This window comes from Maritimibacter sp. DP1N21-5 (genome assembly GCF_019218295.1).
Taxonomy (GTDB): domain Bacteria; phylum Pseudomonadota; class Alphaproteobacteria; order Rhodobacterales; family Rhodobacteraceae; genus Maritimibacter.
Map to the genome: position 1 here is coordinate 224,999 of NZ_JAHUZF010000003.1, position 109,654 is coordinate 334,652.

General features: G+C 65.0%; 116 protein-coding genes and 1 pseudogene (2 of these 117 cut by a window edge). 51 read left to right on the plus strand and 66 right to left on the minus strand.

The genetic code is table 11. The annotated features are described in order from the left end of the window. The 3 genes from KJP29_RS02785 to KJP29_RS02795 all read right to left on the minus strand — a co-directional run. On the minus strand, positions 1–405 hold the 5' portion of the coding sequence (locus KJP29_RS02785; protein WP_218462023.1) for a TetR/AcrR family transcriptional regulator. Its footprint begins 135 nt before the window's first position; the window shows 405 of its 540 coding nt (coding positions 1–405); it begins with the start codon at positions 403–405; the stop codon falls past the left edge of the window. A 167-nt stretch (positions 406–572) separates the two neighbouring features. After that, on the minus strand, positions 573–2,723 hold the full coding sequence (pnp, locus tag KJP29_RS02790; RefSeq protein ID WP_218462024.1) for a polyribonucleotide nucleotidyltransferase: 2,151 nt from the start codon (positions 2,721–2,723) through the stop codon (positions 573–575). A 225-nt stretch (positions 2,724–2,948) separates the two neighbouring features. Next, positions 2,949–3,713 (minus strand): phytochelatin synthase family protein, encoded by a 765-nt coding sequence (locus KJP29_RS02795; RefSeq protein ID WP_218462025.1) that lies wholly within the window; start codon positions 3,711–3,713, stop codon positions 2,949–2,951. A 212-nt stretch (positions 3,714–3,925) separates the two neighbouring features. Here KJP29_RS02795 and KJP29_RS02800 point away from each other — a divergent pair, with 212 nt between their 5' ends. The 7 genes from KJP29_RS02800 (at position 3,926) to KJP29_RS02830 (ending at position 7,788) form a co-directional block, all read left to right on the plus strand. Continuing rightward, entirely contained in the window at positions 3,926–4,144 is a 219-nt protein-coding gene (locus KJP29_RS02800; protein ID WP_218462026.1) for a hypothetical protein, read from the plus strand. Next, positions 4,144–4,617 carry a hypothetical protein gene (locus KJP29_RS02805; RefSeq protein WP_218462027.1) on the plus strand — a complete coding sequence of 158 codons (474 nt, stop codon included), beginning with the start codon at positions 4,144–4,146 and terminating at the stop codon, positions 4,615–4,617. The genes KJP29_RS02800 and KJP29_RS02805 overlap by 1 nt, the downstream gene beginning before the upstream one ends. Positions 4,618–4,677: 60 nt before the next feature. Continuing rightward, positions 4,678–5,247: a YceI family protein gene (locus KJP29_RS02810; protein ID WP_218462028.1), complete on the plus strand. Its 570-nt coding sequence runs from the start codon at positions 4,678–4,680 to the stop codon at positions 5,245–5,247. Between the two features lies 1 nt (position 5,248). Further along, on the plus strand, positions 5,249–5,773 hold the full coding sequence (locus KJP29_RS02815) for a cytochrome b (protein WP_218462029.1): 525 nt from the start codon (positions 5,249–5,251) through the stop codon (positions 5,771–5,773). A 54-nt stretch (positions 5,774–5,827) separates the two neighbouring features. Beyond that, the gene (locus KJP29_RS02820; RefSeq protein ID WP_218462030.1) at positions 5,828–6,334 is read left to right on the plus strand and encodes a DinB family protein; all 507 of its coding nucleotides are present in this window, start codon (positions 5,828–5,830) and stop codon (positions 6,332–6,334) included. A gap of 68 nt (positions 6,335–6,402) precedes the next feature. After that, positions 6,403–6,783: a hypothetical protein gene (locus KJP29_RS02825; protein WP_218462031.1), complete on the plus strand. Its 381-nt coding sequence runs from the start codon at positions 6,403–6,405 to the stop codon at positions 6,781–6,783. Positions 6,784–6,816: 33 nt separating this feature from the next. Beyond that, positions 6,817–7,788 carry a copper uptake system-associated protein gene (locus tag KJP29_RS02830; protein WP_218462032.1) on the plus strand — a complete coding sequence of 324 codons (972 nt, stop codon included), beginning with the start codon at positions 6,817–6,819 and terminating at the stop codon, positions 7,786–7,788. Between the two features lie 75 nt (positions 7,789–7,863). Here KJP29_RS02830 and rpsO read toward each other — a convergent pair whose 3' ends face one another. Continuing rightward, positions 7,864–8,133 (minus strand): 30S ribosomal protein S15, encoded by a 270-nt coding sequence (gene rpsO / locus KJP29_RS02835; RefSeq protein WP_218462033.1) that lies wholly within the window; start codon positions 8,131–8,133, stop codon positions 7,864–7,866. A gap of 143 nt (positions 8,134–8,276) precedes the next feature. Beyond that, positions 8,277–8,741 (minus strand): DUF5665 domain-containing protein, encoded by a 465-nt coding sequence (locus KJP29_RS02840; RefSeq protein WP_218462034.1) that lies wholly within the window; start codon positions 8,739–8,741, stop codon positions 8,277–8,279. 136 nt (positions 8,742–8,877) lie between these two features. Here KJP29_RS02840 and KJP29_RS02845 point away from each other — a divergent pair, with 136 nt between their 5' ends. Continuing rightward, positions 8,878–10,170: a calcium-binding protein gene (locus KJP29_RS02845; RefSeq protein ID WP_218462035.1), complete on the plus strand. Its 1,293-nt coding sequence runs from the start codon at positions 8,878–8,880 to the stop codon at positions 10,168–10,170. Between the two features lie 18 nt (positions 10,171–10,188). Here the strand turns inward: KJP29_RS02845 and KJP29_RS02850 are convergent, their stop codons facing one another. Then, entirely contained in the window at positions 10,189–10,695 is a 507-nt protein-coding gene (locus KJP29_RS02850) for a DUF1643 domain-containing protein (RefSeq protein WP_218462036.1), read from the minus strand. A 76-nt stretch (positions 10,696–10,771) separates the two neighbouring features. On the opposite strand from KJP29_RS02850, the gene deoA reads away from it, so the two are divergent. Beyond that, positions 10,772–12,076 (plus strand): thymidine phosphorylase, encoded by a 1,305-nt coding sequence (gene deoA, locus KJP29_RS02855; RefSeq protein ID WP_218462037.1) that lies wholly within the window; start codon positions 10,772–10,774, stop codon positions 12,074–12,076. Between the two features lie 67 nt (positions 12,077–12,143). Here deoA and truB read toward each other — a convergent pair whose 3' ends face one another. Further along, positions 12,144–13,049, minus strand: a complete 906-nt coding sequence (truB, locus tag KJP29_RS02860; protein WP_218462038.1) for a tRNA pseudouridine(55) synthase TruB — start codon at positions 13,047–13,049, stop codon at positions 12,144–12,146. After that, positions 13,049–13,459, minus strand: coding sequence for a 30S ribosome-binding factor RbfA (gene rbfA / locus KJP29_RS02865; RefSeq protein WP_218462039.1), 411 nt, complete (start codon positions 13,457–13,459; stop codon positions 13,049–13,051). The genes truB and rbfA overlap by 1 nt, the downstream gene beginning before the upstream one ends. Before the next feature lie 72 nt (positions 13,460–13,531). On the opposite strand from rbfA, the gene dapB (KJP29_RS02870) reads away from it, so the two are divergent. Continuing rightward, positions 13,532–14,341, plus strand: a complete 810-nt coding sequence (gene dapB, locus KJP29_RS02870; RefSeq protein WP_218462040.1) for a 4-hydroxy-tetrahydrodipicolinate reductase — start codon at positions 13,532–13,534, stop codon at positions 14,339–14,341. A gap of 13 nt (positions 14,342–14,354) precedes the next feature. Here dapB (KJP29_RS02870) and KJP29_RS02875 read toward each other — a convergent pair whose 3' ends face one another. The 5 genes from KJP29_RS02875 to mobA form a co-directional block, all read right to left on the minus strand. Next, complete coding sequence (locus KJP29_RS02875; RefSeq protein ID WP_218462041.1) at positions 14,355–15,152, minus strand: hypothetical protein; 798 nt, start codon at positions 15,150–15,152, stop codon at positions 14,355–14,357. Beyond that, positions 15,149–15,877, minus strand: a complete 729-nt coding sequence (locus KJP29_RS02880; RefSeq protein WP_218462042.1) for a metallophosphoesterase — start codon at positions 15,875–15,877, stop codon at positions 15,149–15,151. Before KJP29_RS02880 ends, KJP29_RS02875 begins: the two co-directional genes overlap by 4 nt. A 151-nt stretch (positions 15,878–16,028) precedes the next feature. Continuing rightward, entirely contained in the window at positions 16,029–17,621 is a 1,593-nt protein-coding gene (serA, locus tag KJP29_RS02885; protein WP_218462043.1) for a phosphoglycerate dehydrogenase, read from the minus strand. 85 nt (positions 17,622–17,706) lie between these two features. Continuing rightward, positions 17,707–18,855 carry a phosphoserine transaminase gene (locus KJP29_RS02890; protein ID WP_218462044.1) on the minus strand — a complete coding sequence of 383 codons (1,149 nt, stop codon included), beginning with the start codon at positions 18,853–18,855 and terminating at the stop codon, positions 17,707–17,709. Between the two features lie 176 nt (positions 18,856–19,031). Continuing rightward, positions 19,032–19,631: a molybdenum cofactor guanylyltransferase MobA gene (gene mobA / locus KJP29_RS02895; RefSeq protein WP_255553406.1), complete on the minus strand. Its 600-nt coding sequence runs from the start codon at positions 19,629–19,631 to the stop codon at positions 19,032–19,034. Between the two features lie 109 nt (positions 19,632–19,740). Here mobA and KJP29_RS02900 point away from each other — a divergent pair, with 109 nt between their 5' ends. Continuing rightward, positions 19,741–20,454 (plus strand): AzlC family ABC transporter permease, encoded by a 714-nt coding sequence (locus KJP29_RS02900; protein WP_218462045.1) that lies wholly within the window; start codon positions 19,741–19,743, stop codon positions 20,452–20,454. Continuing rightward, on the plus strand, positions 20,451–20,780 hold the full coding sequence (locus tag KJP29_RS02905) for an AzlD domain-containing protein (RefSeq protein WP_218462046.1): 330 nt from the start codon (positions 20,451–20,453) through the stop codon (positions 20,778–20,780). The genes KJP29_RS02900 and KJP29_RS02905 overlap by 4 nt, the downstream gene beginning before the upstream one ends. Positions 20,781–20,821: 41 nt before the next feature. Here KJP29_RS02905 and KJP29_RS02910 read toward each other — a convergent pair whose 3' ends face one another. Further along, complete coding sequence (locus KJP29_RS02910) at positions 20,822–22,492, minus strand: acyl-CoA dehydrogenase family protein (RefSeq protein WP_218462047.1); 1,671 nt, start codon at positions 22,490–22,492, stop codon at positions 20,822–20,824. A 178-nt stretch (positions 22,493–22,670) separates the two neighbouring features. On the opposite strand from KJP29_RS02910, the gene KJP29_RS02915 reads away from it, so the two are divergent. Then, the gene (locus tag KJP29_RS02915) at positions 22,671–23,444 is read left to right on the plus strand and encodes a sulfite exporter TauE/SafE family protein (RefSeq protein WP_218462048.1); all 774 of its coding nucleotides are present in this window, start codon (positions 22,671–22,673) and stop codon (positions 23,442–23,444) included. Between the two features lie 3 nt (positions 23,445–23,447). On the opposite strand, the gene KJP29_RS02920 is transcribed toward KJP29_RS02915, so the two are convergent. Together KJP29_RS02920 and KJP29_RS02925 are read right to left on the minus strand one after the other, a co-directional pair. After that, a complete protein-coding gene (locus KJP29_RS02920) occupies positions 23,448–23,984 on the minus strand; it encodes a DUF3859 domain-containing protein (protein ID WP_218462049.1) in 537 nt (178 codons plus the stop codon). Positions 23,985–24,098: 114 nt separating this feature from the next. Next, complete coding sequence (locus tag KJP29_RS02925) at positions 24,099–25,697, minus strand: phosphoenolpyruvate carboxykinase (protein WP_218462050.1); 1,599 nt, start codon at positions 25,695–25,697, stop codon at positions 24,099–24,101. 392 nt (positions 25,698–26,089) lie between these two features. Between KJP29_RS02925 and KJP29_RS02930 the strand changes: the two genes are divergently transcribed. The 7 genes from KJP29_RS02930 to KJP29_RS02960 all read left to right on the plus strand — a co-directional run bounded on the left by KJP29_RS02930 (position 26,090) and on the right by KJP29_RS02960 (position 31,602). After that, on the plus strand, positions 26,090–26,791 hold the full coding sequence (locus KJP29_RS02930) for a response regulator transcription factor (RefSeq protein ID WP_218462051.1): 702 nt from the start codon (positions 26,090–26,092) through the stop codon (positions 26,789–26,791). A 30-nt stretch (positions 26,792–26,821) separates the two neighbouring features. Continuing rightward, the gene (locus KJP29_RS02935; protein WP_370630762.1) at positions 26,822–28,567 is read left to right on the plus strand and encodes a sensor N-terminal transmembrane domain-containing protein; all 1,746 of its coding nucleotides are present in this window, start codon (positions 26,822–26,824) and stop codon (positions 28,565–28,567) included. Continuing rightward, entirely contained in the window at positions 28,567–29,001 is a 435-nt protein-coding gene (locus KJP29_RS02940; RefSeq protein WP_218462052.1) for an HPr kinase/phosphorylase, read from the plus strand. The genes KJP29_RS02935 and KJP29_RS02940 overlap by 1 nt, the downstream gene beginning before the upstream one ends. After that, positions 28,998–29,906: an RNase adapter RapZ gene (gene rapZ, locus KJP29_RS02945; protein ID WP_218462053.1), complete on the plus strand. Its 909-nt coding sequence runs from the start codon at positions 28,998–29,000 to the stop codon at positions 29,904–29,906. Before KJP29_RS02940 ends, rapZ begins: the two co-directional genes overlap by 4 nt. 30 nt (positions 29,907–29,936) lie before the next feature. Next, positions 29,937–30,329: a PTS fructose transporter subunit IIA gene (locus tag KJP29_RS02950; RefSeq protein WP_218462054.1), complete on the plus strand. Its 393-nt coding sequence runs from the start codon at positions 29,937–29,939 to the stop codon at positions 30,327–30,329. A 13-nt stretch (positions 30,330–30,342) separates the two neighbouring features. Next, the gene (locus KJP29_RS02955; RefSeq protein WP_218462055.1) at positions 30,343–30,621 is read left to right on the plus strand and encodes an HPr family phosphocarrier protein; all 279 of its coding nucleotides are present in this window, start codon (positions 30,343–30,345) and stop codon (positions 30,619–30,621) included. 117 nt (positions 30,622–30,738) lie between these two features. After that, on the plus strand, positions 30,739–31,602 hold the full coding sequence (locus KJP29_RS02960; RefSeq protein WP_218462056.1) for a lysophospholipid acyltransferase family protein: 864 nt from the start codon (positions 30,739–30,741) through the stop codon (positions 31,600–31,602). Between the two features lie 13 nt (positions 31,603–31,615). Here KJP29_RS02960 and KJP29_RS02965 read toward each other — a convergent pair whose 3' ends face one another. After that, complete coding sequence (locus KJP29_RS02965) at positions 31,616–32,491, minus strand: 3-hydroxybutyryl-CoA dehydrogenase (RefSeq protein ID WP_218462057.1); 876 nt, start codon at positions 32,489–32,491, stop codon at positions 31,616–31,618. Between the two features lie 183 nt (positions 32,492–32,674). Between KJP29_RS02965 and KJP29_RS02970 the strand changes: the two genes are divergently transcribed. Continuing rightward, positions 32,675–33,502 (plus strand): DUF6473 family protein, encoded by an 828-nt coding sequence (locus tag KJP29_RS02970; protein WP_218462059.1) that lies wholly within the window; start codon positions 32,675–32,677, stop codon positions 33,500–33,502. 70 nt (positions 33,503–33,572) lie between these two features. On the opposite strand, the gene KJP29_RS02975 is transcribed toward KJP29_RS02970, so the two are convergent. Together KJP29_RS02975 and KJP29_RS02980 are read right to left on the minus strand one after the other, a co-directional pair. Then, positions 33,573–34,499: an electron transfer flavoprotein subunit alpha/FixB family protein gene (locus tag KJP29_RS02975; protein WP_218462060.1), complete on the minus strand. Its 927-nt coding sequence runs from the start codon at positions 34,497–34,499 to the stop codon at positions 33,573–33,575. Beyond that, complete coding sequence (locus KJP29_RS02980) at positions 34,499–35,257, minus strand: electron transfer flavoprotein subunit beta/FixA family protein (protein WP_218462061.1); 759 nt, start codon at positions 35,255–35,257, stop codon at positions 34,499–34,501. The genes KJP29_RS02975 and KJP29_RS02980 overlap by 1 nt, the downstream gene beginning before the upstream one ends. Positions 35,258–35,515: 258 nt before the next feature. On the opposite strand from KJP29_RS02980, the gene KJP29_RS02985 reads away from it, so the two are divergent. Beyond that, on the plus strand, positions 35,516–35,986 hold the full coding sequence (locus tag KJP29_RS02985; protein ID WP_218462062.1) for a GyrI-like domain-containing protein: 471 nt from the start codon (positions 35,516–35,518) through the stop codon (positions 35,984–35,986). Positions 35,987–35,989: 3 nt separating this feature from the next. On the opposite strand, the gene smpB is transcribed toward KJP29_RS02985, so the two are convergent. Together smpB and dapA are read right to left on the minus strand one after the other, a co-directional pair. Next, positions 35,990–36,466 carry an SsrA-binding protein SmpB gene (gene smpB, locus KJP29_RS02990; protein ID WP_218462063.1) on the minus strand — a complete coding sequence of 159 codons (477 nt, stop codon included), beginning with the start codon at positions 36,464–36,466 and terminating at the stop codon, positions 35,990–35,992. 60 nt (positions 36,467–36,526) lie between these two features. Further along, positions 36,527–37,399 carry a 4-hydroxy-tetrahydrodipicolinate synthase gene (gene dapA / locus KJP29_RS02995; RefSeq protein ID WP_218462064.1) on the minus strand — a complete coding sequence of 291 codons (873 nt, stop codon included), beginning with the start codon at positions 37,397–37,399 and terminating at the stop codon, positions 36,527–36,529. A 140-nt stretch (positions 37,400–37,539) separates the two neighbouring features. On the opposite strand from dapA, the gene KJP29_RS03000 reads away from it, so the two are divergent. Then, entirely contained in the window at positions 37,540–39,501 is a 1,962-nt protein-coding gene (locus KJP29_RS03000) for a lytic transglycosylase domain-containing protein (protein ID WP_218462065.1), read from the plus strand. On the opposite strand, the gene KJP29_RS03005 is transcribed toward KJP29_RS03000, so the two are convergent. Next, the gene (locus KJP29_RS03005; protein ID WP_218462066.1) at positions 39,476–40,372 is read right to left on the minus strand and encodes a DMT family transporter; all 897 of its coding nucleotides are present in this window, start codon (positions 40,370–40,372) and stop codon (positions 39,476–39,478) included. The genes KJP29_RS03000 and KJP29_RS03005 overlap by 26 nt on opposite strands. Then, the gene (gene mnmD / locus KJP29_RS03010; RefSeq protein WP_218462068.1) at positions 40,369–41,037 is read right to left on the minus strand and encodes a tRNA (5-methylaminomethyl-2-thiouridine)(34)-methyltransferase MnmD; all 669 of its coding nucleotides are present in this window, start codon (positions 41,035–41,037) and stop codon (positions 40,369–40,371) included. The genes KJP29_RS03005 and mnmD overlap by 4 nt, the downstream gene beginning before the upstream one ends. A gap of 53 nt (positions 41,038–41,090) precedes the next feature. On the opposite strand from mnmD, the gene KJP29_RS03015 reads away from it, so the two are divergent. Next, positions 41,091–42,116 (plus strand): FAD-binding oxidoreductase, encoded by a 1,026-nt coding sequence (locus KJP29_RS03015; RefSeq protein ID WP_218462069.1) that lies wholly within the window; start codon positions 41,091–41,093, stop codon positions 42,114–42,116. Positions 42,117–42,239: 123 nt separating this feature from the next. Here the strand turns inward: KJP29_RS03015 and KJP29_RS03020 are convergent, their stop codons facing one another. Beyond that, positions 42,240–42,800, minus strand: coding sequence for a DNA-3-methyladenine glycosylase I (locus tag KJP29_RS03020; protein WP_218462070.1), 561 nt, complete (start codon positions 42,798–42,800; stop codon positions 42,240–42,242). 113 nt (positions 42,801–42,913) lie between these two features. Between KJP29_RS03020 and KJP29_RS03025 the strand changes: the two genes are divergently transcribed. The 4 genes from KJP29_RS03025 to KJP29_RS03040 all read left to right on the plus strand — a co-directional run bounded on the left by KJP29_RS03025 (position 42,914) and on the right by KJP29_RS03040 (position 46,912). Beyond that, positions 42,914–43,792: an EAL domain-containing protein gene (locus tag KJP29_RS03025; RefSeq protein ID WP_218462071.1), complete on the plus strand. Its 879-nt coding sequence runs from the start codon at positions 42,914–42,916 to the stop codon at positions 43,790–43,792. A gap of 146 nt (positions 43,793–43,938) precedes the next feature. Further along, positions 43,939–45,114 (plus strand): acetyl-CoA C-acetyltransferase, encoded by a 1,176-nt coding sequence (locus KJP29_RS03030; protein WP_218462072.1) that lies wholly within the window; start codon positions 43,939–43,941, stop codon positions 45,112–45,114. Positions 45,115–45,249: 135 nt separating this feature from the next. Next, entirely contained in the window at positions 45,250–45,972 is a 723-nt protein-coding gene (gene phbB / locus KJP29_RS03035) for an acetoacetyl-CoA reductase (RefSeq protein WP_218462073.1), read from the plus strand. Between the two features lie 73 nt (positions 45,973–46,045). After that, positions 46,046–46,912: a DMT family transporter gene (locus KJP29_RS03040; protein ID WP_370630771.1), complete on the plus strand. Its 867-nt coding sequence runs from the start codon at positions 46,046–46,048 to the stop codon at positions 46,910–46,912. Positions 46,913–46,919: 7 nt separating this feature from the next. On the opposite strand, the gene KJP29_RS03045 is transcribed toward KJP29_RS03040, so the two are convergent. The 3 genes from KJP29_RS03045 to KJP29_RS03055 form a co-directional block, all read right to left on the minus strand. Continuing rightward, on the minus strand, positions 46,920–47,087 hold the full coding sequence (locus tag KJP29_RS03045; RefSeq protein ID WP_218462075.1) for a YdcH family protein: 168 nt from the start codon (positions 47,085–47,087) through the stop codon (positions 46,920–46,922). 174 nt (positions 47,088–47,261) lie between these two features. Further along, positions 47,262–48,023: a tRNA1(Val) (adenine(37)-N6)-methyltransferase gene (locus KJP29_RS03050; RefSeq protein WP_218462076.1), complete on the minus strand. Its 762-nt coding sequence runs from the start codon at positions 48,021–48,023 to the stop codon at positions 47,262–47,264. 2 nt (positions 48,024–48,025) lie between these two features. Next, positions 48,026–48,244: a DUF2007 domain-containing protein gene (locus tag KJP29_RS03055; protein WP_218462077.1), complete on the minus strand. Its 219-nt coding sequence runs from the start codon at positions 48,242–48,244 to the stop codon at positions 48,026–48,028. A gap of 81 nt (positions 48,245–48,325) precedes the next feature. Between KJP29_RS03055 and KJP29_RS03060 the strand changes: the two genes are divergently transcribed. Next, positions 48,326–49,321, plus strand: a complete 996-nt coding sequence (locus tag KJP29_RS03060; RefSeq protein WP_218462357.1) for a polyprenyl synthetase family protein — start codon at positions 48,326–48,328, stop codon at positions 49,319–49,321. On the opposite strand, the gene KJP29_RS03065 is transcribed toward KJP29_RS03060, so the two are convergent. The 3 genes from KJP29_RS03065 to KJP29_RS03075 all read right to left on the minus strand — a co-directional run bounded on the left by KJP29_RS03065 (position 49,314) and on the right by KJP29_RS03075 (position 53,634). After that, a complete protein-coding gene (locus KJP29_RS03065; RefSeq protein ID WP_218462358.1) occupies positions 49,314–50,141 on the minus strand; it encodes a 4-(cytidine 5'-diphospho)-2-C-methyl-D-erythritol kinase in 828 nt (275 codons plus the stop codon). The genes KJP29_RS03060 and KJP29_RS03065 overlap by 8 nt on opposite strands. Further along, positions 50,131–51,876, minus strand: coding sequence for a tetratricopeptide repeat protein (locus KJP29_RS03070; protein WP_218462078.1), 1,746 nt, complete (start codon positions 51,874–51,876; stop codon positions 50,131–50,133). The genes KJP29_RS03065 and KJP29_RS03070 overlap by 11 nt, the downstream gene beginning before the upstream one ends. 108 nt (positions 51,877–51,984) lie before the next feature. Beyond that, entirely contained in the window at positions 51,985–53,634 is a 1,650-nt protein-coding gene (locus KJP29_RS03075; RefSeq protein WP_218462079.1) for an electron transfer flavoprotein-ubiquinone oxidoreductase, read from the minus strand. Positions 53,635–53,890: 256 nt separating this feature from the next. Between KJP29_RS03075 and greA the strand changes: the two genes are divergently transcribed. Both greA and KJP29_RS03085 read left to right on the plus strand, forming a co-directional pair. After that, positions 53,891–54,361 (plus strand): transcription elongation factor GreA, encoded by a 471-nt coding sequence (gene greA, locus KJP29_RS03080; protein ID WP_218462080.1) that lies wholly within the window; start codon positions 53,891–53,893, stop codon positions 54,359–54,361. Between the two features lie 50 nt (positions 54,362–54,411). Then, entirely contained in the window at positions 54,412–55,431 is a 1,020-nt protein-coding gene (locus KJP29_RS03085; RefSeq protein WP_218462081.1) for a hypothetical protein, read from the plus strand. Positions 55,432–55,434: 3 nt separating this feature from the next. Here KJP29_RS03085 and KJP29_RS03090 read toward each other — a convergent pair whose 3' ends face one another. The 6 genes from KJP29_RS03090 to KJP29_RS03115 form a co-directional block, all read right to left on the minus strand. Further along, on the minus strand, positions 55,435–56,835 hold the full coding sequence (locus KJP29_RS03090; protein ID WP_218462082.1) for a dihydrolipoyl dehydrogenase: 1,401 nt from the start codon (positions 56,833–56,835) through the stop codon (positions 55,435–55,437). Between the two features lie 72 nt (positions 56,836–56,907). Next, the gene (gene rlmN / locus KJP29_RS03095; protein WP_218462084.1) at positions 56,908–58,104 is read right to left on the minus strand and encodes a 23S rRNA (adenine(2503)-C(2))-methyltransferase RlmN; all 1,197 of its coding nucleotides are present in this window, start codon (positions 58,102–58,104) and stop codon (positions 56,908–56,910) included. A gap of 106 nt (positions 58,105–58,210) precedes the next feature. Next, positions 58,211–58,735 (minus strand): invasion associated locus B family protein, encoded by a 525-nt coding sequence (locus KJP29_RS03100; RefSeq protein WP_218462085.1) that lies wholly within the window; start codon positions 58,733–58,735, stop codon positions 58,211–58,213. A 215-nt stretch (positions 58,736–58,950) separates the two neighbouring features. Continuing rightward, on the minus strand, positions 58,951–59,829 hold the full coding sequence (serB, locus tag KJP29_RS03105; protein WP_218462087.1) for a phosphoserine phosphatase SerB: 879 nt from the start codon (positions 59,827–59,829) through the stop codon (positions 58,951–58,953). A gap of 85 nt (positions 59,830–59,914) precedes the next feature. Continuing rightward, the gene (locus KJP29_RS03110) at positions 59,915–60,595 is read right to left on the minus strand and encodes a flagellar hook capping FlgD N-terminal domain-containing protein (protein ID WP_218462089.1); all 681 of its coding nucleotides are present in this window, start codon (positions 60,593–60,595) and stop codon (positions 59,915–59,917) included. Positions 60,596–60,605: 10 nt separating this feature from the next. Beyond that, the gene (locus KJP29_RS03115; protein ID WP_218462091.1) at positions 60,606–61,115 is read right to left on the minus strand and encodes a flagellar hook-length control protein FliK; all 510 of its coding nucleotides are present in this window, start codon (positions 61,113–61,115) and stop codon (positions 60,606–60,608) included. Between the two features lie 1,088 nt (positions 61,116–62,203). Between KJP29_RS03115 and KJP29_RS03120 the strand changes: the two genes are divergently transcribed. Next, on the plus strand, positions 62,204–62,509 hold the full coding sequence (locus tag KJP29_RS03120) for a rod-binding protein (RefSeq protein WP_218462093.1): 306 nt from the start codon (positions 62,204–62,206) through the stop codon (positions 62,507–62,509). Continuing rightward, the gene (locus KJP29_RS03125) at positions 62,496–62,849 is read left to right on the plus strand and encodes a hypothetical protein (RefSeq protein ID WP_218462095.1); all 354 of its coding nucleotides are present in this window, start codon (positions 62,496–62,498) and stop codon (positions 62,847–62,849) included. Before KJP29_RS03120 ends, KJP29_RS03125 begins: the two co-directional genes overlap by 14 nt. Before the next feature lie 240 nt (positions 62,850–63,089). On the opposite strand, the pseudogene KJP29_RS19280 reads toward KJP29_RS03125, so the two are convergent. Continuing rightward, positions 63,090–63,194 (minus strand): annotated as a pseudogene (locus KJP29_RS19280) (chemotaxis protein MotB); the annotation flags it as partial. A gap of 120 nt (positions 63,195–63,314) precedes the next feature. Next, positions 63,315–64,082: a 4-hydroxy-tetrahydrodipicolinate reductase gene (dapB, locus tag KJP29_RS03130; RefSeq protein ID WP_218462096.1), complete on the minus strand. Its 768-nt coding sequence runs from the start codon at positions 64,080–64,082 to the stop codon at positions 63,315–63,317. 112 nt (positions 64,083–64,194) lie between these two features. Here dapB (KJP29_RS03130) and KJP29_RS03135 point away from each other — a divergent pair, with 112 nt between their 5' ends. Next, positions 64,195–64,653, plus strand: a complete 459-nt coding sequence (locus tag KJP29_RS03135; protein WP_218462097.1) for a DUF2059 domain-containing protein — start codon at positions 64,195–64,197, stop codon at positions 64,651–64,653. Here the strand turns inward: KJP29_RS03135 and KJP29_RS03140 are convergent. Next, on the minus strand, positions 64,634–65,755 hold the full coding sequence (locus tag KJP29_RS03140) for a class I SAM-dependent RNA methyltransferase (protein WP_218462099.1): 1,122 nt from the start codon (positions 65,753–65,755) through the stop codon (positions 64,634–64,636). The two genes, KJP29_RS03135 and KJP29_RS03140, sit on opposite strands and share 20 nt — an antisense overlap. A gap of 328 nt (positions 65,756–66,083) precedes the next feature. Between KJP29_RS03140 and KJP29_RS03145 the strand changes: the two genes are divergently transcribed. Continuing rightward, positions 66,084–66,932 carry a GH25 family lysozyme gene (locus tag KJP29_RS03145; RefSeq protein ID WP_255553409.1) on the plus strand — a complete coding sequence of 283 codons (849 nt, stop codon included), beginning with the start codon at positions 66,084–66,086 and terminating at the stop codon, positions 66,930–66,932. 2 nt (positions 66,933–66,934) lie between these two features. On the opposite strand, the gene KJP29_RS03150 is transcribed toward KJP29_RS03145, so the two are convergent. The 10 genes from KJP29_RS03150 to KJP29_RS03195 all read right to left on the minus strand — a co-directional run bounded on the left by KJP29_RS03150 (position 66,935) and on the right by KJP29_RS03195 (position 77,692). Continuing rightward, positions 66,935–67,237 (minus strand): hypothetical protein, encoded by a 303-nt coding sequence (locus KJP29_RS03150; RefSeq protein WP_218462101.1) that lies wholly within the window; start codon positions 67,235–67,237, stop codon positions 66,935–66,937. After that, a complete protein-coding gene (locus KJP29_RS03155) occupies positions 67,227–68,267 on the minus strand; it encodes a hypothetical protein (RefSeq protein ID WP_218462103.1) in 1,041 nt (346 codons plus the stop codon). The genes KJP29_RS03150 and KJP29_RS03155 overlap by 11 nt, the downstream gene beginning before the upstream one ends. Further along, on the minus strand, positions 68,264–68,671 hold the full coding sequence (locus tag KJP29_RS03160) for a hypothetical protein (RefSeq protein ID WP_218462105.1): 408 nt from the start codon (positions 68,669–68,671) through the stop codon (positions 68,264–68,266). Before KJP29_RS03160 ends, KJP29_RS03155 begins: the two co-directional genes overlap by 4 nt. Continuing rightward, on the minus strand, positions 68,668–70,152 hold the full coding sequence (locus tag KJP29_RS03165; RefSeq protein WP_218462106.1) for an FAD-binding protein: 1,485 nt from the start codon (positions 70,150–70,152) through the stop codon (positions 68,668–68,670). Before KJP29_RS03165 ends, KJP29_RS03160 begins: the two co-directional genes overlap by 4 nt. 430 nt (positions 70,153–70,582) lie before the next feature. Further along, positions 70,583–72,001, minus strand: coding sequence for a homospermidine synthase (locus tag KJP29_RS03170; protein ID WP_218462108.1), 1,419 nt, complete (start codon positions 71,999–72,001; stop codon positions 70,583–70,585). Between the two features lie 73 nt (positions 72,002–72,074). After that, positions 72,075–73,274 (minus strand): OpgC family protein, encoded by a 1,200-nt coding sequence (locus KJP29_RS03175; protein ID WP_218462109.1) that lies wholly within the window; start codon positions 73,272–73,274, stop codon positions 72,075–72,077. After that, positions 73,261–75,051 carry a glucans biosynthesis glucosyltransferase MdoH gene (mdoH, locus tag KJP29_RS03180; protein ID WP_218462110.1) on the minus strand — a complete coding sequence of 597 codons (1,791 nt, stop codon included), beginning with the start codon at positions 75,049–75,051 and terminating at the stop codon, positions 73,261–73,263. The genes KJP29_RS03175 and mdoH overlap by 14 nt, the downstream gene beginning before the upstream one ends. Positions 75,052–75,063: 12 nt before the next feature. Further along, positions 75,064–75,237, minus strand: a complete 174-nt coding sequence (locus KJP29_RS03185) for a hypothetical protein (protein WP_218462111.1) — start codon at positions 75,235–75,237, stop codon at positions 75,064–75,066. Continuing rightward, on the minus strand, positions 75,234–76,880 hold the full coding sequence (locus tag KJP29_RS03190; protein ID WP_218462112.1) for a glucan biosynthesis protein: 1,647 nt from the start codon (positions 76,878–76,880) through the stop codon (positions 75,234–75,236). Before KJP29_RS03190 ends, KJP29_RS03185 begins: the two co-directional genes overlap by 4 nt. Before the next feature lie 203 nt (positions 76,881–77,083). After that, positions 77,084–77,692, minus strand: a complete 609-nt coding sequence (locus KJP29_RS03195; RefSeq protein ID WP_218462113.1) for a LuxR C-terminal-related transcriptional regulator — start codon at positions 77,690–77,692, stop codon at positions 77,084–77,086. A 100-nt stretch (positions 77,693–77,792) separates the two neighbouring features. On the opposite strand from KJP29_RS03195, the gene KJP29_RS03200 reads away from it, so the two are divergent. From KJP29_RS03200 to KJP29_RS03235, 8 genes are all read left to right on the plus strand, one after another. After that, complete coding sequence (locus tag KJP29_RS03200) at positions 77,793–78,986, plus strand: substrate-binding domain-containing protein (RefSeq protein ID WP_218462360.1); 1,194 nt, start codon at positions 77,793–77,795, stop codon at positions 78,984–78,986. Positions 78,987–79,053: 67 nt separating this feature from the next. Beyond that, a complete protein-coding gene (locus tag KJP29_RS03205; RefSeq protein ID WP_218462114.1) occupies positions 79,054–79,818 on the plus strand; it encodes an ABC transporter ATP-binding protein in 765 nt (254 codons plus the stop codon). Beyond that, positions 79,815–80,528 (plus strand): ABC transporter ATP-binding protein, encoded by a 714-nt coding sequence (locus KJP29_RS03210; RefSeq protein WP_218462115.1) that lies wholly within the window; start codon positions 79,815–79,817, stop codon positions 80,526–80,528. The genes KJP29_RS03205 and KJP29_RS03210 overlap by 4 nt, the downstream gene beginning before the upstream one ends. 61 nt (positions 80,529–80,589) lie before the next feature. Further along, positions 80,590–81,570 (plus strand): branched-chain amino acid ABC transporter permease, encoded by a 981-nt coding sequence (locus KJP29_RS03215; protein ID WP_218462116.1) that lies wholly within the window; start codon positions 80,590–80,592, stop codon positions 81,568–81,570. A gap of 9 nt (positions 81,571–81,579) precedes the next feature. After that, positions 81,580–82,635, plus strand: coding sequence for a branched-chain amino acid ABC transporter permease (locus tag KJP29_RS03220; RefSeq protein ID WP_218462118.1), 1,056 nt, complete (start codon positions 81,580–81,582; stop codon positions 82,633–82,635). Beyond that, positions 82,632–83,477 (plus strand): alpha/beta fold hydrolase, encoded by an 846-nt coding sequence (locus KJP29_RS03225; RefSeq protein WP_218462120.1) that lies wholly within the window; start codon positions 82,632–82,634, stop codon positions 83,475–83,477. Before KJP29_RS03220 ends, KJP29_RS03225 begins: the two co-directional genes overlap by 4 nt. 62 nt (positions 83,478–83,539) lie before the next feature. Continuing rightward, the gene (locus tag KJP29_RS03230; RefSeq protein WP_218462121.1) at positions 83,540–84,718 is read left to right on the plus strand and encodes an alpha-D-ribose 1-methylphosphonate 5-triphosphate diphosphatase; all 1,179 of its coding nucleotides are present in this window, start codon (positions 83,540–83,542) and stop codon (positions 84,716–84,718) included. A 48-nt stretch (positions 84,719–84,766) separates the two neighbouring features. Continuing rightward, positions 84,767–85,387 (plus strand): AAA family ATPase, encoded by a 621-nt coding sequence (locus tag KJP29_RS03235; protein WP_218462122.1) that lies wholly within the window; start codon positions 84,767–84,769, stop codon positions 85,385–85,387. On the opposite strand, the gene KJP29_RS03240 is transcribed toward KJP29_RS03235, so the two are convergent. Beyond that, complete coding sequence (locus KJP29_RS03240) at positions 85,372–85,833, minus strand: Lrp/AsnC family transcriptional regulator (protein WP_218462123.1); 462 nt, start codon at positions 85,831–85,833, stop codon at positions 85,372–85,374. The two genes, KJP29_RS03235 and KJP29_RS03240, sit on opposite strands and share 16 nt — an antisense overlap. 111 nt (positions 85,834–85,944) lie before the next feature. Here KJP29_RS03240 and putA point away from each other — a divergent pair, with 111 nt between their 5' ends. The 3 genes from putA to KJP29_RS03255 all read left to right on the plus strand — a co-directional run bounded on the left by putA (position 85,945) and on the right by KJP29_RS03255 (position 91,281). Next, entirely contained in the window at positions 85,945–89,337 is a 3,393-nt protein-coding gene (putA, locus tag KJP29_RS03245) for a bifunctional proline dehydrogenase/L-glutamate gamma-semialdehyde dehydrogenase PutA (RefSeq protein ID WP_218462124.1), read from the plus strand. 124 nt (positions 89,338–89,461) lie between these two features. Continuing rightward, entirely contained in the window at positions 89,462–90,397 is a 936-nt protein-coding gene (locus KJP29_RS03250; protein ID WP_218462125.1) for a diacylglycerol kinase family protein, read from the plus strand. After that, entirely contained in the window at positions 90,394–91,281 is an 888-nt protein-coding gene (locus KJP29_RS03255; protein ID WP_218462126.1) for a metallophosphoesterase, read from the plus strand. Before KJP29_RS03250 ends, KJP29_RS03255 begins: the two co-directional genes overlap by 4 nt. Here KJP29_RS03255 and KJP29_RS03260 read toward each other — a convergent pair. Continuing rightward, positions 91,228–92,040, minus strand: coding sequence for a division plane positioning ATPase MipZ (locus KJP29_RS03260; protein WP_218462127.1), 813 nt, complete (start codon positions 92,038–92,040; stop codon positions 91,228–91,230). The genes KJP29_RS03255 and KJP29_RS03260 overlap by 54 nt on opposite strands. Before the next feature lie 333 nt (positions 92,041–92,373). Here KJP29_RS03260 and KJP29_RS03265 point away from each other — a divergent pair, with 333 nt between their 5' ends. After that, positions 92,374–94,626 carry a calcium-binding protein gene (locus KJP29_RS03265; RefSeq protein ID WP_218462128.1) on the plus strand — a complete coding sequence of 751 codons (2,253 nt, stop codon included), beginning with the start codon at positions 92,374–92,376 and terminating at the stop codon, positions 94,624–94,626. A gap of 67 nt (positions 94,627–94,693) precedes the next feature. Here the strand turns inward: KJP29_RS03265 and rpmE are convergent, their stop codons facing one another. From rpmE to ffh, 10 genes are all read right to left on the minus strand, one after another. Continuing rightward, positions 94,694–94,915, minus strand: coding sequence for a 50S ribosomal protein L31 (gene rpmE / locus KJP29_RS03270; protein ID WP_218462129.1), 222 nt, complete (start codon positions 94,913–94,915; stop codon positions 94,694–94,696). 17 nt (positions 94,916–94,932) lie between these two features. Further along, positions 94,933–95,307, minus strand: coding sequence for a 50S ribosomal protein L19 (rplS, locus tag KJP29_RS03275; protein ID WP_218462130.1), 375 nt, complete (start codon positions 95,305–95,307; stop codon positions 94,933–94,935). Positions 95,308–95,585: 278 nt separating this feature from the next. Beyond that, a complete protein-coding gene (gene trmD / locus KJP29_RS03280; protein ID WP_218462131.1) occupies positions 95,586–96,404 on the minus strand; it encodes a tRNA (guanosine(37)-N1)-methyltransferase TrmD in 819 nt (272 codons plus the stop codon). Positions 96,405–96,453: 49 nt separating this feature from the next. Then, the gene (locus tag KJP29_RS03285; protein ID WP_218462132.1) at positions 96,454–97,359 is read right to left on the minus strand and encodes a hypothetical protein; all 906 of its coding nucleotides are present in this window, start codon (positions 97,357–97,359) and stop codon (positions 96,454–96,456) included. A 98-nt stretch (positions 97,360–97,457) separates the two neighbouring features. Continuing rightward, positions 97,458–98,255: a hypothetical protein gene (locus tag KJP29_RS03290; protein ID WP_218462133.1), complete on the minus strand. Its 798-nt coding sequence runs from the start codon at positions 98,253–98,255 to the stop codon at positions 97,458–97,460. A gap of 7 nt (positions 98,256–98,262) precedes the next feature. Further along, positions 98,263–98,775, minus strand: coding sequence for a ribosome maturation factor RimM (rimM, locus tag KJP29_RS03295; RefSeq protein ID WP_218462134.1), 513 nt, complete (start codon positions 98,773–98,775; stop codon positions 98,263–98,265). Positions 98,776–98,859: 84 nt separating this feature from the next. After that, positions 98,860–99,270, minus strand: a complete 411-nt coding sequence (gene rpsP / locus KJP29_RS03300; RefSeq protein ID WP_218462135.1) for a 30S ribosomal protein S16 — start codon at positions 99,268–99,270, stop codon at positions 98,860–98,862. Between the two features lie 34 nt (positions 99,271–99,304). Then, positions 99,305–99,628: a chorismate mutase gene (locus tag KJP29_RS03305; RefSeq protein ID WP_218462136.1), complete on the minus strand. Its 324-nt coding sequence runs from the start codon at positions 99,626–99,628 to the stop codon at positions 99,305–99,307. A 14-nt stretch (positions 99,629–99,642) separates the two neighbouring features. Continuing rightward, positions 99,643–100,263 (minus strand): GNAT family N-acetyltransferase, encoded by a 621-nt coding sequence (locus tag KJP29_RS03310; RefSeq protein WP_218462137.1) that lies wholly within the window; start codon positions 100,261–100,263, stop codon positions 99,643–99,645. Next, on the minus strand, positions 100,260–101,783 hold the full coding sequence (gene ffh / locus KJP29_RS03315; RefSeq protein WP_218462138.1) for a signal recognition particle protein: 1,524 nt from the start codon (positions 101,781–101,783) through the stop codon (positions 100,260–100,262). The genes KJP29_RS03310 and ffh overlap by 4 nt, the downstream gene beginning before the upstream one ends. Before the next feature lie 345 nt (positions 101,784–102,128). Between ffh and KJP29_RS03320 the strand changes: the two genes are divergently transcribed. After that, positions 102,129–102,920: a putative nucleotide-diphospho-sugar transferase gene (locus KJP29_RS03320; RefSeq protein WP_218462139.1), complete on the plus strand. Its 792-nt coding sequence runs from the start codon at positions 102,129–102,131 to the stop codon at positions 102,918–102,920. Between the two features lie 9 nt (positions 102,921–102,929). Here KJP29_RS03320 and KJP29_RS03325 read toward each other — a convergent pair whose 3' ends face one another. Further along, positions 102,930–103,445, minus strand: a complete 516-nt coding sequence (locus KJP29_RS03325; RefSeq protein ID WP_218462140.1) for a hypothetical protein — start codon at positions 103,443–103,445, stop codon at positions 102,930–102,932. Between the two features lie 173 nt (positions 103,446–103,618). Between KJP29_RS03325 and KJP29_RS03330 the strand changes: the two genes are divergently transcribed. Next, positions 103,619–104,482, plus strand: a complete 864-nt coding sequence (locus tag KJP29_RS03330; protein ID WP_218462141.1) for a LysR family transcriptional regulator — start codon at positions 103,619–103,621, stop codon at positions 104,480–104,482. A gap of 56 nt (positions 104,483–104,538) precedes the next feature. Beyond that, positions 104,539–105,390, plus strand: a complete 852-nt coding sequence (locus KJP29_RS03335; RefSeq protein ID WP_218462361.1) for a DMT family transporter — start codon at positions 104,539–104,541, stop codon at positions 105,388–105,390. A 7-nt stretch (positions 105,391–105,397) separates the two neighbouring features. Here the strand turns inward: KJP29_RS03335 and KJP29_RS03340 are convergent, their stop codons facing one another. From KJP29_RS03340 to KJP29_RS03355, 4 genes are all read right to left on the minus strand, one after another. After that, a complete protein-coding gene (locus tag KJP29_RS03340) occupies positions 105,398–106,384 on the minus strand; it encodes an aldo/keto reductase (RefSeq protein ID WP_218462142.1) in 987 nt (328 codons plus the stop codon). Between the two features lie 131 nt (positions 106,385–106,515). Next, entirely contained in the window at positions 106,516–106,854 is a 339-nt protein-coding gene (locus tag KJP29_RS03345; protein ID WP_218462143.1) for an H-NS family nucleoid-associated regulatory protein, read from the minus strand. A 150-nt stretch (positions 106,855–107,004) separates the two neighbouring features. Then, positions 107,005–108,978, minus strand: coding sequence for a protein meaA (locus KJP29_RS03350; RefSeq protein WP_218462362.1), 1,974 nt, complete (start codon positions 108,976–108,978; stop codon positions 107,005–107,007). 137 nt (positions 108,979–109,115) lie between these two features. Then, positions 109,116–109,469: a hypothetical protein gene (locus tag KJP29_RS03355; protein WP_255553412.1), complete on the minus strand. Its 354-nt coding sequence runs from the start codon at positions 109,467–109,469 to the stop codon at positions 109,116–109,118. Positions 109,470–109,633: 164 nt separating this feature from the next. On the opposite strand from KJP29_RS03355, the gene KJP29_RS03360 reads away from it, so the two are divergent. Continuing rightward, on the plus strand, positions 109,634–109,654 hold the start of the coding sequence (locus KJP29_RS03360; protein ID WP_218462144.1) for a 1-acyl-sn-glycerol-3-phosphate acyltransferase. 1,404 nt of this gene lie beyond the right edge of the window; only the first 21 of its 1,425 coding nucleotides appear in the window; the start codon lies at positions 109,634–109,636; its stop codon lies off the right edge, out of view.

The window sequence follows — 109,654 nt, forward strand, 5'->3', positions numbered from 1 at the left end:
CATGTCGGCCAGTACGGCGGCGATGTAGTTGCGGCGCAGCCGGTCGACCTCGTCCAGCGCATCGCGCACGGCAGGGTCGGACAGCGCCCAGCCGCGAATGACTGGCTCGGGCACGTAGCCCCGAGTTTCCCCGTCCGCGAACTCGGCGAGTCGCATGAGGCGCTGGGGCGCGGTCCCGCCCTCGTCCAGCACGCTCGACAGAGCGCCGAGCGAGGCCGCACGCCAGTTGAGAAGCATCTTCGACTTGAACTCAGGCACGTCCTTGAAATGCCAGTAGAAACTGCCCTTCGTGGTGCCCAGCGCCCGCGCCAGAGCCTCGGCCTTGAGCGCTTCGGGACCCGTGGTGGAGAGCGCCAGAAACCCGGCGTCGATCCAGTCTTTCTTGGATAATCTCGTATCGGCCATGTCGCACCTTCAAATGGACGTGTCCTGAAAAGCAGACGGTCCCTTCATATCACGATTTCGCACCTGCGGCAAGAATTATGCTGCGATGCGGCATTTGCCGCGAGGCGAACAGACGAAAAAAGCCCCGGCGTTTCCACCGGGGCTCTGTCGTTTCAAGAAGGACGCGCTTACTCGACGTCTTCCTTTTTCTTCTTTTCTTCCGGCGGAAGCTCTTCGCCGGTGGTCTGGTCGACCATCTTCATGGCGAGGCGGACCTTGCCGCGATCGTCGAAGCCCAGAAGCTTGACGTAGACTTCCTGACCTTCCTTGAGCACATCCGAGGGATGGTTCAGGCGGCGGTTCTCGATCTGGGACACATGGACCAGACCGTCGCGCTTGCCGAAGAAGTTCACGAAGGCACCGAAGTCCACGATCTTGACGACCGTGCCCTTGTAGACCTGACCTTCTTCCGGCTCGGCCACGATCGACCAGATCATGTCGTAGGCCTTCTGAATGGCTTCACCGTTGGCCGAGGCGATCTTGATCACGCCGTCGTCGTTGATGTCGACCTTGGCGCCCGAGACTTCCACGATCTCGCGGATGACCTTGCCGCCCGAGCCGATCACTTCACGGATCTTGTCGGTCGGGATCTGCATGGTTTCAATGCGCGGGGCGTGGGCGGAGAACTCCTGACGGCCTTCCGACAGCGCCTTGGACATCTCGCCAAGGATGTGCATCCGACCGGCTTTCGCCTGAGCGAGCGCCTGTTCCATGATCGCGGGCGTGATGCCGGCCACCTTGATGTCCATCTGGAGCGAGGTGATGCCGTTTTCTGTGCCAGCCACCTTGAAATCCATGTCGCCCAAGTGATCTTCGTCACCGAGGATGTCGGTCAGGACCGCGTAGGAGCCGTCGTCTTCGAGGACGAGACCCATGGCCACACCGGCGACCGGAGCCTTTAGCGGAACGCCTGCGTCCATCATGGACAGCGAACCGCCGCACACCGACGCCATCGAGGACGAGCCATTCGATTCGGTGATCTCCGACACCACGCGAATGGTGTAGGGGAAGTCGGTCGCCGCCGGGAGCACCGCCTGAAGCGCGCGCCAGGCGAGCTTGCCGTGGCCGATTTCACGACGACCGGGCGAACCCACGCGGCCCACTTCACCGACCGAGTAGGGCGGGAAGTTGTAGTGCAGCAGGAAGTTCGATTTGTAGGTGCCGGTGAGCGCGTCGATCATCTGTTCGTCGTCGCCGGTGCCAAGGGTGGTCACGACCAGACCCTGCGTTTCGCCACGGGTGAACAGCGCCGAGCCGTGGGTGCGGGGCAGGATGCCCACTTCCGACACGATCGGGCGGACCGCGTCGAGGGCACGACCGTCGATGCGGGTCTTGTCCTTCACGACGGAGGACCGGAGCACGTTGGATTCGAGCTTCTTGAGCGCCGAACCGAGGTTCGCGTCTTCGAGCTGCTCTTCGGTCAGACCGGCCTTGATCTCGGTCTTGGCGGCGGCAACGGCGGCCACGCGCGCCTGCTTGTCGGTGATCGCGTAGGCGGCGCGGATCTTGTCCTCACCGGCGGCTTTCACGGCGTCGTAGAGCGCCGAGTAATCCGGGGGGGTGAAGTCGAAGGGTTCCTTCGCGGCGGCTTCGGCCAGATCGATGATCAGGTCGATGACCGGCTGGATCTGCTCGTGGGCAAAGTTCACGGCGCCCAGCATTTCGGCTTCCGACAGCTCGTAGGCTTCGGATTCCACCATCATCACGGCGTCTTTGGTGCCGGCGACGACGAGGTCCAGACGCTGGTCCGGGTTGTTGCGCAGGTTGTGCATGTCGTCGCAGGTCGGGTTCAGGATGTATTCGCCATCCTCATAGCCCACGCGGGCACCGGCGATCGGACCCATGAAGGGCACGCCGGAGATGGTCAGCGCGGCCGAGGCGGCGATCATCGCGACGATATCGGGATCGTTGACGAGGTCATGCGACAAAACGGTGCACATCACGAGCACTTCGTTCTTGAAGCCGGGGACGAAAAGCGGGCGGATCGGACGGTCGATGAGACGCGCGGTCAGCGTTTCTTTTTCGGTCGGACGCGCTTCGCGTTTGAAGAAGCCGCCCGGCACTTTGCCGGCGGCATAGTATTTCTCTTGGTAATGCACCGTGAGCGGGAAGAAGTCCTGCCCCGGTTTCTGTTCGCGGGCATAGGTCACGTTGGCCATGACCGAGGTCTCGCCAAGCGTCGCGATGACGGACCCATCGGCCTGACGCGCAACCTTACCCGTTTCCAGCGTGAGCTCTTCTTCGCCCCACTGGATGGATTTTTTCACTTCGTTGAACATATAGCGTATCCTTCTGGGAGCACTCCCGGCCCTCCGGGTCTCCCGTTCAAATGGTGGCCCCATTGCCACCGCCCCCTGATCCTTTGCATGCGCCGGGGGCCAGGGCGTCACGTCTCAGATGCAGGGCGCATACAGGAAAACCCGGGGTTTGGGAAGGGTTGTGTCATTGCGGGCCCCAGCCCGGCAGAGTACCCGCCCCGGGTCAGGTCCGGGGCGGGTTCATGCTCATTTGACCATCCGCACCATACCGCCTGTCTCGCCCTCGAGCGGGCCGTGTTCGTCCGAGGTCGGCTTCAACATCGAGGCGAGGAGCACCGGCACAGGGGTCCAGTAGGGCACGTACCATTCCTGATCGACCTCGAGCAGGAGTACCTTGTCGGCCTCTGCGTCATAGGCGCCGATCAGCGTCACATGCGGGCCGTCCCAGTCGCCCGTCACGACGCCCTGGTTGAAGTAGATCATGAGCACATCTTCAGCCGAGGCCTCGTTCGCGGCGAGCTGTTCGCGCAGGGTGGCGAGCGTCGCTTCACTGTCGTCGGTCGGCTTCCAGGCTTCGACCTTGGCGCTATTGAGCCCGGTGGTCGTGGCGGCCTCTTTCGCGAAGCTGACGAGTTGGTCGAACTTGACGCCATCGCCGCCTTCGGCCGAGAGCGCGGCCCAGTCCGCGTTGCCGACCTCCTCGAGCAGAACGGATTGCGTGAGAACGGTGTCCTCGGCCAGAGCAGGCAGGCCATTGAGGCCGTTCACCGCCGCCGTGACGGCCGCGATGGAGCAGGCCGAGGTGGTGAACTGAGGCTTCACGAAGGGCGCGAAGGCCCAGTAATCCGGCGCGTCGGCGGATTTGAGATAAGCGAAGTCCTCGGTCATCGCGGTGGCGTTCTCGCCCAGTTTCGGCAGCGGCGTCTCGCCTTCGGCCAGAAGCGGCGCGGCGATCAGCGAAAGACCCAGTGCCGTGACGGCACCGAAGGCGCGGAGGGATAGGGTTGTCATGGAATACGTCCTGATGGGTTGAATGGCATGACGGTAGCAAGATGGCCAAGCGGGTCAATCGGGAGTTTCGCGCCATGTCGAACCATCCTTGCATTACCCGATAATTTTTGTCAGGTAATCGCTACCCAGCCGGACGTTGTCCTTCGTGCGCTCCGGCAAGGCAGGTTTTCGGGCACCGCATTGGCGGGGCCGCAGGTTGGAAAGGCTGCTTCATGACGATCCTCACGGACTTGTTGGCGATGGATGCTCTCGCGTCCCGCTATGGATGCGGGATCAACCCGCGCCTGAAGGCGGCCATCGAAACCGACCTGCGGTTCCCCGCCAAAGCCGCGTCCCCCGCCCCCGATGGTGCCGGGCCGGCGAGGGACGCGGGCGGAAACGTGCTGCCGTTCCCGCTCGATCCGCCAACGTCGGGACGGAAAACGGCCTGATGATCCACGCCTATACAGATCCCCGCGCGCTGCCGTTCGACGACTTCGAACGCGGGTTGCTGCCCGTCTTGCGCCATTTCCTTGTGGCCATGACCGATCCGGGCTCACAGGCCTGGCGGCTCGCCTATGCTACCGCGCGCGAGCGTTGGGGTCGAAGCGCGGGCCTTGCCATCGCAGACAGTCTTGGCGATTTCGTCGCCTGTTTCGTGCAGCGACACGGGGCGACGGTCGATTTCCACGACCCGCTGGACCCGGAGCGGCGGGTCCTCCTGGCCAAGGGCGAGGCCGCGCTGCTGGCGATCCTTCATCACATGCGACGCGATCACGCGTCCGCCGCACGGCGCTGCCTCGCACTGGTGACGGGGGGACGCACCGCGGCGCGGGTCGTGCAGGCGGGACTTGCCTTCGCCGCGCGCTATCCGGCCGCATCGGTGCCTGCACGGGCGGAACCTTCGCTCAGAGTGGTGCACTAAAGTCATTGCGACAGAGGGCCTTCGTCGCTTTACTCGCGGACAACCTACCGGGAGGATGCGATGCGCCACGTTCCAGCCCTGCTGGCCTTCTTTACCCTCTTCGCTGCGCCGGCCGCCGTGGCCGATCCGCTGCGCTACACGCTCGACCCTGCCAATTCGCAGGTGAGTTATTCCGTGCCTTTCGGGCCGGATCAGGTGTCGGGGCTCATGCCGGTAGTGCGGGCCGATATCCTGCTCGACTTCGTGCAGAACAGCCGATCGACGGTGACGGTGGTGCTCGATGCCGCGTCGGCGACGGCGAATTTTCCCTTCGCGGAACAGGCGCTCAAGGGTCCCAAGGTGCTCGACACCGGGGCCTATCCGACGATCACCTTCCAAAGCGACCAGATCCGGATGGAAGAGACGGCCGCCGAGCTTGACGGGCTTGTGACGATCCGGGGCGTAACGCGTCCGGTGCGGCTGGGTGTCCAGGTCTTTCGGCAGCAGGGGACGGCGTCCGGCGACCTGTCGAAGATTTCGGTCCACATCACCGGAACCGTCAGGCGCAGCGACTTCGGGGCGACCGGCTGGGCGGACATGGTGGGCGATACCGTGACGCTGAAGATCATCGCGCGGCTCGATCGGGCCTGACATGAAACTCGGCAATGACGCGCAACGTTTCGGCCCGGTGACCCGCGTGCTCCACTGGATCATCGCGTTGGGCGTCATCGGGATGCTGGGCTTCGGGACCTATATCGCCCGGATGGAGGTCGGCCTCTCAAACTACTGGCTTTTCAGTCTCCACAAGTCGATCGGCGTGACGATCTGGGCGCTGGTGGTTGTGCGGCTCGTCTGGCACCGGATCAGCCCGCCGCCCGGTCCGATGGGCGACGGCTGGCAGACGGCGCTCGCCCGCGTGGTCCATCTGGCGCTCTACCTCCTCCTTCTGGTGGTGCCGATCACCGGCTTCGTGGCCAGTGCGGCGAGCGGGATCGAGGTGCAGGTCTGGGGCGTGACCCTTCCCGCACCGCTGCCCGCGTCGGAGGTTCTGGAAGACCGGTACTTCGCGCTCCATGCGGCGTTGACCAAGCTGATGGCGACCCTGCTGGTGCTTCACGTAGCCGGCGCGCTTCACCGGCGGGACGGGACGCTCGGGCGCATGGTGGCCGGGTCGTGAGGTGACGCCATCGCGTGTGGCGGCTAGTGTCCCACGCATAAACAAGGAGGCCCCATGTCCCACACCGACCTCGCCCGCCGCATGGCCCGTTACAACGCCTGGCAGAACGACAGCCTGATCGCCGCCGCAGACAGGCTTTCGCAAGACGCGCGCCGGCTGGATCGCGGTGCTTTCTTCGGGTCGATCGAGGCGACCTTCCTGCACATCCTCTGGGCCGACCGGATGTGGATGTCGCGGCTCGCGCCGGGTCAGGTCGACGCCCCGGCGACGCGGCCCCCGGCCAATGCGACGGACGACTGGGACAGGTTTCGCCAGGAGCGGGCCGAGATGGACGGGATGATCGAGGCCTGGGCCCATGCGATGGACGAGGCCGCCTTCGCGGTGCCGCTCACATGGTATTCCGGCATCCAGAAACGCCAGGTGACCGAGGCGCGATCCTTCATCGTGACGCATGTCTTCAATCACCAGACCCATCACCGGGGCCAGATCCACGCCATGCTGACCGCCGCAGGGGTCATCCCGGAGGATACCGACCTCATGCTCATGGACGATCCCGTCTGACGCACTGATGGATTGCGCGGTCGGGGGCGAGGTCCTAGAACCCTCGCGTGAACCCCGAAACGCGCGCCATGACCCTGTCCCTCATCCCCCGTGCCCTGGCGCTGGTGCTGATCCTGTCGATCGGCTTGTTGCCACGCGGCATCATGCCGGGCTGGACCGGCGACGGCATGACCATGGTGCTTTGCACCGGGACCGGCCCGCTCGAAGTGCGGATGGGCGCAGATGGCGTGCCGGTTCCGGTCGGGGATGGTCCGGCCGAGACCGCGCCAGAGGCGGACCTTTGCGCCTGGGTGGCCCTGGCAGCGGTGGCGGTTGCGCCTTCCGACCAGCCGGGAGCTGAGGTCCCGCTGACGCTGCGGCCGGTCGAGGCGCACTACGCAAAGAGCGAGGCAGGTCTGGGCGAGCGCTTTTCGCCCTATGACAGCCGGGGGCCGCCCCGTCTTCTCTGATCCGAACGTTCCAATTCCATCAGAGGCTACATCATGAAAACGCTTACCACCGCGCTTCTCGGCGCATTCCTTGCGGCATCCGCCGCCACCCCGATCCTTGCCCATGAGTTCAAGGCGGGCAATATCCAGATCCAGCATCCCTATGCCTTCGAGGCGCCGCCCACCGCGATGTCGGCTGGGGGTTACCTGACCCTCGTCAACGAGGGAGAGACGCCGGACAGGCTCGTCGCGGTCGAGGCCGATTTCGACCGGGTCATGCTGCACCTCTCCGAAGAAAAGGACGGCGTGGCCACCATGACCCATGTGGAGGGGATCGACATTCCCGCCGGTGAAACGGTCGCGCTCGCCCCCGGCGGATTCCACGTCATGTTTATGGGGCTCGGCGGTGACCCCTGGGAAGACGGCGAGAAGATCCCCGCCACACTGGTCTTTGAACAAGCCGGACGTGTCGAGGTCGTCTTCAACGTCGAGACCCGCGAGGATGCGCCCGAGAACCACGACGAAATGGATCACGACGGAATGGATCACGACACGATGGACCATGGCGCCGATCACTCCGCGCTCGACCATGACACGATGGACCATGACACGATGGACCATGCCGGCCACGGCCTGGCCGCGATGGACCTGTCCGGCCTGCCCGATGCCGAACAGATCGAAGCGATCATGAAGGCGGAGTTCGACCGTCCGGAGGCTCCGCTCTCAGTCGCGCCCGTGACGATCGAGGGGGATCAGGCGGTGGCCGGATGGCGGCAGGACGGGACCGGCGGCCGCGCCTTTCTGCGCAAGGGCGAGGCAGGCTGGATGATCGTCGCCTGTGCCGGAGACGAGCTGCTCCATTCGTCGACCTATGAACGCTTCGGCCTGTCGCGGGAGCTCGCCGTGTCTCTCATCGAAGCCACGGCGCGGGCGGAGGCAGGACTTCCTCAAGCGATCACCGCCGAGCTGAACCAGTTTGAGGGAATCGTCGAGATCGGGGCCGGGGGACACCACGCGACGCATTGACGGTCTGACGACCCGCCAGAAACGAAAACGCCCGCTCGAAGGAGCGGGCGTTCCGTATTCAGGGTTTCGACCGGCTTAGCGGCGGATACCGAGACGCTGGATCAGGTTCGTGTAACGAGCCTCGTCCTTGGCCTTGAGGTAGTCGAGAAGCTTACGGCGCTGGGCGACCATCATGAGAAGGCCACGACGGGAGTGGTTGTCCTTCTTGTGGGTCTTGAAGTGCTCGGTCAGCGTCGTGATACGCGAGGTCAGGATGGCGACCTGAACTTCGGGCGAACCGGTGTCTCCTTCTTTCGTCGCGAATTCCTTGATCAGGCGTTCTTTTTCTTCAACCGTGATCGACATCGGGGTCTCCTTTTGCAGGTTAGAGTGATGGCACAAGCCGGGATGTCGTCCAGCAGGGCCCATGGAGTTTCCGTCCCGCATGGGCGGGCCGGATGCGCGCGTATAGGGGGATTCCCCGCGGAAGGGAAGGAATTATTCGCCTCTCACTCGGTCGTGTCGGGCGCGTTGATGCCGAAATCCGAAGCCCCCGGGTCGCCATTCTGATCCGTCGCACCCGGCGAGGGGTTGTCCGCGGCGGCTTCTTCGTCGTCGGGGTTGTCGGCGCTGGCCGGGGAATCGCCCGCCTCTTCGTTCACGCCATAGCTTTCGGCGTTGTCGGCGTCGATTTCCTTGGCCAATTCGAGCGCCCAGTCGCCGATGATCGGGATGAAGTCGATCTGCGACAGGAAAAAGGCCGCGAGCGAGACCAGAATGGAGGCGCCCACGACCGATCCGAAGCCGAAGGCCAGGCCGCGATAGAGCTGGAACAGGCCCAGTTTCATGGGGCTGTCGTGAAGCCGGATGTAGCGATGGTTGTTGAGCTTGGCCACTTCGGCACGCAGGGCATTGACCTCGCGGCTCAGGTCGCTCGGGCTCATATCGCGCGTGTCTTTGGTCTTGTCGGTCATCGGCACCCTTTCGCGCCAAGGCTATACGGCGCCGGGTAGTGGGCGCAACGCGTTAACCTTGAATGTTAACAACCATTTAAAGAATTCTGAAATCCCGGCATGGTAGGAAGGTTCATCGTATTCGGGGGTCGGGACGATGGGGATTGCATTTCTTCTTCTGGGGCTGGTGCCCCTTCTGTTTCTGGGCGGGTCCTTCATGGGCGACATGGGGGAAGACGATCCCCTGCCGGAGGGCGAGCTTGATCAGGTGCGGACGGTGGATCTGTCCGAAGTCCTGTATCCGAAAACCGGGGACGGCGAACCGGGACCGGTGGAACTGGTGGACCCCGACAGCGTGCTCTTGCCTGTCACCGACGATGGCGCGCCGGGACCCGTGACCGATGTGGATCCTGCCACCGTTGTGACGCCCACCGACGCGCCCGGCGAGGGGCTGCCGGGACCCGGCGACCTGACGGCGCTGCAACGACTGATGCTGGCGGAAAGCGATTTTTCGCTCGGGACCGCCGACCTCCCGCACATGATCGGGATAGCGCAGGATATCGCCCTGACCGATGGCACCGACCTGTGGGATGCGCCACGCGACGCGACCGCGGGGAATGGCGCTGGCATCCTTGCCGATCACGACGGCACACCGATCCTGTCCGGTGGCAGCGTGACCGTGGTCGAGGGCGGCGCAGGCACCGACGCGATCCTCGGCGGAGACGGCGCGCTCTACGGGTTCGGCGGGGCAGGGGACGATATCCTTGTCGGCGGCGACGGGACCGCGGCCCTGTTCGGCGGGACCGGGAACGACCTTCTGGCCGCTGGCGAGGGCGCTGCCTTTCTGGACGGGGGCAGTGGCGACGATGTGGTCGCGGGCGGGTCGGGCGACGACGTGCTGTCGGGCGGCACCCATGACGCCGCCAGTGCGGACCAGCAGGATGACGACCGGATCGCCGGCGGCGACGGCAATGACCACCTGCGCGGCGGCTATGGTGCGGACCAGCTCTTCGGCGGGGCGGGCGACGACGTGATCGACCATCTTGGCCGGGTCGAGGAAGACGTGGCCTGGGGCACGTCGCGGTTCGACTGGCATCTGGACGGTGCGGCAGACGTGCTCGACGGGGGTGTGGGCGACGACACGCTCATCATGGGGCGCGAGGACGTGGCCACGGGGGGCGAGGGCGTGGACAGCTTCATCCTCTACTTCGACCCCATGGAGGGTGCCGGTTTCGCCGACATCACCGACTTCGTGCCGGGCACCGATTTCCTGCGCGTCGAGTTGAACCCGGGCGCTGGCTACGTCGCGCCAGAGGTCGCCGTCACGCCCTCGGACGACGGCGCGGATGCGGTAGTGACGGTGGATGGGGGTGTGGTGGCATTTCTCCGCGGGGCGCCCCATGTGACGCTGGCTGACGTTCTGGTCGAGGTCATGCCGGACCGGTTCTGACTGTGCGTCTCCAGCCGGCTAGGTCCAAAGCTCGGGCTGCTGGGAATAGCCGATATAGAGCGGATGCTTCGGGTGGCCGTCTTTGGTCAGCCCGAGGTGGTAGAGCGGCTTGCCCGTGGTGCGAAGCAGCGCCTCGACCTTTGGGCCCCGGTCCAGATGCGCACCATGGGCGCCCCAGGCACAGACGATCTGATCCGCCCATTCAGTGCTGGCGACGATGGCGGCATCGTTGTCGGGCCCTACAGGATCGCCGGCGGCGCGCATCTTTTTCGGGTCGGTGTCGCGCCAGGCAAAGATGTTGAGCACCCGGAAGGACCCGAAGCCAAGCGCCCGCGCCCGCCGTTCGCAGCGTTCGACGGTCGGATCGTTCTGCACCTCGGTCGCGGTCGACGGGTTCAGCATGACGAAGAGCGCGCGCCGACCAGTGGCATCCCAGGTGCGTGTGAGCATGTAGCGGTAGCGTTCACAGTCGGAATAGGTCGCCACGGACGGCGCGTCAGCCTTGGTATGCTCACGGGTGATCATGACGTGGTTTTCGCCCGCTTGCCGCCCGCCCGCAACCCGCCCTTGCGGAAATTTACCGATCGGTCAGAGTGGCGACATGCTGATCTCTGAAATCATCCGCAAGAAACGCGACGGCGAGACTCTGACCGAGGCCGAGATTGCCGCCATGGTGACCGGCATCACGGATGAGAGCGCCAGCGAAGGGCAGGTCGCGGCCTTCGCCATGGCGACCTATTTCCAGGGCATGAGCCGGGAGGAAGCGGCGGCGCTCACCCTCGCCATGCGCGATTCGGGCGAGGTGTTCCGCTGGGACCTAGATGGCCCTGTGGTGGACAAGCACTCCACGGGCGGCGTGGGCGACAACGTGAGCCTGATGCTCGCTCCCATCGTGGCGGCTTGCGGGGCCTATGTGCCGATGATCTCGGGCCGGGGGCTGGGGCATACCGGGGGCACGCTCGACAAGATGGAGAGCATTCCGGGCTATGACGCGGTGCCCGACAACGAACGCTTCCGCAAAGTGGTGGGATCGGTCGGCTGCGCGATCATCGGCCAGACGACGGCGCTCGCGCCTGCTGACAAGCGGTTTTATGGCATCCGGGATGTCACCGCGACGGTCGAAAGCGTGCCGCTCATCACGGCGTCGATCCTGTCCAAGAAGCTGGCGGCGGGCCTCGACGCGCTGGTCATGGACGTGAAGACCGGGAACGGGGCTTTCATGCCGACCTATGAACGCTCGGTGGAACTCGCCGAAAGCATCGTGGGGGTGAGCCGGGCCGCCGGGATGCCCTGCAACGCTTTGGTCACGGCGATGGACCAGCCGCTCGCGCGTGATGCGGGCAACGCGGTCGAGGTTCGCAATGCGGTCGAGTTCCTGACCGGGGTGCACCGGGACGTCCGGCTCGAATGGGTGGTTCTGGCGCTGGCCGGGGAAATGCTGTCGCTCGCCGGGGTGACGGACGATCGCGACACCGGGTTCTCCATAGCGCGCGCCGCGCTCGAAGACGGGCGCGCGGCCGAGGTCTTTGGCCGGATGGTCGCGGCATTGGGCGGGCCTTCGGATTTCGTCTCGCGCTACGACGATCACCTGCCAAAGGCGCCGCTGGTGCGCGACATTGCGGCGCCGGTGGAGGGGCACGTGGCCCGGATCGACACGCGGGGCATCGGGCTTGCCGTGGTTGAGCTAGGCGGTGGACGGCGCAAGGCATCGGACGACGTGGACCCGGCGGTGGGGATCACGGGGCTTCTCGATCTTGGACAGGCGGTCGCGGTGGGCACGCCGCTATGCACCATCCACGCGCGCGACGAGGCCGGGTTCCGGGCGGCGGAAGCGGCGGTTCGGCGTGCCTACAGGATTGGTGACGCGCCCGAGCAGGGCGATCCGGTCCTGAAGATCATCGACTAGGGGGCATTGCCCCCCGCTGCCTGCGGCAGCTCCCCTAGAGTATTTCGGGAAAGATGAAAGGGCGGCGTCAGAGGTTGAAGACGCGGGAGGGGTGAAGTTCGCCCGCCTTGTAGACCCCGACGGCCACCGGGCGGCCCTCGTAGCTGGCCCAGCATTCTTCGCCATAGTCCACGTCGGAGGCGATGACCATGCCGGGGTTGCCATGGGCCAGACGGGTCGCGCCTTCGGGCGTGGTCCGAAGCTCGGGGAGCGAGGTCAGCCCTTCTTCGATCGGTTGCAGGAGCGCGTCGATCTCGTCGGTCCGGGCGAGTTCCTCGATCCGTTCCATGCTGACACCCTCCTCGGCCACGAAGGGCCCCGACCAGATGCGGCGCAATTCACGCACATGGCCGTGACAGCCGAGCGCCGCGCCCAGATCGCGGGCGATGGCGCGCACGTATCCGCCCTTGCCACAGGTCATCTCGAGCGTGACGTGATCGGCATCGGGCCGGTCGATCAGGACGAGGCTTTCGACGAAGAGCGGGCGCGGGTCGATTTCGACCTCCTCGCCCTCGCGGGCGAGCTTGTAGGCGCGTTCGCCGTCGATCTTCACCGCGGAGAACTTAGGAGGCACCTGTTCGATATCGCCGGTGAATTGTGGCAGCGCGGCGCGAATATCGTCGTCCGAAGGGCGCGCGTCGCTGGTCGCGATCACCTCGCCCTCGGCATCGTCGGTGTTCGTCGCCTGGCCGAGCCGGATCGTGAACCGATAGGCCTTGAGCGCGTCGGTGATGTAGGGGACGGTCTTGGTCGCCTCGCCCAGCGCCACGGCGAGCACGCCTGTCGCTTCGGGGTCGAGCGTGCCGGCGTGTCCGGCTTTTTTCGCGTCGAAGGCCCAGCGGACCTTCATCACCACGGCATTCGAGGAAATACCGGCGGGCTTGTCCACGACGATCCAGCCGTGAACGTCGCGACCCTTCTTGCGGCGGCCCATCAGTCTTCCTCTTTGCCCGCTTCGAGATCGCGTTTCACGGTCTCGTTGTCGAAGAGTTTGCGGGTCGCTTCCATCCGGTCGAAGGTGTCGTCGAGCTTGAATCGCAGCTCGGGCGTATGCTTGAGCTTGGTCACGCGGCCCACCATCCGGCGCAGCTCGCCCACATTGCGCGCCATCGCCTTGACCGCCTCCTCCGCGCCCTTGCCGCCGAGAGGCATCACGAAACAGGTGGCCACGGACATGTCCGGCGACATGCGCACTTCGGTCACCGTGATGTTGAGCCGGTTGAGGTCGGGGTCATGCACTTCGCCGCGCATGAGGGTTTCGGACATGGCGCGGCGAATGACCTCGCCGACGCGGAGCTGGCGCTGGGACGGACCCGCGCCCGAGGAGGAGCCTTTGTTCGACATGGGCGCGATGTAGTGCCGATTGCGGAATTGCGCAACAGGGGCTAGGGGGGAAGACGGTGAATGGAGGACGATATGAGCGAGATACCGGGGATCGTGGTGAACGGAGCGTCGGGCCGGATGGGCCAGATGCTGGTCAAGCTCGTCTCGGAAAACTCTGCCTGCCGGCTCGTCGGAGCGCTGGAACGGCCTGGTCACGACTGGGTCGGGCGTGACGTGGGCACGGCAATGGGCGGGGCGGCGCTGGGCGTCGATGTGACCGACGACCCGCTCGAGGCGATGGCGCGGGCGCAAGCGGTGATCGACTTCACCGCGCCGGCGGCGACGGTCGCCCTGGCCGAAATCGCCGCGCAGGCGCGGGCGGTTCATGTCATCGGGACGACGGGCTTGGACGAATCCGATATTGCCAAGCTCGATGCCGCCGCGCGCCATGCAGTGATCGTGCGGGCCGGAAACATGTCTTTCGGGGTGAACCTCCTGACCAAGTTGACCGAGACGGTCGCGCGGGCTCTGGACGTCGATTTCGATATCGAGATCGTGGAAGCGCATCACAAGCACAAGGTCGACGCACCGTCGGGCACGGCGCTCATGCTGGGTGAGGCGGCCGCACGGGGGCGTGGCGTGCGCCATGACGAGGTGGCCGACCGGGGCCGCGACGGGATCACCGGCGCACGCGAGGAGGGCCACATCGGCTATTCCGCGATCCGGGGCGGCGACATCGTGGGTGAGCACGACGTGATCTTCGCGGGGGCTGGCGAGCGGATCATCCTGCGCCATGTGGCGACGGACCGGGCCATTTTCGCACGCGGCGCGGTCAAGGCCGCGCTCTGGGGCACCGGGCGGAAACCGGGCGCTTACGACATGATGGACGTGCTCGGGCTCTAGGCCCAATCGGGGGTCAGTTGAAAACCGGCTGGACCCGGTCGAAGAAGCTGGTCGGATTGAGCCAGTCGGGATAGGTCGCGACGCCGGCGTAATCGCCCTCGAAAACACTCTCGGGCGGGCAGGCGCGGCGCGCCTCGTCCGACATGCAGATGAAACCTTCCACCCCGTCATGGGTCCAGGCCATGAGCAGGCGCGGCGCGTCGCAGGAAATCGCGGCGACCCGGCTTTGCGGCAGCGTCACAGGGCCCTCGCCCCGCGCGAAGGCTTCGGTCGGGCATGTCATCTGCTCGTCGCGCCATTCGTTCCAGAGCGTCACCTCCTCGATCCCGAGCGCTGTCAGGAAACGGTGGATGGCCGGTTCGAGGATGATCGGCATCACGTCTTCTTCCGGCCGGTAAAGCCCGCGTGCGGCAAGACGGTCTAGGCTGCCCGCGATGTAGTCGTCACAATCAGCGCGGTCGCTTTCCAGCGTCCAGAGCCAGACGGTCCGGCGGAATTTCTCGCTGTCGCGGACGGCGAGCTTGTCCTGCACTTCGGCCCAGGTGACCGGGGTGCCGGTGTCCTTGATCAGAAGCTCGAATTCCTCGGGCGCTTCATTGGGGCGCACCGGCGGATTATCGACTGCTTCCTCGGGCGAAAGGTCCTCGCGGTCGAAATGCACCGGGCCATAGGCCGCCGTTTCGGGCGAATAGCCCGGCACGCGGAAGAACGGGTTCAGCGCGATGAAAACATGGTCGTAGTCCTCCGCCCACCAGTCGAGCAGGCTGCGCTCGAAGGGCGGGGTCGCGAGGCGGCGGGGAATCTTGGTCATAGCGGTGCGAGCGGCTTTCGGCCCTGTTCGGTCAGAAGGAAGGCGTCGCGGCCCTCGAGGACCACGGCGCTGATCGGCTGCCCATATCCCGCTCCGCTGTCGATGTTCAAGCGGTTCCCGTAATGGGTCGCCGCGTCGGTCACGGTGTGGCCATGGACGATGAGCGGGCCGTGATCAGCCGTGGAGGTCAGGAACTCGCCCCGAATCCAGACGAGATCGTCCTCGGACTGGGCGTCGAGCGGCACACCGGGGCGGATGCCGGCATGGCAGAAGAACGCCTCGCCACGGCGGTAGCTGGCGGGCGCACTGCGCACGAATTCGAGATGGGCCTCGGGGATCTTTGCTCGTGCTTCCGCGTGGATATCCATCACATCACGGTCGGCGTCGACGCCGTAGGAGGCAAGCGTCCGGCGTCCGCCCAAGGGTGCATCGAGCCAGAAGAGGTCATCGCGCAAGGGATCGCGGCGCGGCGGGCTATGCATGAAGGATGCGAACATCCGGTCATGATTACCCTTGAGCACGACCCAGTTCTCGCCCCGCGCCTGCCCCGCCATGAGGTGATCGATCACCCCGCGCGTGTCCGGGCCACGGTCACACAGGTCGCCCACATGGACGATGGGCGCGTCGGTGTCGCCGGTCCGGGCGCGGTCCGCTTCGATCAGGCGGTGCGCCGTGGTCAGTTGATCGAGGTAGCCGTGTATGTCGCCGATGGCATAGCTGCGCATGGGATGCCCCCTGGGTTGGTCGCAGGCGTGATGCCCTATCGGACGGGCAGGTGCAAACGCCGGGTCACGAAAAAGGAAGCCCCGGAACGGGTCCGGGGCGCGGGGTGTTGCATGGCCGGACGTCGCGCCCGGCCACATTTGTCTTGCTGCATCAGATCTCGAAGGCGAGGCCCGAGACGTTCTGGAACTTGCCCGAGTCCTTCAGCGCGGCGAGCGTTTCGGCATCGACCGCTGCATCCACATAGAGGAGCGCGATGGCGTCGCCGCCGGCTTCCGACCGGCCCAGCGTGAAGTTCGCGATGTTCACACCATGCTCGCCCAGCGTCACGCCCAGTTTGCCGATGACGCCGGGAACGTCCTTGTTCGTCGTGTAAAGCATGTGCTCGCCGATCTCGGCGTCGATGTTGATGCCCTTGATCTGGATGAAGCGCGGTTTGCCGTCCGAGAACACGGTGCCCGCGATGGAGCGTTCGCGCTTGTCGGTCTTGACCACGAGCTTGATGTAGCCGTCGAAGACGCCGGTCTTGTCCTGCGTGGTGATCGCGGTCTTGATGCCACGGTCCTTGGCGAGGATCGGGGCCGAAACCATGTTCACGTCCGGGTTCACGGGCTTCATGAGGCCTGCGGCCACGGCACATTCCAGGGCCTTCACGTTCATCGTCGCGGCGACGCCGTCGAGGATGATCTGCACGTCCTTGATCGCCTCGGTGGTCATCTGGCCCACGAAGGCGCCAAGATGCCCGGCGAGCTTGATCCAGGGGCCCATGACCTTGGCTTCCTCGGCAGTGACCGACGGCATGTTGAGCGCGTTGGTGACGGCGCCGGTGAGAAGGTAGTCCGAGAGCTGTTCGGCCACCTGAAGGGCGACATTCTCCTGCGCTTCGGTGGTCGAGGCGCCAAGGTGCGGGGTGCAGACCACGTTGGGCAGACCAAAGAGCGGGCTTTGGGTGGCGGGCTCGACCTCGAACACGTCGAAGGCAGCGCCTGCCACATGGCCCGACTTGATCGCTTCTGCCAGCGCGGCTTCGTCCACCAGACCGCCACGGGCGCAGTTGATGATTCGCACGCCCTTCTTGCACTTGGCGATGTTCTCGGCATTCAGGATGCCGCGCGTCTTGTCGGTCAGCGGGACGTGAAGCGTGATGAAATCGGCGCGGGTCAGAAGCTCGTCAAGTTCGACCTTCTCGACGCCCAGCTTGTCGGCGCGCTCCTGAGACAGGAAGGGGTCGAAGGCGATGACCTTCATCCGAAGACCCTTGGCACGGTCGGCGGCGATGGAGCCGATGTTGCCGCAGCCGATGACGCCCAGCGTCTTGGCGGTCAGTTCGACGCCCATGAACTTGGACTTCTCCCATTTGCCGGCCTGGGTCGAGGCATCGGCTTCGGGGATCTGACGCGCGACGGCGAACATCATGGCGATGGCGTGTTCGGCGGTGGTGATCGAGTTGCCGAACGGCGTGTTCTCGACGATCACGCCCTTGGCGGAGGCGGCAGGGATATCGACGTTGTCGACACCGATCCCGGCGCGGCCGATGACCTTGAGGTTGGTCGCTTTTTCCAGCACCTCGGCGGTCACCTTGGTGTTGGAACGGATGGCGAGACCGTCATAGTCGGCGATGATTTCGAGGAGCTTGTCCTTGTCCTTGCCGAGGTTCGGCTGGAAATCGACGTCGATGCCGCGATCACGGAAAATCTGGACGGCGGTTTCGGAGAGCTTGTCGGAAACGAGAACTTTGGGGGCCATGGTGTGGTCCTTCCTATCGGGTGCCGGAGGGTCCGGCAGGCATGGGGAAAGCTGCCCCGGGTGTGTCCCGGGGCAATGGGGTCGCTCAGGCTTGCGCCGCGATCTCTTCGTTGAAGGCCCAGTCGAGCCAGGGCATCAGGGCCGCGACATTGGCCGTTTCGACCGTGCCGCCACACCAGATACGAAGGCCAGCAGGCGCATCGCGATAGGCGCCGATGTCGAGCGCGACACCTTCTGCTTCGAGCCGCTTGGCCACGGCTTTCGCGAAAGCGGCGCCGTCCTTGATGCGCTCGTCGACGAACTTCAGGCAGACCGAGGTGTTCGACGCCGTCGCCGGATCGGTGGCGAGGTTTTCGAGCCAGGGGGTCTTGGCGCAGAAATCGGCGATGACCTTGGCATTCGCATCGGCGCGGGCGATGAGGCCCTTGAGCCCGCCCACGGACCGCGCCCAATCGAGCGCGACGAGGTAATCCTCGACCGCCAGCATGGAGGGCGTGTTGATGGTTTCACCGACGAAGATGCCCTCGATCAGCTTGCCGCCCTTGGTCATGCGGAAAATCTTCGGCAGGGGCCAGGCGGGGGTGTAGCTTTCCAGACGCTCGACGGCACGGGGCGAGAGCACGATCATGCCATGCGCGGCCTCGCCGCCCAGCACCTTCTGCCAGGAGAAGGTCGTCACATCGAGCTTGTCCCAGGGCAGGTCCATCGCGAAGGCGGCCGAGGTCGCGTCGCAGATCGTGAGGCCTTCCCGGTCGGCGGCGATCCAGTCGCCATTGGGAACGCGCACGCCCGAAGTGGTGCCGTTCCAGGTGAAGACGACGTCGGTCGCGAAATCGATCTGGGTCAGGTCGGGCAACGCGCCGTATTCGGCGGTAAGGATGTTGGCGTCGAGCTTGAGCTGTTTGGCCACGTCCGTGACCCAGCCCGCGCCGAAGCTTTCCCACGCGAGCATGGTCACGCCGCGCGCGCCCAGCATCGACCACATGGCCATTTCGACGGCGCCGGTGTCGGAGGCCGGGACGATGCCGATGCGGTAGTCGGCGGGAACGCCAAGGATCTCGCGGGTGCCTTCGATGGCATCCTTGAGTTTCTTCTTGCCGACGGCGGCACGGTGCGACCGGCCGAGGGCGGCATCCGCGAGCATGTCGAGATTGAAATCGGGGAGTTTGGCACAGGGGCCAGAAGAAAAGCGCGAATTGGCCGGGCGCTGAGCCGGCATGGGGGCGTTGGTCATGGTATCCTTCCAGATAGTCGCTCCGCGTTGGGGCGGAGTGTCCCGCTGCCGCGTCTACGGCCCGGCGCGCGTCCCGGCAAGAGGGAAAATGCAGCAAAAACGACCCTTCAGGCGCGGCAAGCGGCGCGGCGTGACGCGGATCGGAAACTTCGGGCTAGCGAATGGGGTGCGTCGCCTTAGCGGGCCAGCATGACCTCGGCGCGGGCAAGGTCCTCGGGCGTGTTCACGTTGAAGAAGTCGCGCTCGGAAAAGGGCACGCTCACGGCACCATGGGCCATTGTGAAATCAGTGACCTTGAAGGACCCGGCGGTCAGCGTTGCGTGCAGATCGCCGGACAGGCCGGCCGACCAGAGCCCGGTGATCGGTTGGAGGCCGTCGGGCGTTTCGGCCAACACGATCGGTGCCGCGCTGGCGGCTTGTGCGTCCAGCAGGCGCGCGACGAGAGTTCCCGGCAGGAACGGCGTGTCGGTGGGCACGGTCACGACCCAGGGCGACCCCAGTTCACCCGCCCAGTCCATGGCCGCGAGCACGCCGGCGAGGGGGCCGGGGAACCCGTCGACGGTATCGGGAAGCACCGGCCGTTCAGCGTTGAACCGCGTCGGATCGCCGTTGGCGCTGATACCGAGGAGGGACACCTGCGGCCCGATCCGGTCGATGACATGGTCGATCAACGGGCGACCGCCAAGCGCCACGAAGGCCTTGTCCAGCCCGCCCATCCGTCGTGCTCTGCCGCCAGCGAGGATGACCCCCGGCGGGACTGTCAGGTCCGTCACCATGCGCCTGATCCTATGTGCCGCGCACGGCGGGCGAAAGGCACGTTGCGCAAGGTCCGGGTTGCGCTTCGGCTCGGTCGGGCATAGCCCTGTCGGGCGCACAGGAGGACCCATGGCACAGACCCCGAACCGCAATATGTTCACGCGTGGCGCCAGGGATGGCCTGCCATTCATCCTCGTCATCGTGCCCTTCGGCATGCTTTTCGGCGTGGTGGCGACCGAGGCTGGGTTGGACCTTGCCCAGACAATGGCGATGACCGTTCTGGTGATCGCCGGCGCGTCACAATTCGCCGCCGTGAGCCAGATGGTCGATCAGGCGCCGATCTACATGGTGCTGGCCACGTCGCTGGCCGTGAACCTGCGGATGGCCATGTATTCCGCGTCGCTCGCCCCCCATCTGGGTGGCTTGCCGCTGTGGAAACGCGCAGTCGCGGCTTACTTCCTCGTCGATCAGAGCGGCGTCATGGGCATCGAGCGCTTCGAGGCCGAGCCGGAGCGAAGCATGGGCGAGAAGTTCGCCTACATGATGGGGCTCATCCTGCCGATCGCGCCACTTTGGTATCTGGGCACCTGGTTCGGCGCGGTCGTCGGCGGGCGCATTCCGGAGAGCTTCGCGCTCGATTTCGCGATGCCGATCACCTTCCTCGCCATGGTGGCGCCGGCGCTCAAGACGCTGGCGCATGTGGCCGCGGCGGTAACTTCGGTGGTGCTGGCGCTGGCGCTTGCCTGGATGCCCTATGGCTGGGGCCTCATCGTCGCGGCGGTCTGCGCGATGATCGCGGGATCGGTGGTCGAGGTCGCCATGGGGCGGAGGGCACGCGCATGAGCATTCCCGACAGCACGATCTGGATCGTCATCGTCCTTCTCGGCATCGGGACCTTCCTGATCCGGTTCAGCTTTCTGGGCCTCATCGGCGACCGGGAGCTTCCCGCCTGGGTGCTGCGGATGCTGCGCTATACGCCGGTCGCGGTCATTCCGGGGTTGGTGGCGCCGCTGGTCCTGTGGCCTGCCGCGACCGGGGGCGTGCCGGACCCGTCACGGCTCGCTGCCGCGGTGGTGACGCTGGGGGTAGGGGTCTGGACGAAGAACGTGCTCATGGCCATCATGACCGGGGCGGGCACGCTCTATCTTATGCTCTGGCTCGTGGGATAGGAGCGGCGCCGCGCCGCTCCACTGCGTGATCCCCTCGACCCTCAGCCCAGAAGGCGGCGCGCGATCACCTGCGCTTGAATCTCAGCTGCACCTTCGAAGATGTTGAGGATGCGCGCGTCGCAGAGGATGCGGCTGATCTGGTATTCCAGCGCAAAGCCGTTGCCGCCATGGATCTGCAACGCGTTGTCCGCACAGGCCCAGGCGACGCGGGCACCCAAAAGCTTGGCCATCCCGGCTTCGAGGTCGCAGCGCCGGTCGTGGTCCTTCTCCCAGGCCGAAAAATAGGTGAGCTGGCGCGCCACCATGATCTCGACAGCCATCATGGCGAGCTTGCCGGCGACGCGGGGAAACTCGATCAACGACTTGCCGAACTGCTTGCGGTCCATGGCATATTGCATCCCGACCTCCAGCGCCGATTGTGCCACGCCGATGGCGCGGGCGGCGGTCTGGATGCGGGCGCTCTCAAAGGTCTGCATGAGCTGCTTGAAGCCCTGACCTTCGACCCCGCCCAGAAGATTGGCGGCGGGCACCTTGAAGCCGTCGAACCCGAGCTCGTATTCCTTCATGCCGCGGTAGCCCAGAACCTCGATCTCGCCGCCGGTCATGCCGGGGGTCGGGAAGGGGTCGTCGTCCGTTCCCGGCGTCTTTTCCGCCAGAAACATCGACAGGCCCTTGTAGTCCGAGGTGTTCGGATCGGTCCGGGTGAGGAGCGTCATCACGCTCGCCCGCGCGGCATGGGTGATCCAGGTCTTGTTGCCGGTGACGAAGTAGTCGTCGCCCTCACGCACCGCGCGGGTGCGCAGGGAGCCGAGGTCCGAGCCGGTGTTGGGCTCGGTAAAAACGGCGGTGGGCAGAACCTCGCCCGCCGCGATCTTGGGCAGCCATTCGGCCTTCTGCTCGTCCGTGCCGCCCGCGAGGATCAGTTCGGCGGCGATCTCGGAACGGGTGCCAAGCGAGCCGACCCCGATATAGCCGCGCGACAGCTCTTCCGAGACCACGACCATCGAGGCCTTGGACAGGCCGAGCCCGCCGAGGTTCTCGGGGATCGTCAGCCCGAAAACGCCCATGTCGGCCAGCTCCTCGATCACCGACATCGGGATCAGCTCGTCCTTCAGGTGCCACTCATGAGCGAAGGGGGTCACGTTCTCGTCGGCATAGCGGCGGAACTGGTCGCGGATCATCTCCAGCTCTTCGTCGAGCCCGGTGGCGCCGAAGGTGGCGTGGCCCGCGTTGTCCTTCATCAGCGAGACGAGCCTCATCCGGGCGGCGGTCGTATTGCCCGCTTCCGTGACAGGGGCGGCAGCCTCGATCAGGCCGGCAAGATCGGCGGCGGTCAGGAACATGTCGGCGGGGCGCACGATTTCGTTTTGCGACATCGGAATACCGCCCGCGATCTGCATCACGTATTCGCCGAAGGCGATCTGGAGGATCAGGCGCTCCATTTCTCCCAGACGACCCTCGTCCACCAGTTTTTCGGCCCATTTCTGCATCTGGCGGAGGCTTTCCACATAGGTGGCGAGCCAGGACAGGCCGTGGGCGGCGGTCTGGTGTTCCTCGAGAAGCGCAGCGCTCACCTTGCCGCCGTCGGACACCGCCGCGCGCACGCGGTCGGTTGCAGTGGCGAGGAGATGTTCGGCCGGGGCGACGATGGCACCGGTCTTGGCGAGCAGGTCGTCGAGCAGGGGCTGGGTCATGATGGCGTCCTTCGGCATGTCATCCTCCGTCGCTGGCGCGTGTTGGGCGGCGTGAATCGGTCCAGTTGGTGATAGGTATTTTGCAGTTGCAGCGCAATATTAATTCGCAGTCGCAGCGAAACGCGCACGAAAATGTCGCGACAGATGAGCGCAGATTGGTGCTGCGCAGGTCGTCAGACAGGGTTAGGCAAGTCTCATGGATGCGACGCTCTTCTCCGACCTGCCCGTCTGGATGTTCCTGGCAGGCACGATGGTGCTCTTCATGGCCGGCTTCGTCAAAGGCGCGGTGGGTTTCGCCCTGCCGATGATCACGATTTCCGGGCTGGGGAGCTTTCTGCCCGCCGAACTGGCACTCGCGGTTCTGATCGCGCCGACCTTTGTCGCGAATGTCTGGCAGGCCTCGCGACAAGGATGGAGGGCGGCATTGGCCTCGGCCTGGCGCTTCCGGGTCTACCTGGGAATGGTCGTGCTTTTCATCTCGATCTCGGCCCAGCTTGTCGCGGTGATCCCCGACCGGGTTCTGTTCCTTGCCATCGGGGGGCCGCTGGTGGTCTTCGGGACCGTGCAACTCGTCGGCTGGACGCTGCGCCTGCGGTCTGACACGCGGACACGGGACGAAACGATCATTGGTGCCGTGGCGGGGTTCATCGGGGGCATGTCCGGGATCTGGGGGCCGCCCACCGTTCTTTACCTGACCGCCATCGACGCGCCCAAGGCCGAGGCGATGCGCGTGCAGGGGGTGATTTATGGTCTGGGCGCGGTCGTGCTCTTGCTGGCGCATCTGCGCTCGGGCGTGCTGAACGCGGAGACCTTGCCGTTGTCACTGGCTGCGGTCGTGCCGGCGCTGGTCGGGATGGGGCTTGGTTATCTGGTGCATGACCGGATGCCACAGGCGACCTTCCGTCGTGCGATGCTCTTCGTCCTTGTGATCGCGGGGCTGAACCTGATCCGGCGGGGGCTGATCGCCTGAGCCTCACATCATGAGCGAGGGACCCCGGCAGAGCGCGGGCGAGACGAGTGTGTCGTCCGGCGGCACCACGACGAAGGTCTTTCGGAGGACCTCGACCCCGTCGAGTTCGACGGCGAAGGACCATTCGCCCAGCACCACCTCGTAGGGATCGTCGAAGGTGAAGAGCGAGATCGAGGCGGAGAAATCGTTCACGATACTGTCGTAGCGTTCTTCAGTGGCGCCGGTGGGACCCATCGGCGGGTGCGAAGTCACGACGTCCACCACGCGCTCTCCCTGACCGGGTTCGAGCATGAATCGGATGCCGAAGCTGATGTCCAGGGTGCCGGGCACGATATTGCCGAAGAAATCCGGATGCACCTCGCCCTCGATCAATTCGATGAAGCCGCGTTCAGTGCCGGGGGCCTCGCGCTGTCCTGAACTTTCGCGCGGGCAGAAGATACCGAAATCCTCGAGGATCATGGGCGAAGTGACGTGATCGGCGGCCAATACCGGCGCGGGAGCAAGCACGAGAGACAGGGCGAGAGCGCGAATGGGAAACATGAAACGGCCTTCCGGGTTGGACCGACCTTCGACATTCGCCGCCCCCCTGTCACCCCCCAAATGCGAACGCCCCGCCGGATGGGCGGGGCGTTGCGGTCACCTTGCGGTGAAGTCCTAGCCGATGGCGGCGGCGCGCACGTCGTCGTCGATATAGGCTTCGTATTTCTCGAAGTTCTTCGCGAACATCTGCACGAGCTTCTCGGCCTGCGCGTCATAGGCCGATTTGTCGTCCCAGGTCCGGCGCGGGTCGAGCAGCACCTCGGCGACGCCGTCCACCTGCACCGGAACCTCGAAGCCGAAGTTCGCGTCCTTGCGGAATTCCACGTCGGACAGCGAGCCGTCGAGGGCGGCCGCGAGGAGCGCGCGGGTCGCCTTGATCGGCATCCGCGAGCCGGTGCCGTAGGCGCCGCCGGTCCAGCCGGTGTTCACAAGCCAGCAGGTCGCGCCATGCTTGGCGATCTTGCCTTGCAGGAGCTTGCCGTATTCTTCGGGCCGACGCGGCATGAAGGGCGCGCCGAAGCAGGTCGAGAAAGTCGGGATCGGTTCGGTCACGCCGACTTCGGTGCCCGGGGTTTTCGATGTGAAGCCCGAGAGGAAATGATACATCGCCTGCGCCGGGGTCAGCCGCGCGATGGGCGGCAGCACGCCATAGGCATCGCAGGTCAGCATGATGATGTTCTTGGGATGACCGCCAAGCGAGGTCGCCGACGCGTTGGAGATATAGTCCAGCGGATAGGCACAGCGCATGTTGTCGGTGATCGAGTTGTCTTCGAAGTCCAGTTCCTTGGTGTCTTCGTCATAGACCATGTTCTCGATCACGGTGCCGAACATCGAGCAGGTGTTGTAGATCTCGGGCTCGGCTTCGGCCGAGAGGTTGATCGTTTTCGCGTAGCAGCCGCCTTCGAAGTTGAAGGTGCCGCGGTCCGACCAGCCGTGTTCGTCGTCACCGATGAGCACGCGGGTGGGATCGGCCGAGAGCGTCGTCTTGCCGGTGCCGGAGAGGCCGAAGAAGATCGCGGTGTCGACCGGGTTGCCCGGAGCGTGGTTGGCCGAGCAATGCATCGGCATGATGCCACGCTCGGGCAGGATGTAGTTGAGAAGCGTGAAAACCGACTTCTTGTTCTCGCCCGCGTATTCGGTACCGCCGATGAGGATGATCTTCTTCTCGAAGTTGAGCGCGATCACGGTTTCCGACCGGCAGCCATGCTTCGCGGCATCGGCTTTAAACGACGGGCAGTTGATGATGGTGAACTCAGGCACGAAGTCATCCAGCTCCGACCGCTCGGGGCGGCGCAACATGTGACGGATGAAGAGATTATGCCAGGCCAGTTCGGTCACGAGGCGCACGTCGAGACGGTTGGCCGGATCGGCCCCGCCGAAGAGGTCCTGCACGAAATAGTCACGGCCCTTCATGTGCTCGATCATGTCGGCATAGAGCAGGTCGAACTTCGCCGGATCCATCGGCGGGTTGTTTTCCCACCAGATCGAATCCTTCACGTTCTCGGTTTCGACGACGAATTTGTCCTTGGGCGACCGTCCGGTATGTTTGCCGGTCGAGACGAGCATCGTGCCGCCTTTGCCAAGATGACCTTCACCACGCTTCAGGGATTCTTCGATCAGCGCCGGTTCGATCAGGTTGTAATAGACGTTGCCAAGTCCCGCGATGCCTTGCTCTTCCAAACGGTAAGAAGGGTTCACCCGTCCAATGGTCATCGGTTTGCTCCTCGCGCCGGTCAGGCCGGCCAGATGTTTCCAAAGAGACGCCCCGTTTCGTGGCCATGGTCCAGGTGGGCCAGAGAAACGCCGGGACTCGCCCTTGCCCGCAACAGGCAGAACGTGGCCCCGTATTACATGTCGTTTTTGTGACTGAACAGGGCGCTTTGAAACGTTAGCGATACCATTTACCCTGTTTGCGCAACCAAGTGTCGCCCCCGGCCCGAGGCCCCTCCGGGGCTGCCAAAATCAGGCCAATATTAACAAGTAGTGGTGCCCAATGGACTCACTGACTGTGCCGATTCGCAGTTGCTTATTGATTCCGGAATGGAAACGGGATTCTATGAACGCAAAAAATTGGCACAAAACGAGCAGCATAAGGATCCCTCTATATGTCGAGGATTGCATTGGTTGACGACGACAGGAACATCCTGACGTCGGTTTCGATGACTCTGGAGGCCGAGGGCTTCGAGGTCGAAACCTACAACGACGGCCAACAGGCATTGGACGCCTTCAACAAGAAGCTCCCCGATATGGCCGTCTTCGACATCAAGATGCCCCGCATGGACGGCATGGACCTGCTTCAGCGGGTGCGCCAGAAAACCAACATGCCGGTGATCTTCCTCACCTCCAAGGACGACGAGATCGACGAGGTTCTGGGCCTGCGCATGGGCGCTGACGACTATGTGAAGAAACCGTTTTCCCAGCGTCTTCTGGTCGAACGCATCCGGGCGCTCCTGCGCCGTCAGGAAGCGATCGAAGGCGTGGTCATGCCGGACACCGAGGAAAACAAGGTCATGCAGCGCGGCCAGCTGACCATGGATCCGCTGCGTCACGCGGTGACCTGGAAAGGGCGCGACGTGTCGCTCACCGTGACCGAGTTCCTGCTCTTGCAGGCGCTCGCGCAGCGGCCCGGCTTCGTGAAATCCCGGGATCAGCTCATGGACGTGGCCTATGACGATCAGGTCTATGTGGACGACCGTACCATCGACAGCCACATCAAGCGGCTGCGGAAAAAGATGCGGACGGTGGACGACGAATTCTCGGCGATTGAGACGCTTTACGGCATCGGTTACCGTTACAACGAAGAATAAGTTCGCGGCACGAGAGCAGGAGTAACCTTGGTGCGCGATACGCAAGCGAGCCATGACGGCGCCGATGTGGTGCTGGGCGAGGATTGGGTCGACCCCCAGTCCAACGCCGACAGCGCTCTGCTGGACCGACGGTCGCGACGCAAGATCTCCATCAACCGCTCGCCGCTCGCCCGCAAGATCATCACCTTCAATCTCTTGGGTCTCGTCGTCCTCGTGGCTGGCGTGCTGTACCTCAACCCGGTGCGCGACAGCCTCGTCGCCCAGCGGGAGCGCGCCATGGTGGCCACGGCCGAACTGGTCGCCGAGGTGTTCGAAGTGCACCAGACCCTGTCCGCAACTCCGGCGGGCACGCCAGGCGACGGCGACACGGACACCCCTGCGCCGGCCGTTGGACTGACGCCGGAACTGGTGCGCGTGATCCTGTCGGAAACCGGAATCCGGGACGGCGGCGAAATCACGGTCTTCGACGGGGCGGGCAATGTGCTGGCCACAAACGAGGGCATGGAACGCGCGCAACCCGAGGTGCTCGGGCTGAAGGGGGACGAACGCTCGACCATCATCACCGACTTCCTGTCCAATATCTGGGAAGCGGTCGCGGGGCTTATCGCAGCGCGCACCAACGACGCGCCGATCCCGGTCGACAATGTGGCTCTGGCGACCGAGCTTTTGCCGGACGTCTACGAAGGCAATACCCGCATCATGGGAGGCCAGGACGCAACGGGAGCCACGCGGTTCACGGTGGTAACGCCGATCACCATCGCGGGAGAGGTGCAGGGGGCGGTCGCCCTCACCTCGGTCGGGGGCGAACTTGACGCGCTGGTCCGGGCAGAGCGCGAACAGGTGCTCCAGATGTTCGTGATCGCCATCCTCGTGTCCATTGGCCTGTCGCTGGTGCTCGCCTCGACCATCGCGAACCCGCTCGCCGATCTGGCCGCCGCCGCCGAAATCGGACGCGACCGCAACAATGGTCAGGTGAACGCGGGCCGGGTGCGTATTCCCGACCTGTCGGGCCGGCCCGACGAAATCGGACGTCTGTCCAAGGCCCTGCGCGGCATGGTCGCGGCGCTTTATGACCGTATCGACGCGAACGAACAATTCGCCGCCGACGTGGCGCATGAGATCAAGAACCCGCTCGCCTCGCTGCGGTCCGCGGTGGGCACGCTGCGTGTGGCCAAGAAGGAAGAACAACGCGACCGACTGCTCGACGTCATCGACCATGACGTGCGGCGTCTGGATCGGCTGGTAAGCGACATCTCCAATGCCTCGCGCCTCGACAGCGAGCTGGTGAAGGAAGAGGAGGAGAGCTTCGATCTTCTCAAGATGATCCGCAACCTGACCGAGTACCTGGGCGGCGAAGCCCAGTCCAAGGGCGTGGACTTCATCTCCGATCTGCCCGCCGATCCGATCGTCATTTCGGGGCTCGAGGCGCGGCTTGCGCAGGTCTTCGTCAACCTGATTACCAATGCGCTGTCCTTCTGCGAAGAGGGCGACGCGATCCGCGTCTGGGCGCGGCATCGTGACAATCGCGTGCTCGTGGTCGTGGAAGACACCGGCCCCGGCATTCCCGAAGAGGCGCTGACCAAGATCTTCAACCGCTTCTATTCCGAACGGCCCGAAGGCCAGTTCGGCAACAACTCGGGCCTCGGGCTCGCGATCTCCAAGCAGATCGTCGAGGCCCATGGCGGCGTGATCTGGGCCGAGAACATCCGCCCCACCGACGCCGACATCACGTCGGAACCGCTGGGCGCGCGCTTCGTCGTGGGTCTTCCGACCTGATGGACATCCCCAAGGGGGCAGGATTCCTGCACGCGTCCTCGGTCGCGGTGGAGGGACGTGGCCTGCTGATCCGGGGTGGCTCGGGAACCGGGAAATCGAGCCTCGCGCTCGACCTTGTCACGCGCGGCGCACAGCTGATTTCGGATGACATCACGCGGATCGACCCCGGACCCGATGGTTGGCCGATCCTTACGGGCACCGGCCGAATGGAAGGCGTGATCGAAGCGCGGGGTGTCGGGCTCCTGCGCGTTCCACATGCGAACCGGGCCCCTCTGGCGCTCGTCATCGAGATGGACGTTCCGGAAACCGACCGTCTGCCCCCTGAACGGTCCGCCGAGGTCGCCGGCTGCCAGGTGCCCTGCCTCCATCGGGTTGACAATGCGTCCTTCCCCGCCGCCATCTGGGCGCTCATGACCGGAGGGCGGGCGAGATGAACGACAACGACTACAGCCCGCCACGCGTGGTGCTGGTCACCGGGCCGTCCGGCGCAGGGCGTTCCACGGCGATCCGGGCGCTCGAGGACGTGGGCTTCGAGGTCATCGACAACCTGCCCCTGTCCTTCATCCCGCGCCTTCTGGCCAGCCCGCATGACCACCCCATCGCCCTGGGCATCGACGTGCGCAACAGGGAGTTTTCGACGGCGGCGGTGCTCGACCTGATCGAAGGGGTCGAGCAGGAGCCGAACGGGCGGGCCGAGGTGCTCTACCTCGATTGCCGGCCCGAGGTCCTTGCACAGAGATTCTCGGAAACCCGCCGTCGCCATCCGCTTTCCCCCGACGAAACCCCCGCCGCCGGCATCGCGCGCGAGATCGATCTGCTCGAGCCCATCAAGCTGCGGGCGGATGCACTGATCGACACTTCTGAAATGACGCCGCACGACCTGAAGTCCGAGGTCCAACGCCAATTCTCGACCAACGACGCGGATCTGTCGCTGTCGATCCAGAGTTTTTCCTACAAGCGTGGCCTTCCGCGCGGGCTCGACCTCGTGTTCGACGTGCGTTTCCTGCGCAATCCCCATTGGGATGCGGCGCTGCGCCCTTTGACCGGGCTCGACCCGGCGGTTCAGGCTTTTGTCGTCGAAGATCCCCGGTTTGCGCCGTTCTTCGACAAGGTCAGCGATCTTGTCACTTTTCTCCTGCCGGCCTATGCCGCCGAGGGGAAATCGCATCTGGCCATCGGATTCGGCTGCACCGGGGGGCGTCACCGTTCGGTTACCCTTGCGGAAACTATGGCCAAGGCCCTTGCAGACAAGGGGGGGCAAGTGTCAATTAGGCATCGGGAGCTTGAACGTCATGGGGACGATCGCCGGAATGGCGCACGTACGGGCAGTGGCGCATAGAGCAGGGACCAAAGGTCGAGGTTTGAGCGCGTGATCGGTATCGTGATCGTGGCGCATGGCGGACTTGCCAGCGAATATCTTTCTGCCGTCGAGCACGTCGTCGGCAAGATGGAGGGAGTCCGCGCGATCCGTATCGCAGCAGATTGTGACAGGACCATAAAGAAAGACGAAATCATGGCTGCCGCTGACGCCGTCGACTCGGGCGACGGCGTGATCGTCGTGGTGGACATGTTCGGCGGTTCGCCTTCGAACCTGTCCTTGCCGGCCTGCACCGGCCAGAACCGCAAGATCCTTTACGGCGCAAACCTGCCGATGCTTGTCAAGCTGGCCAAATCCCGGCATGGGACCGTGGAAGAAGCGACCCGCGCGGCACTTGCGGCGGGTCGCAAATACATCGACGCCATCGACGGCGCCACATCCTAGGAGACCGTCGGAGATGACCACCTCGCTTGCTCGCAAGATGAAAATCGTGAACGAAAAGGGCCTTCATGCACGGGCCAGCGCGAAATTCGTCGAAGTGGTAGAGAACCACAATGCCCGCGCCCGCGTATCCAAGGATGGGATGGAGGCGGAAGGCGACTCGATCATGGGACTTCTCATGCTGGCGGCGAGCCGGGGCAGCGAGATCGAGGTCGAAACCTCCGGACCCGACGCCGAGGCACTCATCGCCGCGCTGGATGCGCTGGTGGCTGACAAGTTTGGCGAAGGCATGTAGAACAGAGTGCCACGAGAGTCGGAACAGCAGGGGGCACCCCTTTTGGAACAATCGGTCAAGAACATCGCACCCGGCGCTGCCTCGCGCAGGACGCAGCGTGCGCGTGGGACAAAGGCCATGACCGACGTCTCGCATAGCCCGGAACGGCCTGCCGCGAACCACACCTATTCCAAGCGTGATCTGACCTATGCCAACACCTTCGACAACAAGGTGCAGGAGCATCTGATCCGCTTCATGGAGATGCTGACCGGCAAGTTGAAGATCTTCCAGATGATCCGCCGGTTTGAACGGCTCGGCGCGCCCACCGGCATCGACTTCTGGTCAGGCGCGCTCAAGGCGATGCGGATCGACATCCTGACGCCCGAGGAGCAATTCGCCAACATCCCCAAGACCGGGCCCGTCGTCGTGGTCGCGAACCACACCCATGGGCTGGTCGATGGCATGATCATGGCCGAGCTCATAGCTCGGGTGCGGCCCGATTTCCAGATCCTGACCCGTTCGGTCCTGACCGGGCTGGACGAGGTGGCGAGCTCCTTCCTGATCCCGGTGCCCTTCCCGCATGACCCGGAAGCCCAGGAAAAAGGTGTGGAAATGCGCAAGCAGGCGATGGAGCGGCTGAAGTCCGGCGGCGTGATCGCCGTCTTCCCCTCGGGCGTGGTCGCGGCGTCGGAAACCTGGTTCGGCAAACCGGTCGAAAAAGAGTGGAACCTGTTCACCGCCCAGCTCATCCGCCGGTCCGGAGCCGAGGTCGTGCCGATCCACTTCCACGGCCACAACACCCGCGCCTACAACATCGCGAACAAGGTCTCGGCCACCCTGCGGCAGGGGCTCCTGATCCACGAGATCGTCCGGGCCTGCAACATGCCGCACAGCCCGACCATCGGTGCGCCCTTGAGCGACGAGCAGAAAGAACGGCTGACGTCCGATCCGCGCGGGTTCATCGCCTGGCTCAGGGAGCATACCCTGTCCCTGTCGCACTGAGGTTCCTGACGGATCAGCGGGTCGGCACCGGCGTGTCGCCGCGGTAGTCGTAAAACCCCCGCCCGGTCTTGCGCCCGAGCCAGCCGGCCTCCACGTATTTCGTCAGCAGAGGGCAGGGCCGATACTTGGTGTCGGCCAACCCGTCGTGCAGCACGTTCATGATCGCGAGACAGGTGTCGAGCCCGATGAAATCGGCGAGCTCCAGCGGCCCCATCGGGTGGTTCGCGCCCAGCTTCATGGACTCGTCGATGGATTTCACGGAACCCACGCCCTCATAGAGGGTATAGACCGCCTCGTTGATCATCGGCATGAGGATGCGGTTCACGATGAAGGCCGGGAAGTCCTCGGCACTGGCCGCGGTCTTGCCGATGTTTTCCACGACCTTGAGGCAGGCTTCGAAGGTGGACTGATCGGTGGCAATGCCCCGGATCAACTCGACGAGCTGCATCACGGGCACCGGGTTCATGAAGTGGAAGCCCATGAACTTCTCGGGCCGGTCCGTGCGCGAGGCGAGCCTCGTGATCGAGATCGAAGAGGTGTTCGAGGTCAGGATCGTCTCGGGTTTGAGATGCGGGATGAGATCCTCGAAGATGGCCTGCTTCACGGTCTCGCGCTCCGTGGCCGCTTCGATGATGAGGTCGCTCGGTCCAAGATCGGTGAGCTTGAGCGTCGTCGTGATGCGGCCCATGGCGGCGGCCTTCTCGCCTGCCGTAATCTTTTCACGCGCCACCTGGCGTTCGAGGTTCTTGTCGATAAGGGCGATCGCAGCGGTCAGCGCGTCCTGGTTCACGTCGGTGAGCTGCACCTGATAGCCGGCCAGCGCCAGCACATGCGCGATGCCATTGCCCATCTGGCCCGCGCCCACGACGCCCACTGTCTCGATTGCCATATGTCACCTCTTTTCCGTCCCGGCGACAATAGGCCCCGGCATCGTGCCGCCGCAAGGGGCGAAGCCATTAACCAGATATGCAGAAGTCAGTCCCGTAACCGGCGTGACCGGGGGCGCGATTAGGGATTTCGAAAGCCTTTGCGCGCAGGTTCGATACCGGGTGAAAGTAATGGAGTGGGTGGAATGACCTATGATAACCTCGGTGTCACTGCCGTTGACTATATGCCATGCCGTTATGGCAAATCGAAACTGCTGTTCCGCGGGCCGAAACGCAAGCTGGAGCCGCCCTATGTGGCGGTGCTGGGCGGCACGGAAACCTACGGCAAATTCGTCGAACTGCCCTATCCCGAATTGACCGAGGGCGTGCTGGACATGCCGGTGGTGAATCTTGGCTGCATCAATGCGGGGATCGACGTTTTTACGAACGACCGGACCGTGATCGACATCTGTTCCAAGGCGGACGCGACGGTGATCCAGCTTACCGGGGCCCAGAACATGTCGAACCGGTTCTACGCGGTGCACCCGCGGCGCAACGACCGGTTTCTCAGGGCCTCGAACCTTCTCAAGACGATCTACCGGGACGTGGACTTCACCGAGTTCCACTTCACACGGCACCTGCTCAGCACCCTGCGCACCGCCTCGGCGGACAAGTTTGCCATGGTCGAGCAGGAGCTGAAGGAAGCCTGGGTCGCGCGGATGAAGACGCTCATCGCGCGGATCGACAGCCGGGTGGTGCTTCTTTGGCTCGCCGGACACAGTCCCGACCTTCCGGTTACGGACACGGCCCATGGCGCCGATCCGCTTTTCGTCGACCGCGACATGATCGACGCGATAAGACCCTATGTCGAAGACGTGGTCGAGGTCGTCGTCACGGCGGAACAGATCGCCGATGGGTTCGCAGGACTTGCCTTCGGCGAATTCGAAGAGGCGGCGGCGCGTGGCATGTTGGGGACCGTCGCCCATGCCAGGGCGGCCTCGGCGCTCAACGTCTCGCTCCGTCGTATCCTTTAGGCGCGGACCCGCGCGCAAACGAAAAGGCCCGCCTGTTGGCGGGCCTTCTGCATTGCCGGTCGCGCGTGCTTCAGAGCTTCTCGATGAGCTCCGGCACGACGGTGAAGAGATCGCCCACGAGGCCGTAGTCTGCGACCTGGAAGATCGGGGCCTCTTCGTCCTTGTTGATCGCGACGATGATCTTGGAGTCCTTCATGCCCGCGAGGTGCTGGATCGCGCCCGAGATGCCGACGGCGACATATAGATCGGGGGCGACGACCTTGCCGGTCTGGCCGACCTGCCAGTCGTTGGGCGCAAAGCCCGAGTCGACCGCCGCGCGGCTCGCGCCCACGGCGGCGCCAAGTTTGTCCGCGAGCTTCTCGATCAGCGCGAAGTCCTCTTCGGACCCGACGCCACGGCCACCCGACACGACGATGCCTGCCGAGGTCAGCTCCGGACGGTCGCTTTCGGCCACCTTGTCCTCGACCCAGGACGACAGGCCGGAGGCCGCCGGTGCGTCGATGGTTTCGACCGAGGCGGATCCGCCGTCACCTGCCGCGTCGAAGGTCGAGGTGCGGAAGGTGATAACCTTTTTCTCATCTTTCGACTTTACCGTCTGGATGGCGTTCCCGGCATAGACCGGACGCTCGAATGTATCGGCATCCACGACAGCGGAGGCATCGGAAATCACCATCACATCCAGCAGGGCTGCGACACGCGGGAAGATGTTCTTGGCATCCGTCGTGGCCGGCGCGACGATGTGGGAATAATCGCTAGCCAGCGACACGATCAGGTCTGCGGTGGCTTCCGCCAGCCGGTGACCGAGACTGTCGCCCTCGGCCACGAGGACCTTGGCCACGCCGTCGATCTTGGCAGCGGCTTCACCGGCTTGAGCGGCGGACGATCCGGCGCAGAGCACGGTCACGTCGCCCAATGCCTTGGCGGCGGTGACGGCCTTCGCGGTCGCATCGACCGACAGTTCGCCATTGTTGACTTCACCGAGGAGAAGAACAGCCATCAGATAGCCCCCGCTTCTTTGAGTTTCGACACAAGCTCGTCGACGCTTTCAACCTTGATGCCCGCGGACCGGGTCGGCGGCTCGGAGGTCTTGACGATTTCCAGACGGGGCGACACGTCGACGCCGTAGTCGGCGGCGGTCTTTTCATCCAGCGGCTTCTTCTTGGCCTTCATGATATTGGGCAAGCTCGCATAGCGCGGCTCGTTCAGGCGCAGGTCGGCGGTCACGATGCAGGGCAGCTTGACCTCGATGGTCTGAAGCCCGCCATCGACTTCGCGGGTCACTTTCGCGCTGTCGCCGTCAATCTCCAGCTCCGAGGCAAAGGTCGCCTGACCCCAGCCGAGCAGCGCGGACAGCATCTGGCCGGTCGCGTTCATGTCGTTGTCGATCGCCTGTTTGCCCGCGATGACGAGCTTGGGCTGTTCCTCATCGACCACGGCCTTGAGGATCTTGGCCACCGCCAGCGGCTCGATGTCCTGGTGCACGTCGTCCGCAGCCACCACGAGGATCGCGCGGTCGGCCCCCATGGCCAGCGCCGTGCGCAGGGTTTCCTGCGCCTGCTTGACGCCAATGGACACGACCACGACCTCCTCGGCCTTGCCCGCTTCCTTCAGCCGGATCGCCTCTTCCACCGCGATCTCGTCGAAGGGGTTCATCGACATCTTGACGTTAGCGAGATCGACCCCGGAGCCATCGGATTTAACCTTGGCCTTCACGTTGTAGTCGATCACGCGCTTCACAGGCACGAGCACCTTCATGAGCGGTTTCTCCCTATTTGGCCCCTTGGCAATCGCTCGGGGCGTTCAAGTCTGGTGCATGGTGTAGCGGGTCGTCGTCCCGTTTCACAATGCCAAAGCGACATAAATTGACCTGACGACGCCGCGTTTCGCCAAGTTAATGTATACGTAAAATACAATATACGTATGCAAAACTTCTGTTAGCGTCTGACAGTCTGCAACCTGACCTGACGTGAGAAGTTATCTAGGCTGGGACAGGAGAATCACGGAGGAAAGGATATGACTGACCTGCCGGACCCGGACATCGTCGACGCCGCGCCGCGGCTGCTCGTCGGTGTGGTCGATGATTACACGCTCGATCGCCGTGGCGAGATCCCGAATTTGTATCATCGGTTCTTCGATATCGCGGAGAAATTCGATGCCGTGACCGACCATGTCCTCTATGGTGTGTCGATGAACGCGCAGCCGGACGGGAGCTTTCGCTACGGCGTCGGCTGGGAGGTGGCGCGCGAAATCGACCTGCCCGAGGGGGCCAGTTTCATGTCTTTGGTCGGTGGCACCTACGCGGTCTTCACGCTCCACATCGCGCCTGTCGACCTCCCCAGTCACTTCGATGCGATCTTTGCGCGCTGGCTTCCGGAGGCGCATGTGGCCCAACGCGAAGGCGCGGTCTTCGAGCGATACCTGAGCGAGCCGGACGCGCAGACCGGGACGATGACCGTAGAAATCTGGGTGCCGGTCGCCGACTGACAGTTATCCGCCCTGCTTCAGAAGCCGCTGTTTCTGGCGGTTCCAGTCGGATTTCGCCTCGTCCGCGCGCTTGTCGTGCAGCTTCTTGCCCTTGGCGATGCCGATTTTGATCTTCGCAATGCCCTTGTGGTTGAAGTAAAGCACCAGCGGCACGAGCGTCATGCCCTCGCGCTGGGTCGCTTTCCACATGCGGGCAAGCTCCTTGCGGCTGGCGAGCAGCTTGCGGCGACGACGTTCCTCATGCCCCCACGTCTTGGCCTGTTCGTAGGGCGCAATATGGGCGTTCACGAGCCAAAGTTCGCCGTTCTCCACCGCGGCATAGCTTTCGGCGATATGGGTGCCGCCGATCCGCATGGATTTCACCTCGGACCCCATGAGCACGATGCCGCATTCGAGGTCATCATCGATAGCGTAATCATACCGGGCCCGCCGGTTCTCGGCGATTACCTTGTAGTTCTTGTCGTCGTCTTTTTTGGCCATGGTCCCCCCATATAGGCGGCCAGAGCGGGTTGGGGAAGGGGCGGGACGCCCCTTGACGCGTCAGTTCAGGAGCCCGGCGTGGCGCATGGCGGAATCCATCGCGGCCTTGGTGTCGTCTGCGAGCGGCATGAGCGGCAAGCGCACGTCCTCGGCGATCAGGCCGAGCTTCGACATGCCGTATTTCGCGCCCGACACACCCGGTTCCATGAACACGGCGCGGTGGAGCGGCATCAGCTTGTCCTGAACTTCAAGTGCGGTCGCGTAATCCCCGGCGAGGCAAAGCTCCTGTACCTGGGCGCAGAGCTTGGGCGCGATGTTGGCGGTGACCGAGATACAGCCCACGCCGCCCATTGCGTTGAAGCCATGCGCGGTGGCGTCCTCACCCGAGAGCTGGACGAAATCGATGCCGCAGAGGTCGCGTTGCCAGGCCACGCGGGCCAGGTCGCCGGTCGCGTCCTTCACGCCGATAATCATTTCGTGCTTGGCAAGCTCGCCCATGGTGGCTGGCGCCATGTCGATCGCGGAGCGGCCGGGGATGTTGTAGATGATGATCGGCAGGCCGACGTCGGCCACGGCGAGGAAATGCGCCAGAAGCCCGCGCTGCGTCGGCTTGTTGTAGTAGGGCGTGACGACGAGGGCGGCATCTGCGCCGACCTCCTTCGCGTGTTTCACATGATGAAGCGCCTCGACCGTGTTGTTCGATCCGGCGCCGGCAATGATCTGCAACCGACCGGCGGCATGGTTCACGACCGTTTCCACGACCAGTTCATGCTCTTCATGGAGCAGCGTCGGGCTTTCGCCCGTGGTCCCGACCGGGACGAGCCCGTGCGAGCCCTGATCGACATGCCAGTCGACGAGACGTTTGAGCGCATCGGTATCCACCGTGCCGTCCTTGAACGGCGTGACAAGGGCCGGGTAGGATCCTTTGAACATGACACGCTCCTTTTATGTTGATGGCCGATCATGGCCTTGGGCAGACTCGCCCGGTAAAACGCGGCGGAAACTAGCCGCGATGCGGGGAAATGCCAAGAATGTGTGTTGAGGACATTGCACGGCGCGCTAGAGGTATCGCCATGACGACATTTGCCGCACGACAAATCCGCCTGATCCTTCTGTGTTTTCTGACCCTTGGCGGTCCCGCTCTTGCGCAGGACGACGCGGGTGTGGAGGCGCTGAAACGGGCGGTCGCTCTTGAAGCCGAAGGAAAATGGGACGAGGCGCGAGAGGCTGCGGGCGCGCCCGGCACCGTGGCGCGCGATATCATCGAGTGGCAGCGGCTGCGCGCAGGCAACGGGACCTTCGCCCAGACGGTGGATTTCCTCGAACGGCGCGGCGACTGGCCGGGGCTCGACCTGCTTCGGTCGCGGTCGGAGAAGAACATCCCCGCCGACGCGATCCGGGGCGACGTGCTGCGTTTCTTCGCCGAGGTGAAGCCCGAGACCGGAACCGGGTCTTTGCGGTACGCGCGGGCGCTTTGGGAAACCGGTCAGGAAGAGGCCGCGATGGCCGAGGCGAAACGGGCCTGGACGACCTTGTCGCTGAGTGCCGCCGAGGAAAACCAGTTCATGCACGACTGGCCCAAGACGCTTGGCAAGCTCCACTGGGAGCGTATGGACATGCTCCTGTGGCGCGGCCTGTCTGCGCAGGCGGAACGGCATATGGCGCGGGTCGACACCGAGCATCAGATCCTCGCCCGGGCCCGGATCGGGCTGCGCGAATCGCGGCCGGGCGTCGACAAGATGATCGAAGCGGTGCCTGCGGCGCTGTCCGGCGATCCGGGGCTGGCCTTTGAAAGATTCCTGTGGCGCGCGAACAAGGGCCGGTCGGAAGACGCCGTGGCGCTTCTGATGGAGCGGACCGCGTCGGAGACGAACCTCGGACGCCCCGACGAATGGGGCCGCTGGCGGCGCAACTATGCGCGGGCTGCGATGCGGGCGGGCGATTACCAGCTTGCCTATGACCTTGCCGCCAATCACCACATCGCCGAGGGCTGGAACCGCGAAGACTGCGAATGGCTCGCGGGCTATATTGCGCTCCGCTTCCTCGACCAGCCCGAGAAGGCACTGGAGCATTTCCGCGCCTTCCGCGCCACCGTGGATACGCCGATCAGCCAGTCGCGGGCTGGCTATTTCGAGGGCAGGGCGCTCGAGGCACTGGGACGCGAGGACGAGGCACAAGAGGCCTATGCCTTCGGCGGCGGGCATCAGACGGCGTTCTACGGGCTTTTGTCGGCGGAAAAGGCCGGGATGCCGCTCGATCCGGCGCTGGCCGGGACCGAGGATTTCTCGGGGTTCGAAGAGGCCGCGTTCTGGGACCTGCCCATCATGGAGGCCGCGCGGCTGGCCCATGCGGTGGGCGATACCTATCTGGCCGAGCGCTTCGTCATCCACTTGTCCGAACGGCTCGACCGGCACGAAACCGGGCAACTCGCGGCCTGGGCCGAAAGCGTCGGGGGCCATTACCTCGCGCTCAAGATCGCGAAATACAACGCGGGCTTCGGCAAGGTGCTGGAGGCCGCCTATTTCCCGGTGCCCGACATTGGCACCGGCAACCCGAAGGTGCCGCGAGCGCTCGAACTGTCCATCGCGCGGCGGGAGAGCGAGTTCAACCACGTGGTCAAGTCACCCGCCGGGGCGCTTGGCCTCATGCAGCTCATGCCGGGGACGGCCAAGGACATGGCGGCGCGGGTCGGCATCGCCTATGAGCCCGGCAAGCTCACCACGGATCCCGGCTACAACACGCGGCTGGGGTCGGAATACCTCGCCCATCTGATGGAGCGCTACGGCAACAACCCGGTCCTGATCGCGGTCGGCTACAACGCAGGGCCGGGTCGGGCCAATTCCTGGAGCGAGGCGAACGGTGATCCGCGCGATCCGGCGGTGGACATGGTCGACTGGATCGAGATGATCCCCTTCGAGGAAACCCAGACCTACGTCATGCGGGTGACCGAAAGCCTGCCCATCTACGAGGCGCGGCTCACCGGCAAGGTGCCCGAAGGGCCTCTCGAATTCACGGACCTGTTGAAACGGAAGTGACGCGCTTGCCCTTCTGGCGTTCGCGCCAGGCTGTGAAGACGCCCGCACCGACGACGATGGCGGCACCAAGCGCCACGTGTAGCTCGATCGTCTCGCCGAAGAAGGCGACCGCGAGGATCGACACGAAGACGAGCTGGAAATAGGCGAATGGCTGCACCGCGCTTGCCTCGGCCACTTCGTAGCATCGGATGAGGAGGTAATGCCCCAGCGCCCCCGTGATGCAGAGCGCCCCCATCCAGATCCAGTCGCCGGGCGCCATGGGCTCCCAGTAGAAAACACCGCCAAGCGTCGCGACGACGACACCCGCGATGCCGGTCCAGAAGAACGAGGTCGCCGAACTGTCGACCCGACCGACATAACGTGTGGCGAGCCCGTAGACCGCGAAGAGAAGCGCAGCCGCCAGCGCGATGAGCGCGTTTGGCGAGAAGACCGCGAAACCCGGTTGCAGGATCACGAGGATACCCACGAAGCCTGCGAAAATCGCCGCCCAGCGGCGGGGACCGACCTTTTCCCCGAGGACTGGACCGGACAGCGCGGCGATCATCAGTGGGTAGGAGGCGAAAAGCGCGTGGGTCGCGATGAGGCCGAGCTTCACGAAGGCATAGATCGTGACCCAGATTTCCACGACCAGAAGCACGCCTCGGGCGATCTGGAGCCAAGGCAGGCTGGTCGCTGCGGCAGGACGGATGCCACCCGCGCTGCGCGAGGCGATGATCGCGACGAAGCCCGCGAAGAACCAGTAGCGGATCATCACGATCAGCAGCACATTGTATTTATCGGCAAGGAGCCGCGACACGCCGTCCTGCGCGGCAAAGACGAAGACAGCGGCGAGCATCAGCAGGATGCCGGTTCGGTTGTTCTGGGTCTTCATGCGCCCATCCACGCGATGGTCATGTGGCGTTTGCCCGCAAAGCCCGGGCGGCGTTCGACGGTGAAGCCCGCCTCGGCGAGACCGCGTCGCACGAAACCTGCGGCGGTATAGGTCGCAGCCGTGCCCTGCGAGGTCGTATGGCGGGCGACCTCGGCCATGAGGTCGGGTGACCAGAGTTCCGGGTTCTTTGCGGGCGAGAAACCGTCAAGGAACCATGCATCGGCCTGATCTTCCCACGCCGGCAAGAGGTCCCGGGCATCGCCGATCTTCACCTCGACCGCGAGGGGGCCGAGGGTGAAGAGGCGCGCGCCTTTATCCCACGCGCCAACAAACGGGTCCGCGATGGCGCGCGCTTCGGGGAAATTTGCCAGCGCGCGGGCAATTTCGGCGGCGGACATGGGAAAGGCCTCGAACGATGTGAAACGGATCGGGCCGTGACCCTCGGCCGCAAGGGCGAGGGCCAGCATGTTGAGCCCCGTGCCGAAGCCAAGCTCGGCCACGTGGAAGCCGGGGCGCAGACGTGCGGGCAGGTCGTTTCCCGCCAGAAACACGTGGCGCGTCTCCTCCAGCCCGCCGTTCAGGCTGAAATAGGGATCGTCGAAGCGCGTCGAGACCGGGATCACGCCGTCGCGCCAATCGAGCATCGCTGTCTGGTCGTCGTGCATCGGCTCCCCTAGAACGGTCAGGACAGGCATGACGGAGGGCTCGAGCCTTGGCAATGGCGGATGTCACGGTTTTGGGAGCGGGGGCTTTCGGGCTGTCCTGCGCCTATGCCTGTGCCCGGCGCGGGGCGCGGGTGCAGGTCATCGACCCCAGGGGACCGGGGGGCGGCGCATCTGGCGGGGTCGTCGGGGCGCTGGCGCCCCATGTGCCGGAGAACTGGAACCCGAAGAAGGCCTTTCAGTTCGACGCGCTGGACCGGGCCGAAGCCTTCTGGTCCGAGGTCGAGGACACTGGTGGCGTATCGGCCGGATATGCGCGCACCGGACGGCTTCAACCCATCGCGGACGCGCGGGCGCTGGATCTGGCACGGGCGCGGGGTGAGACCGCAAAGACGCTGTGGCAGGGGCTCTATGCCTGGGAGGTCGTCGAGAAGGGCGACTGGGGACCGCAGTCCGCGACGGGGTTCTTGATCCATGACACGCTGACCGCACGCATGTCGCCTCACCGGGCCTGCGCGGCGCTCGCGGCAGCGGTGCAGGCGTTGGGCGGCGAGGTCTCTAACGGAGGTGAACTGGAGGGCGCGGTGATCCACGCGACGGGCGCGGCGGGGCTCGTCGAGCTGAGCGCCGCGTTTGGTCGAGAGGTCGGCACGGCGGTCAAGGGTCAGGCAGCTGTGCTCGATTTCGATGCGCGTGCACTGCCGCAGATCTTTGCGGAGACGGTGCATGTCATCCCCCACGCGGATGGGACCGTCGCCATCGGCTCGACCAGCGAGCGGGACTTCGACGACCCGACGGCGACGGATGGACAATTGGACGACGTCATCGCGCGCGCCCGGGCGGCGGTGCCTGCACTGGCCGAGGCGCGGGTGCTGGCGCGCTGGGCCGGACTTCGCCCGAGGGCCAGGACCCGGTCGCCGATGCTCGGGCCCTGGCCGGGGCGGAGCGGACATTTCGTGGCGAACGGCGGCTTCAAGATCGGGTTCGGGATCGCGCCGAAGGTGGGCGACGTGCTGGCCGCTCTGGTGCTGGAGGGCATCGATCTCGTGCCGGCGGGGTTCCGGGTCGAAGACAACCTCTGATCCTGGGTAGCCTGCCGCCGCTCGAGGATTCCGGGATTCTGGAATTCCGGAATCCCGGAAGGGATAACCCTTGGGAAAGTTTCGCTAAACTCTGAACGACAGGTTGACGCGCGGCCAGTGGTGCTAGGCGTCAACCCGTCTCGCGGGGCAGCCGACGATATGGTCGTTGACCAATCCGCAGGCCTGCATCCAGGCATAGACGATGGTCGGCCCGCAAAAACGGAACCCTGCCTTCTTCAGGTCCTTGGACATCTGCGTGGACAGGGGTGTCGCCGCCGGGATCTCGGCGAGCGAGGCGAAGTCGTTCACCAAGGGCGCACCGCCGACGTAGGCCCACATCTGTTGTGAAAAACCTTTGGCCCCGCCCATGTCGAGGTAGGCCTGTGCGTTGCCGATGGTCGCCTCGATCTTGCCCCGGTGGCGGATGATGCCCTCGTCGGCAAGCAATCGGCGCACGTCGTCTTCACCCCAGGTCGCGATGACCTCGGGATCGAACCCTTCGAAAGCGGCGCGGAAATTGTCGCGCTTGCGAAGGATGGTGATCCAGCTGAGCCCCGCCTGAAACCCGTCGAGTATCAGTTTTTCCCACAGGGCGCGGCCGTCATGTTCCGGAACGCCCCATTCCCGGTCGTGGTAGTCCACGTAGAGCGGGTCGTCCCCGCACCAGCCGCATCTGTCGCCCATCGTTCCCGGTCCTTCGTCAGTGTTTCCGGACAATTCACCAATAATCCGGAATTTTACAGCTTCTTAGCAGCTTTGACGCAATCATGTCGCGACGTTCGCAAGATGAGGCAGCCATGGCGAATCCGCAGATCCTCGACCCTGTCGACCCCGATGTCGAACTGTCCTCGCCCCTGACCATGGCGATCGCCCGACGGGATCAGGACACGATGTCGATGGTGCGCCGCGCGGTGGAGCGGCGACAGGTTCTGCTGGCGTTCCAGCCGATCATGCAAAGCCGGCAGCCGGACCGGGTGGCGTTTCATGAAGGACTGATCCGCGTCACCGATCACACCGGCCGGATCATTCCTGCCCGCGACTTCATCGACGTGGTGGAGCGGGAAGAACTTGGCCGGGTTCTCGACACGCTGGCACTCGACCTCGGGCTGCAAGCGTTGGCCGAAGAACCGTCGCTGCGCCTGTCGATCAACCTGTCGGCGCGCTCGATCGGCTACCCCCGGTGGAAGGCGACGCTCGTCCACTGGCTCGACCGCGACCCCACGCTGGGCGAGAGGCTGATCCTCGAAATCACAGAACGCACCGCCATCGTCCTGCCGGAACTGGTGCAGCATTTCATGGGCGAGATGCAGGGCCACGGCATCTCCTTCGCGCTCGACGATTTCGGCGCGGGCTACACGGCCTTTCGCTACCTCAAGGATTTCTACTTCGACATCCTCAAGATCGACGGCGCCTTCACGAAGGACATCGCCAACAACCCGGACAATCAGGTGATCTGTCAGGCGATGCTGTCCCTCGCGCAGCATTTCGACATGCTCACCGTGGCCGAGAACGTGGAAACCCGCGACGACGCGCTGTTTCTCGCGCAAGCGGGGTGCGACTTTCTCCAGGGCTTCTTCTTCGGGATGCCCACGGTCAATCCCGCATGGCGACGCGCGACACGGGCCCGGCCCGACCAGGCGGCGGGCGGGGGCCCGAATACCCGCCTGCGCGCATAGGTCGCTTGATTCGTTCTGCGATGCGGCATAGTCCTTTTGGCCAATGGATGCGCGGAGGAGAATCGTGCGAGGCGCATGATGCATCCAATTGACCAAGGTGACTTGCGGCCATTCGCCTGCGTCACGCAACGAGGAGAGGACATCTCATGACGAACGTCGTTATCGCCTCTGCCGCCCGCACCCCGGTCGGCAGCTTCAACGGTTCCTTCGCGAACACCCCCGCCCATGACCTTGGCGCCACCGTGCTGGAAGCGCTGGTCGAACGGGCCGGTATAGACAAGGCGGATGTGGACGAGACGATCCTGGGTCAGGTCCTTACGGGCGGTCAGGGTCAGAACCCGGCGCGTCAGGCGCATATCAACGCGGGTCTCCCCAAGGAAAGCGCCGCCTGGAGCATCAACCAGGTCTGTGGTTCGGGCCTGCGTGCCGTGGCGCTGGCTGCCCAGCACATTCAACTGGGCGATGCCGGCATCGTCGCGGCGGGCGGTCAGGAAAACATGTCTCTTTCGCCCCATGTCGCGCACCTGCGCGCGGGTCACAAGATGGGTGACATGAAGTTCATCGACTCGATGATCAAGGATGGACTCTGGGATGCCTTCAACGGCTACCACATGGGCCAGACCGCGGAAAACGTCGCCGAACAGTGGCAGATCACCCGCGACATGCAGGACGAATTCGCCGTCGCCTCGCAGAACAAGGCGGAAGCTGCGCAAAAGGCCGGCAAGTTCGCCGACGAGATCGTGCCTTTCACCGTGAAGACCCGCAAAGGCGACATCGTGGTCGATGCCGACGAATACATTCGCCACGGCGCCACCATGGACGCGATGCAGAAGCTGCGCCCGGCCTTCACCAAGGACGGGTCGGTGACCGCCGCCAACGCTTCGGGTATCAATGACGGCGCAGCGGGCGCGCTGCTCATGTCGGCGGACGAGGCCGAAAAGCGTGGCATCCAGCCGCTGGCGCGGATCGCCTCCTATGCGACGGCCGGTCTCGACCCGTCGATCATGGGCGTCGGACCCATCTTCGCGTCGCGCAAGGCGCTGGAGAAAGCTGGCTGGAAAGCCTCGGACCTCGACCTCGTGGAAGCGAACGAGGCCTTCGCGGCGCAGGCCTGTGCCGTGAACAAGGACATGGACTGGGATCCGGCCATCGTGAACGTGAACGGCGGCGCCATCGCCATCGGTCACCCGATCGGTGCCTCCGGGGCCCGCATCCTCAACACGTTGCTCTTCGAGATGCAGCGTCGCGGGGCGAAGAAGGGTCTCGCGACCCTCTGCATCGGTGGCGGCATGGGCGTGGCCATGTGCCTCGAACGTCCCTAAGCGGCGGACACGGGAAAGGGCGCTTCGGCGCCCTTTTTCATGCTGTGGGCGTATAATAGTCGCGCAATAATGTTGCGCTGACCGCGCGCTCAGGATAACAGAGTTACCGGACATAAACGAATGGGAGGACGCACCATGGCACGAGTGGCACTGGTGACAGGCGGATCACGCGGCATCGGCGAAGCGATTTCGAAGGCGCTGAAGGCCGAGGGCTACGAAGTGGCGGCGACCTACGCCGGCAACGACGAAGCGGCAGCGAAATTCACCGAAGAAACCGGCATCAAGACCTACAAATGGAATGTGGCCGACTACGACGCGTCGAAGGCCGGCATCGAAAAGGTCGAGGCCGACCTTGGCCCGATCGACGTGGTGGTGGCGAACGCCGGGATCACCCGCGACGCGCCCTTTCACAAGATGACGCCGGAACAGTGGCACCAGGTGATTGACACGAACCTGACCGGTGTCTTCAACACCGTGCACCCGGTCTGGCCGGGCATGCGGGAACGCAAGTTCGGCCGCATCATCGTCATCTCGTCGATCAACGGCCAGAAGGGCCAGTTCGGTCAGGTGAACTATGCAGCGACCAAGGCCGGTGATCTTGGCATCATCAAGTCGCTCGCGCAGGAAGGCGCGCGGGCCGGTATCACCGCCAATGCGATCTGCCCCGGCTACATCGCGACCGAAATGGTCATGGCCGTGCCGGAGAAGGTCCGCGAAAGCATCATCGGCGGCATCCCCGCCGGGCGTCTGGGTGAACCGGAAGAGATCGCGCGTTGCGTGGTCTTCCTTGCCGGCGATGACGCGGGTTTCATCAACGGGTCCACGATCACGGCGAACGGCGCGCAGCATCTGGTCTGACGCGCCCTCTCTGGGAGGAGAGGAAACCGGCCTTTCGGGGCCGGTTTTTTCATGTCATGTGAGCCGAATGACCATGCGCGCGACACTTATCGGTTTCACCGCCGTCCTGCTCTGGGCGCTCCTCGCGTTGTTCACCGTTGGCACGGCCCCGGTGCCCCCGCTGCAACTCAACGCGATCTGTTTCGCCATCGGGGGCGCGATCGGGGTGGTCTGGGTCAGCGCGACCGGGGGATGGCGCCGCCTCGCCGGGGTGTCGGTCTGGGTCTATCTCTTTGGCACAGCGGGGCTCTTCGGCTACCATTTCTTCTACTTCTCGGCGCTGCGGAACGCCCCCGCGGCCGAGGCCGGGTTGATCGCCTATCTCTGGCCGCTCCTCATCGTGCTCTTCTCGGGGCTTCTGCCGGGCGAACGGCTGCGTATGGGTCACGTCCTGGGCGCGCTCGTCAGCTTTGCCGGTGCGGCCCTGTTGATGGTGCGAGGGGAACTCGGGTTTTCGGTGCAATACGCAGCCGGCTACGGGTTCGCGGCGCTCTGCGCTTTGACCTGGTCGAGCTACTCGGTCCTGTCGCGCAGGCTGGGGGCGGTGCCGACCGACGTGGTCGCGATCTATTGCATCGCGACTACGGTCCTGTCGGCGCTTGCGCATCTGGCGGTCGAGGAAACGATCTGGCCGGGATCGCCGCTGGGCTGGGCGTCGGTGATCGGCCTCGGGCTCGGTCCGGTCGGGCTTGCCTTCTACACGTGGGATGTGGGTGTGAAGCGCGGCAATATTCAGCTTCTGGGCACGGCGAGCTATGCGGCGCCGCTCTTGTCCACGCTTGTACTGATCCTGGCCGGGGTGGCCCGGCCAAGTTCGGTGCTCATTCTCGCGGCCATGCTCATCGCCGCTGGCGCCGGTATCGCGGCGCTCGCGGGACGGAAGGCTGACGATGTCGGGTAAAGGGTAATCAGGTCATGGCAAGTCGCTCGATCTCATCCTTGAGACGAAGCTTCTTTTTCTTCATGGCCTTGATTTCGGTGTCCGGAACACTCGGGCTGCGCTGGGCTGCTTCGACCTGATCCGAAAGGGCTGCGTGTTTACGACGGAGTTCCTGCAGGCGGGAGCTCAAGTCCATGACGTCCTCCTTGTCTGAAATCGCCCGATGATTGCAGCATGAAATTCGAGTCGTGTCACGGAATCGTTGCAATGTTCTGGGTGCGTGGCAAACAAATGCCTAAGATTCCCGTGCTGCCGCGCAGCAATATTTCAACGTCGTTGCCGGAACGCGATCCGACCCGGCGATGCGGGTTCACCAGAGCGGCAGATGGGCTCCGCCTCGCAGGATCGCGGAAACCTCGCGCCGGTAGCTTTCTACATCGCCCACATGTTCTGCGCCGTCATGCAGGATCAGGGGCGCGGCGAGCCGGAAGGCCCCGCGACCGCCCTTGCGCGCGGTGACCAGAACCAGAACGGCGGCCCGTCCTTCCCGGGGCAACAAAGGCTTCACGAGGATCGACCCCAGACGGTCGTCCATCGCGCCGAGTACTTCCGGCAGGCGTTCGGCCTTCTGGATGATCGTCAGATAGCCGCGCGGCTTGAGGCGCTTCGTCGCGACATCGACCCAGGTGGACAGGGGCGTATCCTCGAAGAGGGCGGCGTCCCGGCCCGGATCGTCCGAGCGCGTCGACCGGTCGCGCAGGTGGTAGGGAGGGTTCATGATGACATGGTCGAAACTGTCGACCTTCACCTCGGGCGGCAGATTCGCGAGATCGGCTTCGACGACGTCCATTTCGATGTTGTTGTCGAATGCGTTGATGCGTGCCAGATCGGCATAGTCCGCCTGTCTTTCGATACCGACGAGGCGCAGCCCCTTGACGCGGGTGGCCAGGCAGAGCGCCGCCGCCCCTGCTCCGCAACCCAGGTCGAGCACGCTTTCCCCCGCATGCGCCGCCACCGAGGCGGCGAGGAACACCGGGTCAACCCCTGCACGATAACCGTCGCGCGGCTGTTTCAGCTTCAATTGTCCGCCGAGGAACTTGTCCTCCGTCACCACGCTGCGGGCGAATCCCATGCTCATGTCTCCTCGACGTCGATCCCGTTGTCGCGCAGGATTCGTAGGGCCCGCGCGTGATCATCGGAAGCCACCATAAGACGACGTGGTAAAATTCCTATTGACCCTTCCAGCGTGCTCATGTGGACGTCCATCGGAAACACGGATATACCTTCGCCCGCCAGCATGGCGCTGGCAAAGGCGATCACGGTCGGGTCATTGGTGCGTAGAAGCTCTTTCATACTGAGGGTTTAAAGCGTATCCCCGCCGTGTGTCGAGACAGACGGAATTTGACCGCTGGCGGGGCGGACGGGATCATGAACATGCTGGACCAAAAAGCGCACAAGCCGCACGAACGGCTCGCCGCGCATCTGCGCGACGATCTGAACGCAGTGGATGCCATGATTCGGACCCGCATGGCCTCGGCACATGCGCCGAGAATTCCCGAAGTGACGGCGCATCTCGTCGAAGCGGGCGGCAAGCGGCTGCGCCCCATGCTCACGCTCGCGGCGGCGCGGATGTGCGGCTACGAGGGCGACAAGCACGTCATCCTCGCCACGGCGATCGAGTTCATCCACACCGCGACGCTCCTTCACGACGACGTGGTGGACGAAAGTGCTCAGCGGCGCGGGAGACCCACCGCGAACCTCTTGTGGGACAACAAGTCGAGCGTGCTGGTCGGCGATTATCTACTGGCCCGGGCGTTCCAGCTCATGACCGACACCGAGAGCCTGCGCATCCTCGCGGTGCTGTCCAATGCCTCGGCCACGATCACCGAGGGCGAGGTGCTGCAACTGACTGCGGCGCAGGACATCGGGACGACGGAAGAGATCTATTTCAAGGTCGTGCGTGGCAAGACTGCGGCGCTCTTTTCGGCGGCGACCGAAGCGGCGGGGATCCTCGCCGGGGTGTCAGAGGAACAGGTCGAGGCGCTCTATGACTATGGCGATGCTCTGGGTATCGCGTTCCAGGTGGTCGACGACCTTCTCGATTTCTGGGGCGGCGAGGCGACCGGCAAGAACGTGGGCGATGACTTCCGCGACCGGAAGATGACGCTCCCGATCATCAAGGCGATTGCGGCCGCCGATGCGGAGGAACGCGCCTTCTGGAAGCGGACGATGGAAAAGGCCGATCAGCGCGACGGCGACCTCGAGCGGGCGCTCGAGATCATGGACCGTCACGGGGCGCTCGAAGAGACCCGGCAGGCGGCGCTGGGCTGGGCTGACAAGGCGAAGGCCGCGCTCACATCGCTTCCCGAAGACCCGATCCGCGACATGTTGCACGACATTGCGGACTACGTGGTCGAGCGGATCAGCTGAACGTCGCGGGCGTGACCCACCACTCAGGTTGAGCTTGGGCGAGCGTCGCGGCGGCGGCGTCTGCGGCTTCGCGCGTGTCAAAGAGCGCGAAACAGGTGGCACCTGAGCCCGACATACGGGCCAGCCGGGCACCGGGAAGTGCGGCCAGGGATGCAATCACATCGGCGATGATCGGCGCTGCGGCGATGGCGGGGGCTTCCAGATCGTTCCGCTGCGACGCGACCCAGTCGATGAGGATCCGCGTGCCCTGCCATTTCGGGAGCTTGAGGGCCATCGGTGGGTTTTCCTTTGCGGTCAATGCCTTGAAAACGGCGGGCGTGGGCACTTCGACACGGGGGTTCGCCAAGACCGCGAAGAGCGGCGGCAGGTTCGGCACCGGTTCGACCACCTCGCCGATGCCTTGCATCCGGCTGGCACGCCGCATCAGGCAGACCCGCACATCCGCACCCAGTTCCACGGAGCCCTCGGGCAAACGGGTCTGTCCAGTGAGGTCGGACATCGCGAGAAGCGTCGCCGCCGCGTCGGACGAGCCGCCGCCAATCCCTGCCGCGGCGGGGAGATACTTGGAGAGCGTGATCGCAACGGGCCGGTCGAAGAGCGCGGCCGCCCGCCAGACGAGATTGCTTTGGTCCGTGGGTACGCCCGAAGCCATCGGCCCGGTCACGTCGAGGCGCATCTCCTCGGTCTCCATCACCGAGACGCGGTCGCCCACATCGGCAAAGACGACAAGGCTGTCGAGCAGATGATAGCCATCCTTGCGCTGCCCGGTGACGTGCAGCGTGAGGTTCACCTTGGCGGGGGCGAAAACCTTAGTTAGCAGCGGCGCGCTCCCGCGTCAGAAGAGGTTCGGCGCCCTCTTCTTCGAGCACCGTGTCGAGACCCACTTCAAGCTTGCGGCGGATCCGGTCGGGCTTCACCTCGTCCAGATCGCTGTCTTCGGTGACGAAGCTCAGGGCACGGTGCCACTGGAACTCGGCCTCGCGCACCCGGCCCACGGCCCAATAAACATCGCCCAGGTGGTCGTTCACCACCGGGTCGACCGGCATGAGGGCGACGGCTTTTTCCATCTCGACCACGGCTTCGTCATAGCGCCCGAGGCGGTAGTAGACCCAGCCGAGGCTGTCGACGATATAGCCTTCGTTCGGACGCGCTTCGACCGCATCGCGGATCATGTCGAGCGCCTCGTCGAGGTTCTCGCCTTTTTCGACGTAGGAATAGCCGAGGTAATTGAGCACGGAGGGTTGCCCGGGCTGCAGCTCGAGCGCCTTGCGGAAATCGGCCTCGGCCTCGGTCCAGAGGTCCTGACGTTCCTGCACGATGCCGCGTGCGAAGTAGACCGCCCATTGCGCGGGGTGATCTTCGGTATAGAGCGCGATGGCGTCGTCGTATGCGGCTTGCGAGGCTGCCCAGTCTTCTTCGTAGCGATAGGCGTCGCCCAGCGCGACATGGATCGTGGACAGCTCCGGGAAACGGTCGGCCACCTGCGAGAGCGCCGCGATGGCTTCTTCGGGCTGCTCCATGCGCCTGAGCGCGTTCGCCTTGCCCATCATGGCCTGCGGCCAGGCCCGGCTGTCGTCGGCGATCTGGTCATAGGTCTCCACGGCGAGCGCGTTGTTTCCCATGTTTTCAAAGACCGCAGCGGTCAACAGGGTCGCGCCCACGTTGTCGGGGTTCAGATGCTCCGACAGGCGCGCGTAGATGAGGACGAGGCTGGGCGAGGCTTCGTTGGCGAGCGCTTCGCCCACGTTGTAGAAGAGCGCCGACAATCCGTCCTTGGGGGACCGGATCGCGTCGAAATCAATCGGCTTGCCGGCATCGAGCTCGGCCCGCAGCGTCATGATTTCCTCATCCCCGGTTTCGGGAAGCTGTTCGTCGATCAGCGCAACGGCTTCCTGATTGCGTTCGAGCTGGCTCAGGATTTGCGCATAGGCGATGACGCCCGCACGGTTCAGGGTCACCGGCACGGTTTCGCCAGAGAGGATCTCGGCCGCTCCCTCGTAGTCCCCGACGAAGGCGAGCGCCTGCGCCTTCTGGAAGGCCGAGACCTGCGCGGCCACCTCGTCCTGCGCGAGATCGTCAAAGATCGCGAGCGCATCCGACATCTTGCCTTCGCCGATTGCGGCCCAGGCGCGGATCAAGGGGTCCATGAGTCCGCCGACGCTGAAATCGCCCGACAGGATGCGGTCGACACCGGCCCAGTCTTCGCTGCCCATGGCATCGCCGAGGAGCACGAGCTGGCCGAGTTCGTTGGACGGGGAAAGCTCCGTCAGACGCCGCGCGACGGGCACGGCCATGTCGATCTGTCCCAGCCCGATGTGGGCGACGAGCAGCCCTTCCATGATCCCGGCATTGTCGGGCCGGTCGGCCAGCGCGCGGGTGCCGTATTCCACCAGCGCCTTGAAGTCGGCATTGGCGTCGGCCGACCGTGCGGCAAGGTAGGAGCCGGTGAAGCCGTCCATGTCCTGTGCGCTCGCGGGCAGGGTCGTGGTGGCGAGTAGCGCGGCGAGCAGGGCCGAGCAGCCGGCAGCGCGAATGAAGCGGAAGGATGTGGGCAAAGCGACCTCTCCTGATCGTGGTTGTCCGACCGTAACGCCGGGGCAGGGGGGGTTCAATGGAAGGGGCCGCACTATGGCGGCCCCGTCGGTCACTTTTGCATGTGTGAGTCACATGTTGGGATAGTTCGGCCCGTCGCCGCCCTGAGGCACCGTCCAGTTGATGTTCTGGCTCGGGTCCTTGATGTCGCAGGTCTTGCAGTGGACGCAGTTCTGGAAGTTGATCTGGAATTTCGGGCCGTTGTCGCCCTCGACCACCTCATAAACCGCAGCCGGGCAATAGCGCTGCGCGGGCTCGGCGTATTTGGGCAGGTTCACCTCGATCGGGATCGACGGGTCCTTGAGCTTCAGGTGGCAGGGCTGGCTTTCCTCGTGGTTCGTGTTCGAGAAGGACACGTTGGTCAACCGGTCGAAGGACAGCACGCCATCGGGCTTCGGATAGTCGATTTCCTTGTAGTTCTTGGCCAGACCCGTCGCCTCGGCATCGGTCTTGCCGTGGCTGATCGTGCCGAAGAGCGAGAAGCCGAAGAGCGACTGCCACCACATGTCGAAACCGCCCAGCCCGAGCGAGGCCATCAGGCCGCGCTTCGCCCAGAGGGGCTTCACGTTACGCACGGGCTTGAGGTCCTTGGCGATCTCGCCGGTGCGGATCTCGGTCTCGTAAGCATCGAGCGTGTCGCCTTCGCGGCCCGCCTTGATCGCGTCGAAGGCGGCTTCGGCGGCGGAGATGCCCGACAGCATGGCGTTATGGTTGCCCTTGATCCGGGGCACGTTCACAAGGCCGATGGAGCAGCCCAGAAGCGCGCCGCCGGGGAAGACCGCCTTCGGCATCGACTGATAGCCGCCCTCGGTGATCGCGCGGGCACCATAGGCCACACGCTTGCCGCCCTTCAGAAGCTCGGCCACCACCGGATGGTGCTTGAACTGCTGGAACTCCATGTAGGGATAGACGTAGGGGTTCGCGTAGTTGAGGTGGACGACGAAGCCCACGACGACCTGGTTGTTCTCCATGTGGTAGATGAAGCTGCCGCCGCCCGCGTTCTTGCCCAGCGGCCAGCCCATCGTGTGGGTCACGGTGCCCTCGCGATGCTTCTCCGGGTCGATGTCCCAGATTTCCTTCATGCCGATGCCGAACTTCTGAACGTCACGGCCCTTGGACAGTTCGTATTTCGCGATCAGCTCTTTCGCGAGCGAGCCGCGCACGCCTTCCCCGATGAAGACGTATTTGCCCAGAAGCTCCATGCCGGGCTCATAGCCGTCGCCGGGCGTGCCGTCGGGGTTCAGGCCGAACTCGCCGGCCACGACGCCCTTGACCTCGCCATTGTCGCCATAGACCAGCTTCGAGGCCGCCATGCCGGGATAGACCTCGACCCCCAGCGCCTCGGCCTGCTCGGCCATCCAGCGGGTCACGTTGCCCATCGACACGATGTAATTGCCGTGGTTCGACATGAGCTTGGGCATCGGCCAGTTCGGAACGCGGATCTTGCCCGCCGGGCCGAGGAGGTAGAAGTTGTCCTTCTTGACCTCGTTGGTGATCGGCGCACCCATGCTGCGCCAGTCGGGCAGGAGCTTGTCGAGCCCCACGGGATCGAGCACGGCACCCGACAGGATATGCGCGCCGACTTCGGACCCCTTCTCGAGGACAACGACCATCAGCTCGGGATCCAGTTGTTTGAGACGGATCGCCGCCGAAAGACCGGCGGGGCCTGCCCCCACGATCACAACATCGACTTCCATGGACTCGCGTTCAACTTCAGCCATATCCGGCTCCCCAGACGAAATTTTGTTTCGCCTTGCCTACAGGGAGGTCAGGTGAGGGTCAATTGCGCCGCAACGTTATGTGAAGGCTGCGGCACAGGGCCAAGACCGTCATTGCGACGAGAAATATCTTCATTGCAATGTGCTTGATCTTGCTTTCTCTTTGGCCGGACGATAGCGCAGCGCAACGCCGCTCCCCCGTGTCCTGCCCGTCCGTTTGGGTGACAACGGGGCACTCAGACGGAAAACTGTAAGGCCAATGGAAAAGATTCTACTGACCCGCGCGGGCTATACCGCGCTGAACGATGAACTGAAGACCCTGAAGTCGGTGGAGCGCCCCGCCGTCATCGCCGCGATCGCCGAGGCGCGCGAACATGGCGACCTGTCGGAGAACGCGGAATACCATGCCGCCCGGGAAAAACAGAGCTTCATCGAGGGCCGGGTGAAGGAACTCGAAGGCATCATCGGGCTGGCCGAAGTGGTCGATGCCGCCAAACTCTCCGGTTCGGTCAAGTTCGGCGCGACCGTGCGGTTGGTCGATGAGGACACCGACGAGGAAAAGACCTACCAGATCGTGGGCGAGCCCGAGGCAGACCTCGAGAAGGGCAAGCTCAACATCAAGTCGCCGCTCGCGCGGGCGTTGATCGGCAAGGACGAAGGCGACAGCGTGGAAGTGCGCACGCCAGGTGGCGAAAAAAGCTACGAAATCCTCGGGATCGACTATATCTGATACCGGGGGTGTTTGACCCGTGACTCGTGCGCGGACACGCTGAGGACGCGATGGCAGACGGAAAAGTTTCGGAACAGATCGAAATGGGCGTTCTGACCCGCAACGCCGTGGCGCGGCGCGGATGGACCCCGGGCGCACTGATCGCGCTTGGCCTGTCGGCCCTGTGGATCGTGGGCTGCGGTGTATTCTTTTTGGTGGCGGACAACGGCCTGTCGGGGGCCTCGGCGTCAAACATGCTCGTCACGCTCCTCGCGGTCTTCCTCCCGGTGGCGATCATCTGGCTGGCGGCGACGGCGGCAAGTTCGGCACAGTCGATGCGCGAAGAGACCGTGCGCCTTCAGGCCACCATCGACGCGATGCGACAGAGTTACCTGACGCAATCGCAGGTCCAACCCGACCGCGCGCCCGAAGTCGAGGCCAAGCTGCGTGAGCTTGAGGAGGCGCAGCGTCAGACCGAACAGGCCATGGCGACCTTCACGACCACGCGGACCCTGCCACGCGCCGAGCCGCTCCCCGAACCGAAGCCGCGCCTGCCGCAGGGGCCGTTCGAGGCGCAGGCGGCGCTCGCCTTCGATCCGCAGCCGGTCGATACAGCGCCACCCTTGTCGCTCGATGACTTCATCCGGGCGCTCCATTTCCCCGAGAACGCCGAGGACGAGGCGGGCTTCGCCGCCCTGCGCCGGGCGCTGAAGGACCGAAAGACCGCCCGCCTCGTGCAGGCCTCGCAAGACGTGCTGACGCTTCTGGCGCAGGACGGGATCTATATGGACGACCTGCGCCCGGATCGCGCGCGGCCCGAAATCTGGCGGCGCTTCGCCGCCGGTGCGCGCGGGCGCGAGGTGGCTGCGCTGGGCGGGATCCGCGACCGGTCGTCACTGGCGCTCACGGCCGGGCGGATGAAAGCCGACCCGATCTTTCGCGACGCAGCCCACCATTTCTTGCGCCGATTCGACGAGATCTTCTCGGACTTCGCGGACAGCGCGAGCGACGAGGACATTGCGCGCATGGGCGACACGCGAACGGCCAGGGCCTTCATGCTGCTGGGCCGGGTTACCGGCACCTTCAACTAGGCGTCAGGCCCCGGGCGGGCCGACGGTGTCCTGATCGCCGGCCAGCGGGATGGGCACGGACCCGCAGATATCGCGCAGCGCACTGCGCAATCCTTCCTCCAGAGTCGGGTGATAATAGGGCATCGCCAGGATCTCGGTCGCGGTCATCTTGCCCTGCACGGCCCAGGCCAGCATGTGCCCCAGGTGATCGGCACCGGGGCAACACAGATCGGCCCCGATCAAGCGCCCGTCGGGCGCGGCGGCATAGAGACGGACGATCCCTTCGTTGACCCCGTCCACCCGCGCGCGGCCCTGATTGCCGTAATCGGACGTGCCGGTCACCGCCCCGTCATCCGGCGACGCCCCGATGGAGACGAAGGGCGGGTCGGTGAAGATGATCGAGAACGGGGTCTTGCGGTCAGAGCGTATGAGGGCCGGGTAGGCCACCGCGTTACGCCCCGCGATCGAGCCTTCATCCGAGGCTTCGTGAAGCACAGGGCGATCCGCGTTCACGTCCCCCGCGATGAAGATGGGGGCGTCGCCACACTGCATCGTATCGGGATCGACCTTGGGCAATCCGTGGTCGTCGAGATGAAGGCCGGTCGCCTCCAGCCCGAGACCCTCTAGCGCAGGCGGGCGGCCGGTGGCGACCAGAACCTTGTCGAACTGCGCTTCCCCGTCGTCCCAGCGGATGGTGACCCCGCCCTCCGTCGCCTCGGGTTCGGGCTTGGTCCCCATATGCAGGTGAAGGTCGCGCTCGAGCACGGCCTTCAGCGCCGCTTCGGTCCGGTCGCAGCGCGCGCCGGCAAGCGTTTCCCCCATGTCGAATACGCTGACCCGAACACCCAACCGCGCCATTGCCTGCGCAAGTTCCAGCCCGACGACCCCGGCGCCGATGACCGCGAGCGACTGGGGCAGGTCGGGAAGATCGAAGATCGCCTCGTTGGTGAGCAGCGCGTCCCCGAGATCGCGGTAAGGCGGGGGAACCATCGGCGTGGCGCCGGTTGCGATGATGATCGCCTTGGCCTCGACCTCCCGGCCGTCGTCGAGGGCGAGCGTCGTGGGGCCCGTGAACCGGGCGCGGGCCTGGACCATCGTGCCTTCGGGCAACTTGGCGAAGCCGTCGCGCACGCCGCCCGCGAAACGGTCGCGCAGGGCCCGCACGCGTTTCATGACCGCGACGCCATCCACCGTGACCTCGCCGGTCGCGATCCCGAAGTCCTCGCCCCGCCGGGCCTCATGCGCTGCCCGGGCCGAGGCGATCAGAACCTTGGACGGCATGCAGCCCACCGTGGCGCAGGTGGTGCCGTTGAAATGAGGGTCGATCAGAAGCGTGGTCGCGCCGTGCTTGCGGGCGTTCCGCTCGGCTGCGATCCCGGCGGTGCCCGCGCCGATCACGGCAACGTCACAGGTTAGGTCGGCCATGACTTCCTTTCCCCCGCGGCTCGCGGGCGTCGTTCCTGACGACACCAAACGGAGGGCGGGGTCAGGAAGTTCCTAGAGCCCGGTTTCCCTGGCGATCTCGGCCTTCGACTTGCGCGCCCGTTCGGTGGCGGACTTGAGCTGTCCACAGGCCGCCATGATGTCCTCGCCGCGCGGGGTGCGGATCGGCGAGGCATAGCCCGCTTGATAGATGATGTTCGCGAAGGCCCTGATACGATTGTTGGACGACCGCTTGTAAGGCGCGCCGGGCCATTCGTTGAAGGGGATGAGGTTGATCTTGGCCGGAATGCCCTTGATCAGCTCGAGCAGGCGATAGGCGTCCTCGTCCGTGTCGTTCACGCCAGCGAGCATCACGTATTCAAAGGTGATCCGCTCGGAGTTCGACAGCTTCGGATAGTCGCGCAGCGCCTGAAGCAGCGTCTCGATGTTCCAGCGCTTGTTGATCGGGACGAGCTTGTCGCGCGTTTCGTCGGTCGTCGCGTGGAACGAAATCGCGAGCATGCAGCCGATTTCCTCGCCGGCGCGTGCAATCTCGGGCACGACGCCCGAAGTGGACAGCGTGATCCGGCGGCGGCTGAGGGAAATCCCCTCGCCGTCCATCGCGATCTTCATCGCATCGCGCACGGCCTCGAAGTTGTAGAGCGGCTCGCCCATGCCCATCAGCACGATGTTGGAAACCAGACGTGGTTGTTCGCCCATGCCCTTGCCGGCCGGGACCCAGTCGCCCAGGTCGTCGCGCGCCATCATGATCTGGCCGACGATCTCGCCCGCCGTGAGGTTGCGCACGAGTTTCTGCGTGCCGGTGTGGCAGAAGGAACAGGTAAGCGTGCAGCCGACCTGCGACGACACGCAAAGCGTGCCGCGATCTTCCTCGGGTATATAGACGACCTCGACCTCATGCCCGCCTGCGATGCGAACGAGGTATTTCCGTGTGCCGTCGGTCGAGACCTGTTTCGACACGACCTCGGGAATGCGGATCTCGAAGTTTTCGGACAGGAGCGCGCGGTAGTCCTTGGCGAGGTTGGTCATCGCGTCGAAGTCGCGCACACCCTTCTGGTAGACCCATTGCCAGACCTGACCCATGCGCATCTTCGCCTGTTTTTCGGGCGTGCCTGCCGCGATCAGCGCCTCGCGCATTCCGTCCCGGGTGAGACCGACGAGGTTCACCTTGCCCGACAGGGGGCCAGCCCCCTCCGCATCCTTGCGGGGGATCGTCAGAACGTCCTGTGTGATCGGGGCCGATGCGGTCATTGTCCAAGCTCCAGTGGGATGAGGGGCTATATAGGGAAACCCTAGCACAAATCAAAAGAAAACGCCCCGGTGCGGACCGGGGCGCGGTAACAAATGAGGGGTCGGTTTACTGGCAGCGCGCGCCAGCGTCGTCCACGGCGGCAGTGAAGCCCATGAGGCTGAAGGTGTCCTCGGTCCGCGTGCCGCGGCTCGAGTTGCCGACAAGCACCGCATTCGCGCCGTTCTTCAGCGCCGCCACGATCTTGGCATCCTCTTCCGGGCCGCCGGACCAGGCCCATTCCCCGTCGGTGAAGAGGTTGAACGTGCTGTCGCCCACGGTCAGCGTGACGGTCGACCCGCCCGCAAAGGGGTAGCCCCCCGTGAAGCTCACGACGCCCTTCGCGTCCGCGCGGTAGCTGACGAAGAGCAGGATGTCGCCCCGGTTCACGGCGACCGAGCGGCCGTCTTTCGTGTTGACCGTCTGTTTCGGCTTGGAAACGCTCCAGCATTCCTGCGGGTCGCCTTCGACGAAGACGCTCCAATCGGTGTTCGCCGCGACGCGGTTCGTGCTTTCCTGAGCCCAAGCTGCTCCGACGCCGACGCCCATGGCGACCGCCGCGAAGCACAGACCCTGTGCGATGCGTGATGTCATGTCTAACACAGCCTCCAGACTGCTACTGCCTCTTGGCCCACCTTGGGTGCCATTCTACCATCTGCGTGGTCTTTCATGGCTCGGCGGCCCGTTCAACTCATGGGCGGGATTGTAACGTGTTTTCGCCGGATTTTGAAAGCCCCGTCGGCGGAAAATCGCACGAATACGGGGGATTGGGCGACCGGCGAAGGTTTGCGCAGCCGGGGATCCGGAGACTATCCACTCACAAACTCGGATTTGGCGTAGCCCTGAATATAGAGGAGCGCCGTCAGGTCACCGTGATTCACTCGGATGTCGCATTGCGCCGCGACGGCGGGTTTGGCGTGGAGCGCCACCCCGGCGCCCGCAAGCCCGAGCATGCCAAGGTCGTTGGCCCCGTCGCCCACTGCCATGACGTCTTCATGCCCGAGGCCCAGCCGCGCGCTGATCTCTTCCAGCGCCGCCACCTTGGCCGCGCGCCCGAGGATCGGTTCGGCAACCGTGCCGGCGAGCTTGCCGTCGACGATGTCGAGTGTGTTCGCGCGGTGTTCGTCAAACCCCAGATGCGCGGCGACCTTGTGGGTAAAGGAGGTGAACCCGCCAGAGACGAGCGCCGCATGGCCGCCGTTCGCCCGCATGGTCGCGACCAGGTCACGGCCGCCGGGCATGAAGGTGATGCGCGTCGCGAGCACGTGGTCGATCACCTCGGCCGGGAGATCCTTCAACAGTCCGACCCGCTCGCGAAGCGCGGCCTCGAAGTCGAGCTCGCCGTTCATGGCGCGGGCCGTGATATCGACGACATGGGTCCCGACGCCGGCTTCGGCGGCCAGTTCGTCGATGCACTCCTGCTGGATCATGGTGCTGTCCATGTCGGCAAGCAGCATGCGCTTCTTCCGGTTCCGCGTGGGCAGGACGACGAGGTCCAGTCCGAGAGACTGAAGGTCCTCCCAGACCGACCATCGGGTGTCGGGCATCGCTGGCATGTCGAATTCAGCCGCGTCGCCCGGCGCGAGCCAACGAAGGCCATTGCCTCCCCAGGCATTGCGCAGGGATTCGGCCGTCGTCGCGTCGATCGCGTTCGTGCCGGGTTTGCCGATCAGAATGGTCGTGAACATCGCGGTCTCCTTCCTCGGGACCGTTACCCGCTGCCTTGACCGAGTTCCAGCCGGTTGTTGCCCGGTTCTGAGCGTTGGCCGTGTGTCATCCCTGCGGCGCCCGAAGCGCATCGACGTCGGTCGCGGCGATTTCGTCTCCCGACGCGAGGATCAGGATGGTCTGTCCGCCTTCGACCTTGGCTTCCACCACCTCCGAATAGACGGCCATCTGCGCTTCCGTCATCAGCCCGTCCACGTTGTAGCTTTGAAGGTGGAAGGAATAGTCCCCCTCCGGCATCAAGGTTCCCGTGGGGCCGAGCCCGGCCCATTGGGTGCTTTCTTCGGCGACCGAGACCTCGAACCAGTCGACCTGTTGCCCCGCGGCGTCCCGCACGACGACGAAGGCGCTCGTCGCCCCGGACGCGGGTGCCAGGGCGAGGTCGACGGGTGCCAGCTGGAAATACGCCGACGTGGTCGCGCGCGCTTCCATGCCGACCCATCCGACGAGGTCGGACATCGAGAGCACGCCCAGCTGTGCCTGCACCTCCTTCAGAAGGTCGTTTGTGCGCACCTGTTGCTCGACCCCGGAGAAGGTGGCCAGCTGCACCGCGTAATCGGAGCTTTCGATCGGATTGAGCGGATCCTGATTTTCCATCTGCACGGTCAGCATCTTCAGAAACGTCTCGAAGTCCGACGAGATCATCGTGCCCTGTCCGGTCGCCGAACCGGCGGTGCCCGATGACGCGCCATAGGTCGTGTTGGTGTAGGTCGTGGAGGTCACATCCATGTCGTTCTCCTCATAGTCGCAGGTCCAGCGCGCCGGTGGACCGGGGCAAGCCAACTGGGCGCGCGGCGTCCGGGATATCGTTCGTCGGGGCAGGTTCGTTCTTCTTCCACGGCTCTCCCGAGCCACTCGATTCCTGGCCCGACCGGGGCGCGCCCTCGCCGAAGCTGAAGTTCAGGGACTGGTAGCCAAGGCCCCGCAACTCCTGTTCCAGGAGACCGATGTTGCGCCGGACGAGGTCGAGCGTTTCCGGCCGTTCGGTCGTGAGGGTCACGGTCATCGCCGCCCCGTCGGACGAAAAGGCGAGGCTCAGCCTGCCAAGCTCTGCCGGACGGAGCGACACCTCGAGACTGCCTTCCGTTCCTCCCTTCACGACCTCGGCAAGCTGCTCCGTTATCTGCCGTGCAACCTGCATGGTAGGGGTAGAAGTGGGGTCGAACGTCATCGCCCCCGTGCGTTCCGCGCGCGCGGCAACTCCCGACATGGCGCCTTCGGCGGCCTTTGTTCCCAGCTCGAAGTTCATTTCCCCGGCTGTGTCTTGGCCAGTTTGAACGGGCACACCATCGAGAGCTGATTGCAGGAGAGAAGGCGAGGTCGTTTCGGAGGCCTGGGGCTGAGCGTCCGAGCCAAGGTTCATCTGCGTGAGTCGCGGGTTCAGGGCTTCGGTATCGACATGATTTTTTTGCGATGCGCCCGGGCTTTGGTCTTCTGGAAGTTCTTCAATGGGTGGGCGCGGTGCCAGCGCCGGAGCTTGCTCCGGCATCGAAGGCCTGTCTGGTTTCATGTCCGTCAGAGGCGGGACTTCGGACGTAGGTTTCGGCGCCGGACGCTGGGTCGCGGAGGAGGGCGCGCGGTTCGGTGGGGATGTGGGCACCAGGGCCGCACGGGGCGGGCCGGGAAGTATTGGCAGTGTCTCCCCTGCGCCGCGCCCAATCGGAGCGAGGACGCCATCTGTCCCGGCTTCGACGTCGTGTACCGACGACACCAAGCCTCCCTCGGGCCGCGGTCCATTCCGGGATCCTTTTTCAACCGGAGCGTCGTCGGCCGCTTGTGGCCCGGACCCTGCTGGCGCGACGACCACCGGAGGCGGCAGGGGGGAGTCATCCGTCGGACCCACACCCTGCAAGAGCGTGTCGCGCCCCGCAACCACAGCGGCTTCCACGGCGTCGCCCGCGGGCATCTCTGATATCTGCCGGACATCCGGCAAGGAAACCGCAATCAGCGGAGCCGGGGCTTCAGCGACAAGGCCTGCGACTTCCGAGGGGACAGGACCGGCTTGGTCATCCGGCTCTCCGTTCTGCCCGTCCCCGGGCACGCAGGCCTTCGACCCGGCCTTATCCGGCCCGATGTCCTGCGTCCCGTCCCCAGTCGAAGGCTTCGCCTTCGTCTCGTCGAAGGCCGCTTCGAAGCCACGGTTGGCGTTGGCATGTCTGATTGGATTCACCGGTCCCCCCAAAGGCGCGGGTGGCGGGGCGACAATTGCAATAGGCAGGTCCATTCATGCTCCGGTTTTCTGACGCCGCTTGCCGTCATGTAACCTGCGATCCCTTACCGATTCTTTACCACTGGCAGGTCAGGATCGCGGAAATTCGCGCAATTCGAAGGACCGCCATGCAGATATCCGCCCCGACGCTTCCCATTGAACCCTCGTTGCGGACGGTAGACCAATCGGCCGTTGCGACCGATGATAGGCTTCGTGCCGTTGCGAAGGACCTGGAGGCGACATTCCTGGCCGAGATGCTGAAGTCGGCAGGTCTCGGAGGATTGCCCGAGACCTTTGGCGGTGGCGCGGGCGAGGAACAGTTCGCGTCCTTCCTGCGGGCCGAACAGGCACGAATGATGGTCGACGCGGGCGGGATCGGTCTGTCGGAGATGCTGTTCGATGCCTTGAAGGAGCGCGCCGATGGGATTCTTTGACGGCAAGAACACGGCGCAGGCGTTTTCCCGGTTTCTCGACTATGAAAAGGCTCTCATCCTGCGGGGGGACATTGCGGCGGTGCACAGGATGGCCGTCGAAAAGGAACGATTCCTGAAGAAACTCGCGCGCCCCCGGTTTCAGCGCCACAACCTCGCCGATCTGAAACGTAGGGCCGAACGCAACAGCGATCTGCTGCTGGCTTCGGCGCGCGGGTTCAAGGCGGTGCAAGACCAGCTCGCACAGGTGACGACTGCGCCCCCGGACCTTCGGACCTATGGACGCGATGGTCAGTCGAGCGCCCTAGGAAAACCGGACCCGGGCTTCAACAAGCGCGCCTGAGGAAGGCGACGCGCGATCAAGGACAGCGGACCGGAAGCAGCCGCGATTTCGCCTAAAATCCGACATAATCGCCGCGAATACGTTCACCGTTCTTTTAGCACTCCCGTCGCAGGTTGACCCTGCATCCTGAGGGGGTGGCGCGGGCCAGGAAGTCAACGGCGCGCAGAGGTCAGAACGACTCTGGAACCCGCCCCGCGCGGGCGGACCTCTCACTGGCGCGAAAGATGCGCCGACTGACTAAAGGAACCAACGAATGGCCACCTTCCATGCGCCACCGTGGTGGGCTTCGCCACCACCCTTTTTCACCTTCTTGATGATGATGGGCGCGTTTCCCTGCGCGCTCATCCCACCGCACCTCTGATTTCACCCGTCGACCGGTCTAGCGGTCGCTCGGTTAAGGTGCGGTTTACGGTCGGTCAGGAGGCACCGGTTTCCAGGCAAATGGTTAACGTCTGCCCCCAGAGCTCACAGCAGCCGGTCTAGACCGCGCGTGAGCCCCTGCATCTCCATCACCCGACGCGCCGCCAGAAGCGTGCCCGGCACGAGGATGTCGGCGGAATGCGTGTCCGCGTCATGGGTGATCGTCAGCCGGGAATTTCCGTTCGCGAAGGTGCTGGTGACGGTGGCGGAGTAACTCGGCATCCGGAGCGAATGCACCTGAACCCCGTTGATCGTGCCGCCCCGCAGACCCGGCTCGCCATTGACCGTCGCCGGGTCGACCTCGTATCGCGGCTGTTTCACTGCTCCCATGCGCTCGGCCAGTTCCCGGGCCGTGCCGGTCGGCGCGTCGGTCTTTTTCGGGCGCGAGTAGTCGATGATCTCGAACCAGTCGAGGTAGTCCGCCGCCATGATGGAGAACCGGGTCATGAGCGCGGCGGTCAGGGCGAAGTTGCCGCTCGCCACGACGCCGACCCCTGCGTCTTTCGACGCCGCTTCGATCCGGGCAAAGTCTTCGGCGGTCAGGCCGGAAGTTCCGATGACCACCCGCCGCCCCGCTCCGAGGCTCGCAAGCGTATGGTGCAGCACGGCGTCTCGCGCGGTGTAGTCGATGAGCACGTCCCAATCGACCGTGAGCGCCTCTTCGATGGTCCCGAAGCAGGGAGCGCCCAAGACCTCGGTTCCGGCGCGCGACCGGGACAGGCCCGCGACCAGTTCCATGTCCTCCGCCGCTTCGACCGCGCGTGCAATCTCGCCCCCGGTCCAACCGGTGATCCCGCCGACGCATACTCTCATGACTGCCTCCTTCGTTGCGGCGATCCTGCGGAAAACCCTCCCCCTCCACAAGCCGGGGCTTCACAGGGGGTCCATCGCGCGCCACTCTGACCCGAAAGGATGGAGCCCTCTCATGCGTCACGCTCTTGCTTTCGTTTCCTATCTCGCCGCCGCGCCCCTCTCCGCAGAGGACGCGCGCAGTGCCGCCGAGGCCTATGCCGGCCTGCCCGTCGTGCAACGCCAGATCGACGACATGTTCGCCCCCGCCATGGTCGCGCAATTCTTCCGTGCCGGCGTTCCGGCCGATGTCGAGATTTCCCCTGACAAGATGGCCCGCATCGGCGCGATCCTGTCGGTGGCAATGATGGAGAAGAAGCCGGAGGTCATGGAGGTCATGGTCACCCAGATGTCCGCGCTCTTCACAGTGGAGGAGATCGAGGCGCTCACCGAATTCTACCAGTCGGACGCGGGGGCCTCGGCCATGTCGAAGATGCAGCCCTATATGCAGGGCGTGATGGGTGCCATGGCGCAGGTGATGGTGCCGGTGCAACAGGCGGTCCTGCCCGACATCGTCAGGATCCTCGAGGAATGACCGCCTGATAGAGCTTCACCTTGATGCCGCCATTGTCGATGACCGGCCCCGAGGACAGGTCGAGCCCCGTGACATGCGCAAGATTCGGGTCGGAGGTGACCAGCCCCACGCGCCAGCCGGGGAAGCGTTCGGTCATGATCTTGCCGAAACTGCCGTAGAGCGCATAGAGCGGCCCCTTTCCACTCTTCTCGGCGCCGATCCGTTCGCCATAGGGCGGGTTCAAGATGACGAGGCCGGGCGGCGTCGGTGGCGGTTCGAGCGCGGCGAGCGGCTGGCAGGTGAAGTGACACAGGCCGTCGACCCCGGCGGACTCGGCGTTGCGAAGCGCTCCGTCCACCGCGCCCCTGTCGCGGTCCGAGCCGTAGAAAACCGCGGCGACTCCCGGAGCCGATCCGTCACGTCGCAGCGAGGCAAAGGCGTCCGGGTCGAAACTCGTCAGATGCTCGAAGGCAAAGTCGCGGTCCCGACCGGGTTGAAGGTCCGATGCCCATTCCGCGGCTTCCAGAAGAAAGGTGCCCGACCCGCACATCGGATCCACCACGGCTTCTCCCGGTTGGTAGTCGCAGGCCCGAAGCAGAAGGGCCGCAAGCGTTTCCCGGATCGGAGCCTTTCCGGTATGCCGCTTGTGGCCGCGCTTGTGCAGGCTCTCGCCCGAGCTGTCGATGCTGATCGTGACGAGGTCGCGGTCGATCCGCGCCATGATCCGCACCGGGGCTTCGGCTTCGATAGGGGCCCCGCGTTCTTCGCGGATCGCGCGTTCGATCCGTTCGGCCGCCGCGCCCGCGTGATAGATCTTGGACTTCTTGTTGGTCGTCACATCGACGCGCACGGGGATATGCGGCTGCAGCACGGACCAATCGAACCCGCGTGCCCGTTTGTCGAGCTGGGCGAGGTGGAAGGCGGGAAAACTCCCCAGCCGAACAAGGACCCGTGTCGCGCCCCGCAATTCGAGGTTGGCACGCCAGACCTCGGACCAGCCGCCCCGGAGCGTGACGCCACCGGCCTCCGGCTTGCCTCGCGTGAAGCCAAGCGCCCGGCATTCGGCAGCGAGCTGGGGTTCCAGCCCGGGCGGGCATACGGCAAAGATGTCAAGTTCCTGCATCCCCGTGGTCTATCGCCTTCGTCTGCCTTGGGGAAGGGCGCGCGAGATAGGTGCCCCTTGCGCCCCGCTTCCCATGCTCCTTCACTGCTTCATAAATACCTCACGGGGGTCCGGGGGTGTGAAACCCCCGGCCCGCGCTCTCCGCGAGAGCCCCGGATGGCCTGTCTCACGAACGGTCCCAACCCGGAAGGGTCGCCCCGCCTTGTCCATAAGCGGCAACGCGCTGACGCTTGCGTGATCGGTGCGCGCGCCCCCGTGCAAAGTCGCCTCCCTTTGGTTACGCTCGACCCCGAGGCAGAAACACAAGAACACCAACCAAGGGACAGTCATGTTCGCAACTCCCGCGATGGCCAAAGGGCGGTCAACGCTCGTCATCCTCCTACTTCTTACAGCATTGGTGCTGACCGCCTGTGGCAAGAGCCCACAACGCGGCCGGCTCGAATCTCCACGTGAATTGCTCGCCGAGAATTACCCGGCGCGCGGTATCCCCTCGCGCTTTGGCGACACCGATCCGCATGAGTGGGAGGGCATCATGCCCAACCGCTATGCCGTCCATGGCATCGACGCGGCGCGCTATCAGGGCGAGATCGACTTCTTCTCCGCCAAGAACGCGGGCATCAGCTTTGCCTGGCTCAAGGCGACCGAGGGGGGCGACCACCTCGATCCGGGTTACGCGCTCAATGCACCGCGCGCACGCGCCGCCGGGGTGCCGGTCGGGGCCTATCACTTCTATTATTTCTGCCGCACGCCCGAAGAACAGGCGCGCTGGTTCATCGCCAATGTCCCGCGCCAGCCGGGCGATCTTCCTCCGGTGCTCGACATGGAGTGGAACCACCAGTCGCGCAATTGCCGCATCTTCCCGGAACCGGCCGAGATCCACGAGATCATTCGCCGCTATTCCCGGGTTATCCAGGCACATTACGGCACGCCCCCCGTAGTCTATGTGACGCCGGACTTCTACGAAGACAACGCGCTGGGCACGCTGGGTGGGGTCGAGTTCTGGCTGCGTTCGGTCGCGGCGCATCCCTCGGAACGCTATCCCGGCGAACGCTGGAGCTTCTGGCAGTATTCCGGCACCGGTGTCGCACCTGGGATCAAAGGCAACGTGGACCTGAACGCCTTTGCGGGCGATACCTCCTCCTGGGCCGGATGGCTCGCCGCGCGGGTTCAGCGTTAGCGTCAGCGCGGGCGCATCGCCTGCGGCAAGGGAAGGCATCCCGGCAACCCCGCAGGCAGCACGATCAAGGCCCCGGCCCGGTAGAGCGGGCCGGTCGGCCCCGGCGGATCGGAGCGCAGGCTCACGCTCAGCGGCGACCGGTCCACCACCGCCACGCCGTCGGGCAGTTCCGCCAGAAAGCCCTGTCCGGGAAAGAGCACCACATGGGCCGGGGCGGCGTCCGACACAAGCCCCACCACCACCAGCACCAGGACCCAGCCGGCGACCATCGCCACCAGCCCAAGCGCAATCCGCCTAATAGTCATGGACATGCTCGAGCACGAGCCCCCGCGCCGACAGGCCACGCAGCGTTGACGCAAGATCGGCCACCTTGACGAGGATCAGGTGCCGATAATCGCCATAGCCCTGCCGCGCAAAGCTGAAGAGCGCCCCTGCCACTTCCGGCTCGGGCGAAATCGCGGTCAGGAGGATGTCGTCATTGCCCGCGATCTCCAAAAACTCCGCACCCTGCGTGGCCATCCGGTCGATCATCCCGGTCAGCACCCGGTAGCGCGGCGTCTCGATCACCGGTCCTTCGGGCAGGGTGCCTACCTCCCTCGCGCCCTCGGGCAGGGGAAAGGCACCTGTCACGACCATGCGCAGGGTCAGCGCATCGTTGCCTGTCGCCGCCACCGCCGCCGCGATGGCCGCGGCGTAAGCGGCCTTGGCCCGGTTCTCGACGCCCAATGCAAAGCGTCGTTCCCGGTCGCGAAAGACACCCGTCGATGCCGCTGCCAGTTCCGCCTGTGCGCCGTCGAAATCCCACAGATACCACGGGGTCTGCTGCAGGAACCGCGCATAGTCCGCCGCCTGCCGCGCCGACAGTTCATCGAGTGGCGCGCGCTCCCGCCCCCCGATCCAGGTCGCGATGCGCCCCAGCGTTTCTTCGTAAACAGCCTTGAGCAGAAGCTCCGCCGTGAAGCTGACCCCGATCACATAGACAAGCTGTTTCGTCGACCCATCGACGCCGCCCAAGGCGCCCGACGCCTTGGTCAGGGCGCAGAGCGACGACCAGTAACCGCCGATGGCACGCAGATAACCGAAGTCGTGCGGGTCGCCGTCCGCGATCACCCGGCCGTAGTCGTCGTAGGCATGGACGATATGCCATTCGGGATAGGTCATGAGCGTGCGCGCCTCTGCCCGCCGCTGTCCCTCGGGCAGAAGGGGCACATAGGACTGCGCTTCCACTGGCGCGGTGCAGGAGAGCTCGTTGCGCGCGACGGGCAGCATCAGCACGACGACGATCAGCACGATCGCCAGACCCGCTCTGAGGCCCCAGCGCAGAAGCCGCCTCATCGTCCACCCGTCTCTGTGACCCCGGCCCAGAGTGCGAAACCACCGAGCGCCAGATGCGGCAGGTTCGCAAAGAGCCGGGGCAGGGACCAGTCCATGCCGAGGCTTTCGTTGGTGAAGATCCCCATGTCGAGATATCCCCAACCGGTGAAGAACCCGAAGACCCCGTCGCCCAGATAGGCCGCCCCGAAAAGAATGAGGAACGTTTGTGCCGCCCGGTGGCTCATGAACCCCGCGATCAGCGCCCAAAGCGCCGAGGCGACGTGGAGCGCGTCGTCATAGAGGTCGAGCGCGAAGATCCCGAAGGCGAGTCCCTCGTCGTCGGTCAGACCGGGGATGTAGTTCACCGACGCCGCGAGCATGAGCGCGACGAAATAGCCGAAACAGATGTAGCGAAGCCGTGTCATAGCGTCCTGAAGTAACGGTCCCAGAAAAGGTTGCGCAAGGTCAGCCCCGGATCGAGCGCCCGTTTCGCCGCGGCAAAGTCGGGGGCCGCCGGATAGGCCGCGACAAGCTGATCCTGCGTCGGATGCGGGCGATAAGGCAGGTAATAGGTGCCACCGATGGCGATGACCGCCTCCACCAGTTCCCGCGTCATCCGCGCCATGTCGGCCTCGCCCCGTTCGGTCATCTCCTGCGAGAAGGACATCACGGCGGCGATGCGCGGCACCGGCGCATAGGTGAGCACGGACTCCGCGTCGGTGGCGACATAGCGTAGCGTCACGTTGAGGAACTCCTGGTAGGAAGCCGGAATGATCGCACGGCAGGCGGCAAGGAAGTCGCCGAAGCGATCGAAGCCCACGAAATACTCATGCAGGATATCGACCCGGCTCGGGTTGCGATCGTCGAGCGTCACCACCGGCTCGTTGATGAGCGAATTGCGTGTGACCGGCCCGCTCGCGACCATCGGCCCCAGCGTCGTCTCCTGCCACCACCGGAGCCGCTTCATCTGCTCGTTGCCCAGCTGCCAGCGATAGATCCGGCTCGCGGCGTGACTGACCCAGCCCGAGCCCGTGGCCTCGGGCAGATCCGCCTGATCGGCGCTCTCGCGATAGGTGATGAGGAGCGCGTCCTCGAAAAACGCCGCACGCTCCACGTTGAGCCGCCCGTAGGCCATGGTCACATTCGGATCGTCGAGCGCCTTCTGGAGCGCAGGCGCGTATTCCTCGGCGGGCAACCGGTCGAAACTCGGCACGAGCCGCGTGTTCGGCGCGGCCTCGACCTCCATGTCCACGATCGCCCCGATCAGCCCGTAGCCCCCCATCGCCAGCCCGAAGAGCTCCGGGTTCTCCTGCCGCGAGGCCGTGACAAGCTCCCCGTCGGGCAAGACCATCCGTAGGCTGATGACCGTCGATCCCATCGGCCCGAAGGGCACGGGCCATCCGTGGGCGTTGACGGAATAGGTCGCGGCCACCCCGAAATCGTTGTTCGACTGCATGACCTTGGGCGACAGGCCTACTGGATCAAGCGCGGCGATCACTTCGGACCAGCGCGCGCCAGCGTGGCAGAGATATCTCCCGGTCTCGCTGTCGACCTCCACGAAGCCGTTGTCGAAGGTCACGGCATGGCCCCGCGCAGGGATCGCCTGACCACCCATCGAATGCCGCGCAGCCCCGATGTTGAAGGGCCGCCCGCTTTCCTGCGCCTCGCGCAGTTCCGCACGGATGGCAGAGACCAGCGCCTCGCCGGGACCATCGCGCAGGACGACATGTTTCGCGACAGGGGTCGCCGACAAGGTGGAGGCATCGTTCAGGACCGTGTCGCCTGCCGCCGGCTCGATCAGGGCCACACCGTCGAAGACCGGCAGCTTCGCCCCCGTCAGCCAGGCCGCGCCATATCCCAAGGCCGCTCCCGTGCCCAACAACAGCGCCCGCCGCGTGATTGCCATGCCCATCCCTCCGTTTTCCGCACCCTATCAGGCGCAACGGAAAACACCCGCAAAAACAGACGCGATTCCAGCGCCTTCTTCACTGCTTCTCAAATACTTCGGTGAGGGGTTTGGGGAGAGGCAGAGCCTCTCCCCAAGTCGGTCGGATGCCGCGCAAGCGGCATTCGAAGCCTCGTCGGCGCGCCCGCTTTCGCTCCGAGGCAGGCACTCGGCGGCAGTTCTGGCCGGTCCGTTCGCCACTCGTCGGGCGAAGGTCGTCTAACAATCTTAACCTTTGCGAAAGGCCTCAGAATGGCAAGCGATTGAAAACGCTCACGCTCCAAGGATTCCACGATTCTAGGATTCCGGAATCCTAGAATCGTGGTCGGCCCAAGGCCTCGGCATCCCCATGGCCCAGCGGCCTGAAGGTCATCCCGCTGCCTGACCCGCCTCAGCTCGCCAGCACGTTCCGGAACAGCCAGGGATCGCTCTCGTCGATGTCTTCCTCGAACTGCGTCCAGCGGTTCGCGAGCGGTGTCCAGTCGGTGTAATGCGCCTCGACCGGGCCGAGATAGGGACGTTGCACCTCGAGGCAGCGCACATGGTCCATCTCGTCGGTTTCGACGATCCCCGCTTCGGGGTTCTCGAGCGCCCAGACCATCCCCGCGAGCACCGCCGAGGACACCTGAAGCCCCGTCGCATTTTGGAAGGGTGCCAGCTCCCGTGCCTCTTCGATGCTCAGACGCGAGCCATACCAGAGCGCGTTCTTCTCGTGCCCGTAGAGCAGCACGCCCAGCTCGTCCCTGCCGCCGATGATCTCGTTCTCGTCGAGGATGTGGTGCTTGGTCTGGGTCACGCCGGAGCCGAAACACTCTTCCAAGGACAGCACCGCGTCGTCCGAGGGGCGATAGGCATAGTGGCAGGTCGGGCGATACGCCGGCGCATCAGGCGCCCCCACGGTGTAGTAATCCGAGATCGAGATCGCCTCGTTGTGCGTCACCAGAAACCCGTATTGCGGACCGGGCGTCGGGCACCAGGTATGCACCCGCGTGATCGCGCCGGGCCGCTCGAACCAGATCCCCGCCTGGCACCCCGTGTCATAGCTGTGCGCCGTTTCCGGCAGCCACGTCTCATGCGTGCCCCAGCCCAGTTCCGCGGGCTGGAACCCCTCCGAGATAAAGCCCTCGACCGACCATGTGTTCACGAAGGTGCCCAAGGGCTTGGGCTGCGAGGACTTCTGCGTGTCGCGCTCCGCGATATGCACGCCCTTGACGCCCAGTGACTGCATGAGCCGCGCCCAGTCTTCGCGGCTCGTCGGCATCGGGTCCGATCGCCCGGTGTCGGACACCAGGGTCATCAGCGCCTCTTTCACGAACCACGACACCATGCCGGGGTTGGCCCCGCAGCAGCTCACCGCCGTCGGACCGCCGGGATTGCGGGCCTTTTCGTCGCGCACGGTCTGGCGCAGGGCATAGTTCGTCCGGTCCGCGTTGTCGGGCGTGTCGAAATAGAACCCCTCCCAAGGCTCGACCACGGTGTCGATGTAGAGCACGCCCAGCTCACGGCAGAGCTTCATGATGTCGAGCGACGACGTGTCGACCGACAGGTTCACGCAGAACCCTTTCCCGTCGGGAAACAGGCCTGACAGAAGCGCGCGATAGTTCTCCCGCGTTACCTTTTCCTCGACGTGGCGGATGCCGCGCTGGGTCAAAAACGTATGTGCGTCATGGGACGGTTCGATCACCACGAACTGCTTGGCGTCATAGTCGAAATGGCGTTCGATCAGGGGCAGCGTCCCGCGCCCGATGGAGCCGAAACCGATCATCACGATGGGGCCGTCGATATGGCCGTAGTTCGGATAATTCGTCATGGGGCCTCCTTTGCGATCCGCGCCTCTGGGGCGGGGGGTAGCATGGGCCCGCGCGGGTTGCGAGTCTCGGGGACTACTCCGCAGGTAGCGGACGCGGTCCCTTGGCGACGAGGCTCCGCGCCTCCGGCTGGCCGATCCGGCGTTTCCAGTCGCCTAGCCAGGCGATGGCGATCAGCGCGAGGATGCCCGCCGGGATGTAGAGCCAGGGCACCAGCGGCTGGTCGGGATAGGCTTGCAGCAGCACCTGCCCGGCGAGCGACAGAAGCGCCCCGGCCGAGAAGATCAAGAGCCCCTGCCGCCCCATCACCCGCAGCGGCTCGGCCGCCCAATGGGCGCAGGCGTGGCGCACCAGCGGAAGGGATGCCACCACATAGGCGAGCGCCAGCGCATGGGTCATCCGCAGGACCGGCAGGAAGGTCTTGTCATGGCTCGTGACGTGGAAGGGGAACCCGATGTCGCGCAGGTCCGCCATCCGCGCGTTCATGAACGGCCCAAGCCCGGGCACATAGCGCCAGGCCAGCACGAAGACGAGCCATCCCGCCGCGATCCAGAACAGCGCCCGCGACTTCGGCACGAAGCTGTCGCCCCGCCGGGCGGCCATGCCCGACAGGAGCCCGACGACGAAGATGAACTGCCAGGCGAAAGGATTGAAGAACCAGCCGCCGGGGTTTGGGTAGGCCGGGAAATTGAGCCGGAACAGGCCGGTGACGAACCAGAACGCGAGCGAGACCGCGAAGGTCTGCCACGGCCAGCGCCGCCCCGCCACGATGACCAGCGGCGCCGCCAGAAGCAGCGCGGAATAAGCCGGAAGGATGTTCACATAGCCGATCTGGTGGCCCAGCGTCACGATCCCGATCAGTGCGTCGTCGGTGTTGATGAAGACCTGCCGCAGGTTGTTCTTCATCAGAAGCGACGGCTCGGAGAAGATCTTGGCCCCGATCGCAAAGATCGCGATGCCCGCGATGGTCAGGAAGATATGCGACAGATACAGAACCCAGGCGCGTTTCCACACCGGCGCGATCCCCTGCCAGAGGCTGGTGATCCCATCGGTCAGCCGCCCGGAATAGGCGATCCCCGCCGCGATCCCCGACATGATGAAAAAGCTCTCCGCCGCGTCCGAGAAGCCCCAGTTGCGGATCGTGAGCCAGCTTTCATAGGGGTTGCCCGGCACATGGTCGATGAAGATCATGGCGAGCAGGAGCCCGCGAAAGGCGTCGATCCGCGGATCGCGGGCGCGTTTCGTGTCGATCGTCGGTGTCTCAGGCCGGGACATGATGGCCCTCCGTCAGCCCCGGTTCGGTGCGCGGCGAGATGGCGCGCGACCAGCGGGCGTGAATGCTGCGATAACGCGCGATCACATCGGGCACCTCGGCTTCTTCCGGCACGGCGAAAAGCTTGCCGCGTGCGGGTTGCGACGACCAGGAAATCAGGATCGGCGCCGCCATCATGGGCAGGGTCACGGGCAGGAGCCAGGGCATCAGTCCCGGAGAAAGCTGTGCCGTGACCAGAAGCGCCGTCAGTCCGAGGAGCGCGATCCATCCGGACGCGCGCGCCGCCTGACCGAGGGTCAGCGCCCCTTCGCCCCGGGCGTGGGCCGGCCAGCCGCCATCCTGTCCCGTCGCCACCTGAATGACCGCCCGGGTCTGAAAGGCGAGCATGACCGGCGCGAGGAACGAGCTAAGCAGGATGTCCGTCACGACGGAGACAGCCGAGCGACCGGCGCCGCCAAAGCTGCGGCTGCGCCCGCTCAGGCTCGAGGTGATCCAGATGGCCACCTTCGGCATGATCAGCATCCCGATGATCCCGAGCGCCAGCGCCGTGATCTCGCGCGAGCGGTCGGAGGGGAAAACCGGGAAAAGCTGGTATGGGTCGGGGAAATAATCGGGCTCCGGCGCGAAAGCGGTGCCCGCGATGGTGGTGACGAGGAAGGCGGCCCATAGCACCGAGACGACATAGGCGAAGATGCCCTGAACGAACACATATCGGCTCCACCCGGCAAGCCCCGGCGCCATGAGCAGCCGGATGTGCTGGAGGTTGCCCTGGCACCAGCGCCGGTCGCGCTTGGCATAGGCGAGCACGTTCTCGGGCCCTTCTTCGAAGCTCCCCTCGATCCCGCTGTCGGCCACCACGCGCCAGCCACCGCGCGCCAGAAGTGCGGCCTCGACATAGTCGTGCGACAGGATATGTCCGCCGAATGGGGGCCGTCCGGACAGTTCCGGCAACCCGCAGGACTGGGCGAATGCCGTAACCCGGATGATCGCGTTGTGGCCCCAGTAGGGCCCCGTCGCCCCCTGCATCCGCTCGAGCCCCCGGGTGAAGACCGGGCCGTGGAAGGCGCTCGCGAATTGCATGGCCCGGCCAAACAGGCTCCCGGCCCCGACGATGCGCGGCAGGGTCTGCAAGAGCCCGAGCTTCGGATCAGCCTCCATCCGCGCGACCATCTGGCCCAGTGCAGACCCCGACATGAGACTGTCGGCATCGAGCGTCACGGCGTAGACATAGGCCCCGCCCGATCGCCGGATGAAGTCCTCGACGTTGCCCGCCTTGCGCCCCCGGTTGTCGGTGCGGTTGCGGTAGAAGATGCGCCCGGCGCCCTGCGTTTCCGCGATGAGCATCCGGAAGGCGGCCTGTTCAGCGGCCTGTCCGGCCTCGGACCGCGTGTCCGACAGGATCACGATGTCCATGTCGAGCGCCTCGGAGCGGATGCTCGCATCCATTGCGGCAATGCGCGCGAAGGTTGCCACCGGGTCTTCGTTGCAGATCGGCACGAGCACCACCGTCGCGCCATAGTCGCGCGGCATTGGCAGGACCGCGCGCCGCCCGCGCGGCCAGAGGCCGGTCAGCGCCAGTACCGCCCCCCAGGCAAGCCATCCGGTGGTGACGAGGATCAACCCCACCCGCATCGCATCCCAGATCTGCCAGCCGTCCTGTTGGCCGGCATCCGCGACCATGACCGCCGCGCCGATGGCGGCGAAGGCCGTGAAGGCCAGAGCCACGGCGCGAACCCGGACCGTGCGTCGATCCGGGGGAAGGTGCGTTCGGGTTGTCACGGTAAAGCGGCCTCAGGTGCGCTGTCGGGGCAGAAGCACCCGCAGGAGCGTCGCAATGTCGAAGCGCACGCCGGTGGTTTCGAGCACCTGACGCGGCATGTCGATCGGCGCCTCGGGCGGGGCCCAGCGCGCGGGGTCGTCGGACAACGCCAAGGGCGACGTATCGAATTTCGTCATGTCGTTCATTCGCTCACCCATTGGTAAAGCCACGTTTCACTAAGAGACCGCCCATAACCGGACAGCGCCGCCTGAAGTTCCATCGACCCCTGCGCGCCCGGCACGGCCTCGATCACCAGACGCCACAGGTCGGTGCCCGAGACCGGCGACAGGATCGCCTGCGTGAGTTCACCCCGAAGCACGGTCACTTTCGGCTCAATGTCCGCATCGGAGGGAAGTTCCCCGAGCGTGCCACCTTTGAAGTCGATCACGAATTTGATCGCGTCCGAGGCGTCTTCGACCCCGGCAACGCCGCCTTTTCCGACACGGGTGCGCAGGATTTGGGCACGTTCGCCATTGCGATCGCCCTCAGGCGCGAGGCCCCAGTGCAGCCGATAGGAAAACTCCAAGGCATCGCCCGCACGCGCCTGATTGCCGGGCACCCAATAGGCCACGATATTGTCGTTGCCTTCGAGGTCCGAGGGAATTTCGAGCAGCCGCACCGACCCTGCGCCCCAGTCGCCAAGCGGTTCGACGATCAGCGACGGACGGCGTTCGTAATGGGCCTGCGCGTCAAGGAACTGGTCGAAGTCACGCTCGCGCTGCACGAGACCGAAAGATAGCGGGTCCTGCGCCGAGAGGTAGGAATTGCCAAGCCGCGACGGGTTCACCAGCGGCCGCACATAGGTTTCGCCGCCGCGTGTGTTCAGGATCAGGTGATCGCTGTCATGCACCGCAGGTCGGAAGTCCTGGAACGCGCCGGGATCGGCCCCACCGAAAAGGAACATCGACGTCAAGGGCGCCACGCCAAGCTGCTGCACGTCGCGGCGCATGAAGAGGCGCGCGGTCACATCGACCTTGGTCGTCTCGCCGGGGCGCAGCACGAAGCGATAGGCGCCGGTCACGCTTTCGGACCGCAGCGCGGCATAGAGCGTCACGGTCTCTGCACCGGGGGTGGGTTTCTCGATCCAGAACTCGGTGAAGCGCGGAAACTCCTCGCCGTCCGACATGCCGGTATTGACTGCGAGCCCCCGTGCCGACAACCCGTAGAGCGTGTCGCGCCCGAGCACCCGGAAATAGCTCGCCCCAAGGAAGGCGGCCAACTCGTCGAAGTGGTCGGCGCGGTTGATCGGCGTCATCAGCCGGAACCCGGCAACCCCGGCCATCTCGAAGTTCTCGGGCACCGTAGCCTTCACGTCGGAATAGTCGAAGTCCGCAGTCGAGAAGGGCATCGGCACCGCTTCGCCGTTCTCGATCAGGTAAAGGTGCACCGGCTCGTTGAAGAGCCAGCCCAGATGGAAGGCATTGAGGTGGAAAGGCGCGTTTTCGTCATCGGACCAGCGGTTGCGGGCGCGGTTGAAGCGGACGCGCTGGTAGTCGTCGTAGTCGAGCTCGGTCAGGAACCCGTCGATCTGCTCGCGCGGCTCCGGATTGCCCGAGGCGGCGGTGGCCATGCGCTCGGTCAGCCAGTCGAAGGAAAAGGGCGTCGTGGGGGCGCTGACTTCGGTTTCGGGCGCGGCGGTCACGGCCACGTCCTCGGTGGTCGCACTGGCATCTTGGGCCCAGGCGCGCTCCGCCCAGCCAAGCGGAAGCGCCGCGGCAGAGGTCATCAGGCCGGTCAGCACCTCGCGGCGGGTGGTGCGTCTTTGAATACCGCGAATCGGCTTGGCCAAATGAAACTCCACAACTTGCTGGTTTAGCGTAAGAAATTCTTATGCCGCAGTGCGGAAATCAAGATGGGATTATTGGCCGTGGCGCTGCTTTGCCGAGGAAACGGTCGCGCATAGGCGACCTTTTGCCGCAAAATATGGCAACTGCAGATCATCAGCGATTTTGCCCTGCGCCTGTTGCATGACAGCCTTGCAATCGGCGCGGATCAGCGCGCGACGATCCGCTCGGGCGGGACCCCTGACATCGCTTGCAGGAGCGCGTTGGTGTTGGTCACGGCGAATTTCTTCTGAAGCTTTGCGCGGTGCACCTCGACCGTGCGCGGGCTGATCTCGAGCTCCCGCGCGATTTCCTTCGAGGTCATACCCTCGGCCAGAAGGTTCACCACTTCGCGTTCGCGCGGGGTGAGCGGCTGATAGGGGCGATGGCCCGACAGGTCGGCGAAACTCCAGACCGCACGGCCCAGGGGATCGTTCTCGGGGGTGAGCGAATGGCCCCGCGTGCGGCACCAGAAGAGTGTGCCGTCCTTGCGCATCATCACCCGCTCGTCCCAGTAGGTGTTCGTCGCCCGAAGATCCTCGACCCCACGGTCGCGGATCTTCACGAACTCGTCCTTGGATGGATAGAGCACCTCGAAAAGCGCGTCGGTCAACTCCCCCGGCGCATAGCCGAACATCCGCTCGAATTCCGGGTTGCAGCCACGGATGACCCGCGCCTCCGTGATCACCAGACCGACCGGGGAAAACTCATAGGCGAGGGCGGCGAAGTCCTTCGCCGCATAGGCCGCGTCTATACGTATTTTCCCCAACTTGTTCATTTCCTTCGGTTTGGCGAGCCTTGGCGCACAGTACATCACGCCCGTGCCGGGTCAATCTGCGCGGGTGGACGGATGCCTTAGGGAGGATAACATGAAACTCATGAAACGCGCGCTCGCCGCGCTGACGGTCGCTGCCGGTCTCGCCGCGCCTGCGCTCGCGCAGGATGGTGAACCGATCAAGATCGCGCTCATTCACGGCATGTCGGGGAGCCCCCTCGAAGCCTTTTCCAAGCAGACCCACACCGGGTTCGAGATGGGTCTGGAATACGCCACCGACGGGACCATGGCCGTGAACGGCCGACCGATCGAAATCATCTACAAGGATACCCAGTTCAAGCCCGACGTGGCGCGCGCGGTGCTGGCCGAAGCCTATGCCGACGACGACGTCCTGCTCGCAGTAGGCGCCACTTCGTCGGGCGTGACCACCGGGATGCTGCCGATCGCAGAGGAATATGAGAAGATCCTGCTCGTCGAGCCCGCCGTGGCCGACAGCCTGACCGGGCCGGAATCGAACCGCTACGTCTTCAAGACCTCGCGCAACTCCTCGATGGACATGCAGGCGCAGGCCCTTGCGCTCAAGCCCGATGAAAACCTCTTCGTGGCCACGCTGGCCGAGGACTACGCTTTTGGCCGTGACGGGATCGCGGCGTTCAAATCGGCGCTCGAAGGCACCGGCGCGACGGTCGTGACCGAGGAATACGTGGCGCAGGGCACCGCTGACTACACCGCCGTGGGCGAACGGCTGTTCAACGCGCTCAAGGACAAGGAAGGCCGCAAAGTCATCCTGATCTATGTTGCAGGCTCCGGCGACGCGCCCGGCAAGCTGCAGGCGATGGACCCCTCCCGCTTCGGGATCGAACTGTCCTTCGGTGGCAACATCCTTCCGGCCATGGTGGGCTACAAAGCCTATCCCGGCATGGAAGGCGCAGTCTACTACTACTACGAAGGCTTCGACAACCCGATCAACGACTGGCTCGTGGAAGAGCACATGTCGCGCTTCGACGGCCCGCCGGACTTCTTCACGGCAGGCGGCATGGCGGCGGCGCTCGCGGTCGTGAAGGCGCTGGAAACCTCGCCCTCGCTCGAGACCGAGGATCTCATCGCCACCATGGAAGGCATGTCCTGGGATACGCCGAAGGGTGAAATGACCTTCCGTCCCGAAGATCACCAGGCGCTGCAATCCATGCTGCACTTCAAGATCAAGGTCGATGACGCCGTCGAGTGGGCGATCCCCGAGAAAGTCGAGATCATCACCCCCGACATGATGAACATTCCGATCGGCCGCGAAAACTGATCGGAACCGGGCCTCGGGCGGTGGCCATCCTGCCGCCCGAGGTTGCCCAAGAAGGCGACGATATCCCATGCAGACCCCATCCCTTTCCACCTGGAACCTCACGATCCGGTTCGGTGGCCATACCGCCGTGAACGCTGTCTCCTGCGACTTCCGGCCCGGTGAACTGACCGTCATCGTGGGCCCCAACGGCGCCGGCAAGACGACCTACTTCAACATGATCTCCGGGCAGCTGGCTCCCTCGGCGGGTCAGGTCCTCAAGGGCGGCGAAGACATCACGCGGCTGTCGCCTTCGGCCCGCGCGAAGAAGGGTGTCGGACGGGCGTTCCAACTGACCAACCTTTTCCCGCGCCTCTCGGTGATCGAGAACATCCGCCTTGCCGTTCAGGCGCAGTCAGGCGACGGGCGGCGGTTTTTCCAGCGGGTCGAAAGCCTGTCGTCGCTCACCGACAAGGCCCAGCATTACCTGCGCGCCACGAACCTCGAACCCAAGGCCGAGATGATGGCCGCGCTCCTGCCTCACGGCGATCAGCGCAAGCTCGAGGTGGCGCTTCTCATGGCGATGGAGCCTGACATCTACATGTTCGACGAACCCACGGCGGGGATGAGCCTCGATCATGCGCCGGACGTGCTGAACCTCATCGCCGAAATCAAGAAAGACACCACCAAGACCGTCCTTCTGGTCGAGCACAAGATGGACGTCGTGCGCCGTCTGGCCGACCGGATCATCGTGCTGCACAACGGCGAGCTTATCGCCGACGGCGACCCCGGCGAGGTCATGTCGAGCCAGATCGTCAAGGATGTTTACCTTGGGAACGCGGGGGAACTGGCATGAACCTTCTGTCCGTCCAGAACATCGACGTCTCCATCGGCCAGTATTCGGTGCTCCACGGCGTCACCTTCGACGTGCCCGAGGGCGGCGTCTTCGTCCTTCTCGGCCGCAACGGGGCCGGCAAGACCACCACCCTGCGGTCGATCATGGGGCTCTGGAAGCCTCAGTCCGGCCGCGTGATGTTCCGGGGCGAAGATATCGCCGGGCTTCACGCGAGCGACATCGCGAAGAAGGGCATCGCCTTCGTGCCGGAAAACATGGGCATCTTCGGCGGGCTGACCGTGGCCGAGAACATGGTGCTGGCCACAGCCAAGGGCAAATTCGACCAGACCCGGCTCAAGCGGATCTACACGCTTTTCCCGGCGCTCGAGCAATTCTGGGACAAGCAGGCTTGGAGCCTCTCGGGCGGGCAGAAACAGATGCTCGCTGTCGCCCGCGCCATCATCGAGCCGCGCGACCTGATCCTCATCGACGAGCCGACCAAGGGCCTCGCGCCCTCGATCATCGCGGCGATGGGCGAGGCGTTCCGGGAAATCTCGGCCCAGACGACGATCCTTCTCGTGGAACAGAATTTCGCCTTCGCCAAGTCGCTTGGACGCGACATGGCGGTGATCGAGGACGGCAAGGTCGTCCACAGTGGCACCATGGCCGACTTCGTCGCGGATCAGGTACTTCAGGACCGGCTTCTGAGCCTGTCGGCGGAGGGGGCGTGATGACCATGCAGCACGTCGCACCGACGGATCAGACCTTAATTTCCAACGGGGAGGCCGCCTGATGGGCAAACTCGACCGCTTCGGGGGCGTGTTCCTGCTCCCCCTCGTCATCGCCGCGCTTGCCTTCGTGCTGATCGGCGCGCCCTCGTCCTGGCTCACGCTGACCATTGCGGGTCTGTCGATGGGGATGATGATCTTCCTCATGGCCTCGGGCCTGTCGCTGGTCTTCGGCCTGATGGACGTGCTCAATTTCGGCCATTCCGCCTTTGTGAGCTTCGGAGCCTTCATCGCGGCCTCGGTGCTGGCTTATTTCGGGGGCTGGCTCACCTCGGACAGCATCGCGCTCAACATCCTCGCCTTTACGCTGGCGCTCGCCGCCGCGATCACCTTCGGGGCGCTTGCCGGCTGGTTCTTCGAGCGCGTGATCGTCAAGCCGGTCTACAAGGACCACCTGCGCCAGATCCTTATCACCATGGGGGCGCTCATCGTGGCCGAGCAACTGATCCTCGCCACCTGGGGCGGATCGCCGATCAACGTGCCGCGTCCGCATTTCCTCGAAGGCACGATGATCATCGGACAGTCCTCGCTCGAGATCTATCGCCTGTTCGCTTTCCTGCTCGGCGCGGTGGTCTATGCCGCGCTTTTCTTCCTGCTCAATCGCACGCGCATGGGGCTTCTGATCCGGGCGGGCGTGGAGAACCGGGAAATGGTCGAGGCGCTGGGGTTTCGCATCGACCGGATCTTCATCGTCGTCTTCATGCTGGGCTCGGCGCTCGCTGCCTTGGGCGGTGCGATGTGGGCCGGATACGAGACGATCATCACCCCCGCGCTCGGCGCGCAGATGATGGTCATCGTCTTCATCGTCGTGATCATCGGCGGGCTTGGGTCAATCCAAGGCACGCTACTGGGGGCGATCATCGTGGCGCTCATGCAGAACTACGTGGGCTTCCTCGCGCCGAAACTGGCGCTGGCCTCCAACATGCTCCTGATGATGGCCATCCTGCTCTGGCGGCCCTCCGGCCTCGCGCCGGCCGTGAAGTGAGGTGACACCATGAACCGCAAGACCATCGTCAAGCTCATCGCGCTCACCATCTGGGGCCTGCTTCTCTTCGCGCCCTTCCTGTTCCAGGACGTGCGCCAGATCGAGGTCGCCGCGCGCATCTGCGTCTTCATCGTGCTGGTCGCCTCCTACGACCTGCTCATCGGCTACACCGGCATCGTCAGCTTTGCCCATGTCATGTTCTTCGGCTTCGGTGCCTATGGTGTCGCCATCGCCATGAAGGAACTTGGCGCGGGCTGGGGGCCCTGGGTGCTTGGGCTCGGGGCGGGGGTGCTCGTCGCCGCCGTGATCGCGGTCCTGATCGGGCTCCTGTCGCTTCGTGTGAAGGCCATCTTCTTCGCCATGATCACGCTCGCCGCCGCTTCGGTCGCGCTGGTGCTGGCGAGCCAGTTGTCGGGCTTCACCGGGGGCGAGGACGGGATGACCTACTCCGTGCAGTCCGTGTTCAAGCCTGCGACCAAGATCCTCTCCGACGCCGACGGCAAGGTGATGCAAATCGCGGGCGTGCGCATGAACGGCAAGCTCCTGCTCTATTATTTCGTTTTCGCGATCTCGGCGGGTCTCTTCTGGGCCATGCTGCGCATCGTGGGCTCGCCACTCGGGACGGTCCTGAAAGCCATCCGTGAAAACGAGGCGCGGGCGGAGGGCATCGGTTACCGGGTCGTCGCATACCGCACCTCGGTGTTTCTCATCACCGCCGTGACCGCCGCCATCGCGGGCGGGGTCTACGCCACCTGGCTCAAGTATACCGGGCCGGAAACCACGCTCTCCTTCGCGATAATGATCGACATTCTCCTGATGGTCGTGATCGGCGGCATGGGCACCATGTGGGGCGCGGTGATCGGGGCGACGTTGATGGTCATGGCGCAATACTACCTGCGCGACCTGATGGAGGTGGCTTCGGGCGCGACGGCGAACCTGCCGCTCCTGCCCGAGCTTCTGAGCCCCGACCGCTGGCTTCTCTGGCTGGGCCTCGCCTTTATCCTGCTCGTTTATTTCTTCCCGGCCGGCATCGCGGGCACGATCATCGAAGGGCGCCGCAAATGAGCCGTTCGCGTTTTCTGCCGCTGCTCGGCCACGAACTTCACGTCACCGAATGGGGCGACCCGGGCGCGCCGCCGGTCATCTGCTGGCACGGGCTCGCCCGGACCGGGCGGGACTTCGACGAGCTTGCCGCGCGGTTGGCCGACACCCATTTCGTCCTTTGCCCCGACACGATCGGGCGGGGGATGTCGTCGTGGTCGGAGGCGCCGGAAGACGACTACCGCCTGCCGCATTACGCCGACATCGCCCGCGCCATGATGGACCTCTACGGGATGCGCCAGGTGCGCTGGATCGGAACCTCCATGGGCGGTCAGATCGGTATGACCGTGGCGAGCCAGACGCCGGACCGGATCGCGTCGCTGGTCATCAACGACATCGGCCCGGAGGTCCCGACGCCTGCGATGGACCGGATCGTCACCTATTCCTCCGAGCTTCCGACCTTCGACACCGTGAATGAGGCAGAACGCTGGCTGCGCGAGGTCTATGTGCCCTTCGGTCCTGCGGACGACTCCTTCTGGTCGCGCATGGCGGAAACGAGCGTGCGCCGCCGCGACGACGGAAAGCTCACCATCCACTACGACCCGCGCCTCATCGCGGTGCTCGAATCGAATCGCGGCATGATGGACCTGTGGCCAGCCTGGGAGGAGATCACGGCCCCGACGCTGGTCATCCGGGGTGCCGACAGCGATCTTCTGACCGAGGGGATCGCCGCGCGCATGTCCGCAACCGGACCCGCGCCGCGCGTCCTCGTGATGGAGGGCTACGGTCATGCGCCGAACCTGTCGACCGGGGCGGACTGGGATGGTCTGGCGCCGGTTCTTCGTGACTACGGCTTTCTGACCTGACGTCACGGAAGCGATACATTCCTTTGCCATAAAGCGCCAAAACGACTTTGGCAGGTTCGATTATGACAATTCTCCCCCCGCTGCGCCTGGCCGGTGCGACGGCCCTGGTGGGCGGCGAACTGACACGACGCCCCCTCGCACTCGCCGGGGGAAGGATGGCGGCCGACATCGACGGTCTGCCCGAAGTCGATCTGACCGGGTTCATGATTCTGCCGGGCATCGTCGACATTCATTCCACCTCGCTGCCCCGGCACCTTTGCCCGCGCCCCGGCGCCCGTTTGCCGCTCGACCTCGCTCTCTCTGCGATGGACGCCGAAGCGGTCGCGCATGGCGTGACGACCCAGTGGATCGCACAGGGTTGGAGCTGGGCCGGCGGGCGGCTGGGTCCGGATCAGGCCGAGGCGATGGCCGATGCCCTCGAGCGCTACGACGGGCGGGCCAACCTGCGCCTTCAGATCCTTGCCGAGACCCATCTGGCGGACTGCCGCGAACGGCTCCTTCGTCTCATCGAAGGGCACGGCGTGGACAGCGTGATCTTCGCCAACGCACTCCCCGATGCCATCGTCGCCGCGGCTCGCGCTTCCCACAAGCTCACCGCCTGGGCCGAGGCCGAGGACATCGCCATCGAGGACTACATCGAGCGGCTCCGTGCCGCCAAGGACCGCGAGGCCGAGGTGCCCCGCCGTCTGCTCGCCCTCGCCAAGGCCTTCGACAAGCTGGGCGTGACCTATGGCAGCTATGACGACGCCGACGGGGAGACCCGCGAACAGTTCCGCATGATGGGGGCGCGGCTCGCGCTTTGTCCGGTGCGCGCGGGGGCGGCGCGGGTGGCGCGGGCGAACGGCGATCCCATCGTGCTCGACGCCTCCGAACTCACGCGCGGCGGCATCCGGCCCGGTGCGGTTTCGGCGCAGGCGCTTCTGTCCAAGGGGCTCTGCGATGCACTTGCCTCCCGCGACCACCCCGCGAGCCTTGCCGCCGCGGCCTTCGCTCTGATCGACAGCGGCCAGCGCAGTCTTTCGGACGCCTGGGCGATGATCTCCGACACCCCGGCGCGGATCATGGGCGTCTTTGACCGAGGCGACCTGAGCCATGGCCAACGTGCTGATCTGGTGGTGATCGACCCCGTAACCCGCCGGATCGAGGCGACGCTCGTCGCGGGGCGCATCGCGCATCTCACGGGGGGCGCGGCGCTCCGGTTCCTGGACGCGGCTCCCCGGTTCGCCCTCGCCGCCGAGTAGGTGGCGACACTCTTGCCTCTTCGGCCAGAGACATGCGAGCCTTCGCACATGGACGTGATCACAGAGGATCAGCTTGCCGACCTCGTCCGCCGCGCGGCGCGGGGGCGGGCGCGGTACCTCGTCGCCATCGCCGGGGCGCCGGGGTCCGGGAAATCGACGCTGGCAGAACGACTGGCTCAAGGCACGCCGAGGGCGCAGGCGATCCCGATGGACGGGTTCCACCACGACAACGACTGGCTCAACGCCCGTAACCTCTATCCACGCAAGGGCGCGCCGGAGACCTTTGACGCCGAGACTTTCGTCGGTTTCGTCCATCGCCTCGCCCATGGCGAGGTGACCCATTTCCCGACCTTTGACCGGGCCGCCGATGCCACCTTGCCCACAGGCGGTACGCTGGCACCCGATACGCATGTTTACCTGATCGAAGGGAACTACCTGCTGCTCGACGAAGCGCCATGGTCAGACTGTCATCCCCTGTTCGATCTGGCCGTGGTGCTCGACGTGCCTGAAGACGAGCTCGAGCGCCGGCTCGTCGCGCGCTGGCGGGCGCATGGTCACGCCGAGGAGGACGCGGTCCATCGGGCCCATGCCAACGATCTGCCCAATGGGCGGATCGTGCGGGAGCGGTCGATCCGGGCGGCCTTTCGCTTGTCTCAAATCGTCACGTAGCTCTGCTCCACCACCGCTTCCATCGCGATATAGGTCGAGGACGAGGACACATGCGGCAGCGATGAAATCTCTTCGCCCAGCACTCGGCGATAATCCGCAATGTCACGGGACCGGACCTTGAGCAGATAGTCGAAGCCGCCCGCGATCATGTAACATTCCTCGATCTCGGGCACCCGGCGCACCGCTTCGTTGAACTCGGTCAGTGCCTTCTGGCGGGTGTCCAGAAGCCGTACTTCGACATAGGCGACATGGGGCAGGCCGAGTTTCTCGGGGTCCAGAATGGCGCGGTATCCGACGATCACGCCGCGCTCCTCCAAGGCCTTCACCCGCGCGGCGACCGGGGTCTTGGACAGGCCCACGCGTCGCGCCAGATCCACGATGGACAGCCGGGCATTCTCCGTCAGGGCCGACAGGATTTTCCTGTCGATGGCGTCGAGGTCGTCCATTTCGTCTATTCCTTCGCAGAAGTTCGGGTGAAAAGACTATACCTTGGTCGATTATGGTCCGAAAGCCTCTCCCGAATTTGGTAGCGTTCCGCAACATCACCGGAGAATTCGATGCGCGACATGACCCAGACCTTCCCCGCCGAAAAGTTTCGTGACGAAGCCGAGCTTGTCGCGGCCCTGTTGGCCGAGGCGAATTTGTCCTCCGACACCCGCAAGGCCATGTCGCAGGACGCAGCGGCGCTTGTGCGGCGGATCCGGTCGTCGGCCCGGCCTGGGCTCATGGAGCAGTTCCTGTCGGAATACGGTCTCTCGACGGACGAAGGAGTGGCGCTCATGTGCCTCGCGGAGGCTCTTCTCAGGGTGCCCGATGCCGAGACGATCGACGAACTCATCGAGGACAAGATCGCGCCCTCGGACTGGGGCAAGCACATCGGTCACGCGTCGTCTCCGCTGGTCAATGCCTCGACCTGGGCGCTGATGCTGACCGGGCGGGTGCTCGACGAAGGCCAGAGCGGCGTCGCGGGGACGCTGCGCGGGTTGGTCCGGCGGCTGGGCGAGCCGGTCATTCGGGTCGCGGTCGGACAGGCGATGCGCGAGATGGGGCGGCAGTTCGTGCTGGGCGAGACGATCAGGGGCGCTTTGGACCGGGCCGAGAAGCGCGAGGCGCAGGGGTTTACTTATTCCTACGACATGCTGGGCGAAGCCGCGATGACCTACGGCGACGCGGCGCGCTATGAAGCGGCCTATGCCAAGGCGATCGAGGCCATCGGGGCAAGGGCCACGAAGGGAAGTGTCGCGGCCAATCCGGGTATTTCGGTCAAACTCTCGGCGCTGCATCCGCGCTACGAAGTGGCGCAGGAGGCGCGCGTGATGGCCGAGCTCGTTCCGGTGCTCGCCCGATTGGCGCGGCAGGCGGCGGGAGTCAACATCGGCCTCAACATAGATGCCGAGGAACAGGACCGGCTGACCTTGTCGCTCAAGGTGATCGAAGCGGTGCTCGAAGATCAGACGCTCGCCGGCTGGGACGGGTTCGGCGTGGTGGTGCAGGCCTATGGCAAGCGGTCAGGGGCGGTGATCGACTGGCTTCACGCGACCGCCGAGCGGCTCGACCGGCGCTTCATGGTCCGGCTCGTCAAGGGCGCCTATTGGGACACGGAAATGAAGCGCGCGCAGGTCATGGGGCATCCCGACTTCCCGCTCTTCACCACGAAGCCGGCAACGGACGTGAGCTATATCGCCAACGCGAAGAAGCTCCTTGGCTATTCCGACCGGCTCTATCCGCAGTTCGCCACGCACAATGCCCATACGGTGGCCGCGATCCGGGCCATGGCGGGGGATGCGGACTTCGAGTTCCAGCGCCTGCACGGGATGGGTGAGCGGCTGCATGACATCGTGGTCGAGGAAGGCGGGCGCTGTCGGATCTATGCGCCGGTGGGGGCGCATCGTGACCTTCTGGCCTATCTCGTGCGGCGGCTCCTCGAAAACGGCGCGAACAGCAGCTTCGTGCACCAGATCGTGGACGAGGACGTGACCCCGGAGGAAATCGCGGCGGATCCTTTCGAAACCGTCGCCAAGGCGCGGGCGGCGGTCACCCACCCGGCGGGGATCTTCGGGCCGGAGCGGGTCAATGCGGCGGGCTTCGACCTGACCAACGAAGCGACGCTCGCGCAGATCTTCGCATCGCGCGAGGTGCCGATCCCCGACGCCGAGCCGTTGACGGCGGGGGCATCCTCCGGGGCGTCACGAGACGTGGTCGACCCGGCGACCGGCAAGGTCGTGGCACAGGTGATCGAGGCAGACCGGGACTGCGCGATGGCTGCTCTGGATGCGGCAAGGGCCTGGGATGCGGGTCATGAGACGCGGTCGCAGGTGCTTCTCAAGGCGGCCGATCTTTACGAGGCGCATTTCGGGGAGTTCTTCGCGGTCCTCGCAAAGGAAGCTGGCAAGACACTGGCCGATGCGGTAGGCGAGTTGCGCGAGGCGGTGGATTTCCTGCGCTACTACGCCGGGCGGCCAGAGCCGGCGGGCGAACCGCTGGGCGTGGTCGCGGCGATATCGCCCTGGAACTTCCCGCTCGCCATCTTCACCGGGCAGGTGGCCGCCGCGCTGGTGACGGGCAATGCGGTCATCGCTAAACCTGCCGAACAGACGCCGCTTGTCGCCGCCATGGCGGTCCGGCTTCTGCACGAGGCGGGCGTACCCCGGGCGACTTTGCAGCTCTTGCCCGGCGATGGGCGCGTGGGGGCGATGCTGACCTCGGACGCGCGAGTGGATGGGGTGGTCTTCACCGGTTCCACCGAGACTGCCAAGCGGATCGAAAAGGCGATGGCCGACCACCTCGCCCCCGGCGCGCCGCTGATCGCCGAAACCGGGGGGCTCAACGCGATGGTCGTCGACTCCACGGCGCTTCCGGAACAGGCGGTGCGCGACATCGTGGCCTCGGCCTTCCAGTCGGCGGGCCAGCGGTGTTCGGCGCTGCGCTGCCTTTACGTGCAGGAAGACGTGGCCGAGACGGTGCTCGAGATGCTGAAAGGCGCAATGGACACGCTGGTCTTGGGGAACCCCTGGGAACTTGCGACCGACGTGGGTCCGGTGATCGACGCCGAGGCCTGGGACGGTATCGCGGATTACGTGGCGGCACATGAGGATCAGGTGATCCACCGCGCCGATGCGCCCGGTCAGGGGCATTTCATCGGGCCGGTGATGCTGCGCGTCTCGGGGATCGAGGCGCTGGAGCGCGAGGTTTTTGGCCCGGTGCTCCATGTCGCGACCTTTGCCGCCGGGGAGCTCCTTGCCGTGATCGAGGCGATCAACGCGCGGGGCTTCGGGTTGACCTTCGGGCTTCACACGCGGATCGACAGCCGCGTCGAAGAGGTGACCGGCGCGATCCATGTGGGCAACGCCTATGTGAACCGAAACCAGATCGGCGCAATCGTGGGAAGCCAGCCCTTCGGTGGCGAAGGGCTGTCTGGCACCGGGCCAAAGGCGGGCGGGCCGAATTACCTGGCCCGGTTCCGGCGCGTGGCGGTCGGGGAGGTCTCGGCAGAGCGCGGCGTGAAAATGGGGCGCACGGCCTTGGACCGGGCGCTGGCGGGGGCCGTGGAGCGGGTCCTCGCACAGGTCGAACTACCCGGCCCGACGGGAGAGTTGAACCGGCTGACAACCCTTATGCGCCCCCCGCTCCTGTGCCTCGGGCCGGGCGCCGAAGCGGCGGCGGAACAGGCGGCGGCGGTCGAGGCGCTGGGCGGCGTCGCGGTTGAGATGCCGGGTGGCTGCGCGCTCGAGGTCCTGACGGCGGCCCAGGGGTTTTCGGGCGTGTTGTGGTGGGGCGACGCCACGCGCGGGCGCCGGATCGCCCAGGCACTCGCAAAACGTGAGGGGCCGATCCTGCCGCTGGTGACGGGTCTGCCAGACCTTGCCCATGTGGCACACGAGCGGCACCTCTGCGTGGACACCACGGCGGCGGGCGGGAACGCCGACCTTCTCGCCGCGCAGGGCGTGTGACCCGGTCTGGTCCGCGCCTAGAACACGACGCTGCGACACTTGCGTCTCGGCCACGCCATCGTGGAACCGTTTCACGCCGTCTTTCGTTCTATCGGGAACCCGTAATGGAGCCCCATGGATGCTGATGGCCAAGGACAGACCGGTGTTGACCGCCACACATGCGATCGTGAACGCCAATTCCGGGCGTGAGGAAGGTGTGTCGATCCGTGACACGCTCGCCGACTGCGTCGGAGCGGCGGGTGGGACGCTGACCATGCACGAGGTGCGCCGAGGCGACGATCTTCCGGGCGTCGCGCGCCGGGCCCTCGATGCCGGTGCGACCACGGTGGTTGCGGCGGGGGGCGACGGGACGCTCTGCGGCGTCGCCCAGACGATGGCAGGATCGGGCGTAGCGATGGGTGTCATTCCACTGGGAACCTTCAACTATTTCGCCCGCGCGGTGGGTATCCCCGAAGACAGCGCAGCGGCGATCCGCGCGATCTGCAACGGTCGTCTGGTGTCCACCCCCGTCGGCAGGATCAACGACCGGGTGTTCCTCAACAACACCTCGATCGGGGTCTATTCCGCGATCCTGAAGCAGCGCGAGGACACGTATCGCCGCTTCGGGCGCTCGCGCCTAGCCGCCTATTGGAGCGTCGTCAGGGCGCTGATCAGGTTCTATGACCCGATGACCATGAAGATCGACGTCGACGGCGAACGCATCTCGGTGAAGTCGCCGCTCGCCTTCGTCGGAAACTCCTCGTTCCAGCTTGAAAGGTTCGGGCTCGCCGGGGCGGATGCGGTGCGCAGTGGCAAGCTCGCGCTCTACCTCGCCGATGATGTCGGGCGCATGGGGCTGGTCAAGCACGCGGCACGGCTGGCGGTCGGTGCGATGCAGGAGGGGCGCGATTTTCGGCTGGTGACCGGGACGGAGATCGAGATCGACCCCGGCAAACACAAGCGGCTCGTCGTGCGCGACGGCGAAAAGGAACCCATGCGCGGGCCCTATCGGATCCGTCTGGTGCCCGGGGCACTAGATCTGGTCGTGCCCGAGGAAGAGGACAGGGAGGCCTTGGCGTGAAGCGGATCGTCCACCTCTCGGACCTTCACTTCGGCCGCACCCGGCCCGAATTGCTTCAGCCCCTTGTTGCGGCGGTCACGGAGGTGGCCCCCGACCTCGTCGTCGTGTCGGGCGACCTGACCCAGAGGGCGCGGACGCGGGAGTTTCGGGCGGCGCGGCATTTCCTCGACAGTCTGGGCGCGCGCTGGCTCGCCGTTCCGGGCAACCACGACATGCCGCTTTTCCAGCCGGTGACACGATTTCTGCAACCCTTTCGCAAGTACCGCGAGATGATCTCCTACGATCTGGAGCCTTGCCACGAAAACGGGCTGTTCATGGTTGCGGGGATCAACACCGCCGACCGCTTTGCGCATCAGCGCGGCGTGGCGCGCGGGGCGAGCATCCGACGCACCTGCCAGCGCTTTGGCGAGGGGTCGGACGACCGTTTCCACATCCTCGTCGCGCATCATCCCTTCGAACAGGACCCTTCGGCCGACAAGGCACCGATGAAGGGACGCGAGGCAGCCTTGGCGCGGCTCAAGGACTGCGGCGCGGACGTGGTTCTTTCGGGGCATCTGCACACCTGGCACACGGGTGCCTTCCTGACACGCCCCGGCGACCCGGCTGGGCCCATTCAGGTCCATGCAGGCACCAGCCTGTCCACGCGTCTGCGCGGCGAGGTCAACGATTTCGCGCTGCTCGACATGGAACCCGGTCGGCTGACTGTGACCCGGATGGCGGTCGAGCACGACGGGGTGCATTTCGCGGAACGGGCGCGGGCGGTTTTCCGGCGCGAAGGGCAGGGACTGGTGGCGGTGCCGGGCGAGGGCGTGGTGCCGAAGCGGCCCGGTTCAGAAGGTGACGGTGACGCCGGGAAGGTTCAGCGCCTTCACAAGATCCCTTAGCTCCTGGCGCGCCGCGACGTTGGAGATGTTCATCTGACCGACGACGCCCACATCCCTGAGGTCGAGGAGCGTGAGACCACGTGGGAAAAGCTCGCGAAAGATGACCCGCTCATTGAATCCGGGCGCCACGCGAAAGCCGATCCGTCGGGCAAGGTTGTCCAGGGCGGCGGCCATCTTTTCCTTGTTGATCATCGCCTGCGCCCCCAGACGGTTGCGCACCACGACCCAGTCGATGGGCTTCAGCCCGGCCTGGGCACGCAACTGGCGCGCGTTCCAGACCATTTCGGAATAGACCGAGGGACCCAGCACTTTGTCGGTGTCGGGCGAGACATGGGCGAGGAGGTCGAAATCGACGAAGCTGTCGTTGAGTGGTGTGACCAGCGTATCGGCGAGCGTATGCGCCACCTGTGACAGCCGCGTGTGCGAGCCGGGGCAGTCGATGACGATGAAATCCACCTGCGGATCAAGCTCGGCGACGGCCTGCGACAGGCGACGGTCATAGGGGTTCTCACCGGGCGCAAGGGACTGAGCGTCGAGCGTGGGCAACTCGTGATAGGAGGGGGTCGGAAGCTCCACGCCTTCACGCTCGCAGGTCGCGCGGCGGTTCGTCATGAAGCGGCCGAAGGTGCGTTGCCGAAGGTCGAGATCGAGCACGCCCACGCGGTGCCCGAGCCGTGCGAGCGCGGTGGCCACATGCATGGACACGGTGGATTTGCCGGCCCCACCCTTTTCGTTGCCGACGACGATGATATGCGCCATGCGCCGATACCCTACTTGCCCGAAGTCGCGCGTTGGCCGCGCTTTGGGGCACTATATGGTGTGAGGCCGGAAATGGGAAGCGACCAGTGGTATGCGGCTGTCGGTTCGGAGCGCGGCGTTCGTCACCCGAACATCGCGATCGCCATGCCGGAAGGTGCCGGTCGGAGCGATTTGGTATCTGCCGGTGCTGCCCTCTGAAAACGGATTGTTTCCAGTCCCAAAGTATTGAATCGTGGCGGAATCGAGGCGAGAGTTCGACAGGCTTTGCGGAATTTCTGCTTATCTGTCGGTGTCTTGCCGGATCTGATTGGTGCTGCGCTCGGGGGAGACCACATGAAGTTGACGCTGAACGAACGGCCCGGCACCGGTCTGACCGTCACGTCGGATCTGTTCGGCGGCAATCTCCTCTACACCATGAACGACCTGTCCGGCGACAGTTCCTATACCCGTGCTACCCAGCAGGTCGGGCAGCATGGTGCCCGCTGGCCCGGGGGCACGATGACCGAGGTCTGGGGGCAGGCCTTCTATGATGACCCCAACACGCTCGCCGCCCATGTGAGCGGGGCCGGGACCTTTGTCGGGCTCGATGCCTTTCTCGACTGGTCCCGGGCCAATGGACAACCGGCGACCATCGTCCTGCCGACCCGTCACATGATCGTGGAAACCGAGACGGGCGCGCGGGTCGTCGATGCTGCGGCCATCGCACAGGCGGCGGAGTTCGTGGCCCAGATGATCCGGCAGAACCCGGAGGTGGAGATCGCCGCCTTCGAGTTGGGCAATGAATACTGGAACGACGCGGTGGGGTTCACCTCGGCCGAATATGGCGCGGTCGCGAACGCATTGTCGGTGGCGATCCAGACCGCGCTGGACGGCGTGCTCGGGGTTGGAGCCCGTCAGCCCGAGATCCTCGTGCAGATGGGGGACCAGTGGGGGCGGGACTTCCGGGACGGGGGCGCGTTTCACGATGCCGGTCTCGACTGGCAAGGCAAGATCGGGGCCGCGAATGACGCGATCCTGTCGCAGCTCACTGCCCGCGCGATGTCGGCTATCGACGGGGTGACGGAGCACTACTACTACAACGAACCCGACAACCGTCTGACACTCGGCGATACGCCCCTGTGGCAGGCGGACCGGTACTTCAAGGAGATCAACTGGGATCACCAGCAGTGGCAGGCGGCTTTCGCCGCAGCCGGGGCGGCACCCTTGTCGCTTCACATCACGGAATGGAGCCCGGACCAGAACTTTGCCCACCAATGGGGGCTCTACGGCGCAGGGATCGTGCTGGAGATGTTCGAGGGGCTCTTGAAGATGGGGGCCGACAGTGCGTTCTACTGGCCCATCGAATACACAGGTCGTGTCGATCTGGCCGGCAACGCGGGTGGCGATGATGGGGCTTTCACCGACATGTTGAGCTCGCTGGGCGAGGTGTTTCGGCTGATGGCGAAACACACCGTGGGGCTCGAACTTCTCAACAACGGGTTTTCGGCGGCGGATGCGGCCGAAGATGCGGTCGAGGTGAACGCTTATGGCTCGGACGACCGTTTCGTTGTCTTCCTGTCCTCGCGCCACACCGGTGCGCAATCGGTGCAGCTCGACGTCTCGGCCTATGTCGATGGCTTCGACCTTGTTCAAGGCGAGCGGGTGACGCTGGCCGAAGACGGCGCCCATTGGAACGAGGCGCGCCGTTTCGGAATCGCGGAGGACATCTCGACCAACATCATGGGGCAGGGCACGCTGATCGACGTGGAGCTTGCGCCCTATGAAGTCGTGATGGTGGAGTTCTACCTGACCGCGACAGCACCCGTCGCGGACCCCGATATGGACAGTGACCCTGGTCGTTATATGCGGGGCTGGAACAGGGCCGATCGGCTGACCGGCGGCGATCGCGACGACACTATCGTAGGTCGGGGTGGCAACGACCGGCTGGTCGGTGGTGACGGACAGGACCGGCTCTATGGCAACACGGGTCGCGACGCGCTTTACGGGCAGGACGGCAACGACCGGATCTGGGGCCATTCCGGCCATGACCGGATTACGGGCGGAACCGGGGACGACCGGATCTGGGGTGGTCTGCACAACGACCGGATCTGGGGTCAGGGCGGTAACGACGTTCTGAAGGGCGAGCACGGGCATGACCATCTCGACGGCGGCACGGGACATGACCGCATCTTCGGGGGCAGTGGCAACGACCGGATCTGGGGCGGATCGGGGAACGACGTGCTTCACGGGGACAGCGGGCATGACCGGATCTGGGGCGGCGCAGGCGACGACAGCATCGCGGGCGGGAGTGGCAACGACCGGATCGCGCCCGGGTCCGGCAACGACGTGATCTGGGGCGGATGGGGGCGCGACACCTTTTCCCTGCGGGACGGCGCGGACGAGATCGTGGATTTCCAGAACGACCATGACCGCATCAACCTCGCCGGGATAGGACTGTCCTACGACGATCTGGTCGTGACGAAGGTGGTCGACATGTTCACACGGGGCGCGCCGCGCGACGGGGTGGTGGTCGACTACGGCGAAGGTGTGGTGTTCCTGACCGAGGCCGAGCTCTGGCAGATCGACGAGCGGGACTTCATCTTCTAGCCAGTGGGCAGAACAAAGAAAAACGCCGCCCCGAAGGACGGCGTTTCCTGTCGTTGGGACGCTTGGCTCAGAAGCCGAGGCCCGCGTATTTGTTCTTGAACTTCGACACGCGGCCGCCGGTGTCCAGAAGGCGGGACGAACCGCCGGTCCAGGCCGGGTGAACGGTGGGGTCGATGTCGAGCGACAGCGTGTCGCCTTCTTTGCCCCAGGTCGATTTCATCTGGACCACGGTGCCATCGGTCATCTTGACGTCGATGATGTGGTAGTCGGGATGGGTATCCGATTTCATGGTGTCTCTCCCGAGCCTTATGCGTCGAGCGCTTTGTAGTTGGTGTCTTCCGCGATACGGGCCGATTTGCCGCGACGCGAACGCAGGTAGTAGAGCTTGGCGCGACGGACACGGCCGCGGCGGACAACCTCGATCGAGTCGATGTTGGTCGAGAAGAGCGGGAAAATACGCTCCACACCTTCACCGAAGGAAATCTTGCGAACGGTGAACGAACCGGCGATGCCCTTGCCGTTCTTGCGGCTGATGACGACGCCTTCGTAGTTCTGCACGCGGGTGCGCGTGCCTTCGGTCACCTTGTAGCCGACGCGGACGGTGTCGCCGGCCTTGAAGTCGGGGATTTCTTTCCCCAGCGAAGCGATCTGTTCCGCTTCGAGTTGTGCGATCAGGTCCATGGGACCACTCCTATGTTTGCTCACGGTTGACCCGCGAAGTTTGCTGCGCCTCAGAGCTCCGGGCTTCGATCGGATCCGCCGCATCCCATTCGGGGGCGCCCGCCGGAGGTTCAGGTCACTGTTCCTTGCCGCTTTCGCGTGCCGCTTTCTGCCGACGGTCCCGCCGAAGACGCGGGCGACATGACAAAGAAAAACGGTCCGGCAGCCGATTCCGGCTCCGGACGGGCGGGGTATAGCCTCGGATGGCCTGTCACGCAAGGCTTTCGCGGGCGGTGCCGTCAGTCCCTGCGCTTGGTCGCCGCCTGATGCGCGGCCCAGAGATCGGGGCGACGCTCGCGGGTGATGCGTTCGGACTGTTCGCGCCGCCAGATCTCGACCGCTCCGTGGTTGCCGGAGGTCAGCACTTCGGGGATCGTGCGTCCGCGCCAGTCGGCGGGGCGGGTGTACTGGGGATGTTCCAGAAGCCCGTGAGAATGGCTTTCCTCCTCGGTCGAGGCGGCATTGCCCAGAACGCCCGGCAGGAGCCTGACCGTGGCGTCGATCATCGCCTGCGCGGCAAGCTCGCCCCCGGTCATGACGAAATCGCCAAGGCTTACCTCGAGGATCTCGTATTCCTCGAGCACGCGCTCGTCGACGCCCTCGAAGCGGCCGCAGAGCATGGTGACCCCGTCGGCGCGGGCGAAGTCGCGGGCCATCGCCTGATCGAAGCGCCGGCCACGTGGCGAGAGGTAGATGACCGGCCAGCGCCCGCGCGACGCGGGCACGCCTTCGAGCGCCCGGTCCAGTGCCTTGGCCACCACATCGGCGCGCAGCACCATCCCTGCACCCCCACCCGCCGGCGTGTCGTCCACATTGCGGTGTTTGCCCTCGCCAAAGTCGCGCAGGTTGATCGTTTCCAGATGCCAACGGCCCTCTTCCAGCGCGCGCCCGGTCAGGCTTTCGCCCAGCACGCCGGGGAAAGCGTCGGGAAAGAGCGTGACGATGCGCGCTGTCCAGGCGCCCGCGAGCGGCGCGGGGTCGTCCATCAGGGACCTCGGCGTCAACGTCGGGCGGATCTGGAGCCTGCCGTGGCTCTTGGGTTTCGGGGTCTCGGTCATGGCCGGGGCATAGCGCGACCCGATTGGCTTGGGAAGGGTGCGCGTGCGGTCAGGTCCGGGGGGCGAGGGCGGAGGCGAGCCGGTCGAAGCCTTCATCGGGAAACTCGCGGGCCAGATCGGCGAGCCAGTCCGGATCCGGCAACTGGTCGGCGGGGGCCCGGTCGTCCAACAGCGTCCAGACCAGCGCGCGCGCTTCGGCGCGGATGCTCGGCTCGGGCGCATTGAGAAGAAGCGTGGCCGCAAGCCCGCCATCGCCGCGTTCGACAAGTTGGCGGCGCACCCGGGGGCTGGCCACATAGCGCAGAAGGCCAAGGTCGATGCGCCGGTCCTGATGCCCGTCGACCTCGCCGGCGGCGTCATAGAGCGGGTCGAAAGCCTCGGCATCGGTGGTCATCTCGAGGCGCTGCACGATCGGGTCGATCTCGCCCACGCGGGCATCTTCCGGCAGGGCGCGCAGGTCGGCGAGCGCGCGGTCCACGGCGGCGGCGATGCGCGGCTCAGGCTCGGGAAAGGCTTCGGCGAGGCTCATGGCCGAAAGGCTGTCGAAATCGGCGAGCCGTTCTAGGGCGCTGTCGAGGAACACGTCCATCTCGGCCTTGGTGGAATAGGCCCAGACGCCATAGCAGCTGGCCAGAGCCGTGATCACGAGCGGAAGCCAGACCGGCAGGGTCGTGGGCACCAACCCCGGCAGGATCGTCGCGACAAGCTGGCCAAGCCCGAAGGTCAGGCCCACGAGGACGAGCTGGACGGCGGCCATGAAAACGAGCGTCACCCAGCCCGCAGGCTGGTGCAGATCGGGCCGGCGCGTCATTGCGATGAAGAGGAGGAACAGGAGGGCAAAGACCGGGAGCGCGGCGGGCGGATGCCCGGCCAGTCCGGCAAGGAACGGCCCGGCATAAAGCGGCGCGAACACCAATGCGAGACCCGCGCGCGTGTAGGGACCGAAACTGGACACGCCTTCTTCTCTCCTCCAACCTTTGGTTAATCAAACACAAAAAGCGACCGGGCTGCCATCCCGTCCGAACGGTCGTCGCACGCGTGTTGGGCTTTCCGTCACCCGCGCGCCAGAAGTGCGGCCTTCGCCGCCTGTCGCGCCGCCTTGGTCATGTCGCGTTGGTTGAGGTCGCGCAGGGCGTCGCGCGTTTCGGTGCCCGGCCCGGCATTCGCATGGCGGGCCGGCGCAAGGGAGGCGCGCACCTCCTCTGGAACGTCGATCAAGTCGAGCAGAACCGACGCGCAGCCTTCCCGGCTGTCGCCGTGGTCTTCCAGCGCGGCTGTTACGACGGGGATCGGTGCCAGATAACGGCTCATGCGCCGGGCCTCGGCCTCCGGCCCGTCCTTGACCGAAAACCGCGCCCGAAAGCTGGCCGCATCTTCGGTCAGGTCCTTGGTGCGCAGGAGATGGCCGTGAACGCTGTCGATCCAGCTGTCGAAGCCGCGGGTCGTGTAGAAAAAGGTGATCTGCACATCCGGGCCGAACCGGGCCCTGAGCTCGGCGCTGATCGCGCGGGACAGGGGTTTCGCGGCGCGGGAGAAGCGGCGGATCGAACGGCCTGACCAGGACCGGTGGCCCGGCATGACGCCCGAGTAATGCTCGCGCGACAGGAGGATCACGGGCGCGTCTGGCAGAGCGGCAAGGTCGCGGGCAAATGCGCGACGAAAGGTGCCGAGGCGCCAAGGAAACGGTTTCTTGGCAAAGATGCGTGCGGCGACGGCAGATCGGTGCAGGCTGTCGCCCTGACCGTGGTAGTCGACATAGGGCCTCAACGCGGTGCGGTTCGCTGCAAAGAAGTCCTGCACACTCGTCGTGCCGGTCTTGTGAAATCCCGCGTGGACGATGACGTGGGTCATTGCGGGTTCACTCCGGCAGCGCCCCCTCCGGCGGGTCGATCACGATCCGTTCGGCCCCGAGATCGACGGTCGGAACGGCCGCGCGCGTAAAGGGGATCAGCGCGGGCGATTTCAGACCCGGACCGGAAATCTCCAGCAGATCGCCCGCCCCGTGGTTGAGCACAGCCGAGACGCGGCCAACCTCGGCGCCGCCGGTGTCCACGACGGTCAGACCGATGAGGTCGGCATGGTAAAACTCGTCATCGGGCAGCGAGGGCAGCGCGTCCCGATCCGCGAAGAGTTTCACGCCCTTGAGCGCATCCGCCTCTTCCTTGCTGCGCACGCCGTCGATGACGGCGGTAAAGCCGCCCTTGAGCGCCCCGGTCAAGCCGACGATGAACTGCCGCCCGCCGGCCTCGTCCCAGAGCGGGCCGTAGGTGCCGATGTCCTCGGGTTCGGCGCAGAAGCTCTTCAGCCGCACTTCGCCGCGCACGCCGAAGGCGCCGCCAAGGCTGCCCACACAGATGCGATCTTCGCTCACGCTACCCTCCAAGGCTCTTCAAAACACAAATGGCGCGGGAGTATTTTGCCCCGCGCCATTCAGATCACAAGCCGTGCGACCGGATTATTCCGCGGTCTCTTCGGCAGCCGCTTCTTCCGCCGGAGCTTCGGCAGGGGCGTTCTTGGCTTCCTCGGCGGCGGCGATTTTCGCGGCTTTCTCTTCGGCGCGTTTCTTCGCCTGGGCGCCCGGTTCACCTTTTTTCGGGTTCGAACGGTCTTTCTTGGCGATGACGCCGGCGGCTTCGAGCATACGGCTCACGCGGTCGGTCGGCTGCGCGCCCTGGTCGAGCCAGTACTGCACGCGCTCCATGTTCATCTTGACGCGGTCTTCCGAGTCTTTCGCGAGGAGCGGGTTGTAGGTGCCCAGCTTCTCGGCAAAGCGGCCATCGCGCGGCATGCGCGAGTCGGCAGCGACGATCGAGTAGAAGGGGCGCTTTTTCGAACCGCCACGGGCGAGGCGAAGTTTCATAGCCATGTTGAGTATCTCCTGAGTTAGCTATGGGCGAGGCTCACGCCTCGGATTCCTGGTGTCTTTCGTGGTGCTGGATGACTTCCCTGATGATGAATTTCAGAAAAGCCTTGGCGAAGTCGGGATCGAGATCCGCCTGAATCGCCAAATCTTCGAGCCGCGCGATCTGGGCGGCTTCGCGCGACGGATCGGACGGGGGAAGGTCGTGGGTGGCCTTGAGGATGCCGACCGACTGCGTGTGCTTGAAGCGCTCGCCCAGCGTATAGACGAGGATCGCATCGAGCCGGTCGATGGAGGCGCGGTGTTCGGCCAGCAACTCGGCCGCCCGTGCGGTCAGATCCTGCGCGGCGGGGGCGTCGCTCATCGGGGTCTCCCTGGTCATGCGTAGGCCTCCATGCCGCCGTCGCCACCCGAGGGAGCGTGGCGCCAGACCTGGATGTCGTCCTGCGTGTCGCGGGCAATCTCGGCCTCGGCCACATTGTCGCGGAACGCCCCGAGGCGCTGGGCGAGGGTGGCCGACCGGTCGTTGCCCGGCGCGATATAGGACACGAGGCGGTCGAGGCCGAGCGTTTCGGTGGCGTGATCGCGGGCGGCCTCGGCGGCTTCGAGCGCAAAGCCCTTGCCCTCGGACGCGGCCCGGAAGAAGAAACCGAGCTCCGGCTCGCGGTCGCCGGGCTCGAGGTTCAGGAGCACGAAGCCCAGCGTCTCGCCGCTGTCGCGCAGGGTCACGGTCCAGAGCCCATGGCCACGCAGGAGCCAGCCCGACACGGTCGCGGTAAAGTCATACCAGGCGTCGTCGCGGGCCATGGGGCCATCCATGTGCACAGCGCGCTCGGAGGTCATGATCTCGGCATAGGCGGCGAAATCCGAGATGTTCGGCGCGCGCAGAGTGAGCCGCGCCGTGGTGAGCACGGGCAGCATCCCTTGCAGGCGGTCGGCAAGCGCCGCCGCCGCACCCGTCGCGGGCGCTTCATGAGGATATCCCGCCGCGAAGATCATTTCTTCTTGCCCATCCCGGACAGATTGCCCGGAAGCTGTGCGCCGCCGCCGAAGCCGCCCAGCCCCCCAAGACCGCCCGGGCCGCCGAAGCCGCCGAGGTTCTTCTCGCCCAGCATCTTCGCCGCTTCTTCGAGCTTGGCCGGGTCCTGCAGGTCCTTGGTCGAGACGTCCTTGCCGAACATGCCTTTCATGGCCTGTTTCAGCATGCCGCCTTTGCCCATCTTGCCGAGCTTCTTCATCATGTCGGCCATCTGGCGGTGCATCTTGAGCAGCTTGTTGAGGTCCGCGACATCGAGCCCCGCGCCCGCCGCGATGCGTTTCTTGCGGCTCGCCTGCAGAAGCGCGGGGTTGGCGCGTTCCTTCTTGGTCATCGAGTCGATCAGCGCGATGTGGTGCTTGAGGACCTTGTCGTCGAACCCGGCGGCTTCGAGCTGCTTGGCCGCCTTGCCCATGCCCGGCAGCATCGCCATGACCGACCCCATGCCGCCCATCTGGATCATCTGCTGGAACTGGCTCTTGAGGTCGTTCATGTTGAACTGACCTTTCGCCATGCGCTTCATCATGCGCTCGGCCTGTTCGGCCTCGATCGTCGCCTGCGCCTTTTCCACGAGCGCCACGATGTCGCCCATGCCGAGGATCCGGCCCGCGATACGGTCGGGCTCAAACGTGTCGAGCGCATCGAGCTTTTCGCCCACACCGACGAAGCGGATGGGCTTGCCCGTCACGGCCCGCATCGACAACGCCGCACCACCGCGCCCGTCGCCGTCCATCCGCGTCAGGACCACGCCGGAAATCCCGACCTTCGCGTCGAACTCCTGCGCGACCTCCACGGCGACCTGACCGGTCAGACCGTCGACGACCAGCAGCGTCTCGCGCGGGTTCACCGCCTTGGCGACCTGCTCGACCTCGTCCATCAGGACCTGGTCGATCTGAAGCCGGCCAGCGGTATCGAGGAGGTAGACATCATAGCCACCCATCGTGGCCTGCTGCTTCGCGCGCTTTGCAATGTCGACGGGTTTCTGTCCCTCGACGATGGGAAGCACATCGACGCCGATCTGCTTGCCCAGAACCTCGAGCTGATGCATGGCCGCCGGACGATAGACGTCGAGCGAGGCCATGAGTACGCGCTTGCCGTCACGGTCCTTGAGCCGCTTGGCGATCTTGCCGGTGGTGGTGGTCTTGCCGCCGCCCTGCAGGCCGACCATGAGGATCGGCGCGGGGGCGTTGTCGATCTTGAGCTTGCCGGGGTCCTCGGCACCGGTCAGCACCGCCACCAGCTCGTCATGGACGATCTTCACGACCTGCTGGCCCGGGGTCACGGATTTGACCACCGCCTGACCTGTCGCCTTGTCCTGCACCGCCTTCACGAAGTCCCGCGCCACGGGCAACGACACGTCGGCTTCGAGCAGCGCGACCCGCACCTCGCGCAGGGCCGTCTTGACGTCGTCCTCCGACAGCGCACCCTGCTTTGTCAGCCGGTCGAAGACACCGGACAGGCGATCTGAAAGGCTCTCAAACATTGCGGCTCCTTTCGCCGTTGGTCTGGTCCCCAGATAGGGGCGGGTGCGCGGTTTCCCAATACGGCAAAACAGGTTTGCCCCCGTGGGCGCAACGCGCTGACGGAGGGCGATCCCGGCAAGAGCCATGGGACCGGAAGCTTACGACTTCCGGAATTGCGCCCGCATCTACGCGCGCGCTCCCCGTGAGTCAAGCCAAACCCACGCCTATTCACTGCTTCAAAAAATACTTCGGAGAGGGGATTGGGGAGAGGCAGGGCCTCTCCCCAACCGGTCGCCTCGCGCGAAGCGCGGGGCGAACCGCCTCTCACTCTTGCGCCGCTTTTAAACCCATGTCCACATCGCCACATGAACCCGATCCCGACACATGGCGTGATCTACGTGGCCACCGGCGCCGACTACCGCGACCTCGCGCAGGCCTCGGCGCGCTCGCTGCGCGCGTGCGAACCCGACCTCGCCATCGACCTCTTCACCGACGATCCTGCGCAGATCGCGGGCGGCCTCTTCGACGTGGTCCATCTGATCGAGACCCCGCACGACCGCTCGAAGCTCGACTGCATGGCGCTCACGCGGTTCGAGCGGACTTTGTTTCTCGACTGCGACACGCTGGTCGTGAACCCGCTGGGCGACCTGTGGACCGTTCTGGACCGCTTCGATCTCGCGTTGGCTCATGACGTGCGGCGCACCTCGGCGCTCATTCGGCAGGGGCATCGCCATGAGACGCCCTACGCCTTTCCGCAGCTCAATTCGGGTGTGATGCTCTATCGGCGTTCACCGGCGATGGACGATTTCCTCGCCGAATGGCTCCGGCGCTATGTCGCGGCCGGCGGTTACCGCGACCAGCCGATCCTGAAGGACCTGTTGTGGGAAAGCGACCTGCGCTTCTATGTCCTGCCGCCCGAATTCAACCTGCGCCGGGTCACGCTGCTCGACGGGTGGGAGCCGCTCGACGTGACCCCGACCATCCTGCATTCGCACCGCTTCATGGACCACATGCGCCATGGAGGCACCCGTATTTCGGACGTGGAGGCGCTGATGGATGCGGAGCGTGCGGCGCTGCAGGCGGAATGGGAGGCCGTCGGTGGACGCGACGATCATCCGGTGGCGCGGTTCGTCCGGTCACGCCCTCCGGGTGACTGAGCGCGGCGACTATGCAGGGACAGTCGTCAGAGTGGCGGGATCCACACGGTCGTCGGTCACGCCGAGCCAGACGTTGATCCTGTCCACGCAGCGCTGTTGGCCGCCGGCGTTGGAATAAGCCTGCGTCACGGGATGCCAACCGGCGCTGTCGCCGCGAGGAAGGTAGAGCGACACGCGGTAGGTCGCCGTGCCGTTGGAGGCTTGCGATACCTCGAGCGCGGCATGGGACAGGTCCGCGAGCGCATGGCGGATGTTCTCGTTCGCAAGGACCGTCTTCTGGCGGAGCTCGAACCAGCCTTCGGGACGGTGAAAGACGACCTGCACCCGACGCACGAAGAGATAATGGGCAGCGCCACCGATCACGATCCCGAAGCCCGCGAAGAGAAGCCCGGCCCAGACGCCTTCGGCGAGCAGCAGAAGACCGATCGCGGTGAAGACGAGGATAAACCCCGACAGCATGATTGCGAGGAAGAGAGGCCGGTCCTCCAGAATGAGAAGGTCCTCGGTGTCGGTGGTGACCTTCATGCCGCGACCGGCCCCCTTGCGCGTTTCGTTTGTCGCTTTGGCCCAGCCTAGACGGGGGCAGGCGCGGGGGAAAGGCCGTTGGCCCTTGCGCCCGCGCACGGAATTTGGAAACTTGGCGCGTAAATGTTCGGGTGCGCACAGCATTGCGCCGCAAATGAGTCAAAGAGGTTCAGATGCAGGATTGGGACGCATTGCGCACTGCCTTCGAGGTCGTGCGGCACGGGACGGTCTCTGGCGCGGCGCAGGCTTTGGGCGTTCATCACGCGACGGTCATCCGCCACATCGACGCACTGGAGAACCGGCTGGGCGTGAAGCTCTTCCAGCGCCATGCCCGTGGCTATACGCCGACCGAGGCGGGCGAGGACCTTGCCCGCGTCGCACAGGCCACCGACGACCAGTTCGCGCAGCTCTCGGCTCGGCTTTCGGGGCAGGGCAGCGCCGTCTCGGGCGAGCTGGTCGTGACCACGCTGTCGAGTTTCACGCGGCGCCTCATGCCCGTGCTCGCCGGGTTTCAGGCCGAGCACCCCGACGTGCGGCTGATCTATCGAACCGGGCCGCGCATCTTCCGGCTGGAATACGGCGAGGCGCATGTCGCCATCCGGGCTGGCAACCCTCCGCAGGAACCTGACAACGTGGTGCAGAAACTGGCCGACCTCGAAACGGGGCTCTATGCGGCACAGTCCTATATCGACCGCCGGGGCATGCCGACAGAAGACACGCTGACAGAGCATGACTTCATCGGTCCAGATGCCGACAACACCCGCGCGCCGGGCCTGCGCTGGATCACCGAGAATATCCCGCGCGAGCGCATTGTTTTCCGGGCGAGCGAGGACCGGTCCATGCACCATGCGCTGCGCGCCGGGCTGGGGCTCGGGTTTTCTCCGGCGGACGAGGCCGACCCGGACTTCGTCGAAGTGCTGCCGCCGCGTCCGGAATGGCAGTCGCACCTCTGGCTCGTCACCCATGTGGACCTGCACCGCACCGCCAAGGTGCAGGCTCTGACCCGGCATCTGAAGGAAAACCTCAAGTGCAACTGAGTGCGCGGATCGGCGCGGGGATCGGGGGGCGCGATGCCGCCTTGGGTCACGGCGCGATGCTTCTGTTTTCTTCGATGGTGGCGGGCAGTTTCACCTTTGGCTCGCTGACCGCGAACCTCGTGCATCCGGTCGCGTTTCAGGCGCTGCGCTTCGGCTTTGCCGCAGCCGTCGTCGGGCTGTTGGGCCTCGCTACACGGCAGATCCGGCTTTCGGATGCGCGTGCGCCCTGGCGCTGGCTCTTTCTGGGCGCGACGTTCTCGACCTATTTCGTGCTGATGTTCGAGGGGCTGAAGACCGCGCCCCCGGTGTCGGCCAGCGCGGTGATGACGCTGATGCCGATCATGACGGCGGTGTTTTCCTGGGTCATCCTGCGGCAGGTCACGACCCGGCGCATCGCGATTGCCCTCGGGATCGGCGCGGTAGGGGCGTTGTGGGTGATCTTTCGCGGCGATATCGGGCGGCTCTTGGCGCTCGACGTGGGCCGGGGCGAGGCGATCTATTTCGTGGGATGTATCGCCCATGCGCTTTACGTGCCGCTCCTGCGCTGGCTGACGCGGGGTGAAAGCGCGGTCTCGTCGAGCTTCTGGGTGCTGACGTCGGGGACGCTCGTGCTCGTCGCCTATGGTTGGGGGCCGCTCACCGCGACGGATTTTGCGTCACTTCCGCCGATCGTCTGGATCGCGCTTGCCTATCTCTCCGTGGGCGCGATGGCGGTGACCTTCGTCTGCCTCAACTTCGCGAGCGTGCGGCTCGTGGGGGCCAAGGTCATGGCCTATACCTATCTCACGCCGGGATGGGTGATCCTGTGGGAGCTTGCCTTCGGGCACGGTCTGCCCGACCCCCATGTGCTGGCCGGGCTGGTGCTGACGGCGGTGGCCATCGTGCTACTCCTGAAGCACGAGGCGTAAGGCCGGATCAGCAGTAACGTTCGATCCCGACGATTTGCGCGTCCGAATACCGGTCGCCCTCGGCCCAGCCGGCGGGCATGATCCGGTCAAGCTCCTCCCAGTCGGATTTCGAGAAGATGATTTCGTCCGCATCTGCCCAGTCGAGGAGATGGTCAGCCGAGCGCGTGCCGGGAATCGGGATATTCACCGGGCTTTTCTGGAGCGTCCAGGCGATGGCCACGGCGGCGGTGGTCCAGCCACGCGCCTCGGCAAAGTCGCGCAGGGCCGTGACAAGGCGCATGTTGGCGGCGAAAGCGTCTGGCTGGAACCGGGGGTTATTCTTGCGGAAGTCCGTGTCGCCGAACCTGGACGGGTCGAGGTCGGCGTCGCTCAGAATTCCGCGCCCGAGCGGAGAGAAAGGAACGAAAGCCGTGCCGAGTTCCTCGCAGGCGCGGATGAGGCCAAGCTCCGGCTGGCGGCTCCAGAGGGAATATTCGTTCTGGACCGCATCCACATGGCCGACGCTCGCCGCGCGCCGAAGGGCCGCCGGAGAGATCTCGGAAAACCCGATGGCGCCGATGAGGCCTTCGTCCTTCAGCTTGTGGAGCGTCTCGGTCACCTCTTCGATGGGACGGGAAAACTCGCGGCGGTGCACGTAATAGAGTTCGACATGATCGACGCCGAGACGGTTGAGCGAGGCGTCGAGGTGGCGCCGCAGGTATTCCTCGGAATTGTCTGCGGTGCCGCGCGGCGCCCCGGCGACGATGCCGCCCTTGGTCGCGATCTGGAACCGGTGGCCACGGTCGGCCTGATAAGCGCCGATCCATTCTTCGGACAGGCCCTGTCCGTAAAGATCGGAGGTATCGAGAAAGGTGATGCCGGCATCGCGCGCGGCGTCCAGCGTCGCGAAGCCTTCGTCACGGTCGGTCTTGCCGTAAAAGCCCGCGAAGGACATGCAACCGAGCGCGATGGCCGAGACCTTGGGGCCGTTCTTGCCGAGTTTACGGAGTTTCATGAGGAGTCTTTCGTGCCTGGGAATAAGGGATTGACCGTCTGGCCGCGTCCTAGATGAAAACTTGTATGGGAAATGTAAAGATCGAGCCCGGCGGCAAAACCGGACCCGATCTGTCATTTCGACCAATTATTTCAGATCGTGATGTCGTCGAGCGAACCACCGTTCGCAAGATATTCAACCACCCATTTCGGCTGACGACCGCGCCCTGTCCAGGTCACATCGCCATTCTCGGGGTGGCGGAATTTCGGCGCAACCTTCGACCGTCCGTCGGCCTTCTTCGATGCGGGCTTGCGGGGGGCTTTCACATCCGCGAGGTCGGCGAGCGAATAGCCAAAGGCCTTGGCGGCCTTCTGCGCCGCTTCGAGGGCCGCACGTTTTTCCTCGTCCCCGACCTTCTCGAGTGCCTTGTCGACATCCGCCCGGAGTTTCTCAAGCTCCTTGCGGGACATCCCCTTCAGATTGATTTTCATCGCGAGATCCCGTCCTTGAATAAAACTCACTGCGAAAAAACGTTCCGCATTTTTGAATTCCTATCCTAATGGACAGATTCCCGCAATAAAATCGTAGAGCCTCCGCTCCCGCGGCGGTTGGAAGGACGCTTTGATTGCGTCTGGTCGGTGTTATTCCGCCGCCTTGGCTCTTGGGTCAACAAGTCGGACGATATCGAACATGATGGTATTCAGCTCGAAATCCTTCGGAGTATAGACCTTGGCCACGCCCATCGCGCGCAACCTGTGGGCGTCGTCCTCGGGGATAATACCACCGACGACGACGGGCACATGTCCAAGCCCGGCAGCGCGCATCCGCTCCATCAATTCCTCGATCAGGGGAATATGAGAGCCGGACAGGATCGAAAGCCCGACGACATTCGCCCCCGTCTCGACTGCGGAGGCGACGAGTTCCTCGGGCGTGAGACGGATGCCGTCATAGGTGATGTCCATGCCGCAGTCGCGGGCGCGGGCAGCGATCTGTTCGGCGCCGTTGGAATGGCCGTCAAGGCCCGGCTTGCCGACAAGGAATTTCAGCTTGTGCCCAAGAGCCGACGAAACGGCAGAGACCTGCTCGCGAATCTCGTCGAGCCCTTCAGTGCGGTTCGAGGGGTTCTTCGACACGCCTGTCGGCCCGCGGTACTGGCCGAATTCGGCGCGCACGGCGTCGCCCCATTCGCCGGTGGTTGCCCCGGCCTTCGCCGCCTTGATCGAGGCGGGCATCACGTTCCGGCCCGACCGTGCGGCAGCGCGCACCTCGTCCAGCGCGGCTTTCACGGCGGCGTCGTCGCGGGCGTCCCGCCAGGCGTTCAGACGCGCGACCTGGTCGGCCTCGGCCTCGGGGTCGGCAACCATGATCGCCTCGGGGCCAGAGGTGAGTGGCGAAGGTGCCGCGTCGGTCCATTTGTTCACGCCGACGACGGTGGTCTGGCTCGTCTCGATCCGGGCGATCCGCTCGGCATTGCTTTCGACAAGACGCGACTTCATGTAGTCGATGGCCGCGACCGCGCCCCCCATGCCGTCGATCTGGTCAAGCTCGGCCCGGGCTCCTTCCTTCAGCGCGGCGACCTTGCGCTCGACCGCCGGGTTGCCGTCGAAAAGGTCGTCGTATTCCAGAAGGTCGGTCTCATAGGCGAGGATCTGTTGCATCCGGAGCGACCACTGCTGGTCCCAGGGGCGCGGCAGTCCCAGCGCCTCGTTCCACGCGGGCAATTGCACGGCGCGGGCGCGCGCGTTCTTTGAAAGCGTCACGGCGAGCATTTCGATCAGGATGCGGTAGACGTTGTTTTCCGGCTGCTGTTCGGTGAGGCCGAGCGAGTTCACCTGCACCCCGTATCGGAAGCGGCGGAATTTCGGGTTCTCGACGCCGTAGCGATCGGCAGTGATCTCGTCCCAAAGCTCGACGAAGGCGCGCATCTTGCACATCTCGGTGACGAAGCGGATGCCCGCGTTCACGAAGAAGGATATGCGCCCGACCATTTCGGGGAAGGCCTCGGCGGGCACTTTGGTCTTGAGGTCGTCGAGGACCGCGATGGCGGTTGCCAGCGCGAAGGCGAGCTCCTCTTCCGGCGTCGCGCCTGCTTCCTGCAAATGGTAGGAACAGACGTTCATCGGGTTCCACTTGGGCAGGTGCTCGCGGGTATAGGCCGCGACGTCGGTGATCATGCGAAGCGACGGCGCGGGGGGGCAGACATAGGTGCCGCGCGAGAGGTATTCCTTGATCAGGTCGTTCTGCACCGTGCCTTGCAGTTTCGAGACGTCCGCGCCCTGTTCCTCGGCCACAGCGATATAGAGCGCGAGGAGCCACGGGGCGGTGGCGTTGATCGTCATGGAGGTGTTCATCTGTTCGAGCGGAATGTCTTCGAAGAGCATCCGCATGTCGCCCAGATGCGCGACCGGCACGCCGACCTTGCCCACCTCGCCACGCGCGAGGACGTGGTCGCTGTCATATCCGGTCTGGGTCGGCAGGTCGAAGGCGACCGAGAGGCCCGTTTGCCCACGCGACAGGTTGTTGCGGTAAAGCGCGTTCGAGGCTTTCGCAGTGGAATGACCCGCATAGGTGCGGAACAGCCAGGGTCTGTCTTTCTTGACCTCGTTCGAAAGCATCTCGGGCATGGAAGGTGACTCGCGGTTATGTTGCACCGCAGCATTATCGACGGCGCAACAAAATTACGCAAGCCCCCATTCCAAAGTCAGATCATTGCGCGGAGAAGGCGCAGTCTGCCCGCGAAAGCTGTGCGGGTTCAGTTGTAGGTATAGGTCCCGATCTCGCAGACGTTCACGCCGAAGCGTTCCAGCACGTCGCCGTCGTCGAACTCGGCCCGGAAATCATAAATGCAATAGCCCGACCGGTCGTTCGAAAAGTTGAGCTGGAAGGAATAGCCGCTGGGCAATTGCTGGCGGCCAAGATGGTCCACGCCCCAGTTTCGCATCCCTTTGTGCGAAGCATAAAAGCGCACGATGGTGTAGCCGGTCTTGTTCACGACCGTGACCCAGCGGTTGAGGTTGTCGGCCTGCGCGGGTGCGGGGCCCAAGGTCGCGGTGGCCATGGCGGCCAAGGCGGAAATCGTGAGAAAACGTCGAACATATTGAACCATGAAAAGTCCCCCTCATCAGTATGATGATCGGACAATAACACGGGTCCAATAGAAGACGAGGAGTAATTCTTTCGGGTGGCAAAAGGCGCACGGCGCTGCGGCAAACCTGCGCTACCGCCTTGGAATTGCTTGCTCAGGCCAATGCGCTTGGGCATCACTCGCTTATGACACGCACGGTTGAATTG

Coding starts and splice junctions, on each gene's coding strand:
- pnp (WP_218462024.1), bottom strand. CDS start 2,723: ATGTTCAACGAAGTGAAAAAATCCATCCAGTGGGGCGAAGAAGAGCTC.
- KJP29_RS02795 (WP_218462025.1), bottom strand. CDS start 3,713: ATGACAACCCTATCCCTCCGCGCCTTCGGTGCCGTCACGGCACTGGGT.
- KJP29_RS02800 (WP_218462026.1), top strand. CDS start 3,926: ATGACGATCCTCACGGACTTGTTGGCGATGGATGCTCTCGCGTCCCGC.
- KJP29_RS02805 (WP_218462027.1), top strand. CDS start 4,144: ATGATCCACGCCTATACAGATCCCCGCGCGCTGCCGTTCGACGACTTC.
- KJP29_RS02810 (WP_218462028.1), top strand. CDS start 4,678: ATGCGCCACGTTCCAGCCCTGCTGGCCTTCTTTACCCTCTTCGCTGCG.
- KJP29_RS02815 (WP_218462029.1), top strand. CDS start 5,249: ATGAAACTCGGCAATGACGCGCAACGTTTCGGCCCGGTGACCCGCGTG.
- KJP29_RS02820 (WP_218462030.1), top strand. CDS start 5,828: ATGTCCCACACCGACCTCGCCCGCCGCATGGCCCGTTACAACGCCTGG.
- KJP29_RS02825 (WP_218462031.1), top strand. CDS start 6,403: ATGACCCTGTCCCTCATCCCCCGTGCCCTGGCGCTGGTGCTGATCCTG.
- KJP29_RS02830 (WP_218462032.1), top strand. CDS start 6,817: ATGAAAACGCTTACCACCGCGCTTCTCGGCGCATTCCTTGCGGCATCC.
- rpsO (WP_218462033.1), bottom strand. CDS start 8,133: ATGTCGATCACGGTTGAAGAAAAAGAACGCCTGATCAAGGAATTCGCG.
- KJP29_RS02840 (WP_218462034.1), bottom strand. CDS start 8,741: ATGACCGACAAGACCAAAGACACGCGCGATATGAGCCCGAGCGACCTG.
- KJP29_RS02845 (WP_218462035.1), top strand. CDS start 8,878: ATGGGGATTGCATTTCTTCTTCTGGGGCTGGTGCCCCTTCTGTTTCTG.
- KJP29_RS02850 (WP_218462036.1), bottom strand. CDS start 10,695: ATGATCACCCGTGAGCATACCAAGGCTGACGCGCCGTCCGTGGCGACC.
- deoA (WP_218462037.1), top strand. CDS start 10,772: ATGCTGATCTCTGAAATCATCCGCAAGAAACGCGACGGCGAGACTCTG.
- truB (WP_218462038.1), bottom strand. CDS start 13,049: ATGGGCCGCCGCAAGAAGGGTCGCGACGTTCACGGCTGGATCGTCGTG.
- rbfA (WP_218462039.1), bottom strand. CDS start 13,459: ATGTCGAACAAAGGCTCCTCCTCGGGCGCGGGTCCGTCCCAGCGCCAG.
- dapB (WP_218462040.1), top strand. CDS start 13,532: ATGAGCGAGATACCGGGGATCGTGGTGAACGGAGCGTCGGGCCGGATG.
- KJP29_RS02875 (WP_218462041.1), bottom strand. CDS start 15,152: ATGACCAAGATTCCCCGCCGCCTCGCGACCCCGCCCTTCGAGCGCAGC.
- KJP29_RS02880 (WP_218462042.1), bottom strand. CDS start 15,877: ATGCGCAGCTATGCCATCGGCGACATACACGGCTACCTCGATCAACTG.
- serA (WP_218462043.1), bottom strand. CDS start 17,621: ATGGCCCCCAAAGTTCTCGTTTCCGACAAGCTCTCCGAAACCGCCGTC.
- KJP29_RS02890 (WP_218462044.1), bottom strand. CDS start 18,855: ATGACCAACGCCCCCATGCCGGCTCAGCGCCCGGCCAATTCGCGCTTT.
- mobA (WP_255553406.1), bottom strand. CDS start 19,631: ATGGTGACGGACCTGACAGTCCCGCCGGGGGTCATCCTCGCTGGCGGC.
- KJP29_RS02900 (WP_218462045.1), top strand. CDS start 19,741: ATGGCACAGACCCCGAACCGCAATATGTTCACGCGTGGCGCCAGGGAT.
- KJP29_RS02905 (WP_218462046.1), top strand. CDS start 20,451: ATGAGCATTCCCGACAGCACGATCTGGATCGTCATCGTCCTTCTCGGC.
- KJP29_RS02910 (WP_218462047.1), bottom strand. CDS start 22,492: ATGCCGAAGGACGCCATCATGACCCAGCCCCTGCTCGACGACCTGCTC.
- KJP29_RS02915 (WP_218462048.1), top strand. CDS start 22,671: ATGGATGCGACGCTCTTCTCCGACCTGCCCGTCTGGATGTTCCTGGCA.
- KJP29_RS02920 (WP_218462049.1), bottom strand. CDS start 23,984: ATGTTTCCCATTCGCGCTCTCGCCCTGTCTCTCGTGCTTGCTCCCGCG.
- KJP29_RS02925 (WP_218462050.1), bottom strand. CDS start 25,697: ATGACCATTGGACGGGTGAACCCTTCTTACCGTTTGGAAGAGCAAGGC.
- KJP29_RS02930 (WP_218462051.1), top strand. CDS start 26,090: ATGTCGAGGATTGCATTGGTTGACGACGACAGGAACATCCTGACGTCG.
- KJP29_RS02940 (WP_218462052.1), top strand. CDS start 28,567: ATGGACATCCCCAAGGGGGCAGGATTCCTGCACGCGTCCTCGGTCGCG.
- rapZ (WP_218462053.1), top strand. CDS start 28,998: ATGAACGACAACGACTACAGCCCGCCACGCGTGGTGCTGGTCACCGGG.
- KJP29_RS02955 (WP_218462055.1), top strand. CDS start 30,343: ATGACCACCTCGCTTGCTCGCAAGATGAAAATCGTGAACGAAAAGGGC.
- KJP29_RS02960 (WP_218462056.1), top strand. CDS start 30,739: ATGACCGACGTCTCGCATAGCCCGGAACGGCCTGCCGCGAACCACACC.
- KJP29_RS02965 (WP_218462057.1), bottom strand. CDS start 32,491: ATGGCAATCGAGACAGTGGGCGTCGTGGGCGCGGGCCAGATGGGCAAT.
- KJP29_RS02970 (WP_218462059.1), top strand. CDS start 32,675: ATGACCTATGATAACCTCGGTGTCACTGCCGTTGACTATATGCCATGC.
- KJP29_RS02975 (WP_218462060.1), bottom strand. CDS start 34,499: ATGGCTGTTCTTCTCCTCGGTGAAGTCAACAATGGCGAACTGTCGGTC.
- KJP29_RS02980 (WP_218462061.1), bottom strand. CDS start 35,257: ATGAAGGTGCTCGTGCCTGTGAAGCGCGTGATCGACTACAACGTGAAG.
- KJP29_RS02985 (WP_218462062.1), top strand. CDS start 35,516: ATGACTGACCTGCCGGACCCGGACATCGTCGACGCCGCGCCGCGGCTG.
- smpB (WP_218462063.1), bottom strand. CDS start 36,466: ATGGCCAAAAAAGACGACGACAAGAACTACAAGGTAATCGCCGAGAAC.
- dapA (WP_218462064.1), bottom strand. CDS start 37,399: ATGTTCAAAGGATCCTACCCGGCCCTTGTCACGCCGTTCAAGGACGGC.
- KJP29_RS03000 (WP_218462065.1), top strand. CDS start 37,540: ATGACGACATTTGCCGCACGACAAATCCGCCTGATCCTTCTGTGTTTT.
- KJP29_RS03005 (WP_218462066.1), bottom strand. CDS start 40,372: ATGAAGACCCAGAACAACCGAACCGGCATCCTGCTGATGCTCGCCGCT.
- mnmD (WP_218462068.1), bottom strand. CDS start 41,037: ATGCACGACGACCAGACAGCGATGCTCGATTGGCGCGACGGCGTGATC.
- KJP29_RS03015 (WP_218462069.1), top strand. CDS start 41,091: ATGGCGGATGTCACGGTTTTGGGAGCGGGGGCTTTCGGGCTGTCCTGC.
- KJP29_RS03020 (WP_218462070.1), bottom strand. CDS start 42,800: ATGGGCGACAGATGCGGCTGGTGCGGGGACGACCCGCTCTACGTGGAC.
- KJP29_RS03025 (WP_218462071.1), top strand. CDS start 42,914: ATGGCGAATCCGCAGATCCTCGACCCTGTCGACCCCGATGTCGAACTG.
- KJP29_RS03030 (WP_218462072.1), top strand. CDS start 43,939: ATGACGAACGTCGTTATCGCCTCTGCCGCCCGCACCCCGGTCGGCAGC.
- phbB (WP_218462073.1), top strand. CDS start 45,250: ATGGCACGAGTGGCACTGGTGACAGGCGGATCACGCGGCATCGGCGAA.
- KJP29_RS03040 (WP_370630771.1), top strand. CDS start 46,046: ATGCGCGCGACACTTATCGGTTTCACCGCCGTCCTGCTCTGGGCGCTC.
- KJP29_RS03045 (WP_218462075.1), bottom strand. CDS start 47,087: ATGGACTTGAGCTCCCGCCTGCAGGAACTCCGTCGTAAACACGCAGCC.
- KJP29_RS03050 (WP_218462076.1), bottom strand. CDS start 48,023: ATGGGATTCGCCCGCAGCGTGGTGACGGAGGACAAGTTCCTCGGCGGA.
- KJP29_RS03055 (WP_218462077.1), bottom strand. CDS start 48,244: ATGAAAGAGCTTCTACGCACCAATGACCCGACCGTGATCGCCTTTGCC.
- KJP29_RS03060 (WP_218462357.1), top strand. CDS start 48,326: ATGCTGGACCAAAAAGCGCACAAGCCGCACGAACGGCTCGCCGCGCAT.
- KJP29_RS03075 (WP_218462079.1), bottom strand. CDS start 53,634: ATGGCTGAAGTTGAACGCGAGTCCATGGAAGTCGATGTTGTGATCGTG.
- greA (WP_218462080.1), top strand. CDS start 53,891: ATGGAAAAGATTCTACTGACCCGCGCGGGCTATACCGCGCTGAACGAT.
- KJP29_RS03085 (WP_218462081.1), top strand. CDS start 54,412: ATGGCAGACGGAAAAGTTTCGGAACAGATCGAAATGGGCGTTCTGACC.
- KJP29_RS03090 (WP_218462082.1), bottom strand. CDS start 56,835: ATGGCCGACCTAACCTGTGACGTTGCCGTGATCGGCGCGGGCACCGCC.
- rlmN (WP_218462084.1), bottom strand. CDS start 58,104: ATGACCGCATCGGCCCCGATCACACAGGACGTTCTGACGATCCCCCGC.
- KJP29_RS03100 (WP_218462085.1), bottom strand. CDS start 58,735: ATGACATCACGCATCGCACAGGGTCTGTGCTTCGCGGCGGTCGCCATG.
- serB (WP_218462087.1), bottom strand. CDS start 59,829: ATGTTCACGACCATTCTGATCGGCAAACCCGGCACGAACGCGATCGAC.
- KJP29_RS03110 (WP_218462089.1), bottom strand. CDS start 60,595: ATGGATGTGACCTCCACGACCTACACCAACACGACCTATGGCGCGTCA.
- KJP29_RS03115 (WP_218462091.1), bottom strand. CDS start 61,115: ATGAACTTCGAGCTGGGAACAAAGGCCGCCGAAGGCGCCATGTCGGGA.
- KJP29_RS03120 (WP_218462093.1), top strand. CDS start 62,204: ATGCAGATATCCGCCCCGACGCTTCCCATTGAACCCTCGTTGCGGACG.
- KJP29_RS03125 (WP_218462095.1), top strand. CDS start 62,496: ATGGGATTCTTTGACGGCAAGAACACGGCGCAGGCGTTTTCCCGGTTT.
- dapB (WP_218462096.1), bottom strand. CDS start 64,082: ATGAGAGTATGCGTCGGCGGGATCACCGGTTGGACCGGGGGCGAGATT.
- KJP29_RS03135 (WP_218462097.1), top strand. CDS start 64,195: ATGCGTCACGCTCTTGCTTTCGTTTCCTATCTCGCCGCCGCGCCCCTC.
- KJP29_RS03140 (WP_218462099.1), bottom strand. CDS start 65,755: ATGCAGGAACTTGACATCTTTGCCGTATGCCCGCCCGGGCTGGAACCC.
- KJP29_RS03145 (WP_255553409.1), top strand. CDS start 66,084: ATGTTCGCAACTCCCGCGATGGCCAAAGGGCGGTCAACGCTCGTCATC.
- KJP29_RS03150 (WP_218462101.1), bottom strand. CDS start 67,237: ATGACTATTAGGCGGATTGCGCTTGGGCTGGTGGCGATGGTCGCCGGC.
- KJP29_RS03155 (WP_218462103.1), bottom strand. CDS start 68,267: ATGAGGCGGCTTCTGCGCTGGGGCCTCAGAGCGGGTCTGGCGATCGTG.
- KJP29_RS03160 (WP_218462105.1), bottom strand. CDS start 68,671: ATGACACGGCTTCGCTACATCTGTTTCGGCTATTTCGTCGCGCTCATG.
- KJP29_RS03165 (WP_218462106.1), bottom strand. CDS start 70,152: ATGGCAATCACGCGGCGGGCGCTGTTGTTGGGCACGGGAGCGGCCTTG.
- KJP29_RS03170 (WP_218462108.1), bottom strand. CDS start 72,001: ATGACGAATTATCCGAACTACGGCCATATCGACGGCCCCATCGTGATG.
- KJP29_RS03175 (WP_218462109.1), bottom strand. CDS start 73,274: ATGTCCCGGCCTGAGACACCGACGATCGACACGAAACGCGCCCGCGAT.
- KJP29_RS03185 (WP_218462111.1), bottom strand. CDS start 75,237: ATGAACGACATGACGAAATTCGATACGTCGCCCTTGGCGTTGTCCGAC.
- KJP29_RS03195 (WP_218462113.1), bottom strand. CDS start 77,692: ATGAACAAGTTGGGGAAAATACGTATAGACGCGGCCTATGCGGCGAAG.
- KJP29_RS03200 (WP_218462360.1), top strand. CDS start 77,793: ATGAAACGCGCGCTCGCCGCGCTGACGGTCGCTGCCGGTCTCGCCGCG.
- KJP29_RS03205 (WP_218462114.1), top strand. CDS start 79,054: ATGCAGACCCCATCCCTTTCCACCTGGAACCTCACGATCCGGTTCGGT.
- KJP29_RS03210 (WP_218462115.1), top strand. CDS start 79,815: ATGAACCTTCTGTCCGTCCAGAACATCGACGTCTCCATCGGCCAGTAT.
- KJP29_RS03215 (WP_218462116.1), top strand. CDS start 80,590: ATGGGCAAACTCGACCGCTTCGGGGGCGTGTTCCTGCTCCCCCTCGTC.
- KJP29_RS03220 (WP_218462118.1), top strand. CDS start 81,580: ATGAACCGCAAGACCATCGTCAAGCTCATCGCGCTCACCATCTGGGGC.
- KJP29_RS03225 (WP_218462120.1), top strand. CDS start 82,632: ATGAGCCGTTCGCGTTTTCTGCCGCTGCTCGGCCACGAACTTCACGTC.
- KJP29_RS03230 (WP_218462121.1), top strand. CDS start 83,540: ATGACAATTCTCCCCCCGCTGCGCCTGGCCGGTGCGACGGCCCTGGTG.
- KJP29_RS03235 (WP_218462122.1), top strand. CDS start 84,767: ATGGACGTGATCACAGAGGATCAGCTTGCCGACCTCGTCCGCCGCGCG.
- KJP29_RS03240 (WP_218462123.1), bottom strand. CDS start 85,833: ATGGACGACCTCGACGCCATCGACAGGAAAATCCTGTCGGCCCTGACG.
- putA (WP_218462124.1), top strand. CDS start 85,945: ATGCGCGACATGACCCAGACCTTCCCCGCCGAAAAGTTTCGTGACGAA.
- KJP29_RS03250 (WP_218462125.1), top strand. CDS start 89,462: ATGGCCAAGGACAGACCGGTGTTGACCGCCACACATGCGATCGTGAAC.
- KJP29_RS03260 (WP_218462127.1), bottom strand. CDS start 92,040: ATGGCGCATATCATCGTCGTCGGCAACGAAAAGGGTGGGGCCGGCAAA.
- KJP29_RS03265 (WP_218462128.1), top strand. CDS start 92,374: ATGAAGTTGACGCTGAACGAACGGCCCGGCACCGGTCTGACCGTCACG.
- rpmE (WP_218462129.1), bottom strand. CDS start 94,915: ATGAAATCGGATACCCATCCCGACTACCACATCATCGACGTCAAGATG.
- rplS (WP_218462130.1), bottom strand. CDS start 95,307: ATGGACCTGATCGCACAACTCGAAGCGGAACAGATCGCTTCGCTGGGG.
- trmD (WP_218462131.1), bottom strand. CDS start 96,404: ATGACCGAGACCCCGAAACCCAAGAGCCACGGCAGGCTCCAGATCCGC.
- KJP29_RS03290 (WP_218462133.1), bottom strand. CDS start 98,255: ATGACCCACGTCATCGTCCACGCGGGATTTCACAAGACCGGCACGACG.
- rpsP (WP_218462135.1), bottom strand. CDS start 99,270: ATGGCTATGAAACTTCGCCTCGCCCGTGGCGGTTCGAAAAAGCGCCCC.
- KJP29_RS03305 (WP_218462136.1), bottom strand. CDS start 99,628: ATGAGCGACGCCCCCGCCGCGCAGGATCTGACCGCACGGGCGGCCGAG.
- KJP29_RS03310 (WP_218462137.1), bottom strand. CDS start 100,263: ATGATCTTCGCGGCGGGATATCCTCATGAAGCGCCCGCGACGGGTGCG.
- ffh (WP_218462138.1), bottom strand. CDS start 101,783: ATGTTTGAGAGCCTTTCAGATCGCCTGTCCGGTGTCTTCGACCGGCTG.
- KJP29_RS03320 (WP_218462139.1), top strand. CDS start 102,129: ATGAACCCGATCCCGACACATGGCGTGATCTACGTGGCCACCGGCGCC.
- KJP29_RS03325 (WP_218462140.1), bottom strand. CDS start 103,445: ATGAAGGTCACCACCGACACCGAGGACCTTCTCATTCTGGAGGACCGG.
- KJP29_RS03330 (WP_218462141.1), top strand. CDS start 103,619: ATGCAGGATTGGGACGCATTGCGCACTGCCTTCGAGGTCGTGCGGCAC.
- KJP29_RS03335 (WP_218462361.1), top strand. CDS start 104,539: ATGCTTCTGTTTTCTTCGATGGTGGCGGGCAGTTTCACCTTTGGCTCG.
- KJP29_RS03340 (WP_218462142.1), bottom strand. CDS start 106,384: ATGAAACTCCGTAAACTCGGCAAGAACGGCCCCAAGGTCTCGGCCATC.
- KJP29_RS03345 (WP_218462143.1), bottom strand. CDS start 106,854: ATGAAAATCAATCTGAAGGGGATGTCCCGCAAGGAGCTTGAGAAACTC.
- KJP29_RS03350 (WP_218462362.1), bottom strand. CDS start 108,978: ATGCTTTCGAACGAGGTCAAGAAAGACAGACCCTGGCTGTTCCGCACC.
- KJP29_RS03355 (WP_255553412.1), bottom strand. CDS start 109,469: ATGGTTCAATATGTTCGACGTTTTCTCACGATTTCCGCCTTGGCCGCC.